This is a genomic window from Nocardia sp. NPDC047648 (assembly GCF_040642815.1).
Lineage (GTDB): Bacteria > Actinomycetota > Actinomycetes > Mycobacteriales > Mycobacteriaceae > Nocardia > Nocardia gamkensis.
Window position 1 is genome coordinate 113,138 of the sequence record NZ_JBEYSX010000015.1, and the last position, 89,241, is coordinate 202,378.

Annotated in this window: 81 protein-coding genes, 1 tRNA gene, 1 pseudogene and 1 riboswitch (1 of these 84 running past the window's edge); of the genes and pseudogenes, 56 read left to right on the plus strand and 27 right to left on the minus strand. The window is 68.8% G+C overall.

What is annotated here, in order from left to right; genetic code table 11:
* The 5 genes in view from ABZ803_RS27630 to ABZ803_RS27650 are tightly spaced (at most 54 nt apart) and all read left to right on the plus strand, a layout consistent with a single transcriptional unit that may run on beyond the window.
* Nucleotides 1-528: the final stretch of an ABC transporter substrate-binding protein gene (locus ABZ803_RS27630; RefSeq protein WP_357043791.1), read on the plus strand. 1,062 nt of this gene lie to the left of the window's left edge; the window shows 528 of its 1,590 coding nt (coding positions 1,063-1,590); its start codon lies beyond the left edge, outside the window; it ends in the stop codon at nucleotides 526-528.
* A 54-nt stretch (nucleotides 529-582) separates the two neighbouring features.
* Nucleotides 583-1,509, plus strand: coding sequence for an ABC transporter permease (locus ABZ803_RS27635; protein WP_357043632.1), 927 nt, complete (start codon nucleotides 583-585; stop codon nucleotides 1,507-1,509).
* Entirely contained in the window at nucleotides 1,502-2,455 is a 954-nt protein-coding gene (locus tag ABZ803_RS27640) for an ABC transporter permease (RefSeq protein ID WP_357043634.1), read from the plus strand. Before ABZ803_RS27635 ends, ABZ803_RS27640 begins: the two co-directional genes overlap by 8 nt.
* Nucleotides 2,452-4,146, plus strand: coding sequence for an ABC transporter ATP-binding protein (locus ABZ803_RS27645; RefSeq protein ID WP_357043636.1), 1,695 nt, complete (start codon nucleotides 2,452-2,454; stop codon nucleotides 4,144-4,146). The genes ABZ803_RS27640 and ABZ803_RS27645 overlap by 4 nt, the downstream gene beginning before the upstream one ends.
* 52 nt (nucleotides 4,147-4,198) lie before the next feature.
* A complete protein-coding gene (locus ABZ803_RS27650) occupies nucleotides 4,199-4,945 on the plus strand; it encodes an oxidoreductase (RefSeq protein WP_357043638.1) in 747 nt (248 codons plus the stop codon).
* 489 nt (nucleotides 4,946-5,434) lie between these two features.
* On the opposite strand, the gene ABZ803_RS27655 is transcribed toward ABZ803_RS27650, so the two are convergent.
* Entirely contained in the window at nucleotides 5,435-6,244 is an 810-nt protein-coding gene (locus ABZ803_RS27655) for an HAD-IB family hydrolase (protein WP_357043640.1), read from the minus strand.
* 569 nt (nucleotides 6,245-6,813) lie between these two features.
* On the opposite strand from ABZ803_RS27655, the gene ssd reads away from it, so the two are divergent.
* The 7 genes from ssd (at nucleotide 6,814) to ABZ803_RS27690 (ending at nucleotide 12,766) form a co-directional block, all read left to right on the plus strand.
* The gene (gene ssd, locus ABZ803_RS27660) at nucleotides 6,814-7,923 is read left to right on the plus strand and encodes a septum site-determining protein Ssd (protein WP_357043642.1); all 1,110 of its coding nucleotides are present in this window, start codon (nucleotides 6,814-6,816) and stop codon (nucleotides 7,921-7,923) included.
* 10 nt (nucleotides 7,924-7,933) lie between these two features.
* The gene (locus ABZ803_RS27665) at nucleotides 7,934-9,118 is read left to right on the plus strand and encodes a TadA family conjugal transfer-associated ATPase (protein WP_357043644.1); all 1,185 of its coding nucleotides are present in this window, start codon (nucleotides 7,934-7,936) and stop codon (nucleotides 9,116-9,118) included.
* Nucleotides 9,115-9,909, plus strand: coding sequence for a type II secretion system F family protein (locus ABZ803_RS27670; RefSeq protein ID WP_357043647.1), 795 nt, complete (start codon nucleotides 9,115-9,117; stop codon nucleotides 9,907-9,909). The genes ABZ803_RS27665 and ABZ803_RS27670 overlap by 4 nt, the downstream gene beginning before the upstream one ends.
* A gap of 777 nt (nucleotides 9,910-10,686) precedes the next feature.
* A complete protein-coding gene (locus tag ABZ803_RS27675; protein ID WP_357043649.1) occupies nucleotides 10,687-11,310 on the plus strand; it encodes a type II secretion system F family protein in 624 nt (207 codons plus the stop codon).
* A 441-nt stretch (nucleotides 11,311-11,751) separates the two neighbouring features.
* Complete coding sequence (locus ABZ803_RS27680; protein ID WP_357043651.1) at nucleotides 11,752-11,952, plus strand: DUF4244 domain-containing protein; 201 nt, start codon at nucleotides 11,752-11,754, stop codon at nucleotides 11,950-11,952.
* Between the two features lie 59 nt (nucleotides 11,953-12,011).
* Nucleotides 12,012-12,326, plus strand: a complete 315-nt coding sequence (locus tag ABZ803_RS27685; RefSeq protein WP_357043653.1) for a TadE family type IV pilus minor pilin — start codon at nucleotides 12,012-12,014, stop codon at nucleotides 12,324-12,326.
* A 110-nt stretch (nucleotides 12,327-12,436) separates the two neighbouring features.
* A complete protein-coding gene (locus ABZ803_RS27690) occupies nucleotides 12,437-12,766 on the plus strand; it encodes an Rv3654c family TadE-like protein (protein WP_357043655.1) in 330 nt (109 codons plus the stop codon).
* Nucleotides 12,767-13,054: 288 nt separating this feature from the next.
* Here the strand turns inward: ABZ803_RS27690 and ABZ803_RS27695 are convergent, their stop codons facing one another.
* A complete protein-coding gene (locus ABZ803_RS27695; protein ID WP_357043657.1) occupies nucleotides 13,055-15,352 on the minus strand; it encodes a DEAD/DEAH box helicase in 2,298 nt (765 codons plus the stop codon).
* A 523-nt stretch (nucleotides 15,353-15,875) separates the two neighbouring features.
* On the opposite strand from ABZ803_RS27695, the gene ABZ803_RS27700 reads away from it, so the two are divergent.
* From ABZ803_RS27700 to ABZ803_RS27720, 5 genes are all read left to right on the plus strand, one after another.
* Nucleotides 15,876-16,082, plus strand: a complete 207-nt coding sequence (locus ABZ803_RS27700) for a cold-shock protein (protein WP_011206895.1) — start codon at nucleotides 15,876-15,878, stop codon at nucleotides 16,080-16,082.
* A 320-nt stretch (nucleotides 16,083-16,402) separates the two neighbouring features.
* Complete coding sequence (topA, locus tag ABZ803_RS27705; RefSeq protein WP_357043659.1) at nucleotides 16,403-19,303, plus strand: type I DNA topoisomerase; 2,901 nt, start codon at nucleotides 16,403-16,405, stop codon at nucleotides 19,301-19,303.
* Nucleotides 19,304-19,340: 37 nt separating this feature from the next.
* Entirely contained in the window at nucleotides 19,341-19,847 is a 507-nt protein-coding gene (locus ABZ803_RS27710; RefSeq protein ID WP_357043661.1) for a DUF664 domain-containing protein, read from the plus strand.
* A gap of 477 nt (nucleotides 19,848-20,324) precedes the next feature.
* On the plus strand, nucleotides 20,325-21,530 hold the full coding sequence (locus tag ABZ803_RS27715) for a DNA polymerase III subunit delta' (RefSeq protein ID WP_357043663.1): 1,206 nt from the start codon (nucleotides 20,325-20,327) through the stop codon (nucleotides 21,528-21,530).
* A 62-nt stretch (nucleotides 21,531-21,592) separates the two neighbouring features.
* Nucleotides 21,593-21,665 (plus strand) — tRNA-Thr (locus ABZ803_RS27720).
* Between the two features lie 209 nt (nucleotides 21,666-21,874).
* Here ABZ803_RS27720 and ABZ803_RS27725 read toward each other — a convergent pair.
* Nucleotides 21,875-22,267, minus strand: a complete 393-nt coding sequence (locus tag ABZ803_RS27725; protein ID WP_357043665.1) for a hypothetical protein — start codon at nucleotides 22,265-22,267, stop codon at nucleotides 21,875-21,877.
* A 246-nt stretch (nucleotides 22,268-22,513) separates the two neighbouring features.
* On the opposite strand from ABZ803_RS27725, the gene ABZ803_RS27730 reads away from it, so the two are divergent.
* Together ABZ803_RS27730 and ABZ803_RS27735 are read left to right on the plus strand one after the other, a co-directional pair.
* Nucleotides 22,514-23,704 carry an FAD-dependent oxidoreductase gene (locus ABZ803_RS27730; protein WP_357043667.1) on the plus strand — a complete coding sequence of 397 codons (1,191 nt, stop codon included), beginning with the start codon at nucleotides 22,514-22,516 and terminating at the stop codon, nucleotides 23,702-23,704.
* Nucleotides 23,705-23,895: 191 nt separating this feature from the next.
* A complete protein-coding gene (locus ABZ803_RS27735) occupies nucleotides 23,896-24,777 on the plus strand; it encodes an RNA polymerase sigma-70 factor (protein ID WP_357043793.1) in 882 nt (293 codons plus the stop codon).
* Nucleotides 24,778-24,863: 86 nt separating this feature from the next.
* Here ABZ803_RS27735 and ABZ803_RS27740 read toward each other — a convergent pair whose 3' ends face one another.
* Nucleotides 24,864-25,325: a MarR family transcriptional regulator gene (locus ABZ803_RS27740; protein ID WP_357043669.1), complete on the minus strand. Its 462-nt coding sequence runs from the start codon at nucleotides 25,323-25,325 to the stop codon at nucleotides 24,864-24,866.
* Between the two features lie 130 nt (nucleotides 25,326-25,455).
* Between ABZ803_RS27740 and ABZ803_RS27745 the strand changes: the two genes are divergently transcribed.
* The 5 genes from ABZ803_RS27745 (at nucleotide 25,456) to ABZ803_RS27765 (ending at nucleotide 30,968) form a co-directional block, all read left to right on the plus strand.
* Nucleotides 25,456-25,959, plus strand: a complete 504-nt coding sequence (locus ABZ803_RS27745) for an SPW repeat protein (RefSeq protein WP_357043671.1) — start codon at nucleotides 25,456-25,458, stop codon at nucleotides 25,957-25,959.
* 227 nt (nucleotides 25,960-26,186) lie between these two features.
* Nucleotides 26,187-26,996 (plus strand): alpha/beta hydrolase, encoded by an 810-nt coding sequence (locus ABZ803_RS27750; protein ID WP_357043673.1) that lies wholly within the window; start codon nucleotides 26,187-26,189, stop codon nucleotides 26,994-26,996.
* Between the two features lie 47 nt (nucleotides 26,997-27,043).
* Nucleotides 27,044-28,252 (plus strand): SpoIIE family protein phosphatase, encoded by a 1,209-nt coding sequence (locus tag ABZ803_RS27755; RefSeq protein WP_357043675.1) that lies wholly within the window; start codon nucleotides 27,044-27,046, stop codon nucleotides 28,250-28,252.
* A gap of 360 nt (nucleotides 28,253-28,612) precedes the next feature.
* Nucleotides 28,613-30,229 (plus strand): MFS transporter, encoded by a 1,617-nt coding sequence (locus tag ABZ803_RS27760; RefSeq protein WP_357043677.1) that lies wholly within the window; start codon nucleotides 28,613-28,615, stop codon nucleotides 30,227-30,229.
* A 130-nt stretch (nucleotides 30,230-30,359) separates the two neighbouring features.
* The gene (locus ABZ803_RS27765) at nucleotides 30,360-30,968 is read left to right on the plus strand and encodes a hypothetical protein (RefSeq protein WP_357043679.1); all 609 of its coding nucleotides are present in this window, start codon (nucleotides 30,360-30,362) and stop codon (nucleotides 30,966-30,968) included.
* Nucleotides 30,969-31,006: 38 nt separating this feature from the next.
* On the opposite strand, the gene ABZ803_RS27770 is transcribed toward ABZ803_RS27765, so the two are convergent.
* The 3 genes from ABZ803_RS27770 to ABZ803_RS27780 all read right to left on the minus strand — a co-directional run bounded on the left by ABZ803_RS27770 (nucleotide 31,007) and on the right by ABZ803_RS27780 (nucleotide 33,355).
* Complete coding sequence (locus tag ABZ803_RS27770; protein ID WP_357043681.1) at nucleotides 31,007-31,429, minus strand: PPOX class F420-dependent oxidoreductase; 423 nt, start codon at nucleotides 31,427-31,429, stop codon at nucleotides 31,007-31,009.
* 134 nt (nucleotides 31,430-31,563) lie between these two features.
* Nucleotides 31,564-32,019 (minus strand): hypothetical protein, encoded by a 456-nt coding sequence (locus tag ABZ803_RS27775; RefSeq protein WP_357043683.1) that lies wholly within the window; start codon nucleotides 32,017-32,019, stop codon nucleotides 31,564-31,566.
* A 283-nt stretch (nucleotides 32,020-32,302) separates the two neighbouring features.
* Nucleotides 32,303-33,355, minus strand: a complete 1,053-nt coding sequence (locus ABZ803_RS27780; RefSeq protein WP_357043685.1) for an alpha/beta hydrolase — start codon at nucleotides 33,353-33,355, stop codon at nucleotides 32,303-32,305.
* 188 nt (nucleotides 33,356-33,543) lie between these two features.
* Here ABZ803_RS27780 and ABZ803_RS27785 point away from each other — a divergent pair, with 188 nt between their 5' ends.
* The 3 genes from ABZ803_RS27785 to ABZ803_RS27795 are packed head-to-tail and all read left to right on the plus strand — an operon-like array spanning nucleotide 33,544 to nucleotide 34,582.
* Nucleotides 33,544-33,861 carry a glyoxalase superfamily protein gene (locus tag ABZ803_RS27785; RefSeq protein ID WP_357043687.1) on the plus strand — a complete coding sequence of 106 codons (318 nt, stop codon included), beginning with the start codon at nucleotides 33,544-33,546 and terminating at the stop codon, nucleotides 33,859-33,861.
* A 49-nt stretch (nucleotides 33,862-33,910) separates the two neighbouring features.
* Nucleotides 33,911-34,369, plus strand: a complete 459-nt coding sequence (locus tag ABZ803_RS27790) for a DUF2752 domain-containing protein (protein WP_357043689.1) — start codon at nucleotides 33,911-33,913, stop codon at nucleotides 34,367-34,369.
* 27 nt (nucleotides 34,370-34,396) lie between these two features.
* Nucleotides 34,397-34,582, plus strand: a complete 186-nt coding sequence (locus ABZ803_RS27795; RefSeq protein ID WP_062974667.1) for a hypothetical protein — start codon at nucleotides 34,397-34,399, stop codon at nucleotides 34,580-34,582.
* Here ABZ803_RS27795 and ABZ803_RS27800 read toward each other — a convergent pair whose 3' ends face one another.
* Together ABZ803_RS27800 and ABZ803_RS27805 are read right to left on the minus strand one after the other, a co-directional pair.
* Entirely contained in the window at nucleotides 34,583-35,929 is a 1,347-nt protein-coding gene (locus ABZ803_RS27800; RefSeq protein WP_357043691.1) for a M1 family metallopeptidase, read from the minus strand.
* The gene (locus ABZ803_RS27805) at nucleotides 35,929-39,840 is read right to left on the minus strand and encodes a Pls/PosA family non-ribosomal peptide synthetase (RefSeq protein WP_357043693.1); all 3,912 of its coding nucleotides are present in this window, start codon (nucleotides 39,838-39,840) and stop codon (nucleotides 35,929-35,931) included. Before ABZ803_RS27805 ends, ABZ803_RS27800 begins: the two co-directional genes overlap by 1 nt.
* 670 nt (nucleotides 39,841-40,510) lie before the next feature.
* A riboswitch (SAM riboswitch) is annotated at nucleotides 40,511-40,624 on the plus strand.
* 47 nt (nucleotides 40,625-40,671) lie between these two features.
* Here ABZ803_RS27805 and ABZ803_RS27810 point away from each other — a divergent pair.
* Nucleotides 40,672-41,991: an aminotransferase class V-fold PLP-dependent enzyme gene (locus tag ABZ803_RS27810; protein ID WP_357043695.1), complete on the plus strand. Its 1,320-nt coding sequence runs from the start codon at nucleotides 40,672-40,674 to the stop codon at nucleotides 41,989-41,991.
* A 76-nt stretch (nucleotides 41,992-42,067) separates the two neighbouring features.
* Here the strand turns inward: ABZ803_RS27810 and ABZ803_RS27815 are convergent, their stop codons facing one another.
* From ABZ803_RS27815 to ABZ803_RS27825, 3 genes are all read right to left on the minus strand, one after another.
* The gene (locus tag ABZ803_RS27815) at nucleotides 42,068-42,619 is read right to left on the minus strand and encodes a flavin reductase family protein (RefSeq protein ID WP_062974675.1); all 552 of its coding nucleotides are present in this window, start codon (nucleotides 42,617-42,619) and stop codon (nucleotides 42,068-42,070) included.
* A gap of 88 nt (nucleotides 42,620-42,707) precedes the next feature.
* Nucleotides 42,708-43,184, minus strand: coding sequence for a YbaK/EbsC family protein (locus ABZ803_RS27820; RefSeq protein ID WP_357043697.1), 477 nt, complete (start codon nucleotides 43,182-43,184; stop codon nucleotides 42,708-42,710).
* 54 nt (nucleotides 43,185-43,238) lie between these two features.
* Nucleotides 43,239-43,559: a 2-oxo-4-hydroxy-4-carboxy-5-ureidoimidazoline decarboxylase gene (locus tag ABZ803_RS27825; RefSeq protein ID WP_062974679.1), complete on the minus strand. Its 321-nt coding sequence runs from the start codon at nucleotides 43,557-43,559 to the stop codon at nucleotides 43,239-43,241.
* Nucleotides 43,560-43,752: 193 nt separating this feature from the next.
* Here ABZ803_RS27825 and ABZ803_RS27830 point away from each other — a divergent pair, with 193 nt between their 5' ends.
* Nucleotides 43,753-44,574 carry a crotonase/enoyl-CoA hydratase family protein gene (locus ABZ803_RS27830; protein WP_357043699.1) on the plus strand — a complete coding sequence of 274 codons (822 nt, stop codon included), beginning with the start codon at nucleotides 43,753-43,755 and terminating at the stop codon, nucleotides 44,572-44,574.
* Between the two features lie 186 nt (nucleotides 44,575-44,760).
* Entirely contained in the window at nucleotides 44,761-45,003 is a 243-nt protein-coding gene (locus ABZ803_RS27835; protein WP_357043701.1) for a hypothetical protein, read from the plus strand.
* A gap of 124 nt (nucleotides 45,004-45,127) precedes the next feature.
* Here the strand turns inward: ABZ803_RS27835 and ABZ803_RS27840 are convergent, their stop codons facing one another.
* On the minus strand, nucleotides 45,128-45,619 hold the full coding sequence (locus ABZ803_RS27840) for an inorganic diphosphatase (RefSeq protein ID WP_040864523.1): 492 nt from the start codon (nucleotides 45,617-45,619) through the stop codon (nucleotides 45,128-45,130).
* Nucleotides 45,620-45,836: 217 nt separating this feature from the next.
* Here ABZ803_RS27840 and dacB point away from each other — a divergent pair, with 217 nt between their 5' ends.
* Genes dacB through hpt form a run of 4 tightly spaced genes read left to right on the plus strand, consistent with a single transcriptional unit; the run spans nucleotide 45,837 to nucleotide 50,148 of the window.
* Entirely contained in the window at nucleotides 45,837-47,276 is a 1,440-nt protein-coding gene (dacB, locus tag ABZ803_RS27845) for a D-alanyl-D-alanine carboxypeptidase/D-alanyl-D-alanine-endopeptidase (protein ID WP_357043795.1), read from the plus strand.
* Nucleotides 47,277-47,289: 13 nt separating this feature from the next.
* Complete coding sequence (locus ABZ803_RS27850; protein WP_357043703.1) at nucleotides 47,290-48,399, plus strand: zinc-dependent metalloprotease; 1,110 nt, start codon at nucleotides 47,290-47,292, stop codon at nucleotides 48,397-48,399.
* Between the two features lie 56 nt (nucleotides 48,400-48,455).
* Nucleotides 48,456-49,592: a tRNA lysidine(34) synthetase TilS gene (gene tilS, locus ABZ803_RS27855; protein WP_357043705.1), complete on the plus strand. Its 1,137-nt coding sequence runs from the start codon at nucleotides 48,456-48,458 to the stop codon at nucleotides 49,590-49,592.
* 1 nt (nucleotide 49,593) lies between these two features.
* On the plus strand, nucleotides 49,594-50,148 hold the full coding sequence (gene hpt, locus ABZ803_RS27860; protein WP_040864524.1) for a hypoxanthine phosphoribosyltransferase: 555 nt from the start codon (nucleotides 49,594-49,596) through the stop codon (nucleotides 50,146-50,148).
* A gap of 3 nt (nucleotides 50,149-50,151) precedes the next feature.
* Here the strand turns inward: hpt and ABZ803_RS27865 are convergent, their stop codons facing one another.
* The 4 genes and pseudogenes from ABZ803_RS27865 to ABZ803_RS27880 form a co-directional block, all read right to left on the minus strand.
* On the minus strand, nucleotides 50,152-50,868 hold the full coding sequence (locus ABZ803_RS27865; protein WP_357043707.1) for a cyclase family protein: 717 nt from the start codon (nucleotides 50,866-50,868) through the stop codon (nucleotides 50,152-50,154).
* A complete protein-coding gene (locus tag ABZ803_RS27870; RefSeq protein WP_357043797.1) occupies nucleotides 50,865-52,409 on the minus strand; it encodes a protein kinase in 1,545 nt (514 codons plus the stop codon). The genes ABZ803_RS27865 and ABZ803_RS27870 overlap by 4 nt, the downstream gene beginning before the upstream one ends.
* Nucleotides 52,410-53,228: 819 nt before the next feature.
* Nucleotides 53,229-53,447, minus strand: a pseudogene (locus ABZ803_RS27875) (serine/threonine protein kinase); the annotation flags it as partial.
* Between the two features lie 401 nt (nucleotides 53,448-53,848).
* Entirely contained in the window at nucleotides 53,849-56,398 is a 2,550-nt protein-coding gene (locus tag ABZ803_RS27880; RefSeq protein ID WP_357043709.1) for a serine/threonine-protein kinase, read from the minus strand.
* Nucleotides 56,399-56,575: 177 nt separating this feature from the next.
* Here ABZ803_RS27880 and ABZ803_RS27885 point away from each other — a divergent pair, with 177 nt between their 5' ends.
* On the plus strand, nucleotides 56,576-58,069 hold the full coding sequence (locus tag ABZ803_RS27885; RefSeq protein WP_357043711.1) for an amidase family protein: 1,494 nt from the start codon (nucleotides 56,576-56,578) through the stop codon (nucleotides 58,067-58,069).
* Here ABZ803_RS27885 and ABZ803_RS27890 read toward each other — a convergent pair.
* The 4 genes from ABZ803_RS27890 to ABZ803_RS27905 all read right to left on the minus strand — a co-directional run bounded on the left by ABZ803_RS27890 (nucleotide 58,059) and on the right by ABZ803_RS27905 (nucleotide 61,805).
* Nucleotides 58,059-58,946: a LysR substrate-binding domain-containing protein gene (locus ABZ803_RS27890; RefSeq protein WP_357043713.1), complete on the minus strand. Its 888-nt coding sequence runs from the start codon at nucleotides 58,944-58,946 to the stop codon at nucleotides 58,059-58,061. The two genes, ABZ803_RS27885 and ABZ803_RS27890, sit on opposite strands and share 11 nt — an antisense overlap.
* Nucleotides 58,947-58,964: 18 nt before the next feature.
* The gene (locus tag ABZ803_RS27895) at nucleotides 58,965-59,189 is read right to left on the minus strand and encodes a hypothetical protein (protein ID WP_357043715.1); all 225 of its coding nucleotides are present in this window, start codon (nucleotides 59,187-59,189) and stop codon (nucleotides 58,965-58,967) included.
* Between the two features lie 184 nt (nucleotides 59,190-59,373).
* A complete protein-coding gene (locus ABZ803_RS27900; protein ID WP_357043717.1) occupies nucleotides 59,374-60,207 on the minus strand; it encodes an SDR family oxidoreductase in 834 nt (277 codons plus the stop codon).
* A complete protein-coding gene (locus ABZ803_RS27905) occupies nucleotides 60,204-61,805 on the minus strand; it encodes an aldehyde dehydrogenase family protein (protein WP_357043719.1) in 1,602 nt (533 codons plus the stop codon). The genes ABZ803_RS27900 and ABZ803_RS27905 overlap by 4 nt, the downstream gene beginning before the upstream one ends.
* A 221-nt stretch (nucleotides 61,806-62,026) precedes the next feature.
* Here ABZ803_RS27905 and ABZ803_RS27910 point away from each other — a divergent pair, with 221 nt between their 5' ends.
* Nucleotides 62,027-63,340 (plus strand): helix-turn-helix domain-containing protein, encoded by a 1,314-nt coding sequence (locus ABZ803_RS27910; RefSeq protein WP_357043721.1) that lies wholly within the window; start codon nucleotides 62,027-62,029, stop codon nucleotides 63,338-63,340.
* Nucleotides 63,341-63,348: 8 nt separating this feature from the next.
* Here the strand turns inward: ABZ803_RS27910 and ABZ803_RS27915 are convergent, their stop codons facing one another.
* Nucleotides 63,349-63,612: a DUF2277 domain-containing protein gene (locus ABZ803_RS27915; RefSeq protein WP_357043723.1), complete on the minus strand. Its 264-nt coding sequence runs from the start codon at nucleotides 63,610-63,612 to the stop codon at nucleotides 63,349-63,351.
* 159 nt (nucleotides 63,613-63,771) lie between these two features.
* Here ABZ803_RS27915 and ABZ803_RS27920 point away from each other — a divergent pair, with 159 nt between their 5' ends.
* Entirely contained in the window at nucleotides 63,772-64,605 is an 834-nt protein-coding gene (locus tag ABZ803_RS27920; protein WP_357043725.1) for a DUF1266 domain-containing protein, read from the plus strand.
* Here ABZ803_RS27920 and ABZ803_RS27925 read toward each other — a convergent pair.
* Nucleotides 64,585-65,529, minus strand: coding sequence for a hypothetical protein (locus ABZ803_RS27925; protein ID WP_357043727.1), 945 nt, complete (start codon nucleotides 65,527-65,529; stop codon nucleotides 64,585-64,587). The two genes, ABZ803_RS27920 and ABZ803_RS27925, sit on opposite strands and share 21 nt — an antisense overlap.
* A gap of 358 nt (nucleotides 65,530-65,887) precedes the next feature.
* Between ABZ803_RS27925 and ftsH the strand changes: the two genes are divergently transcribed.
* The 19 genes from ftsH to ABZ803_RS28020 all read left to right on the plus strand — a co-directional run bounded on the left by ftsH (nucleotide 65,888) and on the right by ABZ803_RS28020 (nucleotide 84,737).
* Complete coding sequence (gene ftsH, locus ABZ803_RS27930) at nucleotides 65,888-68,278, plus strand: ATP-dependent zinc metalloprotease FtsH (protein WP_357043729.1); 2,391 nt, start codon at nucleotides 65,888-65,890, stop codon at nucleotides 68,276-68,278.
* A 149-nt stretch (nucleotides 68,279-68,427) separates the two neighbouring features.
* Entirely contained in the window at nucleotides 68,428-69,039 is a 612-nt protein-coding gene (gene folE, locus ABZ803_RS27935) for a GTP cyclohydrolase I FolE (protein ID WP_357043799.1), read from the plus strand.
* 143 nt (nucleotides 69,040-69,182) lie between these two features.
* Complete coding sequence (folP, locus tag ABZ803_RS27940) at nucleotides 69,183-70,040, plus strand: dihydropteroate synthase (RefSeq protein ID WP_357043801.1); 858 nt, start codon at nucleotides 69,183-69,185, stop codon at nucleotides 70,038-70,040.
* Nucleotides 70,037-70,474 carry a dihydroneopterin aldolase gene (folB, locus tag ABZ803_RS27945; protein WP_357043731.1) on the plus strand — a complete coding sequence of 146 codons (438 nt, stop codon included), beginning with the start codon at nucleotides 70,037-70,039 and terminating at the stop codon, nucleotides 70,472-70,474. The genes folP and folB overlap by 4 nt, the downstream gene beginning before the upstream one ends.
* A gap of 58 nt (nucleotides 70,475-70,532) precedes the next feature.
* Nucleotides 70,533-71,069 carry a 2-amino-4-hydroxy-6-hydroxymethyldihydropteridine diphosphokinase gene (gene folK / locus ABZ803_RS27950; RefSeq protein WP_357043733.1) on the plus strand — a complete coding sequence of 179 codons (537 nt, stop codon included), beginning with the start codon at nucleotides 70,533-70,535 and terminating at the stop codon, nucleotides 71,067-71,069.
* Between the two features lie 2 nt (nucleotides 71,070-71,071).
* Entirely contained in the window at nucleotides 71,072-71,542 is a 471-nt protein-coding gene (locus ABZ803_RS27955; protein WP_357043803.1) for a DUF3180 domain-containing protein, read from the plus strand.
* A gap of 69 nt (nucleotides 71,543-71,611) precedes the next feature.
* Nucleotides 71,612-72,559 (plus strand): DUF6779 domain-containing protein, encoded by a 948-nt coding sequence (locus tag ABZ803_RS27960; RefSeq protein ID WP_357043735.1) that lies wholly within the window; start codon nucleotides 71,612-71,614, stop codon nucleotides 72,557-72,559.
* 155 nt (nucleotides 72,560-72,714) lie between these two features.
* Nucleotides 72,715-73,644: a DUF2520 domain-containing protein gene (locus ABZ803_RS27965; protein ID WP_357043736.1), complete on the plus strand. Its 930-nt coding sequence runs from the start codon at nucleotides 72,715-72,717 to the stop codon at nucleotides 73,642-73,644.
* Nucleotides 73,644-74,624, plus strand: a complete 981-nt coding sequence (gene panC, locus ABZ803_RS27970) for a pantoate--beta-alanine ligase (protein WP_357043738.1) — start codon at nucleotides 73,644-73,646, stop codon at nucleotides 74,622-74,624. The genes ABZ803_RS27965 and panC overlap by 1 nt, the downstream gene beginning before the upstream one ends.
* A 14-nt stretch (nucleotides 74,625-74,638) precedes the next feature.
* Nucleotides 74,639-75,058, plus strand: coding sequence for an aspartate 1-decarboxylase (gene panD, locus ABZ803_RS27975; protein WP_040773236.1), 420 nt, complete (start codon nucleotides 74,639-74,641; stop codon nucleotides 75,056-75,058).
* Between the two features lie 17 nt (nucleotides 75,059-75,075).
* Nucleotides 75,076-75,873 carry a type III pantothenate kinase gene (locus ABZ803_RS27980; RefSeq protein ID WP_040864536.1) on the plus strand — a complete coding sequence of 266 codons (798 nt, stop codon included), beginning with the start codon at nucleotides 75,076-75,078 and terminating at the stop codon, nucleotides 75,871-75,873.
* A gap of 181 nt (nucleotides 75,874-76,054) precedes the next feature.
* Entirely contained in the window at nucleotides 76,055-76,663 is a 609-nt protein-coding gene (locus ABZ803_RS27985) for a cysteine dioxygenase family protein (protein WP_357043741.1), read from the plus strand.
* Between the two features lie 8 nt (nucleotides 76,664-76,671).
* Complete coding sequence (locus tag ABZ803_RS27990) at nucleotides 76,672-77,094, plus strand: rhodanese-like domain-containing protein (RefSeq protein ID WP_062974757.1); 423 nt, start codon at nucleotides 76,672-76,674, stop codon at nucleotides 77,092-77,094.
* Between the two features lie 260 nt (nucleotides 77,095-77,354).
* Nucleotides 77,355-78,854 carry a lysine--tRNA ligase gene (lysS, locus tag ABZ803_RS27995; RefSeq protein WP_357043743.1) on the plus strand — a complete coding sequence of 500 codons (1,500 nt, stop codon included), beginning with the start codon at nucleotides 77,355-77,357 and terminating at the stop codon, nucleotides 78,852-78,854.
* A gap of 115 nt (nucleotides 78,855-78,969) precedes the next feature.
* Complete coding sequence (locus ABZ803_RS28000) at nucleotides 78,970-79,329, plus strand: Lsr2 family protein (protein ID WP_040864538.1); 360 nt, start codon at nucleotides 78,970-78,972, stop codon at nucleotides 79,327-79,329.
* A gap of 204 nt (nucleotides 79,330-79,533) precedes the next feature.
* Nucleotides 79,534-80,157, plus strand: a complete 624-nt coding sequence (locus tag ABZ803_RS28005) for an FHA domain-containing protein (RefSeq protein ID WP_357043745.1) — start codon at nucleotides 79,534-79,536, stop codon at nucleotides 80,155-80,157.
* A 134-nt stretch (nucleotides 80,158-80,291) separates the two neighbouring features.
* Nucleotides 80,292-80,861, plus strand: coding sequence for an anthrone oxygenase family protein (locus tag ABZ803_RS28010; RefSeq protein ID WP_357043747.1), 570 nt, complete (start codon nucleotides 80,292-80,294; stop codon nucleotides 80,859-80,861).
* A gap of 125 nt (nucleotides 80,862-80,986) precedes the next feature.
* Nucleotides 80,987-81,892, plus strand: coding sequence for an alpha/beta fold hydrolase (locus ABZ803_RS28015; RefSeq protein WP_357043805.1), 906 nt, complete (start codon nucleotides 80,987-80,989; stop codon nucleotides 81,890-81,892).
* Nucleotides 81,893-82,181: 289 nt separating this feature from the next.
* A complete protein-coding gene (locus ABZ803_RS28020; protein WP_063049392.1) occupies nucleotides 82,182-84,737 on the plus strand; it encodes an ATP-dependent Clp protease ATP-binding subunit in 2,556 nt (851 codons plus the stop codon).
* 64 nt (nucleotides 84,738-84,801) lie between these two features.
* Here ABZ803_RS28020 and ABZ803_RS28025 read toward each other — a convergent pair whose 3' ends face one another.
* The 4 genes from ABZ803_RS28025 to ABZ803_RS28040 all read right to left on the minus strand — a co-directional run bounded on the left by ABZ803_RS28025 (nucleotide 84,802) and on the right by ABZ803_RS28040 (nucleotide 88,963).
* A complete protein-coding gene (locus ABZ803_RS28025; protein WP_357043749.1) occupies nucleotides 84,802-85,608 on the minus strand; it encodes an LLM class flavin-dependent oxidoreductase in 807 nt (268 codons plus the stop codon).
* Nucleotides 85,609-85,659: 51 nt separating this feature from the next.
* On the minus strand, nucleotides 85,660-85,926 hold the full coding sequence (locus tag ABZ803_RS28030; RefSeq protein ID WP_357043751.1) for a hypothetical protein: 267 nt from the start codon (nucleotides 85,924-85,926) through the stop codon (nucleotides 85,660-85,662).
* A gap of 389 nt (nucleotides 85,927-86,315) precedes the next feature.
* A complete protein-coding gene (locus tag ABZ803_RS28035) occupies nucleotides 86,316-87,017 on the minus strand; it encodes a response regulator transcription factor (RefSeq protein WP_357043753.1) in 702 nt (233 codons plus the stop codon).
* Nucleotides 87,018-87,052: 35 nt separating this feature from the next.
* Nucleotides 87,053-88,963 (minus strand): histidine kinase, encoded by a 1,911-nt coding sequence (locus ABZ803_RS28040; protein ID WP_357043755.1) that lies wholly within the window; start codon nucleotides 88,961-88,963, stop codon nucleotides 87,053-87,055.
* Nucleotides 88,964-89,241 lie beyond the last annotated feature (278 nt).

The window sequence follows — 89,241 nt, forward strand, 5'->3', positions numbered from 1 at the left end:
GACGAGGCCAGGAAGGTGTGGGCACAGGCCGACGCGATATCGCCGTGGTCGGGCCGCTACGAGATCGCCTACAACTCCGACGGCGGCCATCAGGCCTGGGTGGAGGCCGTGGCCAACAGCGTCAAGAACACCCTCGGCATCGACGCCATCGGCGTGCCGTACCCGACGTTCAAGAACATCCGCGACGAGGTGAACGCGCACACGATCAACAAGGCGTTCCGCTACGGCTGGCAGGGCGACTACCCGACCATGCTGCAGTTCCTCACCTCGCAGTACTACAGCTACTCCGACACCAACAACGTCGACTACAACAGTCCCGAGTTCGACCGCTTGCTCAATGCCGCCTTGGCCGCGTCGACCCAGGAGGAGTCCTACAAGCTCGTCGCGCAGGCGCAGGCGCTGCTGATCAAGGACCTGGCCGACATTCCCGTGTTCGACTACGTGGCCGCGGCGGGCCGCTCCGACCGGGTGCGGAATGCCGAACTCGCTTGGAACGGTCTGTTCGCCTTCGAGAATATCGAGAAGTAGCCGCCAGCCGCCCGGCGTCCGCACGACGCTCGGCGGCGCTACCCAGGAGGCGAAATGGCCTGGTATGTCGTGCGGCGTCTGCTTCAGATGATCCCCGTGTTCCTCGGGGCGACGCTGCTCATCTACGCCCTGGTGTTCCTCGTCCCGGGTGATCCGATCCACGCGCTGGCCGGTGACAAACCGATGACGCCCGCGGTCGAGGCACAGCTGCGGGCGCGCTACCACCTCGACGAGCCCTTCCTCGTGCAGTACCTGCTGTACCTGAAGGGCATCGTCACGCTGGACTTCGGCACCGCCTTCTCCGGCAGGCCGGTGCGGGACGAACTCGCGCGCGCGTTCCCGATCACCCTCGAGCTGGCGCTCATGGCCGTGCTGATCGAGTCGGTCTTCGGCGTGCTGTTCGGCCTGATCGCCGGGCTGCGCAAAGGCAAACTGTTCGATTCGACGATGCTCGTGGTCAGCCTGATCGTCATCGCCGTGCCGGTCTTCGTGGTGGGCTTTCTGGCGCAATATCTGCTCGGGGTGAAGTGGGGGATCGTTCCGGTGACCGTGTCCGGCAAGGCGACGGTCGGTGAACTGCTGGTGCCCGCGTTCGTGCTCGGCTCGCTGTCGTTCGCCTACGTTCTGCGACTGACCCGGAACTCGGTGGCGGAGAACATGTCCGCCGACTACGTGCGCACCGCGACCGCCAAGGGACTCGGCAGGCCGCGTGTGGTGACCGTGCACATCCTGCGCAACTCGATGATCCCGGTGGTCACGTTTCTCGGCGCCGATCTGGGCGCCCTGATGGGCGGCGCGATCGTCACCGAGGGCATCTTCAACATCCCGGGCGTCGGCGGCACGCTCTACCAGGCCATCACCAGGGGCGAACCGCCGACCGTGGTCTCCTTCGTCACGGTGCTGATCGTCATCTTCCTGGTCACCAACCTGGTCGTCGACCTGCTCTACGCCGCACTCGACCCGAGGATCCGCTATGCCTGACCTGACCGAGGGGCCGCCGCGCCGCGGCCAGGAGCACTTCGTCGCCCCGCCCGACGAGGTCGAGGTACTCGCCACCGACGCAGTGCCTGCCGCGGGCGCGCCGACCAGCATCTGGCGCGACGCGTGGCGGCAGCTGCGGCGCAACCCCATCTTCGTCGTGGCGGCGGTGCTGATCCTGTTCGTGCTGATCGTGGTGATCTGGCCGGGGTTGTTCACCGATCAGGACCCGCGATATTGCAACGGCGATTTCAGCATGGATCCGCGCGGCGCGGGCCACCCGTTCGGCTTCGACAAGCAGGGCTGCGACATCTACGCCCGGACGGTCTACGGCGCGCGGGCCTCCGTACTCGCCGGTGTCGGCGCGACACTGCTGTTCGTACTGATCGGAGGGACGCTCGGGGCGCTGTCGGGCTTCTACGGCGGGCCGCTGGACTCGATCGTCTCCCGGGTCGCCGAGATCTTCTACGCGATCCCGCTGATGCTGGCCGCCATCGTGATCATGCAGCTGCTGGACGCGCGCACGATCTGGACGGTGATCGTCATCCTCGCCTCGTTCACCTGGCCGCAGGCGGCGCGGATCGCGCGCAGCGCCGTCATCCAAGCGAGGAACAGCGACTACGTCACGGCGGCGAAAGCATTGGGCGTCTCCCGCATCCGGACGTTGCTGCGTCACGTGCTGCCGAACGCGGCGGGACCGCTGATCGTGGTGACCACGCTGTGGCTGGGCGTCTTCATCGTCACCGAGGCGACGCTGTCCTATCTCGGTGTCGGCCTGCCGCGCACGGTGGTGTCCTGGGGTGCGGATATCGCCACCGGGCAGAAGGAGATTCGTACCTCGGCCATCCTGTTCTATCCGGCGACGGCGTTGGCGCTGACCGTGCTGAGCTTCATCATGCTGGGCGACGCCGTGCGGGACGCCCTCGATCCGAAGGCGAGGAAGCGATGAGCGAGACCGAGCGCCCGCTGCTGGAGATCACCGATCTGAACGTGAGTTTCACCGCCGAGGGCAAGGGGGTGCCCGCGGTCCGCGATGTAAGTCTGTCGGTCTACGCCGGGCAGACCGTGGCCATCGTCGGCGAATCCGGTTCGGGGAAGTCGACCACCGCGCACGCGATCATCGACCTGCTGCCCGGCACGGGCCGGATCACGTCCGGCACGATCAGATTCGACGGCACGGACCTCACGGCGGCCTCCGCACGACAAATCGTCGCGGTCCGCGGCAGCGGCATCGGGCTCGTCCCGCAGGACCCGATGTCGAATCTGAATCCGGTGTGGAAGGTCGGATTCCAGATCCGCGAGACGTTGGAGGCCAACGGCATCGCGAAGGGCAAGGCCGCCAGGAAACGGGCCGTGGAGCTGCTCGAGGAAGCAGGGATGCCCGACGCCGAACGCCGGGTGAACCAGTATCCGCACGAGTTCTCCGGCGGCATGCGCCAGCGCGCGCTGATCGCGATCGGCCTGTCCTGCCGGCCCAAGCTGCTCATCGCCGACGAACCGACCTCGGCGCTCGACGTGACCGTGCAGCGGCAGATCCTCGACCATCTCGACCGGCTCACCGCCGAACTCGGCACCGCCGTGCTGCTGATCACCCACGACCTGGGCCTGGCGGCGGAGCGGGCCGAACACCTGGTGGTGATGTATCGCGGCCGCGTCGTGGAATCCGGCCCGGCCCTGCGGATTCTGCGCGATCCGCAACACCTGTACACCAAGCGGCTGGTGAGTTCGGCGCCGTCGCTGGCCGCGCGGCGCTCGGCGGTGCGGCGCCGGGCGCAGATCCGCGCGCAGGCCGTCCAAGTGGCCGAGCAAGCGGCGGCGGCCGACACGGAACTCACGGTGGTTCCGGACGAGGTGCTGGTCGCCGAGCACCTGACGAAGACGTTCCGCATCCGCGAGCGCATGCCGTGGAAATCGACCGAATTCGTCGCCGTGGACGACGTGTCGTTCCGGCTGCGGCGCGGGTCGACCACGGCGATCGTCGGCGAATCCGGCTCGGGCAAGACGACGGTGGCGCAGATGGTGCTCGGCCTGCTCGCCCCCACCTCCGGCACGGTCACGTTCGACGGCAAGGACGTGACCGCCCTGGACCGCAAGGGCGCGTTCGCCTTCCGCCGCAGGGTGCAACCGATCTTCCAGGACCCCTACGGGTCGCTCGACCCGATGTACACCATCTACCGCACCATCGAGGAGCCGTTGCGCACCCATCGGATCGGCACTCCCGAAGAACGGGAGGCGACCGTGCGGGAGCTGCTCGACAAGGTCGCGCTGCCGGCCGATGTGCTGCGGCGCTACCCCAACGAACTGTCCGGGGGGCAGCGTCAGCGAGTGGCCGTCGCGCGTGCGCTCGCACTCCGGCCGGAGGTGGTGGTGTGCGACGAGGCGGTGTCCGCACTCGACGTGCTGGTGCAGGCTCAGATCCTCCGGCTGCTCAACGAGCTGCAGGCCGATCTGGGTCTGGCGTACCTGTTCATCACCCACGATCTGGCCGTCGTCCGGCAGATCGCCGACGACGTGCTCGTCATGCAGCGCGGCAAGGTGGTCGAAGCGGCGACGACCGACGAGGTGTTCGACCACCCCCGGCAGGAGTACACGCGCAAGCTGCTCGACGCGATCCCGGGACGCGATCTGCTGGCCGGGTAGGCGAGCCGGGCGCGCGGATCGGTCCGCGCGGCCGCAAGTAGCCTCGTATGCCGTGACCGATCCGCTGCAGCCCCTCGTCGATCTTCCCGGTGTCCGGGACGCGGCCGACCGCGCCCGCGACGCGCTCGCCGCGGTGCACCGGCACAAAGCGAACCGGCGTGGGTGGCCGACCACGGCGGCCGAGGCCGCGGTGCGCGCGGCGCGGTCCTCGGCGGCCATCGACGGCGGCAGCACGGACATCCCCGCCGACGGGCGGGTGGCGGACCCGATACTGGCAGGGTCGCTGCGCGTCGGTCAGGCGCTGGACGGGGACGCGCTGCGGAATCTGGTGGGCACCTGGCAGCGCGCTCCGCTGCAGGCGTTGGCGCGGCTGCATCTGCTCGCCGCGGCCGACCTGGTACCTCAGGAGGAGTCGCTCGGCAGGCCGCGCTTCGACTCCGGGGTAGCGCAGCGGCTGGACCTGCTGGCGCAGACGGTGGTCGGCTCCCGAGCGCCCGCACCGGTGCTCGCCGCCGTAGTACACGGTGAGCTACTGGCGCTGAAGCCGTTCGGCACGGCCGACGGCGTGGTCGCGCGGGCGGCGTCCCGGCTGGTCGCGGTGTCCAGTGGGCTGGACCCGCACAGCCTCGGCGTGCCGGAGGTGTTCTTGTTGCGCAGGCGTCAGGCGTACCTGGACGCCGCCGCCGGGTTCGAGTCCGGGGATGCGGAGGCCGTGGGCGGATGGGTGATCTTCTGCTGCGCGGCCTTCGAAGACGGTGCGCGCGAAGCCACATCGATCGCCGACTCGGCGGCGGGATAACCCCCCGGACACATCAAAGCGGGCGGCGTTGTCTGTCGACCTCACCGCCCGCTAGCACGGACTACCCGGTTACCAAGCGTGCTAGGTGGGTTGTGTTCTGCGGCCTCGGCGACAATCCGGACACCGGCCGGTTCATCCCCGCAACCTGTGCGAGGCCTTCGCCGTCGACTATCCGTATTTCGCAGGCCCACAACGCTTCTGCCCTTGTCGCGGCGCGCTCCGCGTGGGTGCCTGGTGTCCGTGCTGGGAAGGATGGTCGGGAGACAGTGCCTTCTCTTCCGGTACTGCCTTGGCCTTCCGCCCTTCCGTAGTTACCTTTCTACACTGTGACTGCACTCACATCAAGGGATTGTCAGACATTGAATAATCGGCGTGTTTCCCGGCGTTTCGTGGTTAAATGCCTGGTCCGCTGCGGCGTGTGCTAAGTCGGCAAATGCCTGGGCAAGCATCCGGCGACCAGGCATCACGAGGTGCCGGAGCACCCGGATATCAGCGTCGGCGGCGCAGCATCCGGTAACTGATCGCGCCCGCCAGCACCGCGCTCAAGCCGACCGCGGCCGTGGCCGCGACCGTCGTCGAGGACGGCGACTGGAAGCGCGCCCACAGCGATACCGGGTTGGAGAAGGTCAGGATCGGCCAGCCGCGCGCGGTGGCCTCGCGACGCAGATTGCGATCCGGGTTCACCGCGGTTGGGTGCCCCACCGCGCCGAGCAGGGGCAGATCGGTGATCGAATCGGAGTAGGCGTAGCAGCGCGACAGGTCGTAACCCTCCCCGGCGGCGAGTTTTTCGACAGCGGCGACCTTGCCCTCGCCGTAGCAGTAGAACTCGACCTCGCCGGTGTACTTCCCGTCCGCCACGACCATCCGGGTAGCCGCGGTGTGCGAAGCGCCGAGCGCTTCGGCGATCGGACCCACGATCTCCTCGCCGGAGGCCGAGACGATCACCACGTCGTGGCCCCGGATCTTGTGGTCGGCGATCAAGTCGGCGGCCTCCGCGTAGATCAGCGGATCGACCAGCTCGTGCAGCGTCTCGCCCACAATGGATTTCACCTGTTCGACGTCCCAGCCCGCGCACATGCTGGTCAGGTGGGCGCGCATGCGTTCCATCTGATCGTGGTCGGCGCCGGACAGCAGGAACAGGAAATGCGCGTAGCTGCTCTCCAAGACGGCGCGGCGGTTCAACAGCCCCTGCGCGAAGAAGGGCTTGCTGAACACGAACGTGCTCGACTTCGCGATCACGGTCTTGTCCAGATCGAAGAAGGCCGCGACGCGTCCACCCGTAGGGGCTGAGTTGTCCACCTGACCAGGATAGGCGGCGGAGTCGCCGCCCTCCGGAGGGGCGCTGAGCTGCGGGGCGGCTCACTGCGGTGCTTCTGCCGCGTGGCGGCATCATCTCGGCAGCCCGGTGCGGTGGCCCGGCGGACCGGCGGATCGGGTCCGTCGCGCTTGTCGTGTGGCTTGCCTGCCTTCGATCCGCCGCAGGTGGGCGGCGGATGGACGACGGTCGCGCCCGAGCGGCACGTGTGTTCCGACGGCGGCGGGCGTGCGGACGGTGCGTCGGTGGAGTTTGCCCCGTAGACGCCGAAGCCACGAGGGCCGCAAAGATGTCCGTCGGCAGACTTGCGTTGTGGGCGGGGCTTGGGTGTAGTATTGCTGGCACCTGGACATGGTCCAGGCGCGTTCAGCCCGACCCCCCGGGGCTGAACCCCGACGGCCCCAGCCTCCTCCCCCCCCGGCTGGGGCCGTCCTCTATTTCAGGGACAGTGCGGTAGGACGCCCCGCTCGGAAGTTGTCCACAACCCGGAAGCTATCCACATTCGGCACATCGGCCCTTCTCTGCCCGTGCGTGTTCAGCAACGCTGACCTGCATGAACCTCGAAGCATCGGAGCCGACCGGGCCGCCGCCCGCTCTCGTGCTCATCGATGACGACCGCCTGCGCGAGGAGGTCCGGCGCATCGCGGCAGCCGCCGAACGGTCTCTCGACGAGCGGACCCAGCCGGTCGGCAGGCATGCCTGGACGGGCGCGCCGCTGGTGATACTCGACACCGATGCGGCGCGGGAGGCGGCCGTGGCGGGATACCTGCGCCGGACCGGCGTGGTGTTGGTAACCGATGGTGAGCCAGGCTTGCTCGACTGGCAGGCCGCCGCCTCGGTCGGGGCGGAGCGGGCTATCGCCCTGCCCGGCGCGGCGGTGGGGCTTATCGAGATGTTTGCCGAGTACGGCGAGCAACGTGCGGGCGATGGCGTGGTGGTCGCCGTCGCGGGGGCGGGCGGTGGGGCAGGGGCATCCACCTTGGCCGTCGCGGTCGCGCTGCGCGCCGCCGCGGAAGGGTTCCGGCGCGAGACCTTGCTGGTGGACGGCGCGCCCTTCGCGGGTGGCCTCGACCTGCTGCTCGGTATCGAGAACACGGCTGGATTGCGCTGGCCCGATCTGGTGATCGAGGACGGGCGGGTCTCCGCCACCGCGTTGCACGGCGCCCTGCCCATCGCGGCGCCCGGACTGGCGGTACTGTCCTGCGGGCGCTGCGGTGCGGGACGATTGCCACGCGAGCTCGGTGCGGCCGGAGTCCGCGCTGTGATCGAAGCGGGCCGTGTCGCAGGCGATTTCGTAGTTTGCGACATTTCCGGTGAGCGCGGACCGCATGCCGACCAGATGCTCGACTCGGCGGATCTCGTGGTGCTGGTGGTCCCGGCGCGCCTGCGGGCGGTCGCCGCCGCCGAGGCGGTGTCCGCGCACATCGCGCGCCGAAACCCGAACCAGGGCCTGATCGTTCGCGGCCCGGCGCCCGGTGGCCTGCGCGCGCCCGAGGTCGCCGAGGTGCTCGATCTTCCGCTGCTCGCCGCCGTCCGTGCCCAGAGCGGTCTGGCGCACCGGCTGGAGCGCGGCGGGATCTCGGTCCGCAGGCGCGGACCGTTGCGCGATGCCGCCGACGCCGTGCTCGGCGTGCTCGGCGCACCACCCGGACAGCGGAGGTGAGGTGGGGAAGATGAGCGCGATACTGACCACCGAGCTGCTGGATCGGGTGCGGGAGCGACTGGCCACCGAGACCGGCGATCCGGATCCGGCGCAGGTCGCCGCCGCGATCCGCGCCGAAGCGGGCGGGGTGCTGGGGGACACCGATCTGCTGCGCGCCCTGCGGTTGTTGCAGACGGAGCTGACCGGCGCGGGCGTACTCGAACCGCTGCTGCACGATCCGCACGTCGCGGACGTCTTGGTGACAGGGCCCGACGCGGTGTGGATCGATCGCGGGCACGGTCTGGAGCGGACTTCGATCACGTTCTCCGACGAGGCCGCGGTACGGCGGCTTGCCCAGCGCCTGGCATTGTCGGCCGGGCGACGGCTCGACGACGCACAACCATGGGTGGACGGCCGGCTGACGGGAACCGGCGCGGCACTGGGGGATTCCTTCGGTGTGCGCTTGCACGCGGTCCTCGCGCCGGTCGCGCACGGGGGCACCTGTCTGTCGCTGCGCGTACTTCGTCCCGCTACTCAGGGACTCGACGCGCTCGCGTCGGCGGGCGCGGTGCCCGCCGACGCGAAGGTCCTGCTGAAACGAATCGTCCGGGCGCGGCTGGCATTCCTCGTGGTCGGTGGCACCGGCGCAGGCAAGACGACGCTGCTGTCCGGCCTGCTCGCCACGGTGGACCCCTCCGAGCGGATCGTCTGCGTCGAGGATGCGGCGGAACTCGCGCCACCGCATCCGCACGTGGTCCGGCTGGTCGCCAGGACCGCGAACGTAGAGGGCGTCGGTGAGATCACCGTCCGCGACCTGGTCCGCCAAGCGCTGCGCATGCGGCCGGACCGGATGGTGGTCGGCGAGGTCAGGGGAGCCGAGGTGGTCGACCTGCTGACTGCGTTGAACACCGGTCACGACGGCGGAGCGGGCACCGTGCACGCCAACTCACCGCGAGAAGTCCCGGCCCGCTTGGAAGCCCTCGCCGCCTTGGGCGGAATGGATCGAGCGGCCTTGCACAGTCAGCTCGCCGCCGCGGTGCAGGTCGTCCTGCACGTGCACCGTCGATCCGACGGCTCGCGCGGCTTACGGGAGATCGGCCTCGTGCACCGTAGCGGCGCGGGACACGTGCGGATCACGCCCGCCTGGCACGACACGGGTGCGGCTCCCGCCGCCGCGGACCTGTCCAGCCTGCTCGCCGAACGGCTCGACCGATGAGCGGCGCGATGTTGTGCCTCGCGCTGGCGTTGATCGTGGCCCCGGCGCCGCGGTCGCGCCGCCGGTTCGAGCGGTTGTCGACCGCGCGAGCCGAGTATCGGATGCCGGAGCGCGCAAAGCTGTTTCGTGCCGTTGCGAGCGCAGGCGTGGTGGTTGTGCTCCTCGTCTTCGGCCCTGGTCCTTTCCTCGCGGCCGGCCTGGTCAGCGGAACGGTCGGGTTGCGTGCCCGCCGGGCGGCGCGAGACCGGCGCAGGAGTGCCGAGCAAGGACATCTGCTCGACGCTTTGGAGGCCGTGATCGCCGAACTGCGGGTAGGGGCGCACCCGAGTGCCGCCGCCGAGACCGCCGCGCGTGAGGTGCGGGGCGAATCGGCACGCGCGTTCGCCATCGGTGCCGCGCGCAGCCGGCTCGGTGGCTCGGCGGCGGAGGGCCTGCGCAGACCGGATTCCTTGATCACCGAAGAACTTTCCCGGGTCGCGGGCGCTTGGCAGGTGGCCGAGCGGCATGGCTTGGCGCTGGCCGAGTTGCTGTCGGCGGCCCGAACGGATCTCGCGGGCCGCCTTCGATTCCACGGCCGCACCACAGCCGCGCTGGCCGGTGCGCGCGCCACCGCCGCGGTCCTCGCCTGCCTGCCGCTTCTCGGCATCGCCCTCGGCCAAATGATGGGCGCAGCGCCGCTGCACGTCCTCTTCGCCTCGTCCGCAGGGACGGTGCTGCTTCCGCTCGGTGCGGGCCTGGCCTGCGCGGGCCTGCTGTGGACCGATGTGATCACGCGAAAGGTGCTGATATGACGACGCTTACGACGGCCGGCTGTGAGCGGCCGAATATCCAGGCCGGCTCATCGCTTTCGATGTCGGCGTCGATACCCGACGCGTGGAAATCCGTCGGCGAGACGTGGAGGTTCGTAGGCCCGCCGATTGCAGCGGTGGTTTCTGCCATAACCGCGAGCGGTACGGCCGCACGAAGCCGCCGCCCGGTCCGCAGCACCCGCCCATCGCCGCGACCGCCGGCCGATCTCATCGGCGAATGTGTCGGCGGCGTCGGCAGGTCGGCTGAGCGCCGCATGTCACCGTATGTCCTGCCATCAGGTCGTACCCGTGATCCTCGCACCCAGCGTTCCGGGGGTTCCCGTACGCCGGTGACGCGTGCTAAGCCGCCGGGCAGCCACGCGACGGGTGGCGTCCCTGGTTTCGCTCCAGGGTTGTGGGTGCGCTGTGAGACCTGTGGGGTTCGGTGTGCTGCCGTATGGCCTGGTGAGGGGTTGTGTCCGTGGTTTTCGCTCGAGGGTTGTGGGGTGCGCTGGAAGGTCTGTGGCGTTCGGTATGTCGTCGTATGGCCTGATGACGCGTCGTGTCCGTGGTTTTCGCTCTGCGGTTGTGGGTGCGCTGGGAGGTCTGTGGCGTTCGGTGTGCCGCCGTATGGCCTGATGACGCGTCGTGTGCGTGGTTTCCGCTCGAAGCGTGGTGGGCGCGGTGGCACGCCTGTGACCTTCGGCATGTCGCCATGTGGCCTGACGGCAGGTCATATCTGCGGTTCTCGCCCCACAGGGCAGGTGAAGGAGGCTGATGATGGCATTCATCCCGAATGCGGCGCTGCCGTTATTGCTGGTAGCGGCGGCGCTCGCCCTGCTCCCGGGGCGGGTCGCCGTAAGCCGGCGGCTACCCGTCCTCGGCCGAGCCCACCACGGGCCGACCGAGTCGTCGCGCCGGGCGAACAAGGGGATGGATCCGTTGGCCGTCGCCTCGGTTCTCGATCTGCTGGCCGCCTGCCTGCGGGCCGGGCTGCCCATGGCAGGCGCGGCGCGGGCGGTGGCGCCGGAGGCGCCCGAAGCACTCGGCGAAGCATTGCGGCGCGCTGCGGACCTGCTCGCATTGGGGGCCGACGCGGCCACGGTCTGGGAACAGGTGGCGCGCGACGCGAATGGGCGTCCCGGGGCCGAGGAGATCGAGTCACTGGCCCGGATGGCACGCCGCTCGGCACGCTCCGGGTCATCTCTGGCGGCCGCGGTGCTGGAACTGGCCGAGCAGCAGAGGTCCGCGGTCGAAGACAGGGCGGCCGCGAAGGCGGAGCGCGCGGGTGTCCTGATCGGCGGGCCGTTGGGTCTGTGCTTCCTCCCGGCCTTCGTTTGCCTCGGCATAGTGCCGGTGGTCATCGGCTTGGCAGGACGAGTGCTCGACGGCGGACTGCTGTAATCCTGCGGCATCCCGCGGCTGTGCCTTCCACGAGATCGGCTCGAAGCACGCGGTGCTTTCGGACGGGTTCGGCGGTTCAGGGCGCGGCGGTACGTGGGTGTGACAGGAGACGGGGTGTGAGCGGATTGCTGTCATTCCGCGACGTGCCGTGGCCTCGTGACCCGACAGTGTCGGCTCGGAAGCGTGACGGGTTCGGGGGAGCACCGTGCGGTGGTGCGTGGTCGGCGGTTCGGCGGGGCGAGGTCGCGCCGTCGGGCATTTCGCGAAGTGAGTGTTCGCCTGGTCCGGGTGTGCGGATCGGCGGCGGCGAGGTGGTTCCGAGACGGCGGCACGCGCCGCGGACTGCTTCGGAACAAGGGTGCCCGTGCGGAGCGGCCGCACGGGCCGGAAAGGAGGAATCGGGTGCGTATCCAGGGGGTCGCGATGTCCGTGGGCCGGAGGATGAGGGCTGTATATATGGCCTTGCGTGTGCGAGTGCTTCGGGCGGTGGTCGCGGAGGACGGCATGAGCACGGCGGAGTACGCGATCGGCACGATCGCGGCGGCGGCATTCGGTGCCGTGCTCTACGGCGTGGTGACCGGCGACAGCATCGTGAACGCGCTGACGAAGATCATCGACCGGGCGCTCAACACGTCGGTGTAGGCGTCGCAGCGGCCGAACGATGCCGTGCCGCGCCGGGCCCGCGCGACGATCGGGGAGCGGTGACGGTCGAGGCCGCGCTCGCATTGACCGCGCTCTTGGCGGCCGTCGTGCTCTGCCTCGGAGCATTACTGGCGGCGTCGACTCAGGTCCGCTGTGTCGACGCCGCCGGCGAGGCGGCCCGCCTCGCCGCTCGCGGCGATCATGCCAACGCTCGCCCGGCGGCCGAGCGCATCGCCCCGCCCTCGGCCGACATCGCACTCCGCATCGAGGGCACTCGTGCCATAGCCGTGGTCTCCGCAGGAACTCCATTGTTACCGCTGCTCACCCTCCGCGCGGAAGCGGTCGTGACGCTCGAACCCGGGGTCGCGAAGTGAAAGGGGCGGCATGGCTGCACGCCCACCTGCTCGACGGTGGCGTGGCCCGGCCGGCCTGGCGGGAGGCATCCGTGGCGCGGAGTCCACGGCGCGCGTCGAACGAGGACGGGTTGGCCACAGTTTTCACCTGCTTGGTGCTCGTTGGGCTGATCGGTGTGACGCTCTTGATCGCCCAGGTGGGCACCGTGGTGGTGGCGCGGCATCGGGCGCAGGCAGCCGCGGATTCGGCGGCGCTCGCCGGTGCGGGTGCGTTGGTGGCCGGCGTCGAAGGCGCATGCGCGGAGGCGGGCGAGGCGGCGCGGCGGATGGGGACACGAATCCGCGTCTGTGAGGTTGCGGAGTGGGACCTCACGGTCGTTGTGGAAAGGAATGTACCAATAGGTCTGTATGGCGATCGCGTCGTTCGAGCGAGTGCGCGGGCCTGCCCGGTTGAAGGCTGACGAGTTCGATACACGGTCGCCCTTGCGTCGCGTCCGGTAGCGGAAATCGGTAATTCTACTAGCCGGTTAAAAGCGGGCCCGTGGAATTCCCCGCGCGGGTCCGGATATCAAATAGCGATGAATGCGCATGTCGGCAATGGACCCAGTGGCAATACTCTAGTTAACATGAAACTAATCCTTTTTATTCGCGGAGGGTGAAGCGGTGTCATTCCACTAGGAGGTCTCCCAGTCTTCCCAGCGTGCGCGCTGGCAAGGTCGACAATTGGTCACGCGTCCGACTCTGCGCCGTCACGAATCGTGCGACGCCTCCGCGCCGGCGGACAGTTCGGTGAGCACGGCAGTGAGCAGGCGTGCCGCTGCCGCCTTGTTCAGCGGGTGGTTCCCGTTGCCGCACTTGGGTGATTGGACGCAGGACGGACAGCCGGCCGCGCAGCCGCACGACTCGATGGCCGCCAGGGTGGCCGAAAGCCACTGCCGCAGCTGGGCGAAGCCGCGCTCGGCGAACCCGGCTCCGCCGGCCTGGCCGTCGTAGACGAAGACGGTCGGCAGCCCGGTGTCCGGATGCTCGGCGGTGGAGACGCCGCCGATGTCCCACCGGTCGCAGGTCGCCACCAGGGGCAACAGCCCGATTGCCGCGTGCTCGGCCGCGTGCAGCGCTCCGGGCACGTCCTGGGGTTCGATTCCGGCCAGCGCCAGCAGCTCCGGTGTCACCGTGTACATGACCGCCCTGGTGGGCAGCGTCTGTGGCGGTAGATCGAGTTCGACCAGGTCGAGCACTTCGCCGGTGACCAGCGTGCGCAGGTAGCCGATCACCTGACTGGTAACCCGCACCCGCGCGAGCCCGGCCGTCACGTGACCGTGAGAGCGGCGATCGGTCACCGCATCGATGGCGATCGAGGTCACCTGACGCGCGCTGGTGGTCCAGCCGGGCTCGGCGGCGTGCACGAAGGCCACGCCGTCGTCGAGATCCAGCTCGTCGGCCACGTAGGTCTCGCCCTGGTGCAGGTGAACGGCGCCGGGATGCAACGTGGCCCGCGCCCGTCCCGCGTCCGCGGTGCCGAGCAGCCTGCCGGTTTCGCCGTCCACGATGGCTACCGGAGCGCCGATGCCGCCCCGGACATCCACCGCGTCGTGCGGTTGCGTCTCCGCGGTCACGTACCAGCGCGCGCGATCCTCCGTTCCGCGCCGCCTGATCAACCCTTTCGCCGCCAACCCGGCAAGGACCTCACCTGCGCCGAGTTCGTCCACTTCGGCGTCGGTGAGCGGCAACTCCAGCGCGGCGCACAGCAGCTGCGGTCCCAGGACGTAGGGATTGCGCGGATCGGTGATGGTGGCTTCGACCGGCTTGTCCAACAGTGCTTCCGGGTGGTGGACCAGGTAGGTGTCCAACGGGTCGTCCCGCGCCACGAGCAGCACGAGCGATCCCTGAGCGCGCCGCCCGGCCCGTCCGGCCTGCTGCCAGAACGACGCGACCGTTCCGGGAAAACCGGCGATGACCACGGCGTCCAACCCCGCGATATCGACGCCGAGTTCCAAGGCGTTGGTCGTCGCGGCGGCCAGTAGCGATCCGTCCGACAAGGCAGCTTCCAGATCACGGCGGTCCTCCGCGAGATATCCCGCGCGGTAGGACGCCACACGCGCGGCCGAGTCCGGATCGATCTCGGCCAGCAGTCTTCTGGCCTCCATCGCGGTGAGTTCGGCGGCTCGGCGCGAGCGGACGAAGGTCAAGGTCCGAGCGCCTTCGGCCACCAGATCAGCCATGATCCGCGCCGCTTCCGCGGTGGCGGGCCTGCGCACCGGCGCACCGTTCTCGCCGGTGAACGCGGTGAGCAAGGGCGGTTCCCAGAGCGCGACGGTCCGTGGCCCCTGCGGTGATCCGTCCGCGGTGACCGCGATGCACGGCGCGCCGATCAGGCGCGACGCGGCCGCCGCAGGTTCGGCCGAGGTCGCCGAGCAGAGCACGAACACGGGGTCCGCGCCGTATCGTGCGGCGATCCGCCGCAGCCTGCGCAGCACCAGCGCGACATGCGAGCCGAAAACACCTCGATAGGCGTGGCATTCGTCGACCACTACATAACGCAGCCTGCGCAGTACGCGCGCCCAGCGCTGGTGGGACCGCAGTATGCCCAGGTGGAGCATGTCCGGATTGGTGAAGATCCACCGCGCGTTGGCGCGTACCCACTGGCGGATCTCGGCGGGTGTGTCGCCGTCGTAGGTGGCCGGATGGATATCGCGCAACGGACCTTCGTGCGTGAGCGCGCCGATCGCGCGCAGTTGATCGGCGCCGAGCGCCTTCGTCGGCGAGAGATACAGCGCGGTGGCCTTGGGATCGGCTTGCAGCGCCGTGAGCACCGGAAGCTGGTAACCGAGCGATTTGCCCGAGGCGGTCCCGGTACTCACCACCACGTGCTGTCCGTGGAACGCCGCATCCGCCGTCTCGACCTGATGGCGCCACGGCGCGTCGAGGCCCGTGTCGCGTAATGCCGCAACCACATCCGGTGATGCCCAGGCGGGCCAGGCGGAGTGTGCCGCGGCCCGCGCGGGCAACTCGACCACATGCGTCAGCCGAGGATCGTTGTCCGGCACCCCCGTTAGGACACGATTCAGCAACGATGCCCCGTAGCTGAGCCCTGAGGGAGGCCGTGCAGGCAGCGCTGAGTACGGCTGATTCACGATGCGAACCCCGCCACACGCTCCGGAAGTGTGAAACGTGTGCGTCCGGCAACCCCTACCTGCCATTTCGATACCAAATAGCGACCTGGGTCACAGCTTCTTTGCTGAACGTCGACTCGGTTATCACCAAGCAAACGAACCCCAAGTCTGGATTCCACCATTGTGTCCCTCACCTGCGCATTCGCAAGATCAACTTTTTTGCAAATTGTCGGTAACTCGACTGTTGAATTGCCCGAAGACATGGTTCACTGGTTCCTGGTCGCAAGCTTCTGTGTTCGAGGGACGGATCCAAAGTCCAAACCGTCAGCAGGATCGATGTTGCGAACGGTGTGCTTGGTGCTTTCCTGCAGGGGGAACCAACAGTACAGCGGTCGGAACGGACCCGGTGGACGAACCCAGTTGTCCGCCGTTCCGGTAAGAAAAGAGAAGGAACAGAATGGCACAGGGAACTGTGAAGTGGTTCAACGCGGAGAAGGGGTTCGGCTTCATCGCGCCGGAGGACGGCTCCGCTGACGTCTTCGTCCACTACTCCGAGATCCAGGGTTCGGGTTTCCGCACCCTCGAGGAGAACCAGAAGGTCGAGTTCGAGGTCGGCCAGGGCACCAAGGGCCCGCAGGCCACCGGAGTGCGTGCGCTCAGCTGAGCGGCGCGAGGATTCACAGCTCGTCCCTCACCACCGGCAACGGGGTGAGGGACGAGCTATATCTGGGGTAGTCACGGCCCGTGTGCGCCGGCGGATCGGTCCGCCGAGCATGCCGCGGCGCAGGTGTGGCGAAACGGCAGGCATACTGATTCGAACTGGCGGGCGTACGCTCAGTGGTTCGAGTCGGAAGCACTCGACCACACGCGGCGTCACGGTATAAACGTGTCTGGTGCGACGTTCAGCCGTCGCAGCCGCTCACCCCAAGCCGCGCACAGCGGAAACTACGCAGCGCGGGTCGATCAGGAAAGGTGTATTCGCCGGTGGCAACACGAGACCGCGGTGCAGCCGACCAGGGCCGTGCCCTGCGTCGTCTCGTGATCGTCGAGTCCCCGACCAAGGCCCGCAAGATCGCGCCGTACCTGGGTCGTAACTACACGGTCGAGGCGTCGGTCGGTCATATCCGGGATCTGCCGCGCGGTGCGGCGGATGTCCCGGCCAAGTACAAGGGCCAGTCATGGGCGCGCCTCGGCGTGGATGTGGACAACGACTTCGAACCCATCTACGTCGTCAGCCCGGATAAGAAGGCCAAGGTCACCGAGCTCAAGAGCCTGCTGAAGGACGCGGACGAGCTCTACCTGGCCACCGACCCCGACCGCGAGGGCGAGGCGATCGCCTGGCACCTGCTGGAAACGCTCAAACCCAAGGTGCCGGTCCGGCGGATGGTGTTCCACGAGATCACCGAACCCGCCATCCAGGCCGCCGCCGCGGACACCCGTGACCTCGACAACGATCTGGTGGACGCGCAGGAGACCCGTCGCATCCTGGACCGGCTCTACGGCTACGAGGTCAGCCCCGTGCTGTGGAAGAAGGTCATGCCGCGGCTGTCGGCGGGCCGCGTGCAGTCGGTGGCCACCCGGGTGATCGTGCAGCGCGAACGTGAGCGGATGTCGTTCCGTTCCGCCGAGTACTGGGACATCGCCGCCAAGCTGGACGCGGGCAACGGCGAGGAGGGCGACGCCACCAATCCGAGGACCTTCGGCGCACGTCTGGTCACCGTCGACGGCGCGCGGGTCGCCACGGGGCGCGATTTCGGATCGGACGGGCAACTCAAGGCCGCGAGCGGCGTCGTCGTGTTGGACGAAGGCTACGCGCGGCGGCTGGCCGAGGCGCTGGACGGCGCCGACCTGGTGGTCTCCTCGGCGGAGGCCAAGCCGTACACGCGCAAGCCCTATCCGCCGTTCATGACCTCGACGCTGCAACAGGAGGCGGGACGCAAACTTCGTTTCACCTCCGAGCGGACCATGCGGGTGGCGCAGCGGTTGTACGAGAACGGCTACATCACCTACATGCGTACCGACTCCACGACGCTGTCGGAGTCGGCCATCGCCGCGGCCCGTGCGCAGGCCACCCAGCTCTACGGCTCGGAGTTCGTGCACCCGACCGCACGGCAGTACACCCGCAAGGTGAAGAACGCGCAGGAGGCGCACGAGGCGATCCGTCCGGCGGGCGACACGTTCGCCACACCAGGTCAGTTGCACGCGCGGTTGGACAACGACGAGTTCCGGCTCTACGAACTCATCTGGCAGCGCACGGTCGCCTCCCAGATGGCCGACGCCAGGGGCACCACGCTAACGCTGCGCATCACCGGCGTCGCGGGTACCGGCGAGGAGTGCGTGTTCTCCGCTTCGGGCCGCACCATCACCTTCCCCGGCTTCCTGAAGGCCTATGTGGAGAGCGTCGACGAGGAGGCGGGCGGCCAGTCCGACGACGCCGAGTCCAGGCTGCCCGCGCTGGATGAAGGCCAGGCGGTGACGGCGGTCGAGCTGAATCCCGATGGGCACAGCACCAACCCGCCCGCGCGCTACACCGAGGCGTCGCTGATCAAGACGCTCGAAGAGCTCGGCATCGGCCGCCCTTCGACGTATTCGTCGATCATCAAGACGATTCTCGACCGCGGCTACGTCTACAAGCGCGGCAGCGCGCTGGTGCCGTCGTGGGTGGCTTTCGCCGTGATCGGCTTGCTGGAGGAGCATTTCGGCCGACTGGTCGATTTCGACTTCACCGCTGCCATGGAGGACGATCTCGACGCCATCGCCGGTGGACGCGAGCAGCGCGGAAACTGGTTGTCCAGCTTCTACTTCGGCGGCGATCACGGTGTGGAAGGGTCGGTCGCGCGGTCCGGCGGCCTGAAGAAGATGGTGGGGGAGCGGCTCGACGATATCGACGCGCGCGAGATCAACTCCATCAAGCTGTTCAGCGATGCCGACGGACGCGATGTCGTGGTCCGGGTCGGCAAGTACGGGCCGTACCTGGAGCGGATGGTCGCCGATCCCGATGACCCCGAGGGTAATCCGGTGTCGCAGCGGGCCAACCTGCCCGACGATCTCCCGCCGGACGAGTTGACCCCCGAAGTCGCCGAGAAGCTGTTCTCGACGCCGCAGGAGGGTCGTTCGCTCGGCGTCGATCCCGAGTCGGGGCACGAAATCGTCGCCAAGGAGGGACGTTTCGGCCCGTATGTCACCGAGGTGCTGCCCGAACCGCAGGTCGAGCCGGGGCAGGAACCCGCCAAGAAGACCGCGAAGAAGGCCGCTGCGCTGAAGCCGCGCACGGGCTCGCTCTTCAAGTCCATGGACCTGGCCACCATCACGCTCGACGACGCGCTGAAGCTGCTGTCGCTGCCGCGTGTGGTCGGTACCGACCCGGCGAGCGGTGAGGAGATCACCGCGCAGAACGGGCGCTACGGGCCGTACCTGAAGAAGGGCACCGACTCGCGTTCGCTGAACACCGAGGATCAGATCTTCACCGTCACGCTGGAGGAGGCGCTGAAAATCTACGCGGAGCCGAAACGCCGTGGGCGGCAGGCGTCCAGCGCCGCCCCGCTGCGTGAACTCGGCAACGATTCGGCCAGCGGCAAGCCGATGGTGATCAAGGACGGCCGCTTCGGTCCGTACGTCACCGACGGCGAGACCAACGCGACGCTGCGCAAGGGCGACGAGATCGAGTCGATCACCGCGGAGCGGGCCATGGAACTGCTCGCCGACCGGCGGGCTCGCGGGCCGGTGAAGAAGACCGCCAAGAAGGCCGCCGCGAAGAAGGCTCCCGCCAAGAAGACCGCGGCCAAGAAGACCGCCGCCAAGAAGGCGACCACTACGAAGACGGTGGCCAAGAAGACTGCGGCGCAGAAGACGGCGGCGAAGAAGACCGGCGTCGGGAAGTCGTGAGTTCTCGGCGCATGGCGATAGCCGTAGCCTGAGCGCCATGAGTACCGAACAGGAGCGCGAGGATCTGATCGCGATGCTCGCCGACCAGCGCGAGCTTTTCCGCATCACCCTGCGTGGCATCGACGACGAGCAGGCGCGGAAGCGAACCACGGTGAGCGAGCTGACCCTGGGCGGGCTGCTGCACCACCTGGTCAGCTGCGAACGGCACTGGACGTCGGTGATCGTGCGGCGGGACGAGAACGCGGAACTGGATGTCTCGCAGTTCGGCGCCGAGTACGTGATGGCCCCGGACGAGACCGTGGCAGGCCTGCTTGCCACCTGGGAGGAGGTTGCCGCGGCGACGGCCGAACTGCTCCGCTCGGTGGACAGCCTCGACACCTCGATCCCCACTCCGACGACACCGTGGACTCCGGAGCGCATCTGGTGGTCGGTGCGCTACACGGTGCTGCACATCCTGCGAGAGATCGCGCATCACTCGGGCCACGCCGACATCATCCGTGAGGCGCTGGACGGGGCGAACAGCACACACCAGCGCGCCTCCTAGGCTCGGACGGGGCTGTCGAGTGCGGCCGACTTGCCGTGGTCGCCGTGAAATCCGGGTGATGCTGGGTCCCGAAGGTGTCCTCCCGCGCATCACCCCGGCGCGCAGAAGCTCTTCGTGCGATACGAGTGCCTCCCCCAGTCGGTCGGGCGGCGCGACGTTCCGATCCCTCACACGATGGGTGCGTATGTGGACGCGATCCGGGGACGGCGGCGGATCAGCACGGCTGTTGCGGGCCGAGTCGGCCGTGCGGAGAGTGCGGGCGTCGCCGTTGCGGTGCTGCGGCATCGGCCTGAAGCTGTTGGGAGGGGCGGGGCGTGCGGTGGGGTGCGCGTCGTGGTCGGTGGTGAGGGTGCAGCGGTGTCGGCCTGAAACTGTTGGGAGGTGCCGGGCGTGCGGTGGAGTGCGCGTCGTGGCCGGTGGTGAGAGTGCTGCGGTATCGGCCCGAAACTGTCGGGAGGGGCCGATAGGGTGTACGGCGTGGCGGGAGTCTTCGATCGATTGGTCGGCCAGGAGGCGGTCGAGTCCGAGTTGACGGCTGCCGCCGTAGCCGCGCGCGGGGGAGCGGTCGAAGGCGCGATGACGCATTCGTGGCTGTTCACCGGCCCGCCCGGTTCGGGCAGATCCGTCGCGGCGCTGTGCTTCGCGGCGGCGTTGCAGTGCACCGACTCGGGGACACCCGGGTGCGGCAGGTGTCACGCCTGCACCACGACCATGGCGGGCACGCACGGCGATGTGCGCCGGGTGGTGCCCGAGGGCCTGAGCATCAGCACCAAGGAGATGCGCGAGATCGTGCAGGTGGCCTCGCGCAGGCCGAGTACCGGGCGCTGGCAGGTGGTGGTCATCGAGGACGCCGACCGATTGACCGAGGCGGCCGGAAATGTGCTGCTCAAGGTCGTCGAGGAGCCGCCGGAACGGACGGTGTTCCTGCTCTGCGCCCCCTCGGTCGACCCCGAGGACATCTCGATCACACTGCGCTCCCGCTGCCGGCACGTGCACCTGGTGACGCCATCGGTGCCCGCCATCGCGCGGGTGCTGCGGGAACGCGACAACCTCGACGAGAAGACCGCGAACTGGGCCGCCTCCATCAGCGGCGGCCATGTCGGCCGTGCTCGTAGGCTCGCCACCGACGAGGAGGCGCGAGCCCGCCGCCGGCGCGCTCTGGCCTTGGTCACCGCATCCGGGAAGCCCGGCGCGGCCTATGCCGCCGCCGACGAGCTGGTGCGCGCGGCCGACGACGAGGCCAAACAGATGAGCGCAACCCGTGACGAACGTGAGCGCGAGGAACTAGCGACCGCGATGGGCGCGGGCGGCACCGGCAAGGGCGCGGCGAGCGCGACTCGCGGCTCCGCAGGCGTGCTGAAGGACTTGGAGCGGCGGCAGAAGTCCCGCGCGACCCGCACCGGCCGCGACGCACTCGATCGCGCTCTGATCGACGTGGCGGGCGTCTACCGGGACGCGCTGGCCGTCCGATTCGGCGCCACCCGACTCGGCTCCGGCGTCGCGCTCACCCACCCGGACCTGTCCGACGAGATCCACGACTTGGCCGCGCGTGTGCGCCCCGAAGGCCTGCTGAAGTCCATCGAGGCCGTGCTCGCCTGCCGTACCGCGCTCGACCTGAACGTCAAACCCCGTTTCGCCCTCGCCGCCATGGCCGCCGCCCTCATCGCGGCCCGCGCACAGTGACCGTGACCACCTGTTTTCGCGATCGGGCCGCGAGAGGATAGACTCGCTTGGCCGAAAGGCACGCCGCCTTAGCTCAGTCGGTAGAGCGCTTCACTCGTAATGAAAAGGTCGGGGGTTCGATTCCCCCAGGCGGCTCAAAGAAAGCCAGGTCAACGGTTGTTTCCGCGCTGGGACGACTGGTTGTTGTCAGCCGCTTCTCCATGCGTCCACACCTCGCGCGGGTGCCCCTGTAGCGATGTATGCCGGTCTGCGACTGCTTCTACGGCAAGCCCGGGGTCGTTGCACGCCTCCGTGTAATTGGAAGCGATACCGGCCGATCCCGACTCATGGAGCGAGTCCGCGGGTCAGGGTGCGTCCAACACGCTTGCCGGAACCCCGTAGGGGAGAAACCGCACTCGACGGCGATTGTCGGTGTTGTCGCGGTGTGCGCGTAAGGCCTCGAGTTCGCTAGGGAAGACCTGGTCGATCCTGGCCTCGCCGGTGTCGTCGATGCTGTAGATCGCCCATACCCCGCTGCCGGTCTCGCCGGTGATCTCACCCTCGCGCTCCGGTGGACGTGGCCGTTCCGGCTGGACGAACTGACCGAACAGCGACGCCAGCGAACCGAGGCTCGCGTGGTCGACGCGGTCGAGGTATACGCCTGCTTTCCCGAGCAGGTCGCGCAGTTCGGTTCCCGCCCCACGCAGTGCGCGTTCGAAATCTTCCGGATCGATGCCGAAAGGTCCGTTGGTTGGCATCATGTGCTCCTGGAGACGAGGTGGGCTCTACGACCTCAGTGTCCTCGCGAAACGCCGACTTCGCCACGCCGGCCGCAGCTGTCCTCGACAGCTGAGCGGCGGTGGCGAGAACGTTGCCACGCTTGGTTCGGAGCGGCCTGCCCAATCCCGGGTCCTCGACCAGCTATATGACCTGCATCACAATATGTCAGGATGTGCGTCCCGGCGGTGTCTTGTTCCCGAGCCTCTCGGAGCGAAGGAGACACCATGAGCAACAACATCCATGTGGTCGTGATCGGCGGCGGATATGCCGGTGTGATGGCGGCGAACCGTCTCACGCAGCGTGACGACATCGCGGTGACCGTGATCAATCCCCGCCCGCTCTTCGTCCCGCGGCTGCGTCTGCACCAACTGGTGGGCGGAACCCACGATGCGGTCGTCGACTATGCCGAAGTCCTCGCCGAGGGCGTTCGGCTGATCGTCGACAGCGTGACCGGAATCGACGCGGCCGGGCGGCGGGTGACGATGGCGGAGGGCGACGAGATCCGCTACGACTACCTGATCTACGCGGTGGGCAGCGGCAGTGCGGGCCCACGGGTGCCGGGCGCGGCCGAGTTCGCCTACCCGGTCGCGACTCTGGAGGCGGCGCAGAGGTTGCGGTCGGTGCTCTTCGACACGCCCATGGCGGCTGCGGTGACGGTCGTGGGGGGCGGTCCGACCGGCATCGAGACCGCCGCCGAGCTGGCAGAGCGGGGGCGCGCCGTCACGTTGGTCAGCGGCGGGATCCTCGGCCCGTATCTGCATCCGAAGGCTCGGCGCACAGCCCGTAAGTATCTCGCCAAGCTGGGGGTCAGCGTGCTGGAAGGCCCGGACTCGGCAGTCGCCGCGGTGACGCGGGAGGCCGTGGAACTCGCCGACGGCCGCACGTTGGCGAGCCGGGTCACCATCTGGACCGCGGGCTTCGGTGTTCCGGATCTGGCCGCCCGCAGCGGGCTGAGCACCGATAGCGCCGGGCGTCTGCTCACCGACGAGACCCTGACCAGCGTCGACGACGAGCGCATCGTCGCGGCGGGCGATTCGGCGGCACCGTCGGACCTGCCGTTCCGGATGAGCGCCTACGCCGCGGGTTGCCTCGGTGCTCATGCCGCGGACACCGTGCTGCACCGCATCGCGGGTGACCGGCCTGCGCCGATCGACCTGTCGTTCCCCGCCATGTGCGTCAGCTTCGGCCGCGGCGCCGGGATCTTCCAGCTCGCCCACAAGGACGACACCGCGCTGCGGCTCTATTTCAGCGGCCCGGTGGGTAAGAAGCTCAAGGAGTTCTCCTGCGCCTCCAGCGTCGAACACCTGGTGAACGAGGCGCGTAAGCCGGGGTCGCACTCCTGGTTCAAGGACGGCAAGCACAGGCCGGCTCTGCTGGAGGCCCGGCGCAGCGTCACCGCGTCACCGGTCGCCTAGCCGATCCCGCCGGTGACTTCGACTGCACGATGTGCGGCAGCATCCCTGATCGCGGGCGCTGCCGCACGTGGCAGCGACTACCGGCGTCGCACGGCCCCCGACGGACGGAAGAAGAGGACTTGATGAACACGACAAGTGAGCCCGGCGAATCGCGGCGGGACGACGGTGCGGGAGCGGGTCGCGACCACGCCATGGTCGAGGCGACGGAAACGTTCGTCGCCCACCGCAACCTGCTCTTCACCGTCGCCTACGAGATGCTCGGATCGGCGGCCGATGCCGACGACGTCCTCCAGGAGACGTGGTTGCGTTGGGTGGCGGTCGACGCGGCGCACGTCGACGACGCCCGTGCCTATCTGGTCCGGATCACCACCCGTCAGGCGCTCAACCGGCTGCGGTCGATGAAACGCCGCAGGGAGGCTTACGTGGGTTCCTGGTTGCCCGAGCCACTGCTCACCACGCCGGATGTGGCCGCCGATGTCGAACTCGCCGAAAGCGTCTCGATGGCGCTGATGCTCGTGCTGGAGACGTTGACCCCGACCGAACGCGCGGTGTTCGTGCTGCGCGAAGCATTCGGGATGGGCTACGACGAAATCGCGGCCGCGGTCGACAAGACTCCCGCCGCCGTCCACCAGCTCGCCCACCGCGCCCGCCGCCACGTCGAAGCCCGCCGTCCGCGCCGCTCGGTCACCGCGCGGGAGGCCGAAGCGGCTGCCGCCGCGTTCCGGCGCGCGCTCGAGACCAGAGACCTGCGCGGCCTGCTGGACGTACTGGCCCCCGACGTCGTGGCGATCAGCGACGGAGGCGGCATCAAGCAGGCCACACCGCGTCCGGTCATCGGTGCGGGCAAGGTGGCCCGGTTCATCGTCGGCGGGCTCACCAGGAACGACGTCGCGCTCACCGTCGAGGCGACCACGGTCAACGGCAGTCCCGCATTGGCCCTGTACGTGGACGGAGAACTCGACGGCGTCATCGCGATGCGCGTCGAGGACACCCGTATCGCAGGCCTCTATTACGTCCGCAACCCGCAGAAACTGACCCGCGTCGATTCCGAGATCCCACTCACTCTGCGCTGAAGACCGGTTACGGCCCGTCCGCGCACCGACTGGGGCGGTGGCCGCCTCGCCTACCGCGTCTCGGTTGGGGAGTGGGTCCGGCAGGCTCATCCTGCCTGCGGCACGGCGGGCAGGTCGTCGAGGGTGCCGAGGAGTGGAGTCAGTCGCTGGAGTTCTTCCAGATGTGTGGCGCTGAGCAGGGCCAGGATTTCCTTGCCCGCCTCGGTGAGGGTGAGGTGGACGACGCGGCGGTCGCTGCCTTGCCCTCGCTTGCGGGCGACGAGGCCGAGTTGCTCGGTGCGGTCGATCAGTTGCACCACGCTGTGGTGGCGGGTGGACAAGTAGCCTGCGATCTCTCCGATGGTCGGCCCGCCCGGGGCCGAATGCCCCCGGATCGCCAGCAGCAGTTGGTGCTGCGTATCGGTGAGCCCTACTTCGGCCGCGCGGCGCTCACTCCACCGCAGGAGCCGGCGAAGCCCGGCCCGGAACGCCAGCAGCCGCGAGTATTCCTGATCGCTGAGGTGCTGAGACTCGGGCGGGACCGGCGATGGCATCGACTCATCCATCATGGAGTGATATTATCACAGAATGATATATGAGTGAGCGGCGATCAGGACGGGCCGCGTTCCTGGATCGGTCGCGGCCGCCCGGCTCGGGAGAGCTTCGATTCGCCACTACGTCTGAAGGGTGGTGGAGAGTATGAGTAGTGAAACCATGATGAGTCGGCATCCCGACATCGTGGAGTTGCGGGAGAAGTACGAGCGCGCCTCCGAGGCGCCCGACGCCCAAGCGGTCACCGGCCTGATGTTCCTGACCGGGCTCTACATCGCGATCTCCCCGTGGGTCGTGGGGTTCAACGGGTTCTCGACGTTGACCGTCAACAACCTCGTCATCGGCATCGCCCTCGCGATGCTGGCCTTCGGATTCGCCTCGGTTTACGGCCGGACCCATGGCATCGTCTGGGCCGCGCCACTGCTCGGCCTCTGGACGATCCTGGCTCCCTGGGTGGTCAACGGCAACGTCGACACCACGTCGACGATCTGGAACAACGTGGTCACCGGCGCAATCGCTGTGCTGCTCGGCCTTGGCTCGATGTTCCTCGGGATGAGCCGGACCAGCCGCCTCACCGGAGAGGCGCCTGCCGCGAACGCGACTCGAACGCAGCGACCGTCCGGGCTGCCGCCGGAAACTTCCGCGCGGTGAGAACGCAGTTCATCCCGGCTGAATCGGCGCGGCTTTTTCGACGCGCAAACCCCTGCAAATCGAAGCCGTCCGAGGATGCGTTCTTCGCACACTGAGAGGTGTTGGGTCTGGGGTGGCCGCGGGCGCTGGCTATCCCAGACCCGACCTCTACCGAAAGCCGTCTTCCCCCTGCCAGGCAGAACGACCGGCGGCGGGCGTTCGCACGAGTTTTCTGCGAAGGTGGCTATGTGAAGGTGCTGAGCAGGAACCATGTGACCGTCAGCGGCAAGACCGGCGCGCCGGTGGTCGTGCTCGCCCACGGCTTCGGTTGCGACCAGCACATGTGGCGGCTGGTCGTCCCGGTTCTGGAGCGGGATTTCACCGTCGTGCTGTTCGATCACGTGGGTGCGGGCCGCTCGGATCTCTCGGCCTGGAGTCCGCAGCGTTATTCCAGCATGGACGGGTACGTCGAGGATGTGCTCGCGCTGCTTCGCGAACTCGCGCTGGGGCCGGTGATCTTCGTCGGGCACTCGGTGAGTGCGACGATGGGAGTGCTCGCCGCCGCCCGTGAGCCCGCGGCGTTCGCCGGACTGGTGCTGGTGGCTCCTTCGCCGTGCTTCATCGATGATCCGGCCACCGGATATCGGGGCGGCTTCGATGCCGCCGACATCGAGGAACTCCTGGAGGCGCTCGATGCGAACTATCTGGGTTGGTCGGGCGCGATGGCGCCGGTCATCATGGGCAACCCGGATCGGCCGGAGCTCGCCGAGGAACTCACCAACAGTTTCTGCCGCACCGACCCGGAAATCGCCCGTGTCTTCGCCCGCGTCACGTTCCTCGCCGACAACCGGGCCGATCTCGACGCGGTGCAGGTACCCACTCTGATCCTGCAATGCTCCGATGACGCTATCGCCCCACTCGAGGTCGGGGCCTTCGTCCACGAGCGGATCCGGGGCAGCAGACTGGTCACGCTGACGGCAACCGGCCACTGCCCCCAGCTCAGTGCTCCGGCGGAGACCGCCGACGCCATAGCCGCCTTCGCCGCCGAGACCGGATGACGAGCGCCGCGGGCGACCGAGACTGTGGCAGTGCTCTCGGAGCGGGGATGGATGACGAGGCGGCGTTCGCCGCGTTGCTCGAGGACAGCCCCGAGGACCTGTACGAGAACGCGCCCTGCGGATACCTCTCCACCTCGCTGGACGGTCGCATCGCCAAGGTGAATGCCACGCTGCTCGACTGGCTGGGCTGGCGGCGCGACGAACTGGTCGGCCGGAAGCACTTCTCCGACCTGCTCACCGTGGGTGGCCGCCTCTATCACGAGACCCATTTCGCTCCCCTGCTACGCATGCAGGGGAAGATTCGCGGAATCGCCCTGGAGATGAAGACCACCGACGGCCGCCGACTACCCGTGCTGGTCAGCTCGCAGGTCAAAACCGGCAGCCAGGGACAACCGCTGCTGATTCGCACCACCGTCTTCGATGCCCGCGAGCGCCGCGCCTACGAGACCGAGCTGCTACGGGCACGACGCGAAGCCGAGCAGGAGCGCGAACGCCTCCAGCGTCTGAACGCCACTTTGCAGACCACACTGCTACCACCCGAACTACCCGATGTTCCCGGCCTCGAGGTCGCCGCGTACTACCACATCGCCTCCGCCGATGAGGTCGGCGGCGACTTCTACGATCTGTTCCCGATCACCGGCGGCAGCTGGGGAATGTTCCTGGGCGATGTCTGCGGCAAAGGCGCTCCTGCCGCGGCCCTCACGTCCCAGGCCCGCTACACACTGCGCACCGCCACCGCCTACACCCGCGATCCGGCCGCCGTGCTCGACATGCTCAATACCACCCTCACCGAGCGGTCCCACGGCCACAACCCACGGTTCTGCACGATCATCTTCGGCCTGATCGAACCCACTCCCCAGCGTGGGGGTTGCGAGATCACCCTGGCCGGGGGCGGGCACCCGCCGGCCCTGCTCTTACGCTCCGACGGGGACGTGGAGGAAATGCATACCTGGGGCGGTCAGCTCATCGGGGCGATCCGAAACGCCCAGATCGTCACCAGGAAGTTCCGGCTCGAGGTCGGCGACACCCTGATTCTCTACACCGACGGGCTCACCGAAGCCCGCACGACGGCGAACGGCGGTCGCTACGGCGACGGCGCGCTCATCGAATTCGCTCGCGCGCTGGCGCCGGTCACGGCCTCCGGCGGCGTCGAGGCCATCCGAGAACTGCTCGCCTCCTTCGGATCCGGAGTGGAGGACGATACCGCCGTCCTCGCGATCCACGCGCTACCTCCGTCGCGGGACGCCACGTCCTGATTCCGGCCGGGGACACCGGGTTTCGAGAGCTGTGCCCCACTGTGAGCGGATCCGTTCGACCGCGTCCCGAACCGCTACCTGCTGAAACGCCGCTTCGCTGAGCGGGGAATATCTCACAACTTTAATGAGCCGTCGAATAGTGGCACAATTCACAACGAACCAATATTCATGTAACCCTGGCGTAACCAGGTTCCGTTCGGGGCGATGAGGAGCGACGCCGGTGCAGCTGCCGAGGACCAGATCGAGGCTTACGTCCCTCGGGGAACCATCGTTGCCCGGCATCGATGCGGTCCTATCCCGCCGACCCTCACACGGCCCCGAGGGCGAACCGGCTTCTTCTGCAATCGAGGTGATCATCAAGTGTTGGAAAACCGAACCAAGGTAATCCGAAGTCTGGTTCCCGCCCGGATGGACCGGCTTCCGTGGACCGGGTTCCATTGGCTCATCGTGGTGGGGCTCGGCGTCTCCTGGATCCTGGACGGAATCGAGATCCAGATCGTCAGCAGCATGGGCGGCCCGCTACAGGACGCCGACGCACTGCATCTCACGTCCGGTCAGGTCGGTGCGATGGCTTCGTGGTATCTCGCCGGCCAAGTCGTCGGCGCACTCGTCTTCGGCCGGCTCACCGACCGGCTCGGTCGCAAGAAACTTTTCATCCTGACCCTGGCGATCTATCTGATCGGCAGCGGATTGGCCGGTTTCTCCTGGAATGCGTGGTCGCTGTATTTCTTCCGGTTCATCGCTGGCACCGGAATCGGTGGAGAGTACACGGCGATCAATTCGGCGATCGATGAGATCATGCCGTCGAAGTATCGGGGCCGGGTGGACATCGCGATCAACGGCACCTATTGGGGCGGTGCGGCTTTGGGAGCGGCCGCCAGTCTGGTCCTGTTCAACGAACGCTTCATTCCCACCGATTGGGGATGGCGGCTCGGATTCTTCATCGGACCCGTCCTCGGGCTCGTCATCATCTTCCTGCGCAGGCACATCCCCGAGAGCCCCCGCTGGCTGCTCACCCACGGGCGGGCCGAGGAAGCCGAGCGGACCGTCGACGATATCGAAGCGCAGGTTCGGAGCAGGGGAGTCGAACTCCCCCCGGTCGACGAGAGCAAAGCCTTGGATATCGTGGACACGGAGCGGCTGTCCTATCTGCAGATGGGGCGGATCTTCTTCGGAAGGTATCCTTCCCGTTCCTTCCTCGGATTCACGATGATGGCCACCCAAGCATTTCTGTACAACGCGATATTCTTCACCGTCGGCTTGGTTCTGATCAATTTCTACGATGTGCCCGCGCATCACACGGGATATTATTTCTTCCCCTTCACGATCGGTAACCTGATCGGCCCATTGGTGCTCGGCCCGCTGTTCGACAGTATCGGTCGCCGGAAGATGATCTGCGCGACGTACTCGATATCCGGTTTCCTGCTTTTCATCTCCGCCTGGGCATTCAACGCGGGCATGCTCGACGCCACCACGCAGACGATTTTCTGGTGCGTCATCTTCTTCTTCGCCTCGGCGGGCGCTTCCTCCGCCTATCTCACGGTCAGCGAGATCTTTCCGCTGGAACTGCGTGGTCAAGCCATCTCGTTCTTCTTCGCCATCGCGCAGGGCGCCGGCGGGGTTGTCGCACCGTTCCTGTTCGGGCACTTGGTAGGCGGCGCCGACAACCCGAGCCCCGACCGGTTCCCGCTCACGGTGGGGTACCTCATCGGCGCCGGGTTCATGATCGTCGGCGGTTTGGTCGCCTGGTTCTTCGGAGTGAACGCCGAAGGGCAGTCCCTGGAGGACATCGCGGATCCGCTGTCCGTGGCGAAGCCCTCCGAGACGACTCCCGAGGCGGTCATCGGCGTCTCGGGAAGCGCCTTGGAAGCGGATGCCGAACAGGTTCCCGCTCCGACCGGACGAGCGCGAGTTGCCATAAGTAGCGAGCCGGTGTCTGACGGCGCGTCAGGTATCGATGCGACGAACGGGGATTAGCGAGATGGTGCAGCCGACTCCGTGGCGTGCGAGCAAGGATCAACAAGCAGCCGCACCGCGCCGGCCAGCAGGCAGGGTCCGAAAACGCCGAGTCGACGGCGAGAAATTACGAGCGCGGGTCAGACCACTCGTGATCTTGCTCCGGGACAACGCGGGCTTCCTGTGTGCCGCGGTGGGGAGCTTGATCACCTTCAATCTGTTGTTCAAGCCGTGGCTCGCCACCGGAGGGCCCGATGGCACGATCTGGAGCAATGCGTTCGGTCAAACCCACATCACCACCACGCTCGTCGGCCTATGGTCGAAGAGTCCGCCCAACCACTCCAACCTCAGCGGTAAGTGGGCCATTCTGGCCACCATCGCGATCTTCCTCACCGTCATCGCCGCGGTGATCAATCTCTGGGCCCGCACCGAAGCGCTCGCTCGCTTGACGACCGTTTCCGCGGTGGCGGTGGCGCTCTTCGTCGCCTTCACGCTCGTCTATCTGAACGGAAAGGGACCGGAGCTGCGCTCGATGATCGGGTCCGGCCCACCCACCGACCTCGGGACTCAGGTCGGCTACGTGGTTCGATGGGCCTCGGGCAATGGGCAGTACCCCCTGCCGGGACTACGAAAGGTGGAGTTCTCCACCGCGAAACTCACCGGCACAGCGTTGCTGGCCGGCGCGACGGCGATGTTCTCGGCCGTGGTGGCCATCGCGCAATGGGTGCGGAGAATGAAGGCACGCAGTCGCTCCGACTGAGTCCCGGGCTCGGCCGGTGCGCGGGACTCTCATCGGTGTCAGGAGGCCCAAGGGCCGATGCCGCCGACCTTCTCGATGCGGATCCGGGTGAGGTAACCGGGCGGGGCGTCCGCGGGAGGAAACTCGGCATTCGGACTTGCCAGAGTCTCGGCAAGTTCTCGGAGCAGCTCCGGTGCGCCGCCCTCCACCACGCGGGCGGTGCCGGTGATCGAGAGATACGGGCGCATCACCTCACCCCGTTCCGGGGACAGGATGGTCACCGCGACGCGGGGGTCGCGGCGGACGTTGCGGATCTTCTGGTAGACGCCGAGGTGGGCGGTGACGAGTTCGTCGCCGTCCGGTGTCGACTGCAGAGCCACCCAGACGACCGAGACCTGTGGGCTGCCGTCCGGGTTGATCGTGACCAGCGTCGCGTCGGCACCGGGGCCGATGAGTGCACGGGCGTCGTCGTCGAGTGTCATGTGTTGTTCTACCGCTCAGCCGACGTTTTCATTCCCGCCCCGGCGCCGACGAGATCGCGCTTGGAGCAAGCGAATCGATGGATCGGCCACTGATCGAGAGCCCGCGCCGGTCGTGCCGGGGCGGGCTGAGCGGACTACGTAGCTACGAAGACTCCCTTGCCCGGGACGTGCGGAGAGTCGGTCGCGATCAGGACTTCCACTCGGCCGAGGCCTGCGGGAATGCCGACCGGTGTCCACGAGCCGGCGACGTTCTCCTCGGCCGGGGTCCGGTCGTCGAGCCGTATGGGGGGAAGGGTTCCGAAGACGCCGGTATCGGAGTTCCGCCACGAAACGGTGACCGTTACGCCGCAGGAGCCGCCGGGTCGATCGGGTGCGAAGACGAACTCCGGGTGGATCCAGAGCGTCGGAACACCGGAATAATTGCGGTCCGGGTCGTAGAAGGCGGCGATCATGCCGATGCCGGCGCCATCGCCGCCACATAGCGTTCGCGCAGGGGGGACGCCTAGGGGTAGCGCGGAGGCCGCGGGGGCGGTCACACCGAGTGCACCGATTGCCAGAGTCAGGACCGCCACGCCACGCCAGACACTCACCGCTGCTCCCTTCGTCGGAACCCGAACCTGTCTGTCCACTGAGTCGACTTGAGTTCGCCGAATGTTAACGAGAGCGTGCGGAGGTCGAGTTGGACAAAGGAAATCCGGCGTAGAAACGCCGGATTTTCGTGGTGAGCGCCGGGCTGCGTCCGAAGAGCCGTCTATGCAGTATCTGGTTGGCAAACCTGCGGGAGTGCGATAGCGAACCGGGGCGGGTCGGCGGTCGGCTCACCCTCGCCCCTGGACCGGGCGTCATCGACCGGCCCAGGGAAGCGGTCTCGGGTCAGCCCGCGGCCGCAGGGCGCAAATGGGCGGTCTCGGCGATAGCGGCCAACTCCGCGTTGAAGCGGTCGGCGGCTTCGATATTGCCGAGGTGGCCGGTGGGCCACACGTGGTACGCGGCCAGATGGCCCGTATCGGCGAGCGCGTCGGCGATGCGGCGCGACATGCGTTCGGGCAGCAGGCGGTCGTGCGCGCCCGCGATCACGGTGGTCGGCACCGTGAGGGAGGCGGCGGCTTCGGCGAGATCCATGTCGGCCAGCGCGGCGGCGTGCCTGCCGCGCGTCAGCGGCCGGCACGACCGCACGATGCCCAGCGCGAACTCCACCTGGTCGGCGGTCGCGTGCGGAGTCATCACACGGGCCTTGAGCAGCGCGCTGGCCGGCCAGCCGCCCGGCAGCGGGACCGGCGCGGTGAGCAGCGTCTCCGCGACGATCATGGGCATCCGCACGGTGGCGCCGAGCACGGTGATCGGCCGGTCCGCCAGCGTCAGCGGCTTGTTCAGCAGCGGAAGCAGGTCGGTGTCGTAGCGGATGTTGCCCGAGGAACTGTTCAGCAGCACGGCGGCGGCGGCCTGCGTGCGCACCTGCTCCGGATAGCGAGCGGCCCACGCCTGCACCGTGATCCCGCCCATGCTGTGACCGACCAGAACGGCTCGTTGCCCGGGGCGCAGCGTCGCATTCAGGACTACCGAAAGGTCGTCGGCCAGTGACTCTTTGGTGGGGGCCGACTTGCCGAGTTCGCTGGCGCCGTGGCCGCGCTGGTCGTAGCAGACCACGCGATACCGGTCGGCGAAGGCGTTGATCTGCGGGTTCCAGTACTCGATGCTGCAGCTCCAGCCGTGGATCAGGACGATGACATCGCCCTCGGCGGGACCGTACGCGTGTACTCGCAGGCGAGCGCCGTCCTTGGTGGTGACGGGGATGACCGCGTGACGGGCGGTGGGCGCGTTCAACGACGCGGTCCGGAAGGTGCGGGACCGCAGTCCGGCACGGTAATCGGCGGTGAGCGCACCGTTGTGCGCGTCCGCCAGCGTCCTCATCGACTTCGCCAGCATGAGCACTCCTTTGTGTCCACCGTCACCGTACAGTGCAAGCAAGGTGCTTGCTAGTGCTAGCGCTGCACGACGGCATTCCTGGTGTATATCGGGGAGTACCCCCGGAATCGCTACCGCAAAAGATCATTTCGGAATGAACCGGGCTGTGAGGTTTCGGGCGTATCGCGGTGCGATGGCAAAATCACGACGTGACGGCCGTTCACTGCGCCCCGCCGGTACCCGTGCTGCGCATGTTCGACGTGGCGCGGACGTACGAGTTCTACCGGGATCATCTGGGCTTCACGGTCGACTGGGAGCACCGGTTCGGCGCGGAGTTCCCGCTCTACGCCCAGGTGCCCGGGCCGAGGCGACCTTCACCTCAGCGAGCACCACGGAGACGGCACGCCGGGCAGCGTCGTGTGATCGCGGTCGGTGACGTCTTCGCCTGGCATGCCGAGCTGAGCGCCGAGCGTTCCCGCAATGCCGACCCGTCCGGCAACGTGCTGCGGTTCGCGCAGCCGAAATAGGCGGCGCTGCTGTGGCGCCCTCGATCGTCGCCCGGTTACGGTTGACTTCGTGGACATCGCGCAACCTTCCTCCGGCCCCGCTACGGAGCTGGGATCCGAGCCGAGGACCGGTTGGCGCGGCGTCGGACTTCCCCTGCTCGTCGCTGGTATCGGAGTGGGCGTCGGGGTGCTGCTGCATTTGCGCGATCCGCACGTCGAAGGCTCCTATGGCACCTGCCCGGTCTACGCGCTGACCGGTTGGTACTGCCCAGGCTGCGGTGGGATGCGCGCCGTGCACAATCTCACCGACGGGCACGTGCTCGATGCCCTGCACAGCAACTTGCTCGCGATCCCGCTGGTCGTCGCGTTCGTGGTGTGGGTGACGGACTGGACCGTCCAGGCCTGGCGCGGGCAGAAGATGCGGCTTCCGTCGATCAGCCGGACCACCATGTGGACATTCTTCGCCTTGCTGGCGATCTACACCGTGGTGCGCAATACGCCGTGGGGAACCCTGTTCACACCCGTGTAACACTCCGATGTGGGGGCACCCTCAGGTATGAACGATTCGCTGAAGACCCGGGTGCGGGAGAAGTTGCTGCGCCAGCTCATCGAGGATCCGCGGGATACCGAGCACGACGACCCCCGGCAGATCGCCGTGGAAACCGATCTGGACGCTCTGGCGAACGTCCCGGAGGACGATCCGCTCGTCGAGGAACTCGCCGCCCGCTATCTGGTGTTCTGATCAGGCCGTCGACGCGCCGCCGTAGGGCGGCAGCTGCGGTAGCCGCTCGGCGAGCAGCCAGCTGTCCCACAGCGGGCGCAGCGAGACCAGGCTGTAGTGTCCCGCCAGGTCGGTGAACTCCTCGGTGGTCACCGATGTGTGGCGGTAGCGGATGGTCCACTCGCGCAGCAGGTCGAAGAAACCCGAATCGCCGAGTTCCAGGCGCAGGGCGTGCAGGGTGAGCGCACCCCGCTTGTAGACGCGATCGTCGAACATGCGCTGCGGTCCCGGATCGCCGATGACGATGTCCTGGGGCTCGCGGGAGAGGTTGTGCCGCGCGGCGCGGGCCAGCTGGTCGGCGGTGGGTCCGCCCGCGGCCTCCGACCAGATCCATTCCGCGTAGCAGGCGAAGCCTTCGTGTAGCCAGATATCGCGCCACTGCCGGATGGTCAGGCTGTTGCCGAACCATTGATGGGCCAGCTCGTGCGCGACCAGCCGTTCGGCGCCGCGCCGGCCATCGCAATGGTTGGCGCCGAAGATGGAGATGCCCTGCGCCTCGATCGGGATCTCCAGTTCGTCGTCGGTGACGACCACGGTGTAGTCCTCGAACGGATAGGGGCCGAACTTCTCGCTGAAGACCTCGAGCATCCGTGGCTGGCGAGCGAAGTCGTGGTCGAAGTTGGCGCGCAACCGCGGCGGTAGGACGGCGTGCATCGGCACCGCGGAGTGCGAGGGGCCGATGCGGTGCTTGCGATAGTGACCGATCTGGATGGTCGCCAGGTAGCTGGACATCGGTTCGGGCTGCTCGTACACCCACGTGGTCTGACTGGCCTTGGTCTGCTTGCGCAGCAGGGTTCCGTTCGCCACCGCGTAGTACGGCGAATCGGTGGTGATCGAGATCCGATAGCTCGCTTTGGAACTCGGGTGGTCGTCACAGGGGAACCAGGACGCCGCGCCGTTGGGCTGGCTGGCCACGAGCGCGCCCTCGGTGAGTTCCTCCCAGCCGACCTCGCCCCACGGCCCGCGCACCGGTTTCGGGGTACCGCCGTACTGCACCACCAGCGCCAGCACACCGCCCGCCGGAATCCGCTGCTGCGGCGTGACGATCAACTTGCCGTGCTGATGGGCGAATTTCGCGGCCTTGATCCCGTTGACGGACACCTTCGACACGCTCAGCGCCTGGGCGAGATCGAGTGCGAACCGGGTGCGCACCTCGGTGGTCACCGCGGTGATCGCCGCGCGCCCGGTGAGGCGGTTGGCGGCGACCCGGTAGGCCAGCTCCAGTTCGTACCGGGTGACCCGATACCCCCGGTTGCCGTTCTGCGGGAGGTACTCGTCGATGGGGGCTTCGTAGAACTTGCCCGTCATCAGCGCGCCCCGGGGTCGCCCGTGAACCAGGGCGCGATCGGGTTGCCCCACCAGCGCGTCGAGGCGGGCACCGTGTCACCGCGCATGACCAGCGAAGCCGGGCCGATGGTCGCGCCGTCGCCGAGCGCCGAGGCGGGCAGCGCCACGCAGTGCGGACCGAGGGTGGCGCCCGCGCCGAGAGTGACGGTGTCCATGGCCATGATTCGGTCGTGGAACAGATGGGTCTGCACCACACAGCCGCGTTCCACGGTCGCGCCGTCGCCGAGAGTCACCAGGTCCGCCTCCGGTAGCCAGTAGGACTCGCACCATACCCCGCGCCCGATGTGCGCGCCGAGACCGCGAAGCCACAGGTTCAGTACGGGCGTCCCGGTCGCCGCGCGCGCGAACCACGGCGCGGCAACCGTTTCCACGAAGGTGTCGGAGACCTCGTTACGCCAGACGAACGAGCTCCACAGCGGATGTTCCCCGGTGCGTATCCGCCCCACCAGCAACCATTTGGCGGCCACCGCGCTCGCCCCCGCGACAGCGCCTGCCGCCAGCAGCACCAACCCGCTGAGCAGTCCGGCGGTCAGATGGCCGAACGTCTGCGCGAGCCAAGCGAGGGTGAAAAGCACGCCGAGCCCGATCGCGAAGGTCACCAGCACCGGGACCAAGCGGCAGGTTTCGACGATGCCGCGGGCTACCCGCAAGCGCGGGGGCGGGTCGAAGGTGCGCGCGGTATCGGCGTTCTCCGCGGCGCGGCGCAGCCGGACCGGCGGGCTGCCCAGCCATGACGAGCCGGGTTTCGCCTTGGACGGCGCCGCCGACAGCACCGCGACCAGGCCGTTCTTCGGGACACGGCGGCCGGGCGCGGTCATTCCGGAGTTGCCGAGGAAAGCGCGCTTGCCGACCTTCGCCTCCCCGATGTGCAGCCAGCCGCCGCCGAGTTCGTAACCGGCGATCATCGTGTCGTCGGCTAGGAACGCCCCGTCGGCGACGGTGGTGAACTTCGGCAGCAGCAGCACGGTCGACGCCTCGACGCTCTTGCCTATCTTCGCGCCGAGCAAGCGCAGCCACAGAGGAGTGAGCAGGCTGGCGTACAGCGGGAACAGGAAGGTGCGCGCGGAATCCAGTAGCCGCTCGGTGGCCCAGGCCTGCCAGCCGACCCGGCTGCGCACCGGGTGGTAGCCCTCGGTGAGGCCGATGCTCAGCAGCCGGACCGCGACGATGGTCGCCGCGGCGTAGACGCCCAGGCTGAGCAAGGTCGCGAGGGGAAGCACGGCGAACGCGCGCGCGGCGCCGGCGGCGAGCGTGCGGGTGTCGCGAACGAACCAGGCCAGGAACGCCCCACCGGCGCCGATACCGAGAATCGGCATGGCGGCCAGTGCCATCGACGTGATTCCGAAGATGCCCACCCAGTGCCGGGCACGATCGGGCGTGTGCGCGGGCCAGCGGTGCTGTGCTTTACCGACCTTCACCGCGGGCGAACCGGCCCAGTCCTGGTCCGCCTTCACCTTGCCCGATACCGCGGAGCCGGGGGCCACCTCGGCGTTCTTGCCGATCTTGGTGCCCGGCAACAAGATCGAGCGTGAGCCGACCACCGCGCCGGGGCCGATCGTGATCGGGCCCAGATGCACCACGTCGCCGTCGATCCAGTAGCCGGACAGGTCGACCTCGGGCTCCACACTGCACCCGTCACCGAGTTCGAGCATGCCCGTCACCGGCGGGAGGCTGTGCAGGTCGACGCCCTTGCCGATCTTCGCGCCGAGCGCGCGGGCGAACGGCACCATCCACGGCGCTCCGGACAGGTTCTCGGCGCCGCTGGCCTCGGAGAGACGGACGGCCGCCCACAGCCGCAGATGTACCGAGCCACCGCGCGGATAGCTGCCGCGCCGGATGCCGCGCAGCAGCAGCCGCGCGCCCGCCACGCAGATCGCCATACGGCCGGGCGGCGAGATGAACAGCAGGAACGCGGCCAGCGTCCACCACCAGGACAGCTGGGGTAGCCAGGGCAGTGAGCCGGACCAGGCCGCGATATTGCCGACGATCGCCAGCCAGGTGAGCCACTGCAATCCGGTGAGGGTGGTCAGCGGGATGGTGGCCAGCACCTGCGCCGCCTGCGCGGGCAGCGGCGTCGGCCGGACCGTCCGCTCGGCGACGGCCACCGCGGGCGTGGTCTGTTCCAGCAGGTCGGTCAGCGCGCCGAGGCGGGGATGGTCGTAGACGTCCGCGACGGCGATCTGCGGATACCGTTCGCGCAGGGCGGTGACCAGCTGCGCCGCCGCGAGCGAGCCGCCGCCCAGGTCGAAGAAGTCCGCGTCGAGATCGCCGACCTCAGCGCCGAGAATGGCATCCCATAATCCGGCGACCCATTGGGCGGTGCCGGTCAGGTCGTTGTCGTCGTCGTCCTCGGCGGCATTGGGCAGCGGCCAGGGCAGCGCGTCGCGGTCCACCTTCCCGGAGGTACGGGTGGGCAGCTCGTCGACCACCGCCAGCCTGGGCACCAGCGGTGCCGGAAGTTGTCCACCGAGGACGGCGCGCGCGGCCTTGATATCGAAGTCCGGGCCGGGGCCGGTCAGATAGCCGACCAGAAGCTTGTTGCCCGCCTTGGTGGTCCGGATGGCCGCCGCGGCGCCCGTGACGCCGGGCAGGTGTTGCAGAGCGTTGTCGATCTCGCCGAGTTCGATGCGCCGCCCGCCCAATTTGATCTGATCGTCGGCGCGGCCGAGGAAGACCAGTCCGGCGCTGTCGTTGCGGACCAGGTCACCGCTGCGGTAGGCGCGCTCCCAGCCGACAGAAGGCAGCGGCGCGTACTTCTCGGCGTCCTTGACCGGGTCGAGATAGCGAGCCAGTCCGACGCCGCCGATCACCAGTTCGCCGGATTCCCCCTCGGCCACCGGGTTACCCGCCTGGTCCACCACGACGAGGTCCCAGCCGTTGAGCGGCAGGCCGATTCGGATCGGCCACCGGCCGTCCAAGCGCGCGGCGCAGGCGACGACCGTGGCCTCGGTGGGGCCGTAGGTGTTCCACACCTCGCGAGCCGAATCGCCGTTCCCCGCGAGGCGCTCGGCGAGCTCCGGCGGGACGGCCTCGCCACCGAAGATGAGCAGGCGCACCGCCTCCAATGCCTCCACCGGCCAGGTCGCCGCCAGGGTCGGGACGGTCGAGACCACGCTGATCTCCCGCCGCACCAGCCACGGGCCGAGGTCGGCGCCGGTGCGCACCAGCTCACGCGGGGCGGGCACCAGGCAGGCGCCGTTGCGCCAGGCCAGCCACATCTCCTCGCAGGACGCGTCGAAGGCGACCGACAGACCCGCCAGCACCCGGTCACCCGGACCGATCGGGGCGTCGCGCAGGAAAAGATCGGCCTCGGCGTCGACGAAGGCGGCCGCGTTGCGATGAGTGACGGCAACGCCTTTCGGAGTGCCGGTGGAACCGGAGGTGAAGATGATCCAGGCGTCGTCGCCGGGAGTGGGCAGCGTCGACCAGGTCTGTTCGCGCTGCTGCTCCGCTGCGCGGATGCCCGCGGCCGTGGTCTCGATGCCTTCGGCGGTCACGATCGCGGTGACCTGCGCTTCCCCGAAGACCAGCTGGGCGCGCTCGTCCGGGTCGTCGGCGTCGACCGGCACGTAAGCGGCGCCGGAGTAGAGGACGGCGAGGATGGTCACATAGAGCCCGCGGGTGCCCGACGGCATGCGCACGCCGACCCGATCGCCGGGCCGCACGCCCGCGGTGGCGAGCCGGGCCATGGTGTTCTCGATCTCGACGACCAATTCCAGATAGGACAGCACCACGTGGCCGTCGTCGATGGCGGGGGCGTCGGGATGGGCGAGTGCCGTCGCGGTCAGGATGTCGACGAGCGTCCTGGCCTCCGGTGCGCGATCGCCGCGTGACAACGGGCCCGCCGGCGCGTCGACGTCTGTCTCGAGCATGGTGCTGTGCGCACCTCCCATCGACTTGCCTCACACTTTCCCGTTGTTGTGTCATAGCTGGGTTACCAAAGGGCAAACAGCGCTGTGGCCAGCTGTCCACGGTACCCGGGGTTGTCGTCGCTTGTTGTTCACCGAACCGGATGCCGGATCGGTGGGCGCGATGCGAGTTGTTGCAGGTGGGATCGATATTCGCCGTTCCGGCGGGGCAAAACGCTGGTGGGCGGCTCGCCCGCCGCGTTCGCCGGGAGATCGCTGATCCGAAGGTGTGATTCGGCTCATCGAGCGGTCCGGATCTGGTCCTCGCGAGGGCCGGGACGCCGGTTCGTTCCGGCCGGTCATCGGGGGAGTCGCAGCGGGGCGCGCCGCGATCGGGTTCAGCGGTTCGAGATACGGAGGCGCTCGAGAAGCTGCGCCGATGCGGGAAACGAGCGGGGACCGAGTCGCATCGGCATCGGATCGGGTCGGTGGTAACCGCCGAGCGAACCGAGGCGCGTTCACCCGTGGACAGGCCGGTGCCGAGACGCGAAAGCCCGCGTCGGGCGCGGCTCGCGCGTCGTCGTGGGGGTGCTTGTAATGGCCGACGCGTGGTGGTTATGTCCACGCGGTGCTCGTGGGGACTCGGGTGGAACGTGGTTGACAGTGCCGGGGCGCTTCTGCCACTCTCGGGTCTGGTCATGAGTGCCAGCGCAAAGCCCCGGCTTGCTGGCCGGCAACCCTCCTCCGCGGTGGGGTGCTCCGGGTGACGACCCGGCCGCCGCCCAACCGGGCGCGGCAAGCGCGGACTCGCCGAATCGTTCGGTCGCGAGTCCCTGAGCCGACGGGATTCACGTGATGACTACTGCTGTCGACAACTCCTGTGCCGCACTCGCCCGGGTGTCCGGCGACGAACTGCGCGTGCCGCTGGTGCACGGCGGATCGGCGACCTACGCCAACTTCGACTACGCCGCGAGTGCGCCCGCGTTGGCCCAGGTCACCGACCGGGTGCAGCAGTTGCTGCCGTACTACGCGAGCGTGCACCGCGGCGCCGGCTACGCCTCGCGGATCTCCACCGAGTGCTACGAAGCCGCTCGCGGATCGGTGTCCCGGTTCCTCGACGCCGCCGACGATCAGGTGGTGGTCTTCACCCGCAACACCACCGACTCGCTGAACCTGCTGGCCTCCTGCGTCCCCGGGGACACCGTGGTGCTCGACATCGAGCACCACGCCAACTTCCTGCCGTGGACCAAGCGGGGCAGGCGCGTCGTGCGGGCCGCCGACACGGTCGAGGAGACCATCGGCAGGCTGGTCGCCGAACTGTGCAGCAAGCCGGCCGCATTGCTCGCGGTGACCGGCGCGTCGAACGTGACCGGCGAGGTGCTTCCGCTGGAACGGCTGGCCACCATCGCGCATCAGTGCGGCGCCCGGATCCTGGTGGACGCCGCCCAGTTGGCGCCGCATCGGCGGATCAGCCTGCGGGACACCGCGATCGACTACCTGGCGTTCTCCGGGCATAAGCTCTACGCGCCGTTCGGCGCCGGTGTGCTGGTGGGCAAGCGGGATTGGCTCGACGCGGCGCAGCCCTACCTCGCGGGCGGCGGCGCGGTGCGTGAGGTGCGCAGCGACGCGGCCGAATGGGCGTCCGCTCCGCAGCGGCACGAAGCAGGCTCGCCGAACGTGCTCGGCGCCGCCGCGCTGGCCGCGGCTTGTGACGCGCTCAGCGGGATCGACGCCGAAACCCTTGCCGCGCACGAACACCGGCTCGCCGACCGCCTGCGCGACGGCTTGGCCACGATCCCCGGCGTCCACCTGCTGCGGATCTGGATCGACAGCCCCGATTCCGTCGGCATCGTCGCCTTCACCCTGGACGATTTCGCCCCCGGCCACGTTGCCGCCTATCTCTCCGCCGAACACGGCATCGGTGTGCGCGACGGACGTTTCTGCGCCCACCCCTTGCTCGCCCGGCTCGGCTCGAGCGGCGCACTGCGCGCCAGCATCGGCCTCGGCACCACCTCCGCCGACGTGGACCGCCTGATCGAGGCGATCGCCATCCTCGCGCGAACGGGCCCCACCTGGAACTACGCCGCCGAGAACGGCGTCTGGAACCCCACCCCCGAAACGCGCCCCTTCACCTCCACCGCCCCCACCGGCGCGGCCCCCTGCCTCGTCGGCTGAAACCGCGCTCTTCCCGATCCGCGCAGTCGCGCCTCGTGAGCTGCGGGCGGTGTCTACGCGGCGTAGGCGACGCGGGTCAGTCGCTCAGGGCGATCGGTCGGTAGTAGCGCCCGTTGTAGTACAGCAATGGCGCGGCGGCGGGTTTCTCGTCGGTGTTGTCGTGGACCCGGGTGACCAAGCCGACGACGAAGGTGTGGTCGCCGATGGGGATCAGTTGGTGCACCGTGGCGCGCAACCAGATGGGGGTGCCGTGCAGGACCGGTTCGCCGGTGTCCAAGGTGGTCCACAGGGCGCGGTCGGTGAAGCGCTCCTCCGCGGTCCTGGAGAACCGGTGGGCCAGGTGTTGCTGGTGTTCGCCGAGGAAGTGGATGACGACGGACTCGGCGTCCAGCATGGCGGACAGGCTGGAGGAGGTGTGCGCGATATTGAACGACACCAGCGGCGGGTCCAGTGACAGCGAGGCGAAGGAGGTCGCGGTGAAGCCGACCGGCCCCTGCGGCGAAGTCAGGGTGACGACGGTGACGCCGGCCGGATAGTGGCGCATGGAGGCGCGATACTGCTCCGCGGTGATGCCGCTCAGATCGTCGGGGATCTGTAGTTCCGTCTCGGGCCGTGGTGCGTCGGTCACCTCACGAAACTACGCCCGGACGCCCCGCAGGTGCGGGTGGCATTGATCGCACTCGTGCGGGCACCGGACTCGCCGCGCGGCCGTCGAGTCAGTCGACATCGATCGGAAGACCCGCGGTGATCCGCAGCAATTCCGGGAACGACGTGCGGAAGATGGTGTTCGGATGCCCGCCCGCTGCCCACAGCTCCCGATGGCGCCCCAGCGCGCTGTCCACCCAGGTGGGCAGGTTGGTCGGGTGACCGACCGGTGCGACGCCGCCGATGGGCTGACCGGTCACCTCCCGCACCATCTCCGCGGGGGCGCGGCTCAGCGTCCCGCCCAGGCGCGCGCCGGTCTTCGCCAGATCGACTTGGTGCGCTCCCGAGACCAGCAGCAGCACCGGGTCGTCGTCGAGCAGGAACACCAGTGATTTCGTGATCGCCCCCACGTCCACACCGAGGGCCCGTGCGGCGTCGGCGGCGGTGTGGGTCGGCTCCGGCTGGGCGACGATGAGACCGTGATGGCCCCGGGAGATGAGGGTGTCCGCGACCCGGCAGGCGACCGGTGGCAATGACGACCTGCGCATCTCACCAGGGTAGAGCGATTGCCGTCGGTACGCCGGGCAAGTCGCGCCGCCGGTTCAGTATTCCGGGTAGCCCTCGGCCGGCCCGAGCATCCCGGCGATTCGCTCGCGGGTGACCCGTGCCAGTTCGGCGAGGCAGTGTGACGAGACCGGTTCGTGCGCAACCCCTTCGAAGGCGCGATCGACGTCCCGCTGGGACAGCGCGAGCAGTTCGACATCGGCCTTGCTCAGCAGCGCGTCCCGATCCGGATAGGGGCGAGCGTCGGCCAGCGTCGCGGCCCACGTCACGTTGCAGCAGCACTCGTAGAGGGCATGAATCGCGCGACCGCGCGGCAGGCCGTTGAACCGGTCGAGGCCGATTCCCCGATGCATCAGCATGGTGTCCTCCGAAAACCGGCGAATGAGGTTTGCTGACTCGACCATGATCCGCTGAATCCCGAACCGGGAACCAGTGCGCCGCCGCGCAATTTGCGCAGGATTTACACGCTGCGAGGTTTCGCGGCGAATCCTCGCACACCGAGCTCGCGCGGGCCGGGATACCCGCCCGGCGTGGTCTCGATACGCTGTACAAATGACTGATTGGCAGGCTTTCACCGTCGAAACCAAGGATCACGTCGCGCAGGTGACGTTGATCGGGCCCGGCAAGGGCAACGCGATGGGCCCCGACTTCTGGCGCGAGCTGCCGGAGGTCTTCCAGGCGCTCGACGCCGACCCCGAGGTGCGCGCGATCGTGCTGACCGGCTCGGGCAAGCACTTCTCCTATGGTCTGGACCTGCCCGCGATGAGCGGCACGTTCGGTCCGCTCATGGCAGATCGCGCCCTGGCCGCGCCGCGCACCGACTTCCTCACCGAGCTGCGCAAGATGCAGGCCTCGGTCACGGCGGTGGCGGACTGCCGCAAGCCGGTGATCGCCGCGGTGTCCGGCTGGTGCATCGGCGGCGGGCTCGACCTGATCGCGGCCGTGGACATCCGCTATGCCAGCGCCGACGCCAAGTTCAGCTTGCGTGAGGCGAAGGTCGCGATCGTCGCCGACATCGGCTCGCTGCACCGGCTGCCCGGCATCATCGGCGAGGGGCACCTGCGGGAGCTGGCCTACACCGCCAAGGACATCGACGCCGCGCGCGCGGAGAAGATCGGTCTGGTCAACGAGGTCTTCGCGGACCAGGATGCGGTGCTGGACGCGGCGCACGCCACCGCGCGCGAGATCGCCGCGAACCCGCCGCTGGTGGTGCAGGGCGTCAAGGACGTGCTCGATCAGCGGCGCAAGGACGAGGTCGCGGCGGGCCTGCGCTACGTCTCCGCGTGGAACGCCGCGTTCCTGCCCTCGGAGGACCTCACCGAGGCGATCAAGGCCGTCTTCGAAAAACGCGCGCCCGAATTCCGCGGCCAGTGACACCCGCGGCGCGCCCGTACTCCGCGAGTGCGCTGTGCCGAGCCACCAAGGGTGGGTATCGAGGGTGGCAAGGTGATTCGCCTCAGGGTTGCCTTGCCCTCACCCTAGGGGTGGCTGTGCGAGGCGCCGATCGTCCATATCGTTTGGGACGTCGGAAATTTCGCCTCGCATTCAGGAGCAAGAACAATGCGTATCAAGTCCTTCCTCGCCGCTGGTCTGCTGGCCACCGCCGCCGTCGCCGGGGTGTCGACGGCTGCTTCGGCCTCGGCCGCGCCGGTTTACCAGGAGGTCGCCTACGGCGGCACCTACGTCGGTACCTACGCCACGCTGAACGCCTGCCGGGCCGACGGCGAGTCGCCCAGCACCGGCGGCTACTACTGGGAGTGCATCGAGTCCTGGGACGGCTACGACCTGTACATCTACTACTGAGCCACCTGACGCCGAGAAGGGGCATCCGGTTTCCGGGTGCCCCTTCTCATCTTTCGCGCCCGGAAAACGAAAGCGGGGAGTCCGTGCCTACCGGACTCCCCGCTTTCGTTGTGCCCGAGGGCTTTCAGTGCCCGCCCTGGTCCTTCAGGCGCTGGATGGACGCCTCCACCTCGGCCTCGGCCTCGGCGCGTCCGACCCACTCCGAGCCCTTGACGAACTTGCCGGGCTCCAGGTCCTTGTAGCGCTCGAAGAAGTGCTTGATCGCGGCCAGCTCGAACTCCGGCACATCCTTCAGATCCTGGATGTGGTCCCAGCGCGGGTCGCCCGCGGGCACGCACAGGATCTTGTCGTCGCCGCCCGCCTCGTCGGTCATCTTGTACATAGCGACCGGACGGGCTTCCACGATCACGCCGGGGAACACCGAATCGGGCAGCAGGACCAGCGCGTCCAGCGGGTCACCGTCCTCGCCGAGGGTGTTCTCGATGTAGCCGTAGTCGGCGGGATAGACCATGGACGTGTACAGGAACCGGTCGAGCCGGACCCGGCCGGTCTCGTGATCGACTTCGTACTTGTTCCGGGAACCCTTGGGGATCTCGATAGTGACGTCGAACTCCACGCCATCTCCTTCGTGCATCGGTGCCGAGCTCGGCGACTCGGCTGCTTTTCGGCGACTGCCGACTCGGCCGCTGCGGAGTGCGCCGACTCGCCAGGTTGTTCAGGGGAACGGTTGCGCAACGAGGATAGTGTGGGCGTCGCGGATATGGGTGCGGCAGGCGGCTGCTGCGGGAATCGGTCAGGAGAGCGGCGGCGACGTGTTTGGTGGCAACGAGAACATCGGTGGGCTGGCCGCCCGGCGGCGCCGCAACAGGTGGATCTGGATCTCGAGCACGGTGGTCGTCCTGGTCGTCGCCGCCGCCGTGGCACTGCTCGCGGTGCGGCCGTGGACCGACGAGTTCCGGCACGGTGGCCTCACCATCGCCGACCCGCCCGCTCCGGTCGAGCCGTCTCCACAGGTCGGTCCCGCCCGATCCACCGATTCCGCTCCGAGCCCGGCGGGGATCGCCGCCGCGCTCGCCCCGGTGATCGCCAATCCGGACCTCGGCGCGTTCGCGGGTCAGGTGACCGACGCCGACAGCGGGATGGTGCTGTGGAGCGGCGACGCGAACCGGCCGATGATCCCGTCGTCCACCGCGAAGATCCTCACCAGCGCGGCGGCCCTGCTCACGCTGCCCGGCGAGCACCGGGTGATCACGAAGGTCGTCGCGGGCGCCGCGCCGAACGAACTGGTACTGGTCGGCGGCGGCGACCCGACGCTCACCGCGCAACCGGACGGCAAGGGGTACTACCCGAACGGGCCGCGGCTGTCCGACCTGGTCACCCAGATCAAGTCGGCCGGGCGCGCGGTGGACACGATCGTCGTCGACATCTCCGCCTACACCGGCCCCACCATGGCGCAGGGCTGGGACCCGGTGGACATCCCCGAGGGCTCCATCGCCCCGATCGAGCCGGTGATGATCGACGGCGGCCGCCTGCAACCGCTCGTCGAGTACTCGCCGCGCACCGCGACGCCCGCTCTCGACGCCGGGCGGCGCTTGGCCGCCGATCTGGGGTCGGACCCGGCCAAGGTACGCGTGGGCACCGCGCCTGCCGGTGCGGCCGAGATCGCCTCCGTGCGCTCGGCGCCGCTGCGCGACCGGTTGCGCGACATGATGGTCCACTCCGACAACGTGCTCGCCGAGGCGATCGGACGGGAGATCTCCACGGCCACCGGCGGCGAGGCGTCGTTCACCGGCGGGGCCACCGCGGTGCGCGCGGCGCTGAGCAAGGCCGGTTTCGATCTGTCCGGCCTGGATATGCACGACAGCAGCGGGCTTTCGGTGGACGACCGGATTCCCGCGCGGTTGCTCGACCGGGTCGTGGCGAGCGCGGCCGAGCCCACCGGAGCCACGGCGGTGAAACCGGCCGGTACCAAGGCCCAGCCGGAGAACGACCGGGTCGCGGCCACCTTGGCGCCGATGCTCGACGATCTGCCGGTCGCGGGTGCGACGGGCTCACTGACCAGCCGTTACGTCGCCCGGGACCGTCAGGGCGCGGGCTGGGTGCGGGCCAAGACCGGAACTCTGTCGGTGTCCAGCGCGTTGGTCGGGTATGTGCTGGACGCCGATGGGCGGGTGCTGACCTTCGCTTTGATGTCGAACGATCGACCGCCGGAGGTGAGTAGGCCCGCGTTGGACGCGATCGCAGGCACGCTGCGAAATTGTGGATGCTCCTGACGGGTGGTTGATCATGACCCAGCAAGGTTCCGAGGCAGCTGAATTCGGCTCCGCCGATGGGGTCGAGCGGCGAAAGGGCCGCTCGGGTCTGTCCGGCGTGGTCGATTGGCGCTTGGCCGCGAAAACCGGCTCCGCTCTGGTTCCGGCGGGTCCGCGCACGTCGCGCTACTCCGCCGAACAGGTGGTCGCCGAACTCGCCGATTCCTCGGTGCGGGCGGAGGCGCCGGTACGTGAGGTCAGCGGACTGCTGGACGACCGGCCGGTCCCGTCGGCCAGGATCGTCGACCGGCCGGGGTGGATCACGGCGGCCGCCGACTCGATGGCCCAGCTCACCGGGACCGGTGCGGCGGGGCCGGACCGCAAACTTCTCGCGGGCAAACCCGCCGGTGTGCAGGCGGGCGCGATGCTCGCCTTCCTGTCCACGGCGATTCTCGGTCAATACGACCCGTTCACCGGGTCCGACGGCACCTTGCTGCTGGTCGCGCCGAACATCGTGGCCGTCGAGCGGGCCCTCGGTGTGTCGCCGAGCGACTTCCGGCTCTGGGTCTGCCTGCACGAGGTGACCCACCGGGTGCAATTCTCCTCCGCGCCCTGGCTCGGGGACTACATGCGCGCCAACGTCGACGTTCTCGGCGAGGTCGCCGAGGAGCCGGTGAGCGAGATGCTGTCGCGGCTGGTCGACGAGGTGCGCGACCGTCGTCGCGGGGCCGCCTCCGACGACCCGGCCGCGCGCGGTGTGGTCGGCCTGCTGCGCGCCACCCAGGCGCCGCCGCAGCGCGCGGCGCTGGACCGGCTGCTCATGCTCGGCACCCTGCTGGAAGGGCACGCCGACCACGTCATGGACGCGGTCGGCCCGGCGGTGGTCCCGTCGGTCGAGCAGATCCGCACCGCGTTCGACCAGCGGCGCAGGCGTCCGACCAACCCGGTGCAACGCCTCCTGCGCGCCCTGCTCGGCGTGGACGCGAAGGTCGCCCAATACGTGCGCGGCAAGAAGTTCGTCGACGAGGTGGTCGGCACCGTCGGGATGACTCGGTTCAACACGGTGTGGACCGATGCCGACACGCTGCCGCGCACCGACGAGATCGAGCATCCGCAGCGCTGGATCGAGCGCGTGCTGGCCTGAGCGAGCAGCGCCACTGCGATGGATCGCCGGTCGCGGTCGGCCGGTAGGCTGCGCCCATGGGGCGTGCGCCAGGAACGACACCCGGGCGCTTCGGGTCGGAGACCGGGGCATCCGGTCCGGCGCGAGCGGCCGCTGCGGGCTCCCCCCGGCGGCTGCCCGAGACCGCGGCCGTGCTCGCCGTCCGCCGGGCGGTCCGCGACTGGCTGAGCGTTTACGGGCCGCGCGAGACCGAAGAACAGGCAGTCGCGGTGGCTTTGTCCGGTGGCGCGGATTCGCTGGCACTCACCGCGGCGGCGGTGGTCGAGACGAACGCGGTCGACGCCCTGGTGGTCGATCATCGCTTACAACCCGGCTCCGGGACCGTCGCCGCCACAGCGGCCGCCCGAGCCCTGGCCATGGGCTGCCGGTCCGCCCGCGTGCTCACGGTCGAGGTCGGCACCGAGGGCGGTGTGGAAGCCGCCGCCCGAAGGGCCCGCTACGCCGCGCTGGACTCGGCGCGCGCGGGCCTGCCGGTGCTGCTCGGGCACACCCTCGACGACCAGGCCGAAACGGTGCTGCTCGGGCTCGCGCGAGGCTCGGGTGGCCGCTCGATCCAAGGGATGGCCGCCTGCGCCGAGCCGTGGGGGCGGCCATTGCTGAGCGTGCGCCGGGAAGCCACCCGGCAGATGTGCGCCGACCTGGGCGTGACGCCGCACGACGATCCGCACAACGCGGCGCCGGAGTTCACCAGGGTGCGACTGCGCACCGAGGCGTTGCCGCTGCTGGAGCGGATTCTCGGCGGCGGGGTGGCCCCCGCGCTGGCACGCACGGCCGAGCAGTTGCGGGAGGACGGCGCCGTCCTGGACGCGCTCGCCGCCGAGCTGCGGCACACCGCGAGTGATGGGCGGGCGCTGGTGATCGAGACCCTCGCCACTGCGCCCGCGGCCCTCCGTAAACGGGCAATTCGGGCATGGCTGCTCGACAACGGAGCGAAAGCCCTGACCACCAAGCATTTACAGGCAGTCGACGAACTGGTTACGGCTTGGCGCGGGCAGGGCGGCGTGGCGGTGGGCGGAGGACGGCCGGATTGCAGGTTGGTCGCCGGGCGTGAACATGGCAGGCTGACACTGCGGCTGGGCGAGGATGGCATCGGACCGATGAAGCAGACCCAACCGGCCCAACGGGCTCACCACCACGGAAGGGAATCCGGCTGACGTGTACGGGGACGACATCGCGTCGGTGCTGATCACCGAGGAACAGATCGCCGCCAAGACCCAGGAGCTGGCCGAACTCATCGCCAAGCGGTATCCGCCCGATGCTCCCGAGGGCGATCTACTGCTGGTGGGTGTGCTCAAGGGCGCCATCTTCTTCATGACCGACCTGGCCAAGGCCCTGCCGATCCCGACCCAGATGGAGTTCATGGCCGTCTCGTCCTACGGGTCGTCGACCTCGTCCTCCGGCGTGGTGCGCATCATGAAGGACCTGGACAAGGACATCGCGGGCCGCAACGTCCTGATCGTCGAGGACATCATCGACTCCGGGCTCACGCTGTCCTGGCTCAAGCGCAACCTGTCCACCCGCAACCCGGCGTCGCTCGAGGTGGTCACCCTGCTACGCAAGCCCGACGCGCTACGCACGCCCGTGGAGGTCGCGCACGTCGGCTTCGACATCCCGAACGAGTTCGTCGTCGGCTACGGCCTCGACTACGCGGAGCGCTACCGCGACCTGCCCTACATCGGCACCTTGGACCCGAAGGTCTACGGCGGCTGAGACTCAGCCGGGCAGGATGCCGAAGATCGTTGCCGGAGAACCGGAACCGCCGCGGTAAAGCGGTCCGCCGACCAGCACCCACGCCCCGGTCGCGGGCAGCGCGGCCAGGTTCGCCAAGCATTCCAAGCTGATCCGGTGCTCGCCGTAGAGCAGCTTGGACACCGCGTACGTCTCGTCGGCGCCCACGTCGGGGCCGAACGTGTCGATGCCGAGCGCGCCGCGTCGGCCGAGCCTGCCGCCGCGCAGCAGCCATTCCACCGTCTCCGCCGCGAAACCCGGTTGCCGACCGGCGGATTCACCCGTGCCGACGAATTCCGGCGTACCCCACTTGGCGTCCCAGCCGGTCCAGGCGATTATCGCCGCGCCGTCCGGAATCCGGCCGTGTTCGGCCTCCCACCGCGTCAGGTCGTCGACCGTGATCGCGTAGTCGCGATCGTTCGCGCAGCGTTGCCGGACATCGATCCGCACCGCGGGCAACAGCAGATCGTCCAGTTCCAGTTCGTGCGCGGCCAGCCCGTCGGCACGGAAATGAACCGGTGCGCCCCAATGGGTTCCGGTGTGTTCGCCCTGCTGGATATAGCGCAGCTGGTAGCCGTCGTCCGCGATCGTGGCCACCACGTCGGCGCGGAATTCCGGATCGCCCGGGTACAGCGGGGTGGTGACCGGATCGTGGACGTGCGAAAGGCTCACCAGTCGCCCGAGCGGGCGCGGTGTGGTCATCGCGGACGCTGCGGGATCGCCCTGGCCAGCGCGAGCAGATCCGCTTCGAGGAGCCGGAAGAGTCGATAGGTCAGCACGAAAGCCAGGATGCCACCCACGCTCAGCACGCGCACCGGAACGATCACCAGCTCCAGGTCGGTCGCCTCGACGAAGGTCGCGCTCGCCACGCCCAGCAGCGGAACCGACGCCGCCACACCGAGATAGAGACTGCCGCGCCTGGCCAGCGCGCGCAGCTGACGTTCGTCGTCGCGACCGATACCGCCGCGCACCAGAAGTTGTGGATAGATCGAGCGCACCGCGTAGACCATGATCGGAAAGAACGGATAGGCCAGCGCGATCGCCGCGCACACCACTTGCGCCGCGAAGAAATGCAAGAAGGTGCCGCGCGGCAGCGCGACGCCGGAGGAGGCCAGTCCCAGCGGCCAGATGATGCCCGCGACCAGCCAGAAGCCGAAGGGTATCCACACCGCCCAGTCGCCCATCAGCAATGTGTCGCGGCGCGCTTTCGCGAGCGTGCGCGCGGAATACCCGGAGCCGCGGCCGAGGCGGTACGCGATGGTGAGCGGCCGCCGGGTCATGAACAGCAGCAGCAGTGCGGCGACCGGGAACGCGACGAGATTGTTGATCAATCCCACCGCCGCGAACTTCTCCTGGTCCGCGGCCGACATCCGGTCGATGATCAGGCTCTGGTTCAGCCGGATGTTGTAGAAGCTGGCCAGCACGTTCGGCACGCCGACGCACAGCGCCGCGACCGGGAGCAGCCATGCGCGGGCTCGGTGGGCGAGGCTGTCGGACGGGGGATCGACCAGGTCGCGAGCGCGGGCGTCCAGGCACAGGTCGAGCTGGCCCGCGAGTTCCGCGCCACCGCGCCAGCGGCGTTCCGGCTCGGCGTGCAGGCAATCCAACAGCACGCGGCGCAGCGCGGCCGGGGTGTCTTCCGGCAGGCGCGCGAGCGCCTCCGCAGACACGCCGCGGCGGCGCACCGCGAGCATCGCCGCGTACGTCTCGGTGGCGGGGCCGTCCTCGGTGAGCGGCGGATCGTCGAACGGAACAGCGCCCGTGAGCATCTCCCACAGCAGCACGCCGAGGGAGTACACGTCGCTGCCGTTACCGGGGGCGGGCGCGGCGGGATCGAGGTAGGCAGCCAGCTGCTCCGGCGAGCGGTAGGCCAGGGCGCTGGTCGCGCCGGGACCGTGCGGCGCCGAAGCGCGGGCCGCCTCGCCGAGAGCGAAGTCGGCCAGCTTCGGGATGCCCTCCGCGGTGAACAGCACGTTCGCCGGTTTGATGTCGTGGTGCAGCACGCCGTGGTGCTCGGCGTAGTCCAGGGCATCGGCCAACCGCCTGCCCACCCACGCCACGGTCTCCGGCCAGGTCAAGCGGGCGATCTCGGCACGAACGCTGGAATCCGACGGCCGGATCTCGCCCTTGGCCTCCATGGCGGTGTCCAGCGCGCGCAGCAGCAGTGCGCCACCCTCGGTCACCGAGCCGCGACGACGTTGCTCGAGGAGTCCGACCGCCGTGCCGCCCGGGAGGTACTGCATGTAGACCAGGCGCGGGGGGACGGTCGCGGGGGAGTCCGGCACGAACGTCGGTCGGGCGGGCGCGGAGCCGGTGTGGGCAGGCGGGCCCGCGACGGTCGCGTCGGGATCGATCGATCGGTCGACCACCGTCGCGTCCGGCGCGGCGAGAACCGCGGTGCCCTCACCGGACCCGGGGGGCGTCCCGGCAGCGTGCTCGGAGATCGGCACACCGTGGCGGCGTGGGCGGCCGGTACCGGCGACTGCGGTGTCGTCACTGTCTTCTCGCGCGGTGAACGCATCGGCCGCCGCGGCGATCGTGCCGGATCGCCGACTGGGCGTCGCGTCGGATGGTTGGGTATGGGGCTCGCCGATTGTCGCGTCGTCTGTGCCGGATCGTCGGCTGGGCGTCGCGTCGCCTGGTTGGGTGTGGGGCTCGGCGATTGTGGCGTCGTCGGTGGTGGGTCGTCGGCTGGGTGTCGTGTCGGCTGGTCGGGTGCGTGGTTGGGCGATTGTGGCGTCGTCGGTGGTGGGCAGTTGGGTGAGCGCCGCATCGGAACGGCGGGCATGCGGAGCGCTGGGCTGGGCGATTGTCGCGTCGTCCGTGGGGGACTGCCGGATATGAGCTGCATCGGCTCGCCGGGCGCCGGGCTGCGCGACCGTCGCGTCGTCCCGGGGGTGACCCGACGGGGCTGCGACCGTGGCCTCCGAATCGGCGAGCGGAAGTGGGCGGGCGGGCCGTGGCGCGGCGAGAGTCGCATCCGCGTCGGCTGTGCCTGCGATGGCGTGGCCGCCGTTCGCGGGCGCACCGGCGACCGTCAGGGTGCGTGCGGCGTCCGCGCTGAGCACCCGCTGGTCGAAGACGCGCACGATGTGTGCGTGGTCGAGTTGGGCCATGGTGCGCGGAGCGGCCGCCCGGCCCGCCGAGAACCGGACGGCGACCAGCCGCTGCATGGAACGCTGCCTGGCCAGGAAGACGCGGCCGAGCAGCCCGGCGCCCAGATCGGTGATCAGGTCGAAGTCGTCGATTCGCAGACCGGGCGCCAAGTCGGCCAGCGCGGCGACGGCTTCGTTCGATTCGGCGTTCGGCCCCGCGTCGTCGGCGAAGTCGGCGAGACGTTCGCGGATCGCGCCGGCGAACTCCGGATATTCGGCGAGGAAGTCTTCCAGCGGCAGCGATCCGAGTTCACGGCGCGCCAGGAATTCTTCGCACAGCAGATTGACAAGTTCCGGACTGTCCGCCATCTCGGGGAATTCCTCGCGATACTCCGCGATCCGTTTGCCGAGCCCCGCGAGTTCCCAGCGCCGCCGCAGATCCACCCGGATCAGGTCGACGAGCACCGCCAAGCGAACCTGCGTGCCGTCGGGTACGTAGTCGCGGATCTGCGGTGGCAACCGATCGCCGTGGACGCTGCGTTGCCAGTCGGCGGAGAACCGTGCGACGGCATGGGTGCGGGGCAAGCTCACGCGGCGGTCTCCGCGGCGGTCTCGTTCGCTCGGGCGGACCTGCCCTCCGAGGACCCCGTTACGGCGGATTCGGGATCGACCACCCGCTCCAGCGCCCGCAGATCCGCCTCCAGCGCACGGAAGATCAGATAGGTCCCCACGAACGCGATTATGCCGCCCACGCACAGCAGCCGGACCGCGAAGATGACCGACGGGATGTCGGACGGGGGCAGGAAGGTCACCCCGGCGACCGCGAGCAGCGGCACCGAGGCGGCCACCGCGAGGTAGCCGTTGCAGCGCCGGTCCAGGCCGCGCAGCCACACCGCGTCCTCCGGGCTGATGTCCCCGTGCCGGAGGAACAGCGGGTAGACGCACCGCACCATGTAGAAGGTCAGCAGGAAGAAGGGATACGCGACGGCCATCGCACCGCACACCACCAGCGACGACAAGAAGTGCACCACATAGCGTGCCGATATCTCTCCGGTCGACACCTGTAGCGCGACCAGGAAGACCGGCCCGGCCAGCACCCACAGCGAAAAGGCCACGGCCACGGCTCGGTCGCCCATGAGCAGCGCGTCGCGTCTGGCACGCCGCAGGGTCCCGGGGTCGTATCGTCGCCCCTTGCGCAGGCCGCGCGGCACCGTCAGGACGTATCTCGCCATGTACAGCACGAGTGCGATGCCGGTGGGGAAGAAGATGGCGTTCACCAGGCCGGTGATGATGAGGAAGGTCTGCTGGGCTTCCTCGGTCATCCGGCTGATGATCAGGTGTTGATTGTGCTGGATGTTGTACAGCGAGGCGAGCACGTTGGGCAGCGCCATAGCCGCCAGCGCCACCGGGACGATGTGCGGGCGCAGCCGGCGCCGCCAGCTGTTCGGCGCCGGGTCGACCAGTTCGCGGGCGCGCGCGTCCTGGCACATCTCGAGCTGCCTGGCCAGGATGGTGCCACTGGACCAGCGGTCGGCCCGGTCCGGGGCGAGACAGGTCCGCAGTACGCGGCACAGGGCGGCGGGACAGTCGGCGGGGATTCGCTCCAGCGCGGCATCGTTCACGCCGGCGCTGCGCCGCTCCAGCATGGCCTCCAGCGTGGTGTCGTCGCCTTGGTTGCCCGCGCCCGCCGTACGGTCGTCGAACGGCTTCGCGCCGGTGAGCAACTCCCAGAGCACCACACCCAGCGAGTAGATGTCGGCTCGGGTGTCCAGGTCGGCGGCGCTGCGGCCGAAGCTGGGGTGGCAAGCCTCCAGCTGTTCCGGCGACATGTAGGCCAGTGAGCCGCCGAAGTAGGCCACCGGGCTGGTGCCCTCCACGTTGCGGCTGAAGCTGATGTTGAAGTCGGCCAGTTTCGGCACGCCCTCGGCGGTGAGCAGGACGTTGGCCGGTTTCACGTCGCGGTGCAGCACGCCGTGCGTGGAGGCGTAGTCGAGTGCCTCGGCGAGCCTGCGACCCAGCCAGGCCACCGTCTCCGGCCAGCTCAGCTTCGCGATCTCGGCGCGCACACTGGAGTCGGTCGGCCGGATCTCGCCCTTCTCCTCCATGGCCGCGTCCACGGCGTCCAGCAGCAGCCGGCCGCTGCGCTCGGCGGGCGGGGTGGCGCGCACCCAGCGCAACACGCCCAGCAGCGTGCCACCCGGAAGGAATTGCATGTAGAGCAATCGCAGCCTGCGTGCTGCGCCCTCGGCGTCGTCGAGCAGCCGCTGGTCGAAGACCCGCACGATGTAGTCGTGGTCGAGTTGGGCCAGCGTCTGCGGCTCGGTGCCGTGGTCCAACGAGATCTTGACCGCGACCAGCCGTTGCAGCGAGCGCTGCCGGGCCAGGAAGACCCGGGCGAACGCGCCGCTGCCCAGACCGGTCAGCAGATCGAAGTCATCGATGCGCTGACCGATCTCGATGCGGTCGAGCGGGTCGGAGCGGCCCGGCCCGGTCCCGATCGTCGTGGGCGCGGCGGTGGCCGTACCCGTCAGATCGGCAGCGGTCGTTCTGGTCACCTCGGAATCACGAACAGACTCGGCGGTTCGGTTCAATGCGGTGTCGGCGAGGACCGATTCGGTATGCGCCAACACGGTCCGGGAAGAATCCTCGGCGGTCGCGCGGCGGGTGCTCTGATCGATGTCGTCGGTGTTCAACAACTCGCGCAGTTGCTCGGCCTGCCGCGGATATTCGCGCAGGCATTCGCGCGGATCCACTCGCTCGCCGCTCTGGCGGCGGATGACGAACTCCTCGTACACCAGGTCGGCCGGAATATCGCCGGACGCGAGTTCGGGGAATTCGGCGCAGTAATCGGCCAAACGCAACCGTGTGGCCGGTTCCGGCACGGTGCTCGTGGCCGTCACCGGGCGACGCAACCAGCGGTGGCGCAAGTCGACGCGGATCAGCTCGAGCAATGCCTCGCGACGCAACGTGGTGGCGTCGGGCAGGTAATCGGCGATCGTCGGTGGGCGCCGGGTCGATTTCCAAGCCGCCGAGAACGCCGCTACCGCGTCGGATTCGGCATGCGACAGCTCGCCACCCCTCGGATGGGTGGAAACACCTGTGTCGGGATCGGAACTTCTTCCAGAGTTCGCACTCATGCTCGGACCTTGTGGCTCGGCGGACGCCGCGGAATCCGCATCGGTCGTTGTCGGATGGCCGGAAATTTCCGCCACACCCCACACCATCATCCCCCGTGCCGTATTCGAAATGATAACTTGCGGCACGACAGTGGATCACCCGATTTCGACAACGACGCGACGGGGGATGACCAGCACATGTCTGACGAGGCCGCAATCGTGGCGGACGGCTCGATATCGGCGGGACGCGCCGCGCCGCGAACAACCATTCCGAATGCGAAGACCAGCGAACCGGTCCTTATCCGACCGCTCGGGGCCGCCGCGGGCGTACGGCCGCAGAGCGCTCGGGAAGCGGAGGCCGGTCTCGAACGCGGTCCGGCCGCGACGATCGCGGCGTGCGTGCGAGACGGCCTGCTGCACCCCGGCCAGGTGGCCGCGGATGCCGGGACGCGGATCTCGGCGGCGGACCGCGAACACACCGCGTTCAGCGTTGTCCGGGCCGAACAGGCGATGGCCGAGTCGGTCGGTCTGATGGAGCGCGACGACCTCGATGTCCTACCGCTGGCCGGTGTCCCGGTCGCGGTCGAACACGGCGTCCCGATCGCGGGCGAGCCGGTGCCGTGGGGCCCGGCGGCCGCCGCGGATCATCCGGTGGTGGCCAGGCTGCGTGCCGCGGGCGCGGTGGTCGTCGGCCTCGTGACGGCGCCCGAGCTGAGCCGATGGGTGACCAGCGCGGGTACGGAACCGGTCGTCCGCAATCCGTGGAACCCCGCACGCAACGCGGGAAGCGCGGCGGGCGCCGCCGTCGCGGCCGGGCTGGTCCCGGTGGCGCACGGCTGCGACGGCTTGGGTGCGGTGCGGGTCGCCGCCGCGTGCTGCGGCGTCTTCGGGATCAAGCCCGGGCAGTACACCGTCCCCGGTGCGGGCGCCTGGTCCGGATTGGTCGAAAGCGGTGTCCTCGCGACGAGCGTGGACGACGCCGCGCTGGCGCTGTCGGTGCTGGCGGCGCGGCCGGACCTAGCCGAGGTGGATCCACCCGCCCGACTACGGATCGGACTGGCCGTGGATCCACCTTCTCGGCTGACGCGCGTCGACCGGCACTGGACGGCCGCGGCCCGCAGAGCGGCCTCGTTGGCCGCGGCGGCGGGCCATCTCGTCGAACCGACCGCGCTACCGTACGGAAACGCGCTGTTCGCGGCATCCCTACGCTGGCTGGCCCTCGGTGCACGCGACGCTCCCGCGCTACCCGAGCCCGACCAGCTATCCCGGAGAGCCCGGCATCGACTGGCTCTGGGCCGGACGGTGCATCGCTTACGGCTCGCACGGCCCGCCCAGATCGACCGGGTCGAGGCGCGACTACTGGAGTTCTTCGAGCATTACGACGTGGTGATCACTCCCACGCTCGCCGCCCCGCCGCCCCCGGTGCGGGCCTGGCACTTCCGCAATCGGCCGGCCACGCTGCTGGCGGGCGCGCGGTTCGCCCCCTTCACTCCGCTGTGGAATCTGGTCGGCTGGCCGGCCGCATCCGTTCCCATGGGCGAGCATCCCCGGTCGGGTACGCCGGTGGCGGCCCAGCTCGCCGGGCCGCCGGGCAGCGAATCCACCCTGCTACGGCTGGCCGCGCAATTGGAGGCCAACTATCCCTGGCAGCGCACGGCGCCCGCGACCACGGCGGGCCGATTCAGACGCTGACCGGCGATTGCTGCGCGGCGAATCCGCCGTCGACGGCCCGGCCCGCGAACTCGAGGATGGTCGGCCGGTTGTCGTCGGCCCGCCACGCCACGGCCAGCTCGCACGGTGCGAGCCCCGACACGGGACGCGCGGTCAGCCCCGGCCAGCGGTACATCGGCACGTTGTTCTCGGCGAGCAGGCACACGCCGAGGCCGAGGCTCACGGCCTCCAGCTTGTCCTCGGCGGTCGCGGCCTCGGCGCCGATCTTCGGCGGACGACCTGCGCGTCCGTCGTTGCCGAGCCAGAAATCGCGCACCGCACCGGCTTCGGTGGGCAGCGCGACGAACGGTTCGTCGAGCAGATCGGCGAACTCGATGGTCTCCGAGACGGCCAGCGGGTGGTTCTCCGGCAGCAGGACCCACCGTGGTTCGGTGCGCAGCACCTGCCAGCGATAGCGGCTCTGGTCCGGCAGCGGTAGCCAGACCAGAGCGAGGTCGGCCTGGCGCCCGGCGAGCCCGCTGGAGGGATCGGTCCACGAAGCGGCGTGCAGTGCGAGGCGATGCCCGCTCGCGCTCTCCAGATCGCTGAGCAGACCGCGACCCAGCGCGGATTGAATGCCGACGCGCAACACCTCGCCCGCCTCTTGGAGCGAGACGTTGGTGACCTCCCACAGCTCCAGGATCTTGCGGGCGCCTTCGAGCAGTTCCTTGCCCGCGACGGTCAGTGCGACGCTGCGCTGGTTGCGGTCGAACAGGACCACGTCGAGCTGACGTTCCAGCTGACGGATCTGACGCGACAGGGTGGGTTGAGCGATGTGCAGCCGCTGAGCGGCGTTGGTGAAGTGCAGTTCCTCAGCGACGGCGACGAAATACCGCAGGTCGCGCAAATGCGGGTCCATAGCCCCTTGCTATCAGAATCAGTCCGGAATTTCCAGGCTTATCAGGCCGAAAAGTTCGGATACGGGTGCCGAAACAGTCGGCAGGTTTGTTAGGGACAGCATATTGCCTGCGATGGTGTTGCGCATCAACCGGTTGGCGAATTCTCGGCATGCGTGCAGCTGTTGCCCTCCTGCCGTCATAGTTGGGCAGTTGACCAGCATGAATGAGGTTTCCCTGGAGGGGCCATGGCGGATTGTGGCCATCCCTGGGGGTGTCGATCACCGGCTGGGAATTTGCCGCTGACCGGATGGTCGATGTAATCGAGACCTCGCGTGATTTTCCTCACATAACTGGGGTGAACGGCGCTCGAAGTGTGCTCGCGGTACAAAGCGAGGCGCCGCGACCGAGACGAATCCCGGCCGCGGCGCCTCGGCTCAGCGCTGTGGTTCACACCCCGCGGGCGCGCTCCTCGTAGGCCTTGCGCTTGTCCGCGTCGACGTCCGCGAGGAAGGCGCGGCCGGACCCGAGCGCCCGGCCGATGCCGTCCCCGACCGCTTCCGGCAGCAGCCCGACGAACTGGGAGATGAACCCGGCCACCGCGGTCACCCTGACCTTCGACTTGGGTGCGACGATCAGTTTCGCCACGGCGTCGGCGATCTCCTCCGGTTCGGCCGCGCGCATCAGCTTGGGCGCGGTGACGCCGGAGCCCAATTCGGTGTTGGTCAGCGTGGGCAACACCGAGGAGAAGCGCACGCCGGTGCCGCGGTACTCCTCCCGCAGCGTGTCGGTGAATCCCAGCACCGCGTGCTTGCTGGCGTTGTAGGTGGCCAGACCCGGGATGTGGGTTTCACCGGCCAGCGAGGCGATGTTGATGATGTGCCCGCTGCCGCGCGGCAGCATCCGGCGCAGCGCCAGTTTGGAGCCCAGGATCACGCCATAGACGTTGATGTCCAGGATGCGCCTGGTCAGCGGATCCGGCTCGTCCACAAGCTTGCCGGTCGGCATGATGCCCGCGTTGTTGATCAGCACGTCGATCGGGCCGAGGGTGCGCTCCACCTCGTCCAGGAACCCGTCGAACGAATCCTGATCGGTCACGTCGAGCCTGCCGTAGAGCTCGAAGCCGCGTGCCGTGCCCGACTCCTTGACCGTGGTCTCGTCGATGTCGCCGATCGCGATCTGCGCGCCGAGCGCTTGCAGGGCGGTCGCGGTGGCGAGCCCGATGCCGCGCGCGCCACCGGTGATGACGACGACCTTGCCGCGGATCTGCTTCGCTTCGGTCACTTGTCGCTTCCCTTCAGCTTCAGCAGGGCCGGAAGGTCGAGGCGGCGCAGGCCGCGCGCCCCCGCCGCGCGCATCGCGCCGAGCGCGAACAGCAACTTGGGCATCGAGTACGGGTACCAGAACAGTTCCTTCTGCTGGGTCGGCAGGATCGGCGTGGTGATCGCCTGCTGACGGCAGTACTTGCGCACGCCGTTCGCACCGCCCCACCGGGCGCCGACACCGGACAGGCCCCAGCCGCCCATCGGCAGGGCATAGCTGAACAGGTTGGCGAAGACGTCGTTGATGTTGACCGCACCGGCGTCGAGTTGCCGGGCGATCCGCTCGCCCCGCTCCTTGTCGCCGGTCCACACCGACGCCGAGAGGCCGTAGACGGAATCGTTGGCCAGCCGTACCGCCTCGGACTCGTCGGCCACCTTCATCACCGGCAGCGTCGGGCCGAAGGTCTCCTCGGTGACGCAGGACATGGAGTGATCGACGTCCACCAGCACGGTCGGCTCGAAGGCGGTGCCGAATCCGGCCCGCTTGCCGCCGGTGAGGACCTTGGCGCCCGCCGCGACGGCCTCCTCGACGTGGCGTTGCACGATCGCCACCTGGTTCTCGTTGGCCAGCGCTCCCACGTCGTATTTGGAGTCGCGTCCGTCCAGGCCCTGGCGCAGCGCCTTGACGTTGGCGGTGAGCTTGGCGACGAACTCGTCGTACACCGGCGCCTCGACGTACACCCGCTCCACGGAGATGCAGACCTGGCCGGAGTTGAACATGCCGCCGAACGCGATGCCGTGCGCGGCGCGCTCGAGGTCGGCGTCGGCCAAGACGATGGCCGGGTCCTTGCCGCCCAGCTCCAGGCTGTAGGGCACCATCCGTTCCACGCAGGCGGCGGCGATCTTGCGGCCGGTCGCGGTGGAGCCGGTGAACTGGATGTAGTCGGCGTTGCCGACCACGGCCGCTCCGGTCGCGCCCGCGCCGGTGACCACCGCGAAGACCGGCGGCGCGCCGATCTCGGCCCAGCCCCTGGCCAGTTCGAGCGCCGAGAGCGGGGTCACCTCGGAGGGCTTGAGGATGACGGCCGCCCCGGCGGCGAGCGCGGGGAAGACGTCCATCACCGGCATGGCCAACGGGAAATTCCACGGTGTGATGACGCCGACCACCGGATAGGGCCGGTAGACCGTGGTCAGCCGCTTGACGCGGGCCAGCGGGCTGTGCGGCGCGGGGTGATCGTCGGCCAGGAACTTCGCCGCGCGACGGGCGTAGTAGCCGATCAGATCGGTCGCGAAACCGGGGTCGATCAGGGCGTCCACCCGGGGCTTCGCGGTTTCCGACTGCAATACGGTGGCCAGCCGGTCGGTGTTGTCGATCAACCAGTCCTGGAACTTCAGCAGCCAGACCTTGCGTCCTTCCGGGCCGATCGCCTCCCATTCGGGCTGATACAGCCGCAGTTCGCGGACCTTGGCCGCGACCGCGTCCGCGGTCTCGTCCGGCACCGTGTCGACGACCTCGCCCGTGCCGGGATTGCGCACCTCGATGACGGCGGGACCGTCCTTCTTCGCGGTCGTTTCGCGTGCCTGCGCCTCGGTCGCGGGCGCTGGTTCGGTGTTGGTCACTGCTGTTCTCCCACTGACGTTGTGTTGAACCGCGGTCTGCTGACTGCTGTGAGGCAGGCCACTGAACTATGATCGTGACACAATCCGAACCAAGTTTCTTGGCCCGTATTGTCAAGGAAACCAGGCAAATTTGTTTTCTTGGTACAAAGAATGGCGAATTATTCGTCGAGTCCGGAGTATCCGCCGAGCCCGAAGTATCCGCCGAGCCCGAGGAGAGCGCGATGACCAGTGGTCCGCCGCGGGGCGGCGCGGTCCGGCCGAGCCCCGCTCCCGACGAAGTGCGCGACTGGCTGGCCGAATACGTCTACGAGACGACACGCGCGGAAGCGCTGGAGCGGATCGTCACCCGGCTCGACGACGTGATCATCGCGCGCATCCCCGAACTCGCCGATCGCGATATGCGCCGCGACCTCGCGGCCAGCACCCGGGCGCACGCCAGGATCGTGCTCAGCCGCCTGGCCAGCGACGCCTTCGAGTTCTCGCTGCCGGAGGAGGCGCACGCGTTCGCGCGCAGCGTAGCCCGGCGCGGCTTCGAGCTGCGGCTGCTGCTGCGGGTCTATCACGTGGGCATGGAGGCGGTGCTGGACTACATGACCGAGGTCGTCGAGCAGCGGCAGGCCACGCCGGAACTCGAGCGCGTGGTGCTGCTGAGGCTGTTCGAGCGGGCCACGAAGTGGATCAGCACCTCGGTCGAGTTGCTCACCGACACCTACATGGAGGAGCGCGAGCAGGTCTTGCGCGCCGCGCTCAACCGGCGCGCCGAGACGGTGCGCGCCCTGCTGGACGGCGACGACGTGGACGTAGAGCAGGCGTCGGTGCGGCTGGGATACCGCCTGTCGCAGCGGCACCTGGCCTTCGTGTTGTGGACCGACGAGCCGACCGGCGAGGCCACCGGTGCGGACGCGGAGGCGACCGGGCTGCTGGATCGGGTCGCGGCGCGGCTTGCCGCGGCACTGGGCAGCGCGCGGGTGCTCACCGTCGCGTCCGGCGCCAGCGCGATGTGGGCGTGGGCGGGTACGGACGACGGAGAACACGGTGCCGAACTCGCGGCGCCGGGCGAAGTGGAGCGGCTGGCCGCGGTGCAGGTCGAGGCGCCGGTGCGGGTGGCGTTCGGCGTGCCCGCCGGGGGGATCGCGGGCTTCCGCCGCAGTCATCGTGAGGCGGTCGCCGCGCGGCAGGTCGCCGAGCGCGCCCCTGCGGGCGGCCCTCGGGTCACGGGCTATCGAACGGTGGAGATCGCCTATCTCGCCGGCGCGGACGAAGCGGCCATGCGCGGGCTGGTCGAGCGGGAACTCGGCGCGCTGGCCGGGCGTGACGCGCACGCCGCGCGGCTGCGCGAGACGCTGCACGCCTATCTGCGCAGCCAACGCAGCCCGGAGGCCACCGCGAAAGTACTCGGTGTGCACAAGAACACGGTCCGCTACCGCGTGCAGCGGATCGAACAACTACTGGGATATCCGATCGAGGAGCGTGGCCTGCCGCTGGAGATCGCGCTGGTGTGCGTCGCCGTCTACGGCACGGACGCCCTGCCCTGAACCGCCGGCTAGTCGCCCACGGCTTCGCGGGCGGCGATGCGGCGCAGCGGTGGCTCGGTGGTCGGCGCCACCCTCCGGTCGGGTAACTCGGCGAGCAAGGTGGTGGTCGCCTCTGCGATGGCCGCGACGGCCTTGTCGACGGCCGCTTTGGTGGTCGAGCTCAGGCCGGACACGCCACCGACCTTGCGCACGTACTGCAGTGCGGCGGCATAGATTTCCTGCTCGGTTGCGGCAGGTTCCAGACCACGCAGGACGGTGATGTTTCTACACATGCGAGCACACTAGCCCCAGATCACGACATGCGTCAGGACAAGAAGTCACCGAGGCCGAAATAGCCTCGACCGCTGGAGGCCCCAGGGTCCGCGCCACCGACATCGGCGCCATCCGCGAATACCGCGCGTCGGCCGCGCGGGATGGGGAACAATCGGGGCATGTCTTCGCGCGGTGTACCCACCTTGACGACCTTTCCGTACGCGGAGCTGGACGAGCGTGAGGAAGACCATTGGTCCGGCGCCGCGGTATCCGACGACGAATTGCGGGCGTTGGCCCTCGGCGCCTTCTACTCGGCGCGCTGGGACGCGTTCCACGACGCGCTGCTGCTCGGCCCGGAACGGGCGCATCCGCTCGGCGATCGGCGCGAACTGGCCATCGATACGCTCACCGGTGCGTGGGGCATCACCGACGGCACCGAGGCGCAGGCGTCGATGGAGCAGTTGCTCGACGGCATGCACGCCCCGCTCTACGCGCTGGTGCACCCCCTGGTGACGGCCTCGATCAACGCCAGCGAGCGCGATCGGTTCGGTGAGCGCGCCGACCGGCACCGGGCGTTCCTGCGGCAGGTCGGCGCGTTTCGGGGGATGGACAATCCGGAGGCGCTGGTCCGCGACTACGACATCTGGTCGCAGGCGATCAAGATCGGATTCACCGACCATCTGGCGCGGCCGCTGCCCAGCGACATCCACGCCTGGGATCTGGCCCGGGTCGTCGCGGTGGCCAGGATGGCCTACACGGCCGGGTACCTCGATGCCGACGTGGCCTGGGGTTATCTGGCCCGCGCACTGCCGCTGGCGCAGAGCAAGTACCGCAACTGGCGCCAGTTCGGCGACGCCTATCTCACCGGCTGGACCTATTGGCAGGCCTGTGAGGACCTGGCGGAGCTGAAGAACGGCGGCGTCGACCGCCGCAAGGAGTTGCTGCGTCTGTGGCTGCGCCCGACCAGCCCGTGGCGGCGGATCGCGCTGAACTCAGTTCCCGTCGGGGAGTGAGCGCAGGATCCCGCGGCCGTAGCGCTGGAACTGGGCGTCGTCGACCATGCCGAGGGAGTGCCGCTCGACCAGCAGTTCCCACTCCGAGTACAACTGGGCCACACCGGGATCGGCGGAGCCCGCGGCGCCGTCGGCGGACTCCCGGCGCACCGCGAAGTTCACCGCGCAGGTGACCCGATCGGTGTCGGCGCGGTCGGCGCCCGAGAAATGCAGCGTCCGGCTGCCGTCGTGCACCTCGATGCCGGTCGCGCCGCGTCCGGGGCCGATCTCGCCGCGGCCCGCGGCCGGGGTGTCGGTGACCCGTGCCCACACGACCACCGGAATCGGGAGTTCGTGCGCGTAACGGCCGTCGCCGATGGCGATGAACAGCAGCCGCGCCGTGGTCGCGGCGAGCAGGCCGGGACCGCTGCCCGCAGGCGGGTGCGCGACCGCGATCGCGGTCTCCAGGACGTACTCGTCCGGCGTCACGTAACGATGCAGAGCCGCTATCGCCTGCTTCGCGTCGCGGCGGGGAGACATCCTGCGAGTGGCCCGCTCCACGTCGGCGCGAATGGGACCGCCGCGGCTCCAGGTGGGCGCGGGTGGGCACAGATCCGGCGCCGCGACGTCGATGCGCTGGGTGGCCATGATCTGCGTATTGAGCCGGTCGACGATCTCGGTGGCCGCCGGAACGTCGTGTTCGGCGATCAGGACCGGCAGCGGGGTGCGGTCCGCGGGCACGCCGGTGAGCACGGGCGTCGGGTAGCGCAGATAGATCTCGATGACGACCGCGTCGTCCGCGCGCCGGTTCAGCCGGACCTTCAGCAGGTCGGAGACCGGGACATCGAGCACGCGCTCGCCGTCGGACCCGGGCCGCAGGACGATCAGCCTGCCACCGCCGTGACGCAGTATCGCTGTGGGTGTCCGTAACTCGACTATGTCCATACCCCCTGCGCTCGTATCTGGTCTGCGGCGCTCCCGGGGCCTTCGTGGTTTGCGAGCTACCGCCTACGTGCCCGTCGCTCGCGCCGCGATGTTGTGTCGTCGCTCACGATAGGCCGAACATGCCATGATTGTTGCCACTTGGAGGAAGCCGGACCGGAGACATCGGGAACCACCGTCGTTCCCCGGCCGTTTACCTCGTTAACTGCACCTGCAGCCGAACTGTGCGATGTATCGAGTAGACCGTACGCGGTAACGTGGCTTGTCCGCATCCGAACCCCGCGGAACCGGACGCGCCAGATGCATCGCTAGGCAAGAACCGGAGACACCGGAAAGGACTGGCCGCCCCGGCCGACGCTCTATGAACCGCAAGACAGTGTTTCGCACCCTGGCCATAGTCTCGGGCATTCTGCTCGTGATCTATGCGTTCAGCTATTTCGGCAACGACACGCGGGGCTGGAAGAGCGTCGATACCTCGGTTGCCCTCAGCCAGCTCGAGAACAAGAGCAACGTCCAGAACATTCAGATCGATGATCGCGAGCAGCAGCTGCGCATCGAGTTGAAGGACGGCAACGACGCCACCGGCGGGCAGAACAAGATCATCGCGAAGTATCCGGGCGGCAGCGAGACCTCCGCCCAGGTCTTCTCTGCCGTGAAGAACTCCGGCGCCCCGTACAACACGGTGGTCAAGCAGGAGAGCTGGTTCACCCAGATCCTGCTGTTCGTGCTGCCGATGGTCATCCTGCTCGGCCTGTTCATCTTCGTGATGGCCCGCATGCAGGGCGGCGGGCGCGGCGGCATGATGGGCTTCGGCAAGTCGAAGGCCAAACAGCTGTCCAAGGACATGCCCAAGACCACGTTCGCCGACGTGGCCGGAGCCGACGAGGCGGTCGAGGAACTCTACGAGATCAAGGACTTCCTGCAGAATCCCGTCCGCTACCAGGCCCTCGGCGCCAAGATCCCCAAGGGCGTCCTGCTCTACGGCCCGCCCGGCACCGGTAAGACCCTGCTGGCGCGCGCCGTCGCGGGCGAGGCCGGTGTGCCGTTCTTCACCATTTCCGGTTCGGACTTCGTGGAGATGTTCGTCGGCGTCGGCGCCTCCCGGGTGCGCGACCTGTTCGAGCAGGCCAAGCAGAACAGCCCCTGCATCATCTTCGTCGACGAGATCGACGCGGTCGGCCGCCAGCGCGGCGCCGGCCTCGGCGGCGGTCACGACGAACGCGAGCAGACCCTCAACCAGCTGCTGGTCGAGATGGACGGCTTCGGCGACCGCACCGGCATCATCCTGATCGCCGCGACCAACCGGCCCGACATCCTCGACCCGGCGCTGCTGCGTCCCGGCCGGTTCGACCGGCAGATCCCGGTGGGCAACCCCGACCTCGCCGGTCGCCGCGCGATCCTGCGGGTGCACTCGCAGGGCAAGCCGATCTCCCCGGACGCCGACCTGGACGGCCTGGCCAAGCGCACCGTCGGCATGTCCGGCGCCGACCTGGCCAACGTGATCAACGAGGCCGCCCTGCTCACCGCCCGCGAGAACGGTGCGATGATCACCGGCGAATCGCTGGAGGAGTCGGTCGATCGCGTGATCGGCGGTCCGCGGCGCAAGAGCCGGATCATCAGCGAGCACGAGAAGAAGATCACCGCCTACCACGAGGGCGGCCACACCCTGGCCGCCTGGGCGATGCCGGACATCGAGCCGGTCTACAAGGTCACCATCCTGGCCCGCGGCCGCACCGGCGGCCACGCCATGACGGTGCCCGAGGACGACAAGGGCCTGATGACCCGCTCGGAGATGATCGCCCGTCTGGTGATGGCGATGGGCGGCCGCGCGGCCGAGGAACTGGTGTTCCACGAGCCGACCACCGGCGCGTCCTCCGATATCGACCAGGCCACCAAGATCGCCCGTGCGATGGTCACCGAGTACGGCATGAGCGCCCGGCTCGGCGCCGTCCGTTACGGCCAAGAGCAGGGCGATCCGTTCCTCGGCCGCTCGATGGGCATGGGTTCGGACTACTCGCACGAGGTGGCGGGCGCGATCGACGAGGAGGTGCGCAACCTGATCGAGGCCGCGCACACCGAGGCGTGGGCGATCCTGAACGAGTACCGCGACGTGCTCGACGACTTGGCCACCGCGCTGCTGGAACGGGAGACCCTGCACCGCAAGGATCTCGAGCAGATCCTCACCTCGGTGCAGAAGCGCCCGCGCATCACCGCGTTCAACGACTTCGGCGACCGCGTCCCTTCGGACAAGCCGCCGGTGAAGACCCCGGGCGAGCTGGCCGCCGAGCGCGGCGAGTCCTGGCCGCCGGAGCCGGTCGCGGAGCCGGTGGCCGCGTCCGCGCAGCGCGAGCCGCAGCCCGCCAACGGATACCCGCCGCACGAGAGCGGTTACGGCGCTGCGCCGCAATACGGCCGCCCGCCCGCGTCGGGTGGTTACCCGCTGCCCCAGGCGCCCGCTCCGGCGTATCCGCGCCAGGGGACGCACGGTTCGCGGCCGGACTACGGCGCTCCGGCGGGATGGTCGGCTCCCGGCTGGCCGCCGCGGGACGAGCCGCAGCCGGGTCAGCCGGGCTGGGGCGAGCCACAGCAGCCGCGGCACGGCTACCAGCAATGGGGTCCGCAGGGTGGGCCCGAAGGTGGCTACGACCGGGACGGGTACGGCGATCGCGGCGGCTACGACGAGCCGCGCCGAACCAATCCGAACGGTGAGGGCGACAACGGCGATTGGGATGGACCGAACGGTCGTCACTGAGCGGTGACGATTAGGCTCGTCCATCGTGGGGGTGCCGAGAAATTGCCGGCGCCCCGGGAGTTTGGAGGTGTCCTCGATTGTCGGCGAACGAGCATGGCGGTGGTTACATCCTCGCCGAACCGGACAGTGCTGAACACAACGGTGTCGACATCGGCGTGACGGAGCCCGGCCCCGTCGCATTGGAAACGGGCAGATCATTCGATCAGGCGCGGGCCGAAGCCGCGGTACGGGAATTGCTGCTCGCCGTCGGCGAGGACCCGGATCGGCCCGGCCTGCTCGAGACGCCCGCCCGGGTCGCGCGCGCGTACCGGGAGACCTTCGCCGGGCTCTACGTGGAACCGGATTCGGTGCTCAACACCACGTTCGACGAGGGTCATCAGGAACTCGTGCTGGTCAGGGACATCCCGATGTACTCGACCTGCGAGCACCACCTCGTGTCCTTCCACGGCGTCGCCCACGTCGGCTACATCCCCGGCCCACACGGCCGGGTGACCGGCTTGTCCAAACTCGCCCGGCTGGTCGACCTGTACGCCAAGCGCCCGCAAGTGCAGGAGCGGTTGACCAGCCAGATCGCCGACGCGGTGATGCGCAAGCTGGACCCGCGCGGTGCGATCGTGGTGATCGAGGCCGAGCACCTGTGCATGGCGATGCGCGGCATCCGCAAGCCGGGCGCGAGTACGACCACCTCCGCCGTGCGCGGACTGCTGCAGTCGAACGCCGCCTCGCGCGCCGAGGCGCTCGATCTGATCCTCCGGAAGTGAGTGGTCCCGCGGTGTCCGAACCGAGCGGCGCGCAGCGCGCGGCGACTGGTGCGACCAGGCAGGACACCGCCGCGGCGCGGCCGGAAGCGGGATCGACCGCGCCGGTGCGCGGGTTCGCCCGCGCCGGACGCTCCTGCGTCGTGATGGGCGTGGTGAACGTCACCAGTGATTCGTTCTCCGACGGAGGCCGATACCTCGATCCCGAATTGGCCATCGCCCACGGTGTGCGGCTGCACGCCGCGGGCGCGGACATCATCGACGTCGGCGGCGAGTCGACCAGGCCGGGCGCGGTCCGCATCGATGCGGCGACCGAGGCCGCGCGGGTGGCCCCGGTCATCCGCGGCCTGGTCGCGGCGGGCGTACCGACCAGCGTGGACACCATGCGCGCCGCCGTGGCCGCCGCGGCGCTCGAGGCCGGGGTGTCGGTGGTGAACGATGTCTCCGGCGGCCGCGCCGACGCCGACATGGTGCGGGTGGTCGCGTCCGCGCGGGTCCCGTGGATTCTCATGCACTGGCGGGCCGGCGCCGACTACCGGCACACCGGACCGGCGGACCATTACGGCGACGTGGTCGCGGAGGTGCTCGCCGAACTCACCGCGCAGGTGGACCTGGCCGTGGCCGCGGGCGTCGACCCCTCCCGGCTGATCCTCGACCCCGGTCTGGGCTTCGCGAAGAACGCCGAGCACAACTGGGCGCTGCTCGGCGCGCTGCCCGAATTGGTCGCGCACGGGCTGCCGGTCCTGATCGGCGCGTCGCGCAAGCGTTTTCTCGGTTCGCTGCTCGCCGACGAGGCGGGTCCGCGCCCGCCGGACGGCCGGGAGACGGCCACCGCGACCATCTCGGCGCTGGCCGCGCTGCACGGCGCGTGGGGCGTGCGGGTGCACGACGTGCGCGCATCGCTGGACGCCATCACGGTCACCGACGCGTGGCAGAATGCCGCACGGCAGCGCGCCGCACAGCACGACACCGCCCGACCCAGTGCGCAAGGAGCTCGACGATGAGCCGGTCCCCCGTCCACGCCGAACACGAGGCACCGCCGCGTGATCCGGTGATCCGGCGCGGCGCCGACCGCATCGAATTGCGCGGCCTGCGCGCCTACGGGCATCACGGCGTGTTCGAGCACGAGCGCCGCGACGGTCAGGAATTCCTGGTCGATCTGACGGTGTGGGTGGATTTCGCGGTGGCCGCCGCGTCCGACGATCTGGCCGCCACCGTGGACTACGGCGCGCTGGCCGGGCGTGCGGTGCGCATCGTCGAGGGCGAGCCGCGCGATCTCATCGAAACGGTGGTGTCGGAGATCGCCGACGACGTGATGACCGATCCTCGGATCAGGTCGGTCGAGGTGGTGCTGCACAAACCGTCCGCGCCGATCCCGCACACCTTCGCCGATGTGCGGGTGGTCACCTCCCGGCACCGGGGGGAGCCCGCCGAATGAGCGAGCTACCTTGCGGCACGGCCACTTTCATCGTGCCGGTTGCCGGGGAGGCACGCCGATGACCCGTGCCGTGCTGTCCATCGGTTCGAATCTGGGCGACCGGCTCGCGCATCTGCGCAGCGTCCTCGACGGGCTCGGCCATCGCGTGCTGGCCGCCTCTGCCGTGTACTCCACGGCGCCCTGGGGTGGTGTCCCGCAGGCGGATTACCTCAATGCCGCTGTGCTGGTGGAGGATCCGGCCTTCAGCTGTGCGGACTGGCTGCGTCGCGGCCAGGAGCTGGAGCAGGCAGCGGGCCGAATTCGCGAGGTGCGCTGGGGCGCACGCACACTCGACGTGGATGTGGTGTGGTGCGCCGAACTGCGCGGCGGGCAGCCCGTCGCGTGCCGCAGCGCCGACCCGGATCTGTTGCTGCCGCATCCGCAGGCGCATCGGCGTGCTTTCGTGCTGGTGCCGTGGCTGGACGTGGCGCCGGACGCGGTGCTGGAGGTCGACGGCGTGCCGCATCCGGTGGCGGATCTGCTCGCGCGGCTCGATCAGGCCGAACGCGCCGGGGTGCGTCGCACCGAGTTCTCGCTGACGGGCGAGGCGTCGTGAAACTGAAGCCGACCCGCATCCTCGACATCGTGGCGAACGTGCTGATCGCCGCGCTCGTCGCGTGGATCGCCACCCGCGTGGCCTACGACAGCTTCCCGCCGATCTCGATCTTCGCGGGCGCCTCGCTGTACCCGGTGGCCGCGATCGAAGCCGTGCTCGCTTTCGTCATCCGGGCGCGGGTCAACGACCACGAGATCGGCGACGGCCGCCACCAGTTGCATCCGATCACCGCGGCCCGCGCCGTCGCGCTGGCCAAGGCGTCGGCACAGGTGGGTTCGATCGCCGCGGGAATCTGGCTCGGTTTCCTGTGCTGGGTCCTCCCGCAGCGCGGCACGCTGCGCGCGGCCGCCGCCGACAGCCCCGGTGCGATCGTCGGGATGCTGGCGGGCGTCGCTTTGGTTGCTGCGGCCCTGTGGCTGGAGTACTGCTGCCGGGCGCCGGAGGATCCAACCGACGATGCGGCAACTACGTAGCTAGTGTCCCGGATCGAATCACAAAACGGAATCTGGGCTCTGCACGACCTATTGGCTACCCTGGCTGGCATGGTTTCACCCTCCCGTAGCAGCACTTCCCGTCGACAGCGGGAGGACGCGGGAAAATTATTCGTCGGTGTCTTGATCTTGCTCGGTCTGGTTGCCAGCGTTTTCCTGATCTTCAGTAACAGTGTCGAGTTCGTACGGGTAGGTCTGGTCGCGGCGCTGTGGGCCGCGGCGATCGGCGCTCTGGCTGCGACGAAGTACCGCAAAGAGGCGACGATCGACAAGGCGAAGGTCCGCGATCTGCAGACCGTCTACGAGTTGCAGCTGGAGCGGGAGGTCACCGCGCGGCGCGAGTACGAACTCGGCGTCGAGGCGCGGGTCCGCGAGGAAGTGGGTGCCGACGCGGCCGAACTCGCGGCATTACGGGCGGAGCTCACGGTGCTGCGGCAGAGCTTGCAGCGGCTGTTCGACGGCGATCTGCCGACGGATCGCCCGGCGTTGCGCGCCGACGCGACCCGGATCCAGGAGCTGACCAGCTCCGGGACCGAATCCGGGAACAATAGCTCCGCGAATGCCGGGATGTGGTCGGTCTTCGCCGACCAGCAACCGCGTAGCAGCATGACGCCGATCTTCGAGCCCGATCATCCCGAGCCGCCGGTCTTCGCCAGCCCCTTCGACGATCCGGTCACCGCCGAGACCGCGATCGTCTCCGTCGACGACGACGCCGAGCAGGCCGACGCGGAGCAGGCGCACCACGCCGGGCCGCGCGGCTGGGCGGATGCCTTCACCGAGACCGCGGAGGAGCCGCGCGACGAGCCGCCCACCCGCCCCGCTACCCGCCCGCAGCCGACCCAGGAACCGCCCGCACGGCCCGCGTCCGCGCCCGCCATGGGCACGCCGAGCGCGCGCAGGCGGCGCAGGGCCGAGAGCGACGACGAGACGCCCTCGCGCCGTCTCTCGGTCGCGGAGATCATGGCCAACCTGCAATCCGAGGAGCGCGAACGCCGGTGACCCGTGCCGGGCCGTGACTCGGCACTGCGGCCTAGATCACGCGGGCACCCCGTGGCGGCGGCGAACCGCCTGCCGATATTCTCTTGGCGTACCGTCCGGTACCCGCATGGCGGGACTGGAACGACATCGAGAGGACAACGTTGACCTCGAGAAGCGTGAATTCCGACAACGCTGCTTCGGGCTACGACCCCGCGCCCGCACGCCTGACGGTGGGAATCGTCTCGGCGGGACGCGTGGGCTCGGCATTGGGCGCCGCACTCGAGCGGGCCGGACACGTCGTGTTCGGCGTCTGCGCGATCTCCGACGCCTCGGTGCGCCGTGCCAGGACCCGGCTGCCCGATTCGGAGATCCTGCCGGTCGAGCAGGTGGCCGCCCGCAGTGAGCTGCTGCTGCTCGCCGTGCCCGACGCCGAGCTCCCCGGCCTGGTCCGCGGTCTGGCAGGCGCCGGAGTGGTCCGGCCGGGCACCATCGTGGCGCACACCTCCGGCGCGAACGGCGTCGGCGTGCTCGCCCCCTTGGCCGAGGTCGGCGCCCTTCCGCTGGCCATCCACCCGGCGATGACCTTCACCGGTCACGACGAGGACGTGGCCCGGCTGGGCAACGCGTGCTTCGGTGTCACCGCGGCCGACGAGGTCGGCTATGCCATCGCGCAGTCGCTGGTGATCGAAATGGGCGGCGAGCCGGTTCGCATACCGGAGCAGCACCGGCCGCTGTACCACGCCGCGCTCGCGCACGGCAGCAATCACCTGGTCACGGTGATCGTGGACGCGGTGGCCGCGTTGCGCGCCGCCCTGGCCGGCCCCGGCCTGATGGGGCAGCAACTGGTCGACGAGCAGCCCAACGGCTTGGCCGAGCGTCTGCTCGCCCCGCTGGCGTCGGCGGCGCTGGACAACGCGTTGCGCCGCGGCCAGGCCGCGCTGACCGGCCCGGTCGCCCGCGGCGACGCCGACGCGGTGGCCGCGCACCTGGAGGCGCTGGCCGCTGTCGATGCCCGGCTGGCCGAGGCCTATCGCGCGCTGTCGCTGCGCACCGCTGAGCGGGCAGGCACCGCCCCCGCCGTAATCCAGCTCCTGGAAGGACGCTGATGTTCGACTCGAAATTGCGCGGTGCCTACCGGCCCGGCGTGCTGACCGTGCACCACGATCCCGCGGTACTCGGGGCGGTGTCCGCCGCCCTGCGCGGCGTCGGCCGCACCGTCGCGCTGGTGCCGACCATGGGCGCGCTGCACGAGGGGCACTTGGAGATCGTGCGGCTGGCCAAGCGGACCAACCAGGTCGTCATCGTGTCGATCTTCGTCAATCCCTTGCAGTTCGGGGCGAACGAAGACCTGGACAAATACCCCCGCACGCTGGACGCCGACGTCGAGCTGTTGCGCGCCGAGGGCGTCGAGCTGGTGTTCGCGCCGAGCGTGTCCGACATGTACCCGGACGGTCCGCGCACCACGGTGCACCCGGGTCCGCTCGGCGCGGAGCTGGAGGGGGCCAGCCGCCCGACCCATTTCGCGGGCATGCTCACCGTGGTCGCCAAACTGCTGCAGATCGCGCGGCCGACCGAGGCGTTCTTCGGTGAGAAGGACTATCAGCAGCTCACCCTGATCCGGCAGCTGGTCCGCGACCTGAATTTCGACGTGAAGATCACCCCGGTGGTCACCGTGCGTGAGCCCGACGGCCTGGCCCTGTCCTCGCGCAACCGCTACCTCGACCCCGTGCAGCGCGAAGCGGCGCTGGCCCTGTCGGCCGCTCTGTCGGCGGGCAAACACGCGGGCGGTCTCGGCGGCGACGCGGTTCTCGCGGCCGCCCGCCAGGTGCTCGACGCCGCGACCGGCGTGGACGTCGACTACCTGGAGCTGCGTTCGGCCACTCTGGGGCCCGCCCCGGCCACCGGCAACGCCAGGCTGCTGATCGCGGCCCGGGTCGGCGCAACCCGGCTGATCGACAACATCGCCGTCACGCTCGGCGCTCCGATCGACGGCCACCCGACCGTCGCCGGTTCGCGGCCCGCCGCGAACTCCTCCCAGCCTGTCGCGGCGGTGTCCGACCCCGCCGTCTTTCCTTCCGCGAACTAGAAAGGTTCGACGCAATGCTGCGCACCATGATGAAGTCGAAGATCCACCGTGCCACCGTGACGCACGCCGACTTGCACTACGTCGGCTCGGTCACCGTGGACCAGGACCTGCTCGACGCCGCCGACCTGCTGGAAGGCGAACAGGTCTGCATCGTGGACATCGATAACGGCGCCCGCCTGGAGACCTATGTCATCGCCGGTGAGCGGGGTTCCGGGGTGATCGGGATCAACGGCGCCGCGGCTCACCTGGTGCACCCGGGCGACCTCGTCATCCTGATCGCCTACGGCCAGCTGAACGAGCAGGAGATCGCCGAGTACGACCCCAAGGTCGTGTTCGTCGACGAGCGCAACCGCCCGGTCGAACTCGGCTCGGACCCGGCGCACGCGCCGGAGGGTTCGGGCCTGACCTCGCCCCGCTCGCTGTCGTTCGTCTGAGGAGCGGCGACCAGGACATGCTGCTGACCATCGATGTCCGCAACACGAGTATCGAACTCGGCCTGTTCTCCGGATCCGGGGAGCATTCGAAACTGGTGCGGCACTGGCGAATGCACACCAATCCGTTGTTGACCGCCGACGAATTCGCCATGCAGGTGCGCGGGCTGGTCGGCGCGCAACTGGACGAGGTGATCGGCGTCTCAGCGCTTTCCACGGTGCCGCCCGTGCTGCGCGAGTTGCGCGGCATGCTCGGCCAATACTGGGGCCACGTTCCGCACGTGTTGGTGGAACCCGGTGTGCGCACGGGGATTCCGCTGCTGGTGGACAATCCGAAAGAAGTCGGCGCGGACCGCATCGTCAATTGCCTGGCCGCCTACCAGCGCTATTCCGCGCCCGCGATCGTCGTCGATTTCGGCACGGCGATCTGCGTGGACCTGGTGTCGAAGAAGGGCGAGTTCCTGGGCGGGATCATCGCGCCGGGTGTGGAGATCTCCACCGAGGCCCTGGTGGAACGCAGTGCGCTGCGGCGGGCGGAGTTGACCAGGCCACGTTCGGTGCTGGGGAAGAACAGCATGGAATGCATGCAGTCCGGCGCGGTATTCGGTTTCGCCGGGCTGGTGGACGGCCTGATCGATCGCATTCGCGACGAGTTCGACGCCTTCGCGGGTGATGACGTCGCCGTGGTGGCGACCGGGGCGACCGCACCGCTGATCGTCCCGGAATCCGAAACGATCGACGACCACGATCCGCACCTGACGCTGACCGGTCTGCGACTCGTATACGAACGCAATCAGCGGCGCAAGGGAAGTGTCTGATATGCGCGGTGTCGGATTCGTCGCAGGCCGGGCACTTGTCGACACCGCGCCGTCTGCTGTTAAACTCCCTCTCGTGACCTTCTACGCGAGCACCCAGGAGTGTTGTCGAGGCTGACGTGCCTCGACCGATCGAGGCTGAGTTCCCGCCCTCGACCGTTACCTTCCTCCTGGAGATTCGCTCATGCGTTCTTCTGTCCTTTCCCTTTCTTCCGCGCGTACCGCGCTGTCGGCTACCCCGCCGGTGGAACGCTCGGTGGCACCCGCCCTGCCCACCCGGCTGCGCCCTGCCGATCTGCTGCGGCTGACCGACGAGGGCGCCGAAGACGTGCTGGCCGGGCGATACGACCATTTGCTTCCCGCCGGGGGGAAATGGCCGGAAAACGAGCGCTGGGCGACCAGGCTGCTCACCGACGACGAGGTCGACGTCTGGCTGATCAGCTGGACGCCGGGCAAGTCGACCGAGCTGCACGACCACGCCGGATCGCTCGGCGCGCTCACCGTGCTCAGCGGCGCGCTCACCGAATATCGCTGGAACGGAACGGAACTGCGTCATCGCGTACTCGCGGCGGGTGATCAGGCCTCGTTCCCGATCGGCTGGGTGCACGACGTCATGCGGGCGCAGGCCGCCGTGCCGGGCGCCGTCGATTCCGCCGGTCCGCTCGATCCCACGCTGAGCGTGCACGCCTATTCCCCGCCGCTCACCGCCATGTCGTATTACGAGGTGACCGGGCACGGCACCCTGCGGCGCACCCGAACCGTCCTCACCGACCAGCCCGAAGGTGATATGTGATGACCCGTTTGACCATCGATCAGATGCTCGAGAACGCACGGGCCCGCCTCGACCGGATCTACGCCTTCGAATTGCCGGAAGCCGTCGAGCGCGGCGCCATTCTGGTGGATATCCGGCCGCAGGCGCAACGCGGACGTGAGGGCACCTTGCCCGGCGCGCTGGTGATCGAGCGCAATGTCCTGGAATGGCGGCTGGACCCCACCAGTTCCGCCCGCCTGGCGCTGGCCGCCGATCACGACGTGGAATGGATCGTCGTCTGCTCCGAGGGATATACCTCCAGTCTGGCCGCTGCCGCACTGCAGCAACTCGGGCTGCACCGGGCGACCGATCTGGTGGGCGGCTATCAGGCGTTGAAGGCGGCCGGTCTGTTGCACGTCGCCGTCGGGGCGCCGCACTTCGCGCGCGAGGCCGAAGCGCTCGCCTTGCTGTAATTCCCGCCGACACTTCCATCTCGAAATAGCCGGGCGCTCAGGTAGTTTCGCACACCACATGATGCGCACCGGCTATTTCGCGTCTGTAGAACGCCGGTGCGGACGTCCCGGACGGGGCGTCGCATCGATACCGTTTCGTTACTCCGGGCCGGAGTACGGGCGGCCCGCATAACGATTTCCGATGCACGCTAGGGTTGTTCGATGTGAGCACCCCGAACTCTGCATCTTCCAGCGCATCGACATCGGAATCGCGGCCCGCCGTGTCGCCGGCCGCCGACGATGCACCGGAGCAGATACGGATTCGCCGGGAGAAGCGGGAGCGGCTGCTCGCGGACGGTGGCGAGGCCTATCCCGTCGTCGTGCCGCGCACGCATACCCTGGCCGAAATTCGGGCCGCATATCCGGACCTCGCCGCGGACACGGCCACCGGGCTACAGGTGGGCGTCGCCGGGCGCGTCATATTCCTGCGTAATACCGGCAAGTTGTGTTTCGCGACACTGCAGGAGGGTGACGGCACCAAGCTGCAGGCGATGATCAGCCTGAACGGGGTGGGTACGGACGCCTTGGCCGCCTGGAAGGCCGACGTGGATCTGGGTGACTTCGTTTTCGTGCACGGTGAGGTCATCTCGTCGCGGACCGGGGAACTGAGCGTCATGGCCGATTCCTGGTTCATGGCGGCGAAGGCCCTGCGGCCGCTGCCGGTGGCGCACAAGGAGATGAACGAGGAATCACGGGTACGGCAGCGTTATGTCGACCTGATCGTGCGTCCGGAGGCCAGGGAAATGGCCCGTACCCGCATCGCCGTGGTGCGCGCGCTGCGCAACGCGCTGGAGCGCAGGGGCTTCCTGGAGGTGGAGACGCCGATGCTGCAGACGCTGCACGGCGGCGCGGCGGCCCGGCCGTTCGTCACCCATTCCAACGCCCTCGACATGGACTTGTTCCTGCGCATCGCGCCGGAGTTGTTCCTGAAGCGCTGCGTGGTCGGCGGCTTGGAGCGGGTCTTCGAGATCAACCGGAACTTCCGGAACGAGGGCGCGGACTCCACGCATTCCCCCGAGTTCGCCATGCTGGAGACATACCAGGCATACGGCACCTATGACGACTCGGCGGTGATGACCCGGGAATTGGTGCAGGAAGTGGCGCAGGAGGCGTTCGGCACGCAGGTGGTCACCCTGGCCGACGGTACCGAATACGATCTCCGCGGCGAGTGGGCCGTCGTCGAGATGTACCCTTCGCTGTCGGATGCGCTGGGTGTGCCGGTGACTCCGGAAACGTCGGTCGCCGAATTGCGCGTACTCGCGGATCGGGTCGGTCTGGAAATTCCGGAGGGCAAGGGCTACGGCCACGGGAAACTCGTCGAGGAACTCTGGGAACACCAGTATGGCGACAAGCTGTACGCGCCGACTTTCGTGCGCGACTTCCCGGTGGAGACATCCCCGTTGACCAGGCAGCATCGTAGTACGGCAGGGGTCACGGAGAAGTGGGATCTCTATGTGCGCGGCTTCGAGTTGGCCACGGGCTATTCGGAGTTGGTCGACCCGGTGATCCAGCGAGAGCGGTTCGTCGATCAGGCGCGGCTCGCCGCACAGGGTGACGACGAGGCGATGGTGCTGGACGAGGACTTCCTCGCGGCGATGGAGCACGGCATGCCGCCGACGACCGGAACGGGTATGGGAATCGATCGGTTGTTGATGGCGCTCACGGGATTGGGAATCCGAGAAACGATACTGTTCCCAATTGTGCGTCCGGTCACCCGGTGACCACTGGATTGCAAAGCAGCGACTCCGTCTTGGAATTTCCGGAATTCGGGGTATTCTTGCCTCGGGTAATCGGCCTAGTATGCGGGTCGCACGATTTCGAGAGGACGTTCATCTCATGGCAAAGAAGGTCACCGTTAGCCTGATCGACGATGTCGACGGTGAGTCCATCGCGGACGAGACCATCGAGTTTGCGATCGACGGTGTGTCGTACGAGATCGACCTGTCGTCGGCAAATGCGGCGAAGCTGCGCGACGGTTTGGAGGAGTGGGTTTCGAATGCGCGCCGGGTGAGCGGCCGGCGCCGGGTCAAGGCCGCCGCGGCCGCCGCGGGCACTCCGAAGAGCCGGGTCTCGATCGATCGGGAACAAAGCGCCGCAATTCGGGAGTGGGCGCGCCGGAATGGACACAAGGTGTCCGCACGGGGCCGCATCTCCGCCGACATCACCGACGCGTACAACAAGGCCGCGAAGGGATAGTTATTTTTCGGCCGCCGTCCCGGCGAATCGTGCGACGTCGGGGCGGCGGTCTTGTTTGTGATAGGGCTTCGATATGGCAACGAGACCGGATCACACGGTGGCCCGTCCCGGCGGATGAATCGATCTTGCTCGTGGTACCGGGACGCGGCACCATGGAAGCGTGCGACGGTCACTGGCGGTATGGAGAGGTGAGGTATCGGCGCAGTGACAGGATTCGTCGGATCATTCTTGCGGTTCACCGATGATGCCGGTCGGCAGCAGGAGTTCACGCTCACGCCGGATCGCGGCCGCGTCACCATCGGCCGCTCCCCGCATGCCGATCTCGCCCTGAGCTGGGACGCCGAGGTCTCCCGGCTGCACGCGGCGGTCGAATACCTGGGTGCGCACTGGACCATCGTGGACGACGGCCTCTCCCGCAACGGCACCTTCGTCAACGGGGACCGGCTCGTCGGCCGCCGCAGGCTGATGGCCGGCGACGTCATCCGGGTCGGCACCTCGCGGGTGTCGTTTCACGACTTCGGCGCCGTCTCCGACGACATCACCCGTACCTCCACCGGCTCGATACCCACGGCGCGGTCGCTCACCGATACGCAGCGCTCGGTGCTGGTCGCACTGTGCAGGCCGTACAAGCACGGCGCGGGTTTCGCCACGCCCGCCTCCAATCAGCAGATCGCCGAGGAGCTGTTTCTCAGCGTCGACGCGATCAAGACCCACCTGCGCGCCCTGTTCGCCAAGTTCGGGGTGGAGGATCTGCCGCAGAACCAGAAGCGGGTGCGATTGGCGGGGCTGGCCATGCAGAGTGGGCTCATTTCCGATCGGGACCTGTGAGACCTCCACCGTAGACGCTCGCTTAGCGCATCGAGCTTCTCGGCCATGGAGAGTCCGGGCGGTAGCCGCTTGACTTGGAGGTACCCGGGCCGGAGCGACGACTCCGGCGGGTTTTTCGAGCAGGAGGAACTCTCATGACCGCCACACGTCTCGCCGCACTGGTGTTCGCCACGCTGGCGACGGGCCTGATCGCGGGCCTTTTCTTCGCGTACGCCAATTCGGTGATGCCCGCGCTGGCCCGCACCGACGATCGCGCCATGATCGACGTGATGCAGAAGATCAACGTGGTGATCATCAACCCGTGGTTCATGATGGCGTTCCTCGGCACGGTGGGGTTCACCGTCCTGGCGGCGGCGCTGCACCTGGGCCGGGAGCACCGGAGCACGCTGATCTGGATCGTGCTCGCGCTGGTGCTCAACGTTGTCGCCTTCGGGGTCACCTCCGGGTTGAACGTCCCGCTCAACGACCAGCTGGCCGCCGCGGGCGACCCGGGCTCGATCGCCGACCTCGCCGCGGTGCGCGCCGATTTCGAAGCGGCCTGGGTTCGGTGGAACATCGCGCGCGGCGTCTTCCACACGCTGGCCTTCCTGGCGCTGTGCGGTGCGCTGTTCGTCGCGGGCATCCAGCAGGGCAAGGCCTCCGCGGCGGCCCCGGGCCGGGCGGTGGCAGGCCAGTACGTCGCGCCTGCCTTCGGTCAGAGCTAGATTCCGCAACGACCCGCCGGAATCTCCTCCGTCTGGGCCACTTCGTGCGGTAGCTTCCCCGGAAGACGAGACCGGACCGGGAGGCTATCGTGCGGCGTGTCCCAGGCTTTTCGTTGCTCTTCGTTCTGCTCACAGCGGTGTGCGCCACCGCGGGCGCGGCACACGCGCAGGAGCGATATCCGGTCGACTACAACTTCTTCGCGGGCATCCCCGCCGAGCTGTCCCACCCGGGCGGTTCGCTGCCCGGCACCAACGACTGGTCCTGCCGGCCCGGCTCCGAGCATCCGAACCCCGTGGTTCTCGTGCACGGCACGGGTGGTGGCGCACAGACGAACTGGGGCGTGTATGCGCCGCTGCTGGCCAATGAGGGTTACTGCGTGTACTCGTCCACCTTCGGCGCCTACAACCTGCCGTGGCCCGCGTCGGCCATCGGCGGCATGCTTCCGATCGAGCAGAGCTCGGCCCAGCTCGCCGCTTTCGTGGACCGGGTACGGACCGCGACCGGCGCGGGCAAGGTCGACCTGATCGGCCATTCCCAGGGCAACTTCATCGGCAATTACTACGTCAAGCGGCTCGGCGGCGCGAGCAAGGTGGACAAGATGGTCGGGCTCGCCCCACCCTGGCTCGGCTCGAACGCGGGGGGCATGGCGGACCTGAACGAGTTCGGCACACGGCTGGGCCTCGGCCCGCTCTTCGACGCCGTGGCGGGCTCGCCGTGCATGGCCTGCCGCCAGGTGCTGCAAGGGTCGGAGTTCGTGCGCGCGCTCAACGCGGACGGCGTCTACCACCCCGACGTGGCCTACACGAACATCGCGACCGTGCTGGACGAGCTGGTGGTGCCGTACACCTCCGGATTGGTCATCGGGCCCCGGGTGACCAACATCGTGGTTCAGGACGGGTGCTCGACGGACTACTCTGGTCATACGGGCATAGCGGGCAGCAGGAGGGCCGCGACCTACGTACTCAACGCGCTCGATCCCGCGCATCAACGCCCGGTGCCCTGCGGTGTCGCCGACCCGTACACGGGGTAGGCAGCCGACGTCCGACGTGTGCGGCGGAGATCCGGTCGGCGGACGATTTGTTCGCTGAGGGCAAAACCTGGCCGGAACGAATCCCGCGGCGCCCACGTTGTGAGTGAATGACCGTGCTGTCGCCGGTCGGCAATAGGGTGGACCGGCGGCGGTGGCATCCCCCGCCAACTAGAGTGGAGGCGGGGGCCGCAACCCCCGGGCTTCATGGCAGGCTGACGCCCACGGTTGTTGTACACAGCACACTGCGGCGTCTGTTGCCAGAATGTCGGAGCAGGAGAGTGAGGGAGCGATGTTCGAGAGGTTCACCGACCGCGCGAGGCGTGTCGTTGTCCTGGCCCAGGAAGAGGCCCGGATGCTCAACCACAACTACATCGGCACCGAGCACATCCTGCTGGGGCTGATTCACGAGGGTGAGGGCGTCGCGGCCAAGTCGCTGGAGTCGCTCGGCATTTCGCTGGAAGGCGTGCGCAGCCAGGTGGAGGAGATCATCGGCCAGGGCCAGCAGGCCCCGTCCGGTCACATCCCGTTCACCCCGCGCGCCAAGAAGGTGCTGGAGCTGAGCCTTCGGGAAGCGCTGCAGCTCGGTCACAACTACATCGGCACCGAGCACATCCTGCTCGGCCTCATCCGTGAGGGCGAGGGCGTGGCGGCCCAGGTGCTGGTGAAGCTGGGCGCCGATCTCAATCGTGTGCGCCAGCAGGTCATCCAGTTGCTGTCCGGGTATCAGGGCAAGGAGCCGGTGGAGTCCGGTTCGCGCGGTGAGGCGGGCACCCCGTCCACCTCGCTGGTGCTCGACCAGTTCGGTCGCAACCTGACCCAGGCCGCGCTCGAAGGCAAGCTCGACCCGGTCATCGGCCGCTCGAAGGAGATCGAGCGCGTCATGCAGGTGCTCAGCCGCCGCACCAAGAACAACCCGGTGCTGATCGGCGAGCCGGGCGTCGGTAAGACCGCAGTCGTCGAGGGGCTCGCGCAGGCCATCGTCAACGGCGAGGTCCCCGAGACGCTCAAGGACAAGCAGCTCTACACCCTCGACCTGGGCTCCTTGGTCGCGGGCAGCCGCTACCGCGGTGACTTCGAAGAGCGCCTGAAGAAGGTGCTCAAGGAGATCAACACTCGCGGCGACATCATCCTGTTCATCGACGAGCTGCACACGCTGGTCGGTGCGGGCGCCGCCGAGGGCGCCATCGACGCGGCCTCGATCCTGAAGCCGAAGCTGGCCCGCGGCGAGCTCCAGACCATCGGCGCGACCACCCTCGACGAGTACCGCAAGTACATCGAGAAGGACGCCGCCCTCGAGCGCCGGTTCCAGCCGGTGCAGGTGGGTGAGCCGACGGTCGAGCACACCATCAACATCCTCAAGGGTCTGCGCGACCGCTACGAGGCGCACCACCGCGTCTCCATCACCGACGGCGCGCTGGTGGCCGCGGCCACCCTGGCCGACCGCTACATCAACGACCGGTTCCTGCCGGACAAGGCGATCGACCTGATCGATGAGGCGGGCGCGCGGATGCGCATCCGTCGCATGACCGCTCCGCCGGACCTGCGCGAATTCGACGACAAGATCGCCGAGGCGCGCCGGGAGAAGGAGTCCGCGATCGACGCGCAGGACTTCGAGAAGGCCGCGCGGCTGCGCGACAAGGAGAAGCAGCTCGTCGCCAAGCGGGCCGAGCGGGAGAAGCAGTGGCGCTCGGGTGATCTGGACGTCGTGGCCGAGGTCGACGACGAGCAGATCGCCGAGGTGCTGGCGAACTGGACCGGTATCCCGGTGTTCAAGCTCACCGAGGAGGAGACCACCCGTCTGCTCCGCATGGAGGACGAGCTGCACAAGCGGATCATCGGCCAGGAGGACGCGGTCAAGGCGGTCTCCAAGGCCATCCGCCGCACTCGGGCCGGCCTGAAGGACCCGAAGCGTCCGTCCGGCTCGTTCATCTTCGCCGGTCCGTCCGGTGTCGGTAAGACCGAGCTGTCCAAGGCGCTGGCGAACTTCCTGTTCGGCGACGACGACGCGCTCATCCAGATCGACATGGGCGAGTTCCACGACCGCTTCACCGCCTCGAGGCTGTTCGGTGCCCCTCCGGGCTACGTCGGCTACGAGGAGGGCGGCCAGCTCACCGAGAAGGTGCGCCGCAAGCCGTTCTCGGTCGTGCTGTTCGACGAGATCGAGAAGGCCCACCAGGAGATCTACAACACCCTGTTGCAGGTTCTGGAAGACGGTCGCCTCACCGACGGCCAGGGCCGGACCGTGGACTTCAAGAACACGGTGCTGATCTTCACCTCGAACCTCGGCACGTCCGACATCTCGAAGGCGGTCGGCCTGGGCTTCACGCAGTCCAATGCCGAGGGCTCGAACTACGAGCGGATGAAGCTCAAGGTCAACGACGAGCTGAAGAAGCACTTCCGCCCCGAGTTCCTCAACCGCATCGACGACGTGATCGTCTTCCACCAGCTCACCACCGAGCAGATCGTCGAGATGGTGGACCTGATGATCAACCGCGTCGCCACGCAGCTGAAGAACAAGGACATGGCGATCGAGCTCACCGAGAACGCCAAGAACCTGCTGGCCAAGCGTGGCTTCGACCCCGTGCTCGGTGCCCGGCCGCTGCGCCGCACCATTCAGCGCGAGATCGAGGACCAGCTGTCGGAGAAGATCCTCTTCGGCGAGATCGGCCCCGGCCAGACCATCTCGGTCGACGTCGAGGGCTGGAACGGCGAGGGCTCCGGCGAGGACGCCAAGTTCACCTTCTCCGGTAAGGCGAAGCTGACCAAGGCGCAGACCGAAGAGAAGCCGGAAGTCGTGCTGACCGGCGCGACCGAGGGCTCCACCGAGGCTGCCTCGGGCGAGTAAGTCGTAATCGAGAAGCCCGTGCCCACCGTATGGCGGTGGGCACGGGCTTTTCGTATTCCGGCGGTCAGGAACGCCGGCCGCCGAAATGGGCGAGGACGGGGGCGAAGTCGTCGGCGAGTTCGCCGGGCACGATCACCTCATCGATGCCGTACTTCTCCCTGCGGCGCTCGAGCATCTCGGCGGCGGCCGACGAGTCCGCCGGGATCATGCCCGCCGCATCCGCGTCCGCGAGCGCCTCCGCGGTGAGGCCGAGATTCTTCGAGGTCCAGCTCGGCAGCCGCTGACCGATGCCGACCAGCTGATGGGTGAAGCGCAGGGGGCGGTCGGCGCCATCCCTCGCCGTGTCGACCAGCTCGGCAAGTTCCGCCTCGGTGGCGGCGGGCCCCGCGGCGAGCAGAATGCGGTCGGCCAATTCCGCCGCGGTCGCCAGCATCCGGGGGCCGTTGGCGGCGATCACGACCGGCGGGGCCGGGGCCACCTGAGCGCGTACGGCGGCGATGGTGGCGACCAGGTGGGCGCGGCGTTGCGCGGCCGAGCCCCAGGATGTCCCCAGCCACTGGGCCTCGGCGGCGGCGGCCGGGCGTCCCGAGCCGATCCCGAGTTCGAAACGTCCGTCCGACAGCAGTTGCAGGGCCGCGGTCTCCCTCGCGGTTGCTGCGGGGGAGCGCAGCGGTGCGGCCAGGACGTTCGGACGCAGCCGAATGGTGGTGGTGACGGCAGCCGCCGCGGCGAGGGCCGGGAACGGTGAGGGGGTGAACCGGGTGTCGGGCAGCAGGAGGGTCCGGTAGCCCTGCCGTTCGGCGGCGGCTGCCTCGCGCGCCCAGTCGGCTCCCGAACGCGGGGTGAGAACGATTCCGAAGGTCATGCTCATGGGGGATCTCCCGATCGTGAAGTTTCCGCTCGCGCGGTGGACGGCTGGTCGCTAGCGCTTGGCGCGCCGCGGTTCGCTCAGGACGGCGAGCCTGCTGCGGTACTGCTCCTCGGTGATCTGGCCGCGCGCGAACGCGGTGCGCAGCGCGCCGATCCCGCTCGCACGGCCGATGAACCGCCGCCGGGCGAACACCAGCACCGCCACAACGGTCAGCCAGAACAGCAGCGGAAAGATCCAGAAGAGCGGCCAGGGGTGCCATCCGCCGTCGTAGTGGTCGGCCAGGAAACCCACGGCCTCGGGGTGAGTGAAAATATTCATGCCGAAAGCCTGCGCCGAAGGGTATGGCGGGGGCATCGGTCGCGCGTCGACACTCGGAATACGCCCGGATACGTACCCACGAAGCCGCGGTGACGCCGACGCAATAATTTACTAGTTATTTGCTGACTGTCATTCAGTCCGGGAAATATGGTTCGCTGAAAAATTGCCGTAGATCAATTTCGGGCAGTGTTCGATGTCCTGTCAGGGCGTCGTGGTGCGACGCGGCAATCGATAAATTATTCGCTATGGCTACAGAAGGCCGGGGTCTTACGTCGGCTGCGGTACGAAGAATGCGGGGCCGGACCGATGCGGTGCTGCGATGCCCGGCGATAGCCAGGCACGGCGAACAACCCGGGGGACCGCGGTCGGTGCCGTCGACCGAGAGCCGCTCACTGCCAGCCCGGGCGGACGAGCCCGGATTCATACGCCATGACCACCAGCTGGGTGCGGTCCCTGGCGTGCAGTTTGGCGAGGATGCGGCTGACGTGCGTGCGGGCGGTGGCGGGGCTCATGTAGAGGCGTTCACCGATTTCGGCATTGGTGAGGCCCTCGGCGACCAAGGTCATCACTTCGCGTTCCCGGTCGGTGAGTTCGGCGAGGGTCGCCGGTGGCGGCGTCTTGGCCCGCACGGAGAATTCCGCGATCAGTGTGCGGGTGACGCCGGGGGACAGCAGTGCGTCACCCGTGGCGACCACGCGGACGGCACGAACCAGATCGGCCGGTTCGGTGTGCTTGACCAGGAAGCCGGTCGCGCCGGAGCGCAGAGCCTCGAAGACGTACTCGTCGAGTTCGAAGGTGGTCAGCACGACAACGCGCACTTCGGCCAGTCGCGGATCCTCGGCGATCATGCGGGTGGCGGCCAACCCGTCCAGAATGGGCATGCGGATGTCCATAAGGACCACGTCGGGGCGAAGGCTCCGGGTCATGCGCACGGCCCGCTCGCCGTTGTCCGCCTCGCCCACCACTTCGATGCCGTCCTGGGCGTCCAGCAACGCGACGAAACCCCCGCGCACCAGTGCCTGGTCGTCGGCCACCAGCACCCGGATGCTGCCGGACGGGCCGTCCGTGCGTGGATCGTGGTGCTCGTGCATCGCGTCTCCTCTGCTGTGGGGCCCGCGTGGTCCCGTCAGCGCTGCCCGCGACCGGCCGAGGTGCTCGGTCGGGCGGCCGCATCGCCGGGGCGGCCGGGCTTCGCGGGTGACTCGGTCTTGCTCGAGCGGGCGGTACTCGCGGTGCCCGTAACCGTTGATTCCACGGCCCCGGTATTCGTCGGCGAGGTGCCCGACCCTGCGGCACTCTGCTCCGGCGCGCCTGTTGCCGTGGCGTCCGGCGCCGGGTTTCGGCCGGTCGAGGCGCTGCCCGTCGGCCTGCTCGCTGTCGCGGCGTCTTGTTCCGGCGCGCCCGATGCCATGCTGTCCTGCGTCGGCGTTCTCCTTGTCGAGACGCTATGCGTCGACGTGCTGGTCGCATCGGTGTCGTGTTCCGGCGTGCTGCTGCTCCGCGCCGGTCTGCTCGCCGCCGTGGCGCTGGGTGTGGACGTGCTGGATGCACCAGGGCCCTGCTCCGGCGCGTCCGAGCCCATGCCGCTCCGCGACGGTTTTCTCGCTGTCGAGGTGGGGTGGGGCGATGAGCTCCCAGTAGCCGGATCCCGTTCCGGCGTCGTGCGACGGGCCGTGGTTGCCGGTGCCGTCGAGCCGGCCTGCGCACCGGGTTCGGGCGCACGCGTAGGTAACCGGGCCGCGACCCGGAAACCGCCGCTGGGGCGCGGACCGGCGGTGAGAGCGCCGCCGAGTGCGTGGGTGCGCTCGCGCATGCCGATGATGCCGTTGCCGCCACCGGTGCCGGAACGCGCGGGGGCACTGGTGGGGCGGGTGTTGTCGACGGTGATGTCGACCGAGTCGGGGGTGTAGCGCACGGTCACCGTGGCGTCGGCCCCCGGGGCGTGCCGGAGCACATTGGTCAGGGACTCCTGGACGATCCGCGCCGCCGCCACGTCGATCACGCTGGGCAGCTGCTGCGGGGTGCCGAGCACTCGGGTGCCGACCTTCAGGCCGGTGGTGCGCGGACGCAGCAGCAGATCGTCCAGGTCGCTGATGCTCGGAGCGGGCGCACGAGGTGCGGGAGGCGGCTCGGCCGCCGTCGCCGAAGCCTGCTCGAGGTCATCGTCGCGACTCGAATCCTGCTCTGCCGAAGCCGGATTGCGGTCTTTGCGGGCAGAGCGGCGAGGCCGTCGGCGACCGGTCTCCTCCGCGTCGGCCATGGACGGTTGCTCGTCGGGGGCGGCGGCGGTCCCGGAGCGGATCGTGTGCAGGAGCGCGTGCACCTCCGCGAGTGCGTCGCGGCTGGCGTTCTTGATCGCCGTGAGCGCTGTTTCCGCCTGCTCAGGACGTTTGTCGAGCAATTCCAGCGCCACCGAGGATTGCACGTTGATCATCGAAAGACTGTGCGCCAGCACGTCGTGCAACTCGCGCGCGATGGCGAGGCGCTCCTCGCTGGCGCGCCGCTCGCGCTGCGCTTCCTCGTCCCGGCGCGCTGACTCGGCGCGCTGCCTGCGGGCGACGAGGACGGCCTTGCGCTGGCGGATTCCCTCGGCCACCAGCAGCAGTATCGCCAGCCACGCCATCAGCGCGAAGACCTGCCACAGGTTGGCGGGGTGACCCAGCTGCGCGGGCAGCGGCCAGACCAGCGCCAGATACCCGAGCGGGACGAGTGGGTAAGTCCACCACCGTGATCCGCTGCTCGCGGCGGTCAAGAAGGCGACGACCAGCGAGACGAAGATCGGCCCGTACCCGTAGCCGCGCAGGAAATAGGCGAGACACACGCCGAGGACGACGATCAGCACGGGCAGCGGCTGCGCCCTGCGCCGGATCAGCGCCACGGGCCCGGCCAGCAGCAGCAGGTAACCGAGCACGTCGAGCGAGTGCACCCCGGTCTGCCGCATGTTCGCGAAGGTGCCCCCGACCACCTGAACCGCGGCCACGACGAGCGCGACTCCCCAGTCCAAGCCGACCGAGCTTCGATCCGTAATCCCTGCCACCCGCACCCACGTAGCCTATGCGGCTCGGTCACGATTCGACGTCCGCCTGGCAACGTATTTCGGGAGAATTGCACCGATTCGGCAATTCGCCGCAGGTTCGGTCCTCGGCGAAAGTCCCACCGCGCCCGGCCCGCGCCGGCCTGGCACGCGATCCGACACGGCTGTAACGCTGCCTCGTGCCTCGTGCCTCGTGCCTCGTGCCTCGTGCCTCGTGCCTCGTGCCTCGTGCCTCGTGCCTCGTGCCTCGTGCCTCGTGCCTCGTGCCTCGTGCCTCGTGC

What these genes read in the sequence shown, in the direction of transcription:
- ABZ803_RS27635 (WP_357043632.1), top strand. Translation starts at nt 583, where the DNA reads ATGGCCTGGTATGTCGTGCGGCGTCTGCTTCAGATGATCCCCGTGTTC.
- ABZ803_RS27640 (WP_357043634.1), top strand. Translation starts at nt 1,502, where the DNA reads ATGCCTGACCTGACCGAGGGGCCGCCGCGCCGCGGCCAGGAGCACTTC.
- ABZ803_RS27645 (WP_357043636.1), top strand. Translation starts at nt 2,452, where the DNA reads ATGAGCGAGACCGAGCGCCCGCTGCTGGAGATCACCGATCTGAACGTG.
- ssd (WP_357043642.1), top strand. Translation starts at nt 6,814, where the DNA reads ATGAACCTCGAAGCATCGGAGCCGACCGGGCCGCCGCCCGCTCTCGTG.
- ABZ803_RS27665 (WP_357043644.1), top strand. Translation starts at nt 7,934, where the DNA reads ATGAGCGCGATACTGACCACCGAGCTGCTGGATCGGGTGCGGGAGCGA.
- ABZ803_RS27670 (WP_357043647.1), top strand. Translation starts at nt 9,115, where the DNA reads ATGAGCGGCGCGATGTTGTGCCTCGCGCTGGCGTTGATCGTGGCCCCG.
- ABZ803_RS27675 (WP_357043649.1), top strand. Translation starts at nt 10,687, where the DNA reads ATGGCATTCATCCCGAATGCGGCGCTGCCGTTATTGCTGGTAGCGGCG.
- ABZ803_RS27680 (WP_357043651.1), top strand. Translation starts at nt 11,752, where the DNA reads ATGAGGGCTGTATATATGGCCTTGCGTGTGCGAGTGCTTCGGGCGGTG.
- ABZ803_RS27700 (WP_011206895.1), top strand. Translation starts at nt 15,876, where the DNA reads ATGGCACAGGGAACTGTGAAGTGGTTCAACGCGGAGAAGGGGTTCGGC.
- ABZ803_RS27710 (WP_357043661.1), top strand. Translation starts at nt 19,341, where the DNA reads ATGAGTACCGAACAGGAGCGCGAGGATCTGATCGCGATGCTCGCCGAC.
- ABZ803_RS27725 (WP_357043665.1), bottom strand. Translation starts at nt 22,267, where the DNA reads ATGCCAACCAACGGACCTTTCGGCATCGATCCGGAAGATTTCGAACGC.
- ABZ803_RS27730 (WP_357043667.1), top strand. Translation starts at nt 22,514, where the DNA reads ATGAGCAACAACATCCATGTGGTCGTGATCGGCGGCGGATATGCCGGT.
- ABZ803_RS27735 (WP_357043793.1), top strand. Translation starts at nt 23,896, where the DNA reads ATGGTCGAGGCGACGGAAACGTTCGTCGCCCACCGCAACCTGCTCTTC.
- ABZ803_RS27740 (WP_357043669.1), bottom strand. Translation starts at nt 25,325, where the DNA reads ATGATGGATGAGTCGATGCCATCGCCGGTCCCGCCCGAGTCTCAGCAC.
- ABZ803_RS27745 (WP_357043671.1), top strand. Translation starts at nt 25,456, where the DNA reads ATGAGTAGTGAAACCATGATGAGTCGGCATCCCGACATCGTGGAGTTG.
- ABZ803_RS27755 (WP_357043675.1), top strand. Translation starts at nt 27,044, where the DNA reads ATGGATGACGAGGCGGCGTTCGCCGCGTTGCTCGAGGACAGCCCCGAG.
- ABZ803_RS27770 (WP_357043681.1), bottom strand. Translation starts at nt 31,429, where the DNA reads ATGACACTCGACGACGACGCCCGTGCACTCATCGGCCCCGGTGCCGAC.
- ABZ803_RS27780 (WP_357043685.1), bottom strand. Translation starts at nt 33,355, where the DNA reads ATGCTGGCGAAGTCGATGAGGACGCTGGCGGACGCGCACAACGGTGCG.
- ABZ803_RS27795 (WP_062974667.1), top strand. Translation starts at nt 34,397, where the DNA reads ATGAACGATTCGCTGAAGACCCGGGTGCGGGAGAAGTTGCTGCGCCAG.
- ABZ803_RS27800 (WP_357043691.1), bottom strand. Translation starts at nt 35,929, where the DNA reads ATGACGGGCAAGTTCTACGAAGCCCCCATCGACGAGTACCTCCCGCAG.
- ABZ803_RS27805 (WP_357043693.1), bottom strand. Translation starts at nt 39,840, where the DNA reads ATGCTCGAGACAGACGTCGACGCGCCGGCGGGCCCGTTGTCACGCGGC.
- ABZ803_RS27810 (WP_357043695.1), top strand. Translation starts at nt 40,672, where the DNA reads ATGACTACTGCTGTCGACAACTCCTGTGCCGCACTCGCCCGGGTGTCC.
- ABZ803_RS27820 (WP_357043697.1), bottom strand. Translation starts at nt 43,184, where the DNA reads ATGCGCAGGTCGTCATTGCCACCGGTCGCCTGCCGGGTCGCGGACACC.
- ABZ803_RS27825 (WP_062974679.1), bottom strand. Translation starts at nt 43,559, where the DNA reads ATGCTGATGCATCGGGGAATCGGCCTCGACCGGTTCAACGGCCTGCCG.
- ABZ803_RS27830 (WP_357043699.1), top strand. Translation starts at nt 43,753, where the DNA reads ATGACTGATTGGCAGGCTTTCACCGTCGAAACCAAGGATCACGTCGCG.
- ABZ803_RS27835 (WP_357043701.1), top strand. Translation starts at nt 44,761, where the DNA reads ATGCGTATCAAGTCCTTCCTCGCCGCTGGTCTGCTGGCCACCGCCGCC.
- ABZ803_RS27850 (WP_357043703.1), top strand. Translation starts at nt 47,290, where the DNA reads ATGACCCAGCAAGGTTCCGAGGCAGCTGAATTCGGCTCCGCCGATGGG.
- tilS (WP_357043705.1), top strand. Translation starts at nt 48,456, where the DNA reads ATGGGGCGTGCGCCAGGAACGACACCCGGGCGCTTCGGGTCGGAGACC.
- ABZ803_RS27865 (WP_357043707.1), bottom strand. Translation starts at nt 50,868, where the DNA reads ATGACCACACCGCGCCCGCTCGGGCGACTGGTGAGCCTTTCGCACGTC.
- ABZ803_RS27870 (WP_357043797.1), bottom strand. Translation starts at nt 52,409, where the DNA reads ATGCAGTACCTCCCGGGCGGCACGGCGGTCGGACTCCTCGAGCAACGT.
- ABZ803_RS27880 (WP_357043709.1), bottom strand. Translation starts at nt 56,398, where the DNA reads ATGAGTGCGAACTCTGGAAGAAGTTCCGATCCCGACACAGGTGTTTCC.
- ABZ803_RS27885 (WP_357043711.1), top strand. Translation starts at nt 56,576, where the DNA reads ATGTCTGACGAGGCCGCAATCGTGGCGGACGGCTCGATATCGGCGGGA.
- ABZ803_RS27890 (WP_357043713.1), bottom strand. Translation starts at nt 58,946, where the DNA reads ATGGACCCGCATTTGCGCGACCTGCGGTATTTCGTCGCCGTCGCTGAG.
- ABZ803_RS27895 (WP_357043715.1), bottom strand. Translation starts at nt 59,189, where the DNA reads ATGGCCACAATCCGCCATGGCCCCTCCAGGGAAACCTCATTCATGCTG.
- ABZ803_RS27910 (WP_357043721.1), top strand. Translation starts at nt 62,027, where the DNA reads ATGACCAGTGGTCCGCCGCGGGGCGGCGCGGTCCGGCCGAGCCCCGCT.
- ABZ803_RS27915 (WP_357043723.1), bottom strand. Translation starts at nt 63,612, where the DNA reads ATGTGTAGAAACATCACCGTCCTGCGTGGTCTGGAACCTGCCGCAACC.
- ABZ803_RS27920 (WP_357043725.1), top strand. Translation starts at nt 63,772, where the DNA reads ATGTCTTCGCGCGGTGTACCCACCTTGACGACCTTTCCGTACGCGGAG.
- ABZ803_RS27925 (WP_357043727.1), bottom strand. Translation starts at nt 65,529, where the DNA reads ATGGACATAGTCGAGTTACGGACACCCACAGCGATACTGCGTCACGGC.
- ftsH (WP_357043729.1), top strand. Translation starts at nt 65,888, where the DNA reads ATGAACCGCAAGACAGTGTTTCGCACCCTGGCCATAGTCTCGGGCATT.
- folP (WP_357043801.1), top strand. Translation starts at nt 69,183, where the DNA reads ATGGGCGTGGTGAACGTCACCAGTGATTCGTTCTCCGACGGAGGCCGA.
- folB (WP_357043731.1), top strand. Translation starts at nt 70,037, where the DNA reads ATGAGCCGGTCCCCCGTCCACGCCGAACACGAGGCACCGCCGCGTGAT.
- folK (WP_357043733.1), top strand. Translation starts at nt 70,533, where the DNA reads ATGACCCGTGCCGTGCTGTCCATCGGTTCGAATCTGGGCGACCGGCTC.
- ABZ803_RS27960 (WP_357043735.1), top strand. Translation starts at nt 71,612, where the DNA reads ATGGTTTCACCCTCCCGTAGCAGCACTTCCCGTCGACAGCGGGAGGAC.
- panC (WP_357043738.1), top strand. Translation starts at nt 73,644, where the DNA reads ATGTTCGACTCGAAATTGCGCGGTGCCTACCGGCCCGGCGTGCTGACC.
- panD (WP_040773236.1), top strand. Translation starts at nt 74,639, where the DNA reads ATGCTGCGCACCATGATGAAGTCGAAGATCCACCGTGCCACCGTGACG.
- ABZ803_RS27980 (WP_040864536.1), top strand. Translation starts at nt 75,076, where the DNA reads ATGCTGCTGACCATCGATGTCCGCAACACGAGTATCGAACTCGGCCTG.
- ABZ803_RS27985 (WP_357043741.1), top strand. Translation starts at nt 76,055, where the DNA reads ATGCGTTCTTCTGTCCTTTCCCTTTCTTCCGCGCGTACCGCGCTGTCG.
- ABZ803_RS28000 (WP_040864538.1), top strand. Translation starts at nt 78,970, where the DNA reads ATGGCAAAGAAGGTCACCGTTAGCCTGATCGACGATGTCGACGGTGAG.
- ABZ803_RS28010 (WP_357043747.1), top strand. Translation starts at nt 80,292, where the DNA reads ATGACCGCCACACGTCTCGCCGCACTGGTGTTCGCCACGCTGGCGACG.
- ABZ803_RS28020 (WP_063049392.1), top strand. Translation starts at nt 82,182, where the DNA reads ATGTTCGAGAGGTTCACCGACCGCGCGAGGCGTGTCGTTGTCCTGGCC.
- ABZ803_RS28025 (WP_357043749.1), bottom strand. Translation starts at nt 85,608, where the DNA reads ATGAGCATGACCTTCGGAATCGTTCTCACCCCGCGTTCGGGAGCCGAC.
- ABZ803_RS28030 (WP_357043751.1), bottom strand. Translation starts at nt 85,926, where the DNA reads ATGAATATTTTCACTCACCCCGAGGCCGTGGGTTTCCTGGCCGACCAC.
- ABZ803_RS28035 (WP_357043753.1), bottom strand. Translation starts at nt 87,017, where the DNA reads ATGCACGAGCACCACGATCCACGCACGGACGGCCCGTCCGGCAGCATC.